General features: G+C 67.5%; 107 protein-coding genes and 3 tRNA genes (2 of these 110 only partly in view). 47 read left to right on the forward strand and 63 right to left on the reverse strand.

Going from position 1 to position 111,873, the window contains the following annotated elements; genetic code table 11:
* The 6 genes from FHY06_RS04245 to FHY06_RS04270 form a co-directional block, all read left to right on the forward strand.
* Positions 1-781: the final stretch of an ABC transporter ATP-binding protein gene (locus FHY06_RS04245; RefSeq protein WP_184603548.1), read on the forward strand. Its footprint begins 827 nt before the window's first position; only the last 781 of its 1,608 coding nucleotides appear in the window; its start codon lies beyond the left edge, outside the window; the stop codon is at positions 779-781.
* Entirely contained in the window at positions 781-1,845 is a 1,065-nt protein-coding gene (locus FHY06_RS04250; protein ID WP_184604115.1) for an ABC transporter permease, read from the forward strand. The genes FHY06_RS04245 and FHY06_RS04250 overlap by 1 nt, the downstream gene beginning before the upstream one ends.
* Positions 1,846-1,978: 133 nt before the next feature.
* Positions 1,979-2,902, forward strand: a complete 924-nt coding sequence (locus FHY06_RS04255) for an ABC transporter permease (protein WP_019652487.1) — start codon at positions 1,979-1,981, stop codon at positions 2,900-2,902.
* The gene (locus FHY06_RS04260) at positions 2,902-3,375 is read left to right on the forward strand and encodes a hypothetical protein (protein WP_184603550.1); all 474 of its coding nucleotides are present in this window, start codon (positions 2,902-2,904) and stop codon (positions 3,373-3,375) included. The genes FHY06_RS04255 and FHY06_RS04260 overlap by 1 nt, the downstream gene beginning before the upstream one ends.
* 22 nt (positions 3,376-3,397) lie before the next feature.
* Positions 3,398-3,871, forward strand: coding sequence for a hypothetical protein (locus FHY06_RS04265; RefSeq protein WP_184603552.1), 474 nt, complete (start codon positions 3,398-3,400; stop codon positions 3,869-3,871).
* Positions 3,872-3,924: 53 nt separating this feature from the next.
* Positions 3,925-5,211, forward strand: a complete 1,287-nt coding sequence (locus FHY06_RS04270; RefSeq protein ID WP_126181935.1) for an amidohydrolase family protein — start codon at positions 3,925-3,927, stop codon at positions 5,209-5,211.
* A 9-nt stretch (positions 5,212-5,220) separates the two neighbouring features.
* Here FHY06_RS04270 and FHY06_RS04275 read toward each other — a convergent pair whose 3' ends face one another.
* Both FHY06_RS04275 and ompR (FHY06_RS04280) read right to left on the reverse strand, forming a co-directional pair.
* Complete coding sequence (locus FHY06_RS04275) at positions 5,221-6,549, reverse strand: ATP-binding protein (protein WP_184603554.1); 1,329 nt, start codon at positions 6,547-6,549, stop codon at positions 5,221-5,223.
* Entirely contained in the window at positions 6,546-7,268 is a 723-nt protein-coding gene (ompR, locus tag FHY06_RS04280) for an osmolarity response regulator transcription factor OmpR (RefSeq protein WP_184603556.1), read from the reverse strand. Before ompR (FHY06_RS04280) ends, FHY06_RS04275 begins: the two co-directional genes overlap by 4 nt.
* Before the next feature lie 193 nt (positions 7,269-7,461).
* Here ompR (FHY06_RS04280) and FHY06_RS04285 point away from each other — a divergent pair, with 193 nt between their 5' ends.
* The 4 genes from FHY06_RS04285 to FHY06_RS04300 are packed head-to-tail and all read left to right on the forward strand — an operon-like array spanning position 7,462 to position 9,953.
* Entirely contained in the window at positions 7,462-7,905 is a 444-nt protein-coding gene (locus tag FHY06_RS04285; RefSeq protein ID WP_184603559.1) for a hypothetical protein, read from the forward strand.
* Positions 7,906-7,922: 17 nt separating this feature from the next.
* Positions 7,923-8,213: an EF-hand domain-containing protein gene (locus FHY06_RS04290; protein WP_184603561.1), complete on the forward strand. Its 291-nt coding sequence runs from the start codon at positions 7,923-7,925 to the stop codon at positions 8,211-8,213.
* 4 nt (positions 8,214-8,217) lie between these two features.
* Positions 8,218-9,078, forward strand: a complete 861-nt coding sequence (locus FHY06_RS04295; RefSeq protein ID WP_184603563.1) for a sterol desaturase family protein — start codon at positions 8,218-8,220, stop codon at positions 9,076-9,078.
* Between the two features lie 35 nt (positions 9,079-9,113).
* Complete coding sequence (locus FHY06_RS04300; RefSeq protein ID WP_221404094.1) at positions 9,114-9,953, forward strand: alpha/beta hydrolase; 840 nt, start codon at positions 9,114-9,116, stop codon at positions 9,951-9,953.
* Here the strand turns inward: FHY06_RS04300 and FHY06_RS04305 are convergent.
* Positions 9,950-10,795 carry an NAD-dependent protein deacetylase gene (locus FHY06_RS04305; RefSeq protein ID WP_126181941.1) on the reverse strand — a complete coding sequence of 282 codons (846 nt, stop codon included), beginning with the start codon at positions 10,793-10,795 and terminating at the stop codon, positions 9,950-9,952. The two genes, FHY06_RS04300 and FHY06_RS04305, sit on opposite strands and share 4 nt — an antisense overlap.
* A gap of 69 nt (positions 10,796-10,864) precedes the next feature.
* Between FHY06_RS04305 and FHY06_RS04310 the strand changes: the two genes are divergently transcribed.
* Entirely contained in the window at positions 10,865-11,854 is a 990-nt protein-coding gene (locus tag FHY06_RS04310; RefSeq protein WP_260310011.1) for a Bug family tripartite tricarboxylate transporter substrate binding protein, read from the forward strand.
* A gap of 33 nt (positions 11,855-11,887) precedes the next feature.
* Here FHY06_RS04310 and FHY06_RS04315 read toward each other — a convergent pair whose 3' ends face one another.
* The 7 genes from FHY06_RS04315 to icd form a co-directional block, all read right to left on the reverse strand.
* On the reverse strand, positions 11,888-12,343 hold the full coding sequence (locus FHY06_RS04315; RefSeq protein ID WP_019652476.1) for a DUF3574 domain-containing protein: 456 nt from the start codon (positions 12,341-12,343) through the stop codon (positions 11,888-11,890).
* A 27-nt stretch (positions 12,344-12,370) separates the two neighbouring features.
* Entirely contained in the window at positions 12,371-13,105 is a 735-nt protein-coding gene (locus FHY06_RS34800) for a CatB-related O-acetyltransferase (RefSeq protein ID WP_184603565.1), read from the reverse strand.
* Positions 13,106-13,137: 32 nt separating this feature from the next.
* Positions 13,138-14,577, reverse strand: coding sequence for an exodeoxyribonuclease I (gene sbcB / locus FHY06_RS04325; RefSeq protein ID WP_184603566.1), 1,440 nt, complete (start codon positions 14,575-14,577; stop codon positions 13,138-13,140).
* Positions 14,578-16,023, reverse strand: coding sequence for a cardiolipin synthase (cls, locus tag FHY06_RS04330; protein WP_126181946.1), 1,446 nt, complete (start codon positions 16,021-16,023; stop codon positions 14,578-14,580).
* A gap of 104 nt (positions 16,024-16,127) precedes the next feature.
* Positions 16,128-18,449: an ATP-dependent Clp protease ATP-binding subunit ClpA gene (gene clpA / locus FHY06_RS04335; RefSeq protein WP_019652472.1), complete on the reverse strand. Its 2,322-nt coding sequence runs from the start codon at positions 18,447-18,449 to the stop codon at positions 16,128-16,130.
* A 67-nt stretch (positions 18,450-18,516) separates the two neighbouring features.
* Positions 18,517-18,876, reverse strand: coding sequence for an ATP-dependent Clp protease adapter ClpS (gene clpS / locus FHY06_RS04340; RefSeq protein WP_038113980.1), 360 nt, complete (start codon positions 18,874-18,876; stop codon positions 18,517-18,519).
* Between the two features lie 249 nt (positions 18,877-19,125).
* Positions 19,126-20,385: an NADP-dependent isocitrate dehydrogenase gene (gene icd, locus FHY06_RS04345; protein WP_019652470.1), complete on the reverse strand. Its 1,260-nt coding sequence runs from the start codon at positions 20,383-20,385 to the stop codon at positions 19,126-19,128.
* A gap of 219 nt (positions 20,386-20,604) precedes the next feature.
* Here icd and FHY06_RS04350 point away from each other — a divergent pair, with 219 nt between their 5' ends.
* The 3 genes from FHY06_RS04350 to FHY06_RS04360 all read left to right on the forward strand — a co-directional run bounded on the left by FHY06_RS04350 (position 20,605) and on the right by FHY06_RS04360 (position 21,842).
* The gene (locus tag FHY06_RS04350; RefSeq protein ID WP_019652469.1) at positions 20,605-20,928 is read left to right on the forward strand and encodes a hypothetical protein; all 324 of its coding nucleotides are present in this window, start codon (positions 20,605-20,607) and stop codon (positions 20,926-20,928) included.
* A gap of 153 nt (positions 20,929-21,081) precedes the next feature.
* Positions 21,082-21,276 carry a hypothetical protein gene (locus FHY06_RS04355; protein ID WP_026346157.1) on the forward strand — a complete coding sequence of 65 codons (195 nt, stop codon included), beginning with the start codon at positions 21,082-21,084 and terminating at the stop codon, positions 21,274-21,276.
* A gap of 98 nt (positions 21,277-21,374) precedes the next feature.
* Entirely contained in the window at positions 21,375-21,842 is a 468-nt protein-coding gene (locus tag FHY06_RS04360; RefSeq protein WP_019652467.1) for a DUF192 domain-containing protein, read from the forward strand.
* Positions 21,843-21,912: 70 nt separating this feature from the next.
* On the opposite strand, the gene FHY06_RS04365 is transcribed toward FHY06_RS04360, so the two are convergent.
* Both FHY06_RS04365 and xseA read right to left on the reverse strand, forming a co-directional pair.
* Positions 21,913-22,494, reverse strand: coding sequence for a superoxide dismutase (locus FHY06_RS04365; protein WP_019652466.1), 582 nt, complete (start codon positions 22,492-22,494; stop codon positions 21,913-21,915).
* Between the two features lie 50 nt (positions 22,495-22,544).
* Positions 22,545-23,858, reverse strand: a complete 1,314-nt coding sequence (xseA, locus tag FHY06_RS04370) for an exodeoxyribonuclease VII large subunit (protein ID WP_184604120.1) — start codon at positions 23,856-23,858, stop codon at positions 22,545-22,547.
* Positions 23,859-24,171: 313 nt separating this feature from the next.
* Here xseA and FHY06_RS04375 point away from each other — a divergent pair, with 313 nt between their 5' ends.
* The 6 genes from FHY06_RS04375 (at position 24,172) to adk (ending at position 28,085) form a co-directional block, all read left to right on the forward strand.
* The gene (locus FHY06_RS04375) at positions 24,172-24,804 is read left to right on the forward strand and encodes a MotA/TolQ/ExbB proton channel family protein (protein WP_019652464.1); all 633 of its coding nucleotides are present in this window, start codon (positions 24,172-24,174) and stop codon (positions 24,802-24,804) included.
* Between the two features lie 100 nt (positions 24,805-24,904).
* Positions 24,905-25,330: an ExbD/TolR family protein gene (locus tag FHY06_RS04380; protein ID WP_409327440.1), complete on the forward strand. Its 426-nt coding sequence runs from the start codon at positions 24,905-24,907 to the stop codon at positions 25,328-25,330.
* Entirely contained in the window at positions 25,331-26,353 is a 1,023-nt protein-coding gene (gene lpxK / locus FHY06_RS04385) for a tetraacyldisaccharide 4'-kinase (protein ID WP_184603567.1), read from the forward strand. It begins immediately after the preceding gene.
* Positions 26,334-26,516, forward strand: a complete 183-nt coding sequence (locus FHY06_RS04390; RefSeq protein ID WP_019652461.1) for a Trm112 family protein — start codon at positions 26,334-26,336, stop codon at positions 26,514-26,516. The genes lpxK and FHY06_RS04390 overlap by 20 nt, the downstream gene beginning before the upstream one ends.
* Positions 26,513-27,286 (forward strand): 3-deoxy-manno-octulosonate cytidylyltransferase, encoded by a 774-nt coding sequence (kdsB, locus tag FHY06_RS04395; RefSeq protein WP_184603568.1) that lies wholly within the window; start codon positions 26,513-26,515, stop codon positions 27,284-27,286. Before FHY06_RS04390 ends, kdsB begins: the two co-directional genes overlap by 4 nt.
* A gap of 142 nt (positions 27,287-27,428) precedes the next feature.
* Positions 27,429-28,085 (forward strand): adenylate kinase, encoded by a 657-nt coding sequence (adk, locus tag FHY06_RS04400; protein ID WP_184603570.1) that lies wholly within the window; start codon positions 27,429-27,431, stop codon positions 28,083-28,085.
* A 63-nt stretch (positions 28,086-28,148) separates the two neighbouring features.
* Here adk and FHY06_RS04405 read toward each other — a convergent pair whose 3' ends face one another.
* On the reverse strand, positions 28,149-29,114 hold the full coding sequence (locus FHY06_RS04405; protein WP_184603572.1) for an asparaginase: 966 nt from the start codon (positions 29,112-29,114) through the stop codon (positions 28,149-28,151).
* A 73-nt stretch (positions 29,115-29,187) separates the two neighbouring features.
* Here FHY06_RS04405 and lexA point away from each other — a divergent pair, with 73 nt between their 5' ends.
* The 9 genes from lexA (at position 29,188) to FHY06_RS04450 (ending at position 38,421) form a co-directional block, all read left to right on the forward strand.
* Positions 29,188-29,871 (forward strand): transcriptional repressor LexA, encoded by a 684-nt coding sequence (gene lexA / locus FHY06_RS04410; RefSeq protein ID WP_019652457.1) that lies wholly within the window; start codon positions 29,188-29,190, stop codon positions 29,869-29,871.
* A 148-nt stretch (positions 29,872-30,019) separates the two neighbouring features.
* Positions 30,020-30,397, forward strand: coding sequence for a hypothetical protein (locus FHY06_RS04415; protein WP_019652456.1), 378 nt, complete (start codon positions 30,020-30,022; stop codon positions 30,395-30,397).
* Positions 30,398-30,509: 112 nt separating this feature from the next.
* Entirely contained in the window at positions 30,510-31,517 is a 1,008-nt protein-coding gene (locus FHY06_RS04420; protein WP_019652455.1) for a D-2-hydroxyacid dehydrogenase family protein, read from the forward strand.
* A complete protein-coding gene (locus FHY06_RS04425; protein WP_184603573.1) occupies positions 31,514-32,671 on the forward strand; it encodes an MFS transporter in 1,158 nt (385 codons plus the stop codon). Before FHY06_RS04420 ends, FHY06_RS04425 begins: the two co-directional genes overlap by 4 nt.
* 155 nt (positions 32,672-32,826) lie before the next feature.
* Complete coding sequence (locus tag FHY06_RS04430) at positions 32,827-34,347, forward strand: 3-hydroxyacyl-CoA dehydrogenase (RefSeq protein ID WP_184603575.1); 1,521 nt, start codon at positions 32,827-32,829, stop codon at positions 34,345-34,347.
* A gap of 33 nt (positions 34,348-34,380) precedes the next feature.
* Complete coding sequence (locus FHY06_RS04435) at positions 34,381-35,163, forward strand: oxepin-CoA hydrolase, alternative type (protein WP_019652452.1); 783 nt, start codon at positions 34,381-34,383, stop codon at positions 35,161-35,163.
* Between the two features lie 81 nt (positions 35,164-35,244).
* The gene (locus tag FHY06_RS04440) at positions 35,245-35,964 is read left to right on the forward strand and encodes a Crp/Fnr family transcriptional regulator (RefSeq protein WP_019652451.1); all 720 of its coding nucleotides are present in this window, start codon (positions 35,245-35,247) and stop codon (positions 35,962-35,964) included.
* 50 nt (positions 35,965-36,014) lie between these two features.
* Positions 36,015-37,121 (forward strand): phosphotransferase, encoded by a 1,107-nt coding sequence (locus tag FHY06_RS04445; RefSeq protein ID WP_184603577.1) that lies wholly within the window; start codon positions 36,015-36,017, stop codon positions 37,119-37,121.
* Between the two features lie 28 nt (positions 37,122-37,149).
* Positions 37,150-38,421, forward strand: a complete 1,272-nt coding sequence (locus tag FHY06_RS04450) for an acyl-CoA dehydrogenase family protein (protein WP_019652449.1) — start codon at positions 37,150-37,152, stop codon at positions 38,419-38,421.
* Positions 38,422-38,501: 80 nt separating this feature from the next.
* On the opposite strand, the gene FHY06_RS04455 is transcribed toward FHY06_RS04450, so the two are convergent.
* The 5 genes from FHY06_RS04455 to FHY06_RS04475 form a co-directional block, all read right to left on the reverse strand.
* Positions 38,502-38,999 (reverse strand): GNAT family N-acetyltransferase, encoded by a 498-nt coding sequence (locus tag FHY06_RS04455; protein ID WP_145758551.1) that lies wholly within the window; start codon positions 38,997-38,999, stop codon positions 38,502-38,504.
* On the reverse strand, positions 38,996-40,333 hold the full coding sequence (gene glmM, locus FHY06_RS04460; RefSeq protein ID WP_184603580.1) for a phosphoglucosamine mutase: 1,338 nt from the start codon (positions 40,331-40,333) through the stop codon (positions 38,996-38,998). The genes FHY06_RS04455 and glmM overlap by 4 nt, the downstream gene beginning before the upstream one ends.
* Positions 40,330-41,214: a dihydropteroate synthase gene (gene folP / locus FHY06_RS04465; protein WP_184603582.1), complete on the reverse strand. Its 885-nt coding sequence runs from the start codon at positions 41,212-41,214 to the stop codon at positions 40,330-40,332. The genes glmM and folP overlap by 4 nt, the downstream gene beginning before the upstream one ends.
* Positions 41,215-41,273: 59 nt before the next feature.
* On the reverse strand, positions 41,274-43,193 hold the full coding sequence (gene ftsH / locus FHY06_RS04470; RefSeq protein WP_019652445.1) for an ATP-dependent zinc metalloprotease FtsH: 1,920 nt from the start codon (positions 43,191-43,193) through the stop codon (positions 41,274-41,276).
* Between the two features lie 166 nt (positions 43,194-43,359).
* Positions 43,360-44,028: an RlmE family RNA methyltransferase gene (locus FHY06_RS04475; RefSeq protein WP_126181958.1), complete on the reverse strand. Its 669-nt coding sequence runs from the start codon at positions 44,026-44,028 to the stop codon at positions 43,360-43,362.
* Positions 44,029-44,061: 33 nt separating this feature from the next.
* On the opposite strand from FHY06_RS04475, the gene FHY06_RS04480 reads away from it, so the two are divergent.
* Together FHY06_RS04480 and FHY06_RS04485 are read left to right on the forward strand one after the other, a co-directional pair.
* On the forward strand, positions 44,062-44,541 hold the full coding sequence (locus tag FHY06_RS04480; RefSeq protein WP_184603583.1) for a YhbY family RNA-binding protein: 480 nt from the start codon (positions 44,062-44,064) through the stop codon (positions 44,539-44,541).
* Between the two features lie 5 nt (positions 44,542-44,546).
* The gene (locus FHY06_RS04485; protein ID WP_019652442.1) at positions 44,547-45,305 is read left to right on the forward strand and encodes a hypothetical protein; all 759 of its coding nucleotides are present in this window, start codon (positions 44,547-44,549) and stop codon (positions 45,303-45,305) included.
* 62 nt (positions 45,306-45,367) lie between these two features.
* On the opposite strand, the gene FHY06_RS04490 is transcribed toward FHY06_RS04485, so the two are convergent.
* The 21 genes from FHY06_RS04490 to rpsB all read right to left on the reverse strand — a co-directional run bounded on the left by FHY06_RS04490 (position 45,368) and on the right by rpsB (position 67,115).
* Positions 45,368-45,793, reverse strand: a complete 426-nt coding sequence (locus tag FHY06_RS04490; RefSeq protein ID WP_184603585.1) for a DUF4149 domain-containing protein — start codon at positions 45,791-45,793, stop codon at positions 45,368-45,370.
* A gap of 11 nt (positions 45,794-45,804) precedes the next feature.
* Positions 45,805-46,281 (reverse strand): transcription elongation factor GreA, encoded by a 477-nt coding sequence (gene greA / locus FHY06_RS04495; protein WP_019652440.1) that lies wholly within the window; start codon positions 46,279-46,281, stop codon positions 45,805-45,807.
* A gap of 68 nt (positions 46,282-46,349) precedes the next feature.
* On the reverse strand, positions 46,350-47,219 hold the full coding sequence (locus FHY06_RS04500) for a Kdo hydroxylase KdoO (protein WP_184603587.1): 870 nt from the start codon (positions 47,217-47,219) through the stop codon (positions 46,350-46,352).
* A gap of 14 nt (positions 47,220-47,233) precedes the next feature.
* Entirely contained in the window at positions 47,234-50,482 is a 3,249-nt protein-coding gene (gene carB / locus FHY06_RS04505) for a carbamoyl-phosphate synthase large subunit (protein ID WP_019652438.1), read from the reverse strand.
* Positions 50,475-51,668 carry a glutamine-hydrolyzing carbamoyl-phosphate synthase small subunit gene (carA, locus tag FHY06_RS04510; RefSeq protein ID WP_019652437.1) on the reverse strand — a complete coding sequence of 398 codons (1,194 nt, stop codon included), beginning with the start codon at positions 51,666-51,668 and terminating at the stop codon, positions 50,475-50,477. The genes carB and carA overlap by 8 nt, the downstream gene beginning before the upstream one ends.
* Positions 51,669-51,809: 141 nt before the next feature.
* Positions 51,810-52,595 (reverse strand): TrmH family RNA methyltransferase, encoded by a 786-nt coding sequence (locus FHY06_RS04515; RefSeq protein WP_126181961.1) that lies wholly within the window; start codon positions 52,593-52,595, stop codon positions 51,810-51,812.
* Between the two features lie 11 nt (positions 52,596-52,606).
* On the reverse strand, positions 52,607-53,332 hold the full coding sequence (gene rnhB / locus FHY06_RS04520; RefSeq protein ID WP_019653463.1) for a ribonuclease HII: 726 nt from the start codon (positions 53,330-53,332) through the stop codon (positions 52,607-52,609).
* The gene (lpxB, locus tag FHY06_RS04525; RefSeq protein ID WP_184603589.1) at positions 53,304-54,452 is read right to left on the reverse strand and encodes a lipid-A-disaccharide synthase; all 1,149 of its coding nucleotides are present in this window, start codon (positions 54,450-54,452) and stop codon (positions 53,304-53,306) included. The genes rnhB and lpxB overlap by 29 nt, the downstream gene beginning before the upstream one ends.
* A 10-nt stretch (positions 54,453-54,462) precedes the next feature.
* Positions 54,463-55,251: an acyl-ACP--UDP-N-acetylglucosamine O-acyltransferase gene (gene lpxA / locus FHY06_RS04530; RefSeq protein ID WP_019652434.1), complete on the reverse strand. Its 789-nt coding sequence runs from the start codon at positions 55,249-55,251 to the stop codon at positions 54,463-54,465.
* 34 nt (positions 55,252-55,285) lie between these two features.
* Complete coding sequence (gene fabZ, locus FHY06_RS04535) at positions 55,286-55,735, reverse strand: 3-hydroxyacyl-ACP dehydratase FabZ (RefSeq protein WP_038113972.1); 450 nt, start codon at positions 55,733-55,735, stop codon at positions 55,286-55,288.
* Between the two features lie 23 nt (positions 55,736-55,758).
* Entirely contained in the window at positions 55,759-56,736 is a 978-nt protein-coding gene (gene lpxD, locus FHY06_RS04540; RefSeq protein ID WP_184603591.1) for a UDP-3-O-(3-hydroxymyristoyl)glucosamine N-acyltransferase, read from the reverse strand.
* Positions 56,737-56,750: 14 nt separating this feature from the next.
* Complete coding sequence (locus FHY06_RS04545) at positions 56,751-57,296, reverse strand: OmpH/Skp family outer membrane protein (RefSeq protein ID WP_019652431.1); 546 nt, start codon at positions 57,294-57,296, stop codon at positions 56,751-56,753.
* The gene (gene bamA, locus FHY06_RS04550) at positions 57,297-59,729 is read right to left on the reverse strand and encodes an outer membrane protein assembly factor BamA (protein WP_019652430.1); all 2,433 of its coding nucleotides are present in this window, start codon (positions 59,727-59,729) and stop codon (positions 57,297-57,299) included. It abuts the gene before it with no gap.
* 38 nt (positions 59,730-59,767) lie between these two features.
* Positions 59,768-61,141 (reverse strand): RIP metalloprotease RseP, encoded by a 1,374-nt coding sequence (gene rseP, locus FHY06_RS04555; protein ID WP_184603593.1) that lies wholly within the window; start codon positions 61,139-61,141, stop codon positions 59,768-59,770.
* Positions 61,142-61,186: 45 nt separating this feature from the next.
* Positions 61,187-62,377: a 1-deoxy-D-xylulose-5-phosphate reductoisomerase gene (gene ispC / locus FHY06_RS04560; RefSeq protein WP_132797990.1), complete on the reverse strand. Its 1,191-nt coding sequence runs from the start codon at positions 62,375-62,377 to the stop codon at positions 61,187-61,189.
* Positions 62,374-63,219, reverse strand: coding sequence for a phosphatidate cytidylyltransferase (locus tag FHY06_RS04565; RefSeq protein ID WP_126181968.1), 846 nt, complete (start codon positions 63,217-63,219; stop codon positions 62,374-62,376). The genes ispC and FHY06_RS04565 overlap by 4 nt, the downstream gene beginning before the upstream one ends.
* Before the next feature lie 18 nt (positions 63,220-63,237).
* Positions 63,238-63,960, reverse strand: coding sequence for a polyprenyl diphosphate synthase (gene uppS, locus FHY06_RS04570; RefSeq protein ID WP_019652426.1), 723 nt, complete (start codon positions 63,958-63,960; stop codon positions 63,238-63,240).
* Between the two features lie 8 nt (positions 63,961-63,968).
* Complete coding sequence (gene frr / locus FHY06_RS04575) at positions 63,969-64,529, reverse strand: ribosome recycling factor (RefSeq protein ID WP_019652425.1); 561 nt, start codon at positions 64,527-64,529, stop codon at positions 63,969-63,971.
* 11 nt (positions 64,530-64,540) lie between these two features.
* Entirely contained in the window at positions 64,541-65,263 is a 723-nt protein-coding gene (pyrH, locus tag FHY06_RS04580; RefSeq protein ID WP_019652424.1) for a UMP kinase, read from the reverse strand.
* A gap of 95 nt (positions 65,264-65,358) precedes the next feature.
* Positions 65,359-66,282: a translation elongation factor Ts gene (tsf, locus tag FHY06_RS04585; RefSeq protein WP_126181970.1), complete on the reverse strand. Its 924-nt coding sequence runs from the start codon at positions 66,280-66,282 to the stop codon at positions 65,359-65,361.
* A gap of 80 nt (positions 66,283-66,362) precedes the next feature.
* Complete coding sequence (gene rpsB / locus FHY06_RS04590; RefSeq protein ID WP_126181971.1) at positions 66,363-67,115, reverse strand: 30S ribosomal protein S2; 753 nt, start codon at positions 67,113-67,115, stop codon at positions 66,363-66,365.
* A 206-nt stretch (positions 67,116-67,321) separates the two neighbouring features.
* Between rpsB and FHY06_RS04595 the strand changes: the two genes are divergently transcribed.
* Together FHY06_RS04595 and FHY06_RS04600 are read left to right on the forward strand one after the other, a co-directional pair.
* Positions 67,322-68,644 (forward strand): amidase, encoded by a 1,323-nt coding sequence (locus FHY06_RS04595; RefSeq protein ID WP_184603595.1) that lies wholly within the window; start codon positions 67,322-67,324, stop codon positions 68,642-68,644.
* 56 nt (positions 68,645-68,700) lie between these two features.
* The gene (locus tag FHY06_RS04600; protein ID WP_184603597.1) at positions 68,701-69,954 is read left to right on the forward strand and encodes a D-amino acid dehydrogenase; all 1,254 of its coding nucleotides are present in this window, start codon (positions 68,701-68,703) and stop codon (positions 69,952-69,954) included.
* Here the strand turns inward: FHY06_RS04600 and FHY06_RS04605 are convergent.
* The gene (locus tag FHY06_RS04605) at positions 69,944-70,372 is read right to left on the reverse strand and encodes a hypothetical protein (RefSeq protein ID WP_184603599.1); all 429 of its coding nucleotides are present in this window, start codon (positions 70,370-70,372) and stop codon (positions 69,944-69,946) included. The two genes, FHY06_RS04600 and FHY06_RS04605, sit on opposite strands and share 11 nt — an antisense overlap.
* Before the next feature lie 52 nt (positions 70,373-70,424).
* Between FHY06_RS04605 and FHY06_RS04610 the strand changes: the two genes are divergently transcribed.
* The gene (locus tag FHY06_RS04610) at positions 70,425-71,885 is read left to right on the forward strand and encodes an NAD(P)H-hydrate dehydratase (protein WP_184603601.1); all 1,461 of its coding nucleotides are present in this window, start codon (positions 70,425-70,427) and stop codon (positions 71,883-71,885) included.
* Between the two features lie 6 nt (positions 71,886-71,891).
* Here FHY06_RS04610 and FHY06_RS04615 read toward each other — a convergent pair whose 3' ends face one another.
* On the reverse strand, positions 71,892-72,656 hold the full coding sequence (locus FHY06_RS04615) for an SDR family oxidoreductase (RefSeq protein WP_184603603.1): 765 nt from the start codon (positions 72,654-72,656) through the stop codon (positions 71,892-71,894).
* Between the two features lie 66 nt (positions 72,657-72,722).
* A complete protein-coding gene (gene rnr / locus FHY06_RS04620; RefSeq protein WP_240649879.1) occupies positions 72,723-74,993 on the reverse strand; it encodes a ribonuclease R in 2,271 nt (756 codons plus the stop codon).
* An 81-nt stretch (positions 74,994-75,074) separates the two neighbouring features.
* Here rnr and FHY06_RS04625 point away from each other — a divergent pair.
* Together FHY06_RS04625 and FHY06_RS04630 are read left to right on the forward strand one after the other, a co-directional pair.
* Positions 75,075-75,159, forward strand: a tRNA-Leu gene (locus FHY06_RS04625).
* A 209-nt stretch (positions 75,160-75,368) separates the two neighbouring features.
* Positions 75,369-75,453: transfer RNA gene (locus FHY06_RS04630), tRNA-Leu, on the forward strand.
* A gap of 81 nt (positions 75,454-75,534) precedes the next feature.
* Here FHY06_RS04630 and rimO read toward each other — a convergent pair.
* The 6 genes from rimO to FHY06_RS04660 all read right to left on the reverse strand — a co-directional run bounded on the left by rimO (position 75,535) and on the right by FHY06_RS04660 (position 81,550).
* Positions 75,535-76,941, reverse strand: a complete 1,407-nt coding sequence (rimO, locus tag FHY06_RS04635) for a 30S ribosomal protein S12 methylthiotransferase RimO (RefSeq protein WP_184603605.1) — start codon at positions 76,939-76,941, stop codon at positions 75,535-75,537.
* Between the two features lie 66 nt (positions 76,942-77,007).
* Positions 77,008-77,568: a polyhydroxyalkanoate synthesis repressor PhaR gene (gene phaR, locus FHY06_RS04640; RefSeq protein WP_019652414.1), complete on the reverse strand. Its 561-nt coding sequence runs from the start codon at positions 77,566-77,568 to the stop codon at positions 77,008-77,010.
* Between the two features lie 74 nt (positions 77,569-77,642).
* The gene (locus FHY06_RS04645; RefSeq protein WP_184604123.1) at positions 77,643-78,011 is read right to left on the reverse strand and encodes a hypothetical protein; all 369 of its coding nucleotides are present in this window, start codon (positions 78,009-78,011) and stop codon (positions 77,643-77,645) included.
* A gap of 170 nt (positions 78,012-78,181) precedes the next feature.
* A tRNA-Val gene (locus FHY06_RS04650) sits at positions 78,182-78,258 on the reverse strand.
* 48 nt (positions 78,259-78,306) lie between these two features.
* Complete coding sequence (locus FHY06_RS04655) at positions 78,307-80,496, reverse strand: RelA/SpoT family protein (protein WP_051127524.1); 2,190 nt, start codon at positions 80,494-80,496, stop codon at positions 78,307-78,309.
* 94 nt (positions 80,497-80,590) lie between these two features.
* Positions 80,591-81,550 (reverse strand): alpha/beta fold hydrolase, encoded by a 960-nt coding sequence (locus FHY06_RS04660; protein ID WP_184603607.1) that lies wholly within the window; start codon positions 81,548-81,550, stop codon positions 80,591-80,593.
* Positions 81,551-81,618: 68 nt separating this feature from the next.
* On the opposite strand from FHY06_RS04660, the gene FHY06_RS04665 reads away from it, so the two are divergent.
* Entirely contained in the window at positions 81,619-82,389 is a 771-nt protein-coding gene (locus FHY06_RS04665; RefSeq protein ID WP_184603609.1) for a 3-hydroxybutyrate dehydrogenase, read from the forward strand.
* A gap of 48 nt (positions 82,390-82,437) precedes the next feature.
* Here the strand turns inward: FHY06_RS04665 and FHY06_RS04670 are convergent, their stop codons facing one another.
* Both FHY06_RS04670 and FHY06_RS04675 read right to left on the reverse strand, forming a co-directional pair.
* The gene (locus tag FHY06_RS04670; RefSeq protein WP_019652409.1) at positions 82,438-83,148 is read right to left on the reverse strand and encodes an SIMPL domain-containing protein; all 711 of its coding nucleotides are present in this window, start codon (positions 83,146-83,148) and stop codon (positions 82,438-82,440) included.
* Positions 83,149-83,227: 79 nt separating this feature from the next.
* Complete coding sequence (locus tag FHY06_RS04675) at positions 83,228-83,602, reverse strand: hypothetical protein (RefSeq protein WP_260310018.1); 375 nt, start codon at positions 83,600-83,602, stop codon at positions 83,228-83,230.
* Between the two features lie 158 nt (positions 83,603-83,760).
* On the opposite strand from FHY06_RS04675, the gene ompR (FHY06_RS04680) reads away from it, so the two are divergent.
* A complete protein-coding gene (ompR, locus tag FHY06_RS04680; RefSeq protein ID WP_007837017.1) occupies positions 83,761-84,492 on the forward strand; it encodes an osmolarity response regulator transcription factor OmpR in 732 nt (243 codons plus the stop codon).
* 74 nt (positions 84,493-84,566) lie between these two features.
* Positions 84,567-85,991 carry a sensor histidine kinase family protein gene (locus tag FHY06_RS04685; protein WP_019652407.1) on the forward strand — a complete coding sequence of 475 codons (1,425 nt, stop codon included), beginning with the start codon at positions 84,567-84,569 and terminating at the stop codon, positions 85,989-85,991.
* Positions 85,992-86,020: 29 nt separating this feature from the next.
* Here FHY06_RS04685 and ispF read toward each other — a convergent pair whose 3' ends face one another.
* On the reverse strand, positions 86,021-86,512 hold the full coding sequence (gene ispF / locus FHY06_RS04690; protein ID WP_019652406.1) for a 2-C-methyl-D-erythritol 2,4-cyclodiphosphate synthase: 492 nt from the start codon (positions 86,510-86,512) through the stop codon (positions 86,021-86,023).
* On the reverse strand, positions 86,509-87,231 hold the full coding sequence (ispD, locus tag FHY06_RS04695) for a 2-C-methyl-D-erythritol 4-phosphate cytidylyltransferase (RefSeq protein ID WP_126181982.1): 723 nt from the start codon (positions 87,229-87,231) through the stop codon (positions 86,509-86,511). The genes ispF and ispD overlap by 4 nt, the downstream gene beginning before the upstream one ends.
* A 118-nt stretch (positions 87,232-87,349) precedes the next feature.
* Between ispD and mfd the strand changes: the two genes are divergently transcribed.
* Genes mfd through FHY06_RS04710 form a run of 3 tightly spaced genes read left to right on the forward strand, consistent with a single transcriptional unit; the run spans position 87,350 to position 92,618 of the window.
* Complete coding sequence (mfd, locus tag FHY06_RS04700; RefSeq protein WP_132751140.1) at positions 87,350-90,832, forward strand: transcription-repair coupling factor; 3,483 nt, start codon at positions 87,350-87,352, stop codon at positions 90,830-90,832.
* A complete protein-coding gene (serB, locus tag FHY06_RS04705) occupies positions 90,829-91,539 on the forward strand; it encodes a phosphoserine phosphatase SerB (RefSeq protein WP_019652403.1) in 711 nt (236 codons plus the stop codon). The genes mfd and serB overlap by 4 nt, the downstream gene beginning before the upstream one ends.
* Positions 91,536-92,618 (forward strand): Ldh family oxidoreductase, encoded by a 1,083-nt coding sequence (locus FHY06_RS04710; protein ID WP_184603612.1) that lies wholly within the window; start codon positions 91,536-91,538, stop codon positions 92,616-92,618. The genes serB and FHY06_RS04710 overlap by 4 nt, the downstream gene beginning before the upstream one ends.
* A gap of 7 nt (positions 92,619-92,625) precedes the next feature.
* Here the strand turns inward: FHY06_RS04710 and FHY06_RS04715 are convergent, their stop codons facing one another.
* Positions 92,626-92,949: a DUF6172 family protein gene (locus tag FHY06_RS04715; RefSeq protein WP_184603614.1), complete on the reverse strand. Its 324-nt coding sequence runs from the start codon at positions 92,947-92,949 to the stop codon at positions 92,626-92,628.
* A gap of 62 nt (positions 92,950-93,011) precedes the next feature.
* On the opposite strand from FHY06_RS04715, the gene FHY06_RS04720 reads away from it, so the two are divergent.
* The gene (locus FHY06_RS04720) at positions 93,012-93,239 is read left to right on the forward strand and encodes a hypothetical protein (RefSeq protein ID WP_019652400.1); all 228 of its coding nucleotides are present in this window, start codon (positions 93,012-93,014) and stop codon (positions 93,237-93,239) included.
* Between the two features lie 15 nt (positions 93,240-93,254).
* Here FHY06_RS04720 and FHY06_RS04725 read toward each other — a convergent pair whose 3' ends face one another.
* Positions 93,255-94,442, reverse strand: a complete 1,188-nt coding sequence (locus tag FHY06_RS04725) for an aminotransferase-like domain-containing protein (protein WP_132751144.1) — start codon at positions 94,440-94,442, stop codon at positions 93,255-93,257.
* Positions 94,443-94,563: 121 nt separating this feature from the next.
* On the opposite strand from FHY06_RS04725, the gene nth reads away from it, so the two are divergent.
* Positions 94,564-95,211 carry an endonuclease III gene (nth, locus tag FHY06_RS04730; protein WP_184603616.1) on the forward strand — a complete coding sequence of 216 codons (648 nt, stop codon included), beginning with the start codon at positions 94,564-94,566 and terminating at the stop codon, positions 95,209-95,211.
* Between the two features lie 35 nt (positions 95,212-95,246).
* Positions 95,247-96,104 (forward strand): Ivy family c-type lysozyme inhibitor, encoded by an 858-nt coding sequence (locus FHY06_RS04735; RefSeq protein WP_020722928.1) that lies wholly within the window; start codon positions 95,247-95,249, stop codon positions 96,102-96,104.
* A 15-nt stretch (positions 96,105-96,119) separates the two neighbouring features.
* Here the strand turns inward: FHY06_RS04735 and FHY06_RS04740 are convergent, their stop codons facing one another.
* A complete protein-coding gene (locus FHY06_RS04740) occupies positions 96,120-97,682 on the reverse strand; it encodes a methyl-accepting chemotaxis protein (RefSeq protein WP_019652396.1) in 1,563 nt (520 codons plus the stop codon).
* 146 nt (positions 97,683-97,828) lie between these two features.
* Between FHY06_RS04740 and FHY06_RS04745 the strand changes: the two genes are divergently transcribed.
* Positions 97,829-100,582 carry a LuxR C-terminal-related transcriptional regulator gene (locus FHY06_RS04745; protein ID WP_184603618.1) on the forward strand — a complete coding sequence of 918 codons (2,754 nt, stop codon included), beginning with the start codon at positions 97,829-97,831 and terminating at the stop codon, positions 100,580-100,582.
* Between the two features lie 30 nt (positions 100,583-100,612).
* On the opposite strand, the gene FHY06_RS04750 is transcribed toward FHY06_RS04745, so the two are convergent.
* From FHY06_RS04750 to FHY06_RS04765, 4 genes are all read right to left on the reverse strand, one after another.
* Positions 100,613-101,170, reverse strand: a complete 558-nt coding sequence (locus FHY06_RS04750) for a histidine phosphatase family protein (RefSeq protein ID WP_132798000.1) — start codon at positions 101,168-101,170, stop codon at positions 100,613-100,615.
* Entirely contained in the window at positions 101,167-101,961 is a 795-nt protein-coding gene (locus FHY06_RS04755) for an adenosylcobinamide-GDP ribazoletransferase (protein ID WP_184603620.1), read from the reverse strand. Before FHY06_RS04755 ends, FHY06_RS04750 begins: the two co-directional genes overlap by 4 nt.
* A 191-nt stretch (positions 101,962-102,152) precedes the next feature.
* The gene (gene cobT, locus FHY06_RS04760) at positions 102,153-103,193 is read right to left on the reverse strand and encodes a nicotinate-nucleotide--dimethylbenzimidazole phosphoribosyltransferase (protein ID WP_126181994.1); all 1,041 of its coding nucleotides are present in this window, start codon (positions 103,191-103,193) and stop codon (positions 102,153-102,155) included.
* Positions 103,190-104,656, reverse strand: coding sequence for a cobyric acid synthase (locus tag FHY06_RS04765; RefSeq protein WP_184603622.1), 1,467 nt, complete (start codon positions 104,654-104,656; stop codon positions 103,190-103,192). Before FHY06_RS04765 ends, cobT begins: the two co-directional genes overlap by 4 nt.
* A gap of 152 nt (positions 104,657-104,808) precedes the next feature.
* On the opposite strand from FHY06_RS04765, the gene FHY06_RS04770 reads away from it, so the two are divergent.
* On the forward strand, positions 104,809-105,039 hold the full coding sequence (locus FHY06_RS04770; protein ID WP_019652390.1) for a hypothetical protein: 231 nt from the start codon (positions 104,809-104,811) through the stop codon (positions 105,037-105,039).
* A 162-nt stretch (positions 105,040-105,201) separates the two neighbouring features.
* Here the strand turns inward: FHY06_RS04770 and FHY06_RS04775 are convergent, their stop codons facing one another.
* The 4 genes from FHY06_RS04775 to FHY06_RS04790 form a co-directional block, all read right to left on the reverse strand.
* On the reverse strand, positions 105,202-106,716 hold the full coding sequence (locus FHY06_RS04775) for an efflux transporter outer membrane subunit (protein WP_184603624.1): 1,515 nt from the start codon (positions 106,714-106,716) through the stop codon (positions 105,202-105,204).
* Between the two features lie 25 nt (positions 106,717-106,741).
* On the reverse strand, positions 106,742-110,020 hold the full coding sequence (locus tag FHY06_RS04780; protein ID WP_184603626.1) for an efflux RND transporter permease subunit: 3,279 nt from the start codon (positions 110,018-110,020) through the stop codon (positions 106,742-106,744).
* Between the two features lie 166 nt (positions 110,021-110,186).
* On the reverse strand, positions 110,187-111,437 hold the full coding sequence (locus FHY06_RS04785; protein WP_019652387.1) for an efflux RND transporter periplasmic adaptor subunit: 1,251 nt from the start codon (positions 111,435-111,437) through the stop codon (positions 110,187-110,189).
* A 148-nt stretch (positions 111,438-111,585) separates the two neighbouring features.
* Positions 111,586-111,873 carry the end of an alpha/beta hydrolase gene (locus tag FHY06_RS04790; RefSeq protein ID WP_126181997.1) on the reverse strand. Its footprint extends 597 nt past the window's final position, so the window shows 288 of its 885 coding nt (coding positions 598-885); its start codon lies off the right edge, out of view; it ends in the stop codon at positions 111,586-111,588.

Genomic DNA, 111,873 nt, shown 5'->3' on the forward strand with positions numbered 1-111,873 from the left:
GCTGCGCGAGGTGTCGCTGACGCTGCGCGCGGGCGAGATCACGGCCATCGCCGGCGTCTCGGGCAACGGGCAGGTCGCGCTGGCCGAGCTGCTGTGCGGCACGCGCCGCGCGACCTCGGGCACGGCGCAGCTCATGGGCCGCGCGCTGCCGCCCTCGCCGGCCCGGCTGGTGCAGCGCGGCGTCGCGCGCATTCCGGAGGACCGGCACGCGGTCGGCGTGGTCGGCGACTTGCCGGTGTGGGAGAACGCGGTGTCGGAGCGGCTGCGAAGCCCCGTGTTCTCGCGCTGGTCGTGGATCGTGAAGCGCGCCGCCGCCAGACTCCACGCCCGGCGCATCGAAAAGGCGTTCGACGTGCGCGGAGCCGGCCTGATGGCGCCGGCTCGCTCGCTCTCGGGCGGGAACATGCAGAAACTGATTCTTGGACGCGCCCTGCTGGCGCCCGAACAACCCGAGTCCTACTCCAGCCAGGACAAGGCCGACAGGAAGCACCCCAACCGAGCCCCGCGCCTGATCATCGCGCACCAGCCCACCTGGGGCCTGGACATCGGCGCCGTCGCCTATGTGCAGCAGCAGCTGATCGCCGCCCGCGACGCGGGGGCAGCCGTGCTGGTGATTTCCGACGACCTCGACGAAGTGCTCGCGCTGGGCGACCGCGTGGCCGTGATGCACGGCGGCCGCCTGGGCGAAGCGCGCCCTGCCGCGGCATGGACGCGCGAGGCCATCGGGCTGGCCATGGCCGGCGCGACGTCGGCATCCCACGCCAAGGGAGCTTCGTCATGATGCGGCTCGAACGACGCCACGAGACCTCGCGCATGGCGCTGGTGCTCGCCCCTATCGGCGCGATCGTGTTCACGATGGTGATCAGCGCGCTGCTGGTGCTTTGGGCCGGCGCGCCGATCGGCCGCACCTATGCGCTGCTGCTGCAAGGCGGCTTCGGATCGGTGTTCGCGTGGAGCGAGACGCTCACGCGGGCGATCCCGCTGATCCTCACCGGGCTGGCTGCCACCGTCGCCTTCAAGGCGCGGCTCTTCAACATCGGTGCGGAAGGCCAGCTCTACGCCGGCGCGCTGGCTGCCGTGGCAGTGGGCGGCATGCATGGCGGCACCGGCTTCGAGCTGTCGCCGTGGCTGCTCTTCCCGCTGATGATGCTGGCAGCCGCCATTGCCGGCGCGCTGATGCTGCTGGGTCCGGCGCTCATGAAGAACCGGCTGGGCGTGGACGAGGTCGTCACCACGCTGCTGATCAACTTCATCGTGCTGCTGGGCGTGTCTGCGCTGCTCGACGGGCCGATGAAGGACCCGACGGCCATGGGCTGGCCGCAGAGCGTGTCGCTGCAGTCCGACCTCGAACTGGGCAAGCTCGTCGCGCAGACGCGGGTTCATACCGGCTTGCTCTGGGCGGTGTCGCTGGCGGTGATGGTGTGGGCGATCTTCAAGTACACGGTGCTGGGCTTCGACATCCGCGCCGTGGGCGCGAACGCACGCGCCGCCGCCTTCGCGGGCGTGCCGGTGACGCGCACGGTGGTGATGGTGGCGCTGCTCTCGGGCGCGCTGGCCGGGCTGGCGGGCGCCATCGAGGTGGCGGGCCGCACCAGCTACGTCACGCTCGACATGTCGCCGGGCTACGGCTACACCGGCATCGTGATCGCGATGCTGGCGGGGCTGCATCCGCTGGGCGTGATCGCCGCCGCGGTGTTCGTGGCCGGCGTGCTCGTGGGCGCCGACACCATGAGCCGTGCGGTGGGCGTGCCGACCTACATCGCCGACGTGATCGTCGCGGCCTCGCTGATCGCGGTGCTGGTGGCGACGCTGCTCACGCAGTACCGGGTGAGGATGACGAAATGACGGCAGCCTTCGCATCTTCTGCCTTGCTCCTTCCCCCGCTGGGGGAAGGCTGGGATGGGGGCATCGGAGTCCCCATCGAGCGCCGCTTGCCCCCACCCCGGCCCTCCCCCGGAAGACGAGGGAGAAATACGCAATGACCGACCTCCTGGACATTCTTTCCAACGCCGCCTTCTGGGTCGCGGTGCTGCGCATCGCCACGCCGCTCATCCTGGGCACGCTCGGCGTGCTGCTGTGCGAGCGCGCGGGCGTGCTCAACCTCGGCATCGAGGGGATCATGGTCGCAGGCGCCTTCACGGGCTGGCTCGCGGTCTATGCCGGTGCGCCGCTGTGGGTGGGCGTGGGGGTGGCCGCGCTCGCGGGCATGGTGTTCGGGCTGCTGCATGCCTTCCTGACCGTCGGGCTGGCGCTTTCGCAGCACGTCTCGGGGCTGGGCATCACCCTGCTGGCGACCGCGCTGAGCTACTTCGGCTATCGCGTGAGCTTTCCGAAGGTGAACACGCCGCCCACCATCACGCCCTTCGCACCGATGGACTGGCTGCCCATTCCCATCCTGGGTGCGCAGACCGCGCTCACCCTGTTCGCGCTGCTGCTGGTGCCGGCGGTGGGCTGGGTGCTGTACCGCACGCCGCTGGGCCTCGCGCTGCGCATGGCCGGCGAGAACCCGCAGGCCGCCGAGAGCCAGGGCGTGTCGGTCGCCGCCACGCGCACCGGCGCCATCGTCGCGGGCTCGGCGCTGATGGGCATGGCGGGCTCCTTTCTCACGCTGTCGGCCTTCAACGCCTTCTTCTTCAACATGGTGAACGGACGCGGCTGGATCTGCGTGGCGCTGGTGGTGTTCGCCTCGTGGCGGCCGGGCAAGGCCCTGCTGGGCGCGCTGCTGTTCGCCTTCTTCGATGCGCTTCAGCTGCGGCTGCAACAATCGGGCGACGCCGTGCTGCCCTACCAGATCTACCTGATGCTGCCCTACCTGCTGTCGATCCTGGCGCTGGTGCTGGTGGCGCGCAAGGCAAGCTACCCGCAGGCGTTGATGAAACCGTACCGCAAGGGGGAACGCTGATGACCACGAGGACCGCCGCCGCCGCGCGAGGCGCCCTGCTCGCGGCGCTGCTGGCTCTGCTGACCATGGGCGGCAACGGCGCTCGCGCACTCGGCATGAACTACGGCTACGAGGCCTTCAGCACGGCCGACGCCGTGACCTGGGTGCAGATGTGCGGCACCTGGGGCAAGGACCACCAGGGCACCTACCGCGTGGTGCACGCCGAGCAGTACGCCCAGTCGTTCCTCTACGTGCAGTGGATGAGCCGCGACGCCAACGGCAGCCTGCGCGCGGAGCACACGGTCGCCATCGCCGAACTCGACAACGACCATGCAGAGATTTCGCTGTCCGACCTCACCTGCCGCGCCACGCCGCGCGGCATCGTCGTCACCGCCAAGACCGACTCGGGACACGACGAGAAGCTGCGCCGCGTGACCATCGAGGTCGGGCCTGCGCCGGGGCAATACCGGTACCGGGCGCAGAACTCGCGCTGAAGCGGCCGAGGCGGACAGCCGAATGGATAAGGTGCTGCATCTGGACACGACAAGCGGGCGGCTGTCGGCGGCCGGGATCATCGTCGACATCGACACCCTTGCGGACGACCTGCCCGCCCACTTCACGAAAAGAGCCGAAACCGCCCATGTCGAGGGACAGCTCGTGGATTGCGTATTCGCCCGGGCAGCGGCAACCTCGGGCGACATGACGGTGCAGCTCCAGCTGCGTTTCGAGAAAGAACTGCTCGTGAGCTGCTTCCTCACGCTCACGACCCCCGCCCTTCGCAAGCTGGAAGACGCCGACTTCTACGGCAGCGTCGACCAGCGCCATCGCTTCCACGAGCGCTGGCTGGCCACCATGGGCGTTGCCCGCAGCCCGGCCGGATTCCACTGGGGCAGCATCGGCGTCGCCCGCGACCGCAGCGACTACGTGTATATCTACCTCCACAACCTGAACAACCGCTGGGCCCATCGGCACCAGCCCTCGCCGCAGTGAGCGGGACAATCCCGCTGACCCGATGGACCACAGAACACGCAAAGGCCGCCACGATGCTCGACCTCCTCATCACCAACGCCACCCTCCCCGACGGCCGCACCGGCATGTCGGTCGCCGTGCAGGACGGGTGCATCGCCGAAGTCACGCCCGGGCTCGATGCGCCGGCGCACGAAAAGCTCGACGCCCAGGGCCTGCTGCTCTCGCCCCACTTCGTCGACCCGCATTTCCACATGGACGCCACGCTGAGCTACGGCCTGCCGCGCGTCAACCAGAGCGGCACGCTGCTCGAAGGCATCGCGCTGTGGGGCGAGCTGAAGCCGCTGCTGACGGCCGACGCGCTCATCGAGCGCGCGCTGGCCTATTGCGACTGGGCGGTGGCCAAGGGGCTGCTGGCGGTGCGCTCGCACGTGGACACGAGCGACCCGAGCCTGCTGGCGGTCGATGCGCTGCTGGAGGTCCGGCGCAAGGTGGCGCCGTATCTCGATCTTCAGTTGGTCGCCTTTCCGCAGGACGGCGTGCTGCGCTCGCCCGGCGGCGTCGAGAACCTTGAGCGCGCCCTCGACAAGGGCGTGGACGTGGTCGGCGGCATCCCGCACTTCGAGCGCACCATGGCGGATGGCGCCGCCAGCGTGAAGCTGCTGTGCGAGATCGCGGCCGACCGGGGCAAGCTGGTCGACATGCACTGCGACGAGTCGGACGACCCGCTCTCTCGCCACATCGAGACGCTGGCCTTCGAGACGCAGCGCCTGGCGCTGCAGGGCCGCGTGACGGGCTCGCACTGCACCTCGATGCACTCGATGGACAACTACTATGTGAGCAAGCTGCTGCCGCTGATCGCCGAAAGCGGCGTGTCGGTGGTCTCCAACCCGCTCATCAACATCACGCTGCAGGGCCGCCACGACACCTACCCCAAGCGCCGCGGCATGACGCGCGTGCCGGAGCTCATGGCCGCCGGCGTGAACGTCGCCTTCGGCCACGACTGCGTGATGGACCCCTGGTACGGCATGGGCTCGGGCGACATGCTCGAAGTGGCACACATGGGCCTGCACGTGGCGCAGATGACCAGCCAGGAAGGCATCCGCCAGTGCTTCGAGGCGGTGACGACCAATGCCGCGCGCGTGATGCACCTGGAGAACTACGGCCTCGAGGCCGGCTGCGACGCCAGCTTCGTGCTGCTGCAAGCGCGCGACCCGGTCGAGGCGATCCGCCTGCGCGCCGCACGGCTCAAGGTGTTCCGCAAGGGCCGCCTGCTGGCCGAAACGCCGGCTGCCACGGCCAGCCTGCACCTTCCCGGCCGTGGCGAATCGACGAGCTGGATGGTGCCGAAGCCCCAGGACTGAATGCGAAGGCTACGTGCCGCCCGGCGCGATCTGCATCGGCAGGCGCAGCCGTGCATGCAGGCCGGCACCGGGCGGCGTCTCGAGTTCAAGCCGCCCGCCGTGCGCCTGCGCGATGCGCTGCACGATCGCCAGCCCCAGCCCCGCGCCGGCCACGCCGCCGCGCTCCGCACGACCGCGGCGAAAAGCCTGCCTGAGCGCGTCGGCCTCGCCGGGTTCGACGCCATCGCCGCCGTCGATGACCTCGACGACGATCTCGTCGCCATCCACGCGGGTCGACAGAACGACCGGAGGTCTGCCATGCCGCCAGGCGTTCTCGATCAGGTTGCCGATGGCGCGCCGCATGGCCTGTGGACGCAAGGCGACAGTGGGCACGTCGCCCAGTTGCAGGACCAGGGGGCGGCCATGGTCGGCACCGGCGGCAGCCAGCGAGCACGCCATGTCGTCCAGCGACGTCGCCGCCGGCTTCTCGTCCCCCTCGCCTCTCGCGAAATCGAGGAACTGGCCCACGATGGCGTCCATTTCCTCCACGCTGCGGGTCATGCTGCTCACGAGTTCGGGCTCCATGCGCTCGCGCAGTATTTCAACTCCCAGGCGTAGCTTGGTGAGCGGTGTGCGAAGGTCGTGGGAGATGCCGGCCAGCATCAAGGCGCGCTCGCGCTCGGTCTGGCGAAGGCTGCTGACCAGTTGATTGAAGCTGCGACTCACGGTTGCCACTTCGGTGGGGCCGTCTTCGGGCAACGGCACGGGCTCATGACCACCAGCCAGGGTCTGCGCGGCCTGCACCACGCGCACCAGCGGCCTGTTGAGCCGGCGCTGGAACCACAGCGCTCCTGCCAGGGCGAGCAGCGCGCTGCCTATCGACACCGCCACCAGCGCCCCCGTGAACTCGCGCGCCGGCAGCACACCGGGCATCACGATCCAGTGCTCGCTGCCGTCGACCATCAGCCGCAGCGCGAGGCCGCCGTCCTCCTCGCGGCGCCAGACGGCATCGACACCGAGGCTGGCGATGCGCGCCGACACCGAGCGCACGAAGCTGCGCTCCAGCGGCGTGAGCATCGGGCGCAGTCCTTCGCCTGCCCGCCTTGCGCGATCGGCCCGGCCAGCGAGCGCCTGGCGATTGAAGCCATCGACGAAGGCCGGCCGCTGCGCGGGCGGCAGCGCCAGCAGGCCGGAGCGGATCGCGTCGACGTTGCGCGCCACGCTTTCAGCGATCTGGTCCAGGCGGGGCTTGAGCACCATCTCGCGAAGCAGCAGCGCGCCGCCAAGCTGGCCCAGCACGATCAGCACGACGATCAGCAGCGCGTTACGCCCGAACAGGCTGCGGGGAAAGAGCCTCATGGCACGAACAGGTAGCCCACGCCCCAGACGGTGCGGATGTGGCGCGGCTGGGCGGAGTCAGCCTCGATCAGCTTGCGCAGCCGCATCACCTGCACGTCGATGCTGCGGTCGGTCGCCTCATGGTCACGGCCATGGGCCAGTTCGATCAGGCGCTCGCGGCCCAGGGGCCGATTGGCGTTGAGCGCCAGCGCCTGCAGCAGGGCGAACTCGCCGGTGGTCAGCGGAACGTTCTCCTTCGATCCGTCCGATTCGCGTTCGAGGCGCCGCTCTCCGACGTGCAGCGTGAACACGCCGAAGCGCACGCTTTCCTGCGAGGACGCGGGTCCGCCATGCGCACCCAGCATGCGCTGGCGGCGCACCAGCGCCTGAATGCGCGCCAGCAGTTCGCGCGGGTTGAAAGGCTTGGGCAGATAGTCGTCGGCGCCCATCTCGAGGCCGACGATACGGTCGACCGGGTCGCCGCGCGCGGTGAGCATCAGGATGGGAATGGTCTCGCCCTGGGCACGCAGCCGGCGGCACACGGCCAGCCCGTCCTCGCCCGGCATCATGACGTCCAGCACCAGTACGTCGAAGCGCTCGCGCGCCAGCAGCTTGTCGAGCGGCAGGGCGCTCTCGACGGTGCGCACGGCATAGCCCTGGTCGCCAAGGTAGCGCTGCAGCAACGCGCGCAGGTCGGCTTCGTCGTCGGCAATCAGGATGCGGGCCAGCGCTTCGGTCATGCGGCGGATCGTAACGGCGATCGCCCTGCCCGGTCGCGCGGGAAATCATGACAAACGATGACAAGGTCCGCAGGAGCGCTCACGGATTGTCATGAACGGGCCTGGCCGCGCCATGGATGGCTCACATCTCGCGGCCACAGTCACCGCAACGGCCCCGCGCGGTGCGGAGCCGGCACCGCAAGGAGTCCCGAACATGAAGCGCGTTCTTTCCCTGTCCACCTTCGCCGTGCTGGCCGGCGCCATGCTGGCATCCGGCTCGCCCGCCGATGCGGATGCGGCCAGCCGGCATGTGGTGCGGCCCAACTCGGCGGGTGGCGCCACCGCCACCAACACGCGAGCGGTACGCGGGCCCTACGGAGGCTACGCCGCACGCGCAGGCTCGACTTCCGTCAACCCCGACGGCTCGGCCAGCCACCGCAGCGGCTTTGCAGCAGCCGGCGCACGCGGCAGCGTGGAAAGCAGTGGCAGCGCGAGCCGCGACGCATCGGGCAACGTGACCCAGAGCCGCAGCACCACGGCCACCAGCGCCGTCACCGGCAACAGCGTGCAGAGCAGCACCAGCTACAGCAGCGGCAGCGGCCTGACGCACAGCGCCACCTGCTACAGCGCGGCCGGCGCGGTCATCCCCTGCCGTTGATGCTGGAGAGAAAAGCCATGAAGACATGCCACGTCCTCCTTCTGGCACTCGCGACGGCATCGTTCGCCGCCTGCGCCCAGACACCCGATGCAGGCCGCGCCGCGCAGATGCGCACCGAGCTGCACAAGCGTTTCGGCGCCGCAGACATCGACGCCGACGGGCGCCTCACCCGTGACGAAGCCCGCGGCAGGATGCCTTGGGTCTACCGCAATTTCGACGCCATCGACAGAGCCCGGGCGGGCAGCGTGACGACGGAGCAGATAGAGGCCTACGCCATGACCCAGCAACCCCGCGCACGGCAAAAATAGCACCATGGCCTTCGATTTGATCCGTGATTCGATGGGTCCCGCCATCGGCATCTGGCTGACCGGCCTGCTCGTCTTCGTGCTCGCGGCAGCCACGCTGGAAGGCCTGGTCCAGAGCTTCGTGCGGCGCCAGTCCTACGACTGGCGCGCCTATGGCGCCTCGCTCGCCGACGCGGTGGGCCGGCGAGCGGTCGACGCGCTGGGCCTGTCGATTGCTGCGCCGGTGCTGGCCTGGGCGCATGCGCACCGGGTCGACACCATTTCGCTGTCGACGCCGGCGGCCTTCGCACTGCTCTTCGTGGGGCAGGAGTTCTGCTACTACTGGTATCACCGCGCGGCGCACCGGGTGCGCTGGTTCTGGGCCACGCACGCGGTGCACCACTCGCCCAACGAACTCACGCTGGCCGCCGCACTGCGCCTTGGCTGGACAGGCAAGCTCACCGGCACCGCGCTGTTCTTCGCGCCACTCGTGTGGCTGGGCTTTCCGCCGGTGGCGGTGGTGGCAACCCTCGCCGCCAACCTGCTCTACCAGTTCTGGCTGCACGCACCGTGGATGCCTCGCCTGGGGCCGCTCGAATGGGTGCTGAACACGCCAGCGCACCACAAGGTGCACCATGCGTCGAACCCGGAATACCTCGACCGCAACTACGGCGGCGTGCTGATCGTGTTCGACAGGATGTTCGGCACCTTCGCACAGGAAAGAGGCGACGTGCAGCTGCGCTATGGGCTGACCACGCCGCTGCTCACGCACAACCCGCTGCGCATCGCATTCCACGAATGGGCGAACCTGGGCCGCGACCTCTGGCGAGCCAAGGGGTGGCGCGCGAAAATCTCTGCCCTTTTCGGTCCCCCGGGAGCCCTGTCATGACTCGTTTGTTGCGGATCTGCGCAGCCTGGCTGTGCATGACGGCTTTCTTGCCCGCGACGGCGCAGCCGTCCGGTTCGCCTGTCGCACAGCCGGACGTGCGCCTGCTGGCCGACCAGCCCTACGGCCCCGATCCGCGCCAGCGCATGGATGTCTACCTGCCGCCGAAGATGCAGCAAGGTGCCCCGATGCTCGTGATGGTCCACGGCGGTGCCTGGATGTTCGGCGACAAGGCGGCCGCATCGGTGGTCGACCGGAAAGTCGAGCACTGGGTGCGCGAGCAGGGATTCATCCTGGTCTCGGTGAGCTATCGCTTCGTGCCGCAGGTCGACGTGATGCAGCAGGCGCAGGACGTCGCACGTGCCGTCGCCACTGCGCAGGCGAACGCGCCTTCGTGGGGCGGTGATGCCGGCCGCATCGTGCTCATGGGCCACTCGGCCGGCGCGCATCTCGCGGCGCTGGTCAGCGCATCGCCTTCCATTGCCCGCCAGCAAGGCGCCCGCCCCTGGCTCGGCACCGTGGCACTCGACAGTGCGGCGCTCGATACGGCCGAACTGATGCAGCGCCGGCACATGCCCTTCTACGACCGCGTGTTCGGCGGCGATCCGGCCTTCTGGCGCAGCGTGTCGCCCACCGACGCACTGGCTTCCGGCGCGCCGCCGATGCTGCTGGTGTGCTCGACCCAGCGCCGCGATGGCTCCTGCGCTCAGGCGAGGCAGTTCGCGGCGCGCATCGCGGCGACAGGCGGCCGTGCCGAGGTGGCGCCGGAAGATCTCTCGCACGCGCAGATCAACGCCGAGCTGGGGCTGCCGGGCGCCTACACCACCACAGTGGATGCCTTCGTCCGCTCGCTGCTCAAGGCATCGGGCCGAAGCTAGGCGAGCTCCTGCGCCAGCGCCGTCAGCGCCTCGCCGACCGGGCGCTCGACCTTCAGCGAAAGCAGCGGATCTGCCCGGGTGCGCCCCAGGTTGACCGCCGCCACCGGCTTGCCCGCCGCGGCGGCCGCCTGCACGAAGCGGAAGCCCGAATAGACCATCAGCGACGAACCGGCCACGAGCACCGCATCGGCCTCCTCCAGCGCGGCGAAGGCGGCGGTGACGCGCTCCTTCGGCACGCTTTCACCGAAGAACACCACGTCGGGCTTGAGCAGGCCGCCGCAGTGCGGACAGGCCGGCACGTCGAAGTCGGAGAAATCACGGCCGTCGAGGTCGGCGTCGCCGTCGGGCGCGGCGCGGGCTTCCAGCTCGGCCCAGCGCGGATTGCGTCGCCGCAGTTCGAGCTGCAGCTCTGCGCGCGGCGTGCGCCGCTCGCAGCCCATGCAGCGCACGGTGTCGATGCGCCCGTGCAGGTCGATGGCACCGCGGCTGCCGGCAGCCTCGTGCAGGCCGTCGACGTTCTGCGTGAGCAGCAGGCCGACGCGGCCCGCCTCGCCCAGCCGCGCCAGTGCGTGGTGCGCAGCACCCGGGCGGGCACCCGCCATCGTCGGCCAGCCGATCAGGCTGCGCGCCCAGTAGCGCTTGCGCGTGGATTCCTCACCCATGAAGGCCTGGTAGGTGACCGGCGACGGACGTTTCCATTCGCCATCGACGTCGCGGTAGTCGGGAATGCCCGATTCGGTGCTGCAGCCCGCGCCGGTGAGCACGAAGAGCTTGCGGTGGCGCGTGGCGAAGTCGGCGAGCCCGGCGTAGGCAGCAGGGTTGGCGGCGAGGTTGGCGGACATGCGGCGAGCATAAGTCGGCGGCCCGATTCCTGCTAAAGCCATGGCTCTTGCCCGTCGCCGGAGAACGCCATGAACCACCACTCAAGCCCCCATCGCCCTACGCGGCGCGCTGCGATGCAGATCCTTGCCGCAGGCCTCGTCGGCGCAGCCCTGCCCGCCTTCGCCCAATGGCCCGACCGGGCCATCAAGATCATCGTGACCTTCCCGCCCGGCGGCTCCAGCGACGTGCTCGCCCGCGTGATGGCGGAACAGCTCGCGAAGAAGCTGGGGCAGCCCGTGGTGGTCGACAACAAGCCCGGCGCGGGCGGCACCATCGGCGGCGCGCTGGTGGCGTCCTCACCGGCCGACGGCTACACGCTGATGCTGTCGAACACCACGCCGATCGCGCTCGGCCCATTCACGCTCGACAAGCTGCCCTACGACCCCGTCACGGGCTTCACCCATGTCGCCTACCTCGGGGCGGCGCCGCTGGTGATCATGGCGAGCAAGGGCTCCGGCCTCAAGACCTTCGCCGACTTCGAGGCGCTGGCGCGCAAGGAAGGCCGCATCGACTTCGGCTCGGGCGGGCCCGGGTCCATCGGGCACGTCCACGGCGAGCTGCTGAAGAAGATCACCGGGATCAACATGGTGCACGTGCCCTATCGCGGCGGTGCGCCGATGAGCACCGACCTCATCGCCAACACCATCCCGGTGGGCATCGACGTCATCACCTCGTACGTTCCCTTCTTCAAGAGCGGCCAGCTGGTGCCGCTGGCCGTGACGGGCACGCAGCGTTCGCCGCTGATGCCGGAGGTGCCGACGATGGTCGAGCTGCGTCAGCCGAAGCTGGTGCTGGAGAACTTCTTCGGCCTCTCGGGGCCGGCCAAGCTGCCGCCGGACGTGGTGGCGCGCCTCAATGCCGCATGCAACGAGGTGCTGGCCATGCCCGATATCCAGAAGAAGCTGACCGAGTTGGGCATCGTCGCGAAACCGGAGTCGGTGGCCGTGTTCAACGGCTTCGTGAAGGAGCAGGTCGAAGTGCTCGGGCCGACGGTCAAGGGTGCCGGCATCAAGCTGTAGCCTCGCGGCCGCTCGGGCGGCCCACAGAACCCTTCAGAAGCGGACGCAGACGGCCTGCCTCTCCTGCAGCACCGCCTCCTGTGCGAATCGCTGGCGGTAGCTGCCGACTATGGTTGCGATGGCCGCGTCGTCCTTCTCGCTGCGGGCGTGCAGCAGCACCACCAGCTTGGAGCGCTCGCGCACGACCTCGCCGGACATGCCGCGCCACTGGCCCGCCGCGTCGATCACCGTGAGCCCCTGGGGAAAGGCCGGTGTCACCGCGCTGTCCAAGAAGGCGGTCCATTCGGCATCGGAGACCTGGCCACCCGAGGGAATGGCACGGCCGAAGTACAGCGTGTCGCGCTCGAAGGCCTCGAAGCCGCTTGCGCAGGCGTTCGCGCCAACAGGCGCGGGCGGCAGGCTCCCGCACCCGGCGAGCGCGATCGCCGCCGCGGCGGCCGCCAGCGCGGCACGGCCGGGAGAAAGGATGGTTGCCGTCGTCGTTGTCATGCAAACACCTCGGTGCGTCGACCTCACTCAGCCCGGCAGCAGGACCAGCGGCGCCGGCTGACCCTCGCCCGGCGGCTGGCCGCGGTCGAGCAGCCTCCAGCCGGGATTCCAGCGCGAAAGGCGGTTCTCGGCAACGGCCTCCTCCAGCATCGACTGGGCAGCGTCCGGGTGCTGCCAGTCGAGCGCCAGCGCGCGCAGGTCCCAGTCCCACCAGGGGCAGGCAAGGATGCGCTCCACCAGCGCATCCGGAAAACGCCGGCGGATGACCCGCGCGGGCACGCCGCCCACCACGGTGAACGGCTCCACATCGTGCGTCACCACGGCGCCCGCGCCGATCACCGCGCCGTCGCCGATGGTGATGCCGCTCTTGAGGCTCACGCGCGAGCCGATCCACACGTCGTTGCCGATGGTCACCGGCGAGTGCGAAGCGAACTGCCCGACGGACTGGTGCCGGTAGGGCTCCGGAAAATTCGGCGCGTAGGCCAGCATGTGCGTGGTGAACCAGTCGGCCGGATGGTCGGACAGGGTCTGCACGCCGTCGCCGATCGAGCAATAGCGCCCCATGCGAACGTCGACGAGCAGCACGCCGGGCGAGATGCTCGAATAGGCGCCGATGGAGCAGCTGGCATGCAGCTGCGCCGAATGCCAGATGCGCACCGGCGTCTCGAAGCGCAACGGCGTCGGCAGCAGGCAGCCTTCGGAGAGGAAGAGCCCGTAGCTTTCGAGCCCCTTCGACAGTTCCGCGTTGATCGTCAGGCTCATGGGCTGGGCGCTCCGCTGTGTCGTTGCGTCGATCAGGCCTCGGGCGCGATGGCCTCGGCGTATTCGTAGAGCGCGCCGAGGATCTCCTCCCCGCGCTCGTCGGCGTTCTCGGAGAGCGCGTCGACCTCGCTGAACAGCATCTCGATGGTGCGTGCGCCGCCCTCGCCCTTGAAGAGCCTGGCGACGCGCAGCGCTTCCCAACGCTCGGTCTCGTCCTCGTTCAGCAGTTCGGGCCAGTTGCGGGCGCGGTAGCGGAAGAGGAGCTCTTCGAGCCGGCCGTCGTCGAAGCCGGTGCGGTCCTTGGCCAGTTCCTCGGGCGAGAGGCCGCGCAACTGGTTCAGGCGCCGCCGGTCGGCATTGCCGACGAAGCCGCCGTACAGGTCCTCGTCGACGTCGGGCGCGGCCTCCTTGGGGCGGGCATATACCTGCGACCAGATCGCGCTCATGTCGGGCAGGTCGCGCGCGATGGCCGCGTGGCGCATCGCCGCCTCCAGGTCGACGCCCCAGCGCTCGGCCATGGGCGCCGCGAGCGTGCGCAGGTTGCCGACGACCATCGGCGACTTGTTGAGGTGCACGCCCTTGACCGGCAGGCGCACCACGCCCTCCGGCAGGTCGGCGGTGCGGGTGAATAGGCGCAGCCGCAGCGTCTCGACGTCGATGTCGCGCAGTTCGCTCGGGTCGTGGGCCAGGTCCCAGGCCAACAGCTCGTTCTTGTTGGTGGGATGGCTCGCCAGCGGCCACATCACGGCGAGGCAGCCGCGCTCGACCGGGAACATGCCCGAGACATGCAGGAAGGGCTTCGCGGTCTCGCGCGTCGCGGGCAGGCCGAGTTCGGTGGCGACGCGGTCCTTCCTGTGCAGGCCGAAGGCGAAGTCGAACAGCTTGGGCTGCTTGCTGCGGATGAGGCGGGCCAGCGCGATGGTGGCGCGCACGTCGGACAAGGCATCATGTGCCGACTCGTGGAGCAGGCCGTTGGCGCGCGCCAGGTCTTCGAGCTTGAAGCTGGGCTTGCCGTCTTCCTTCTTCGGCCACTCGATGCCGTCGGGCCGCAGCGCATAGGTGAGGCGCACCACGTCGAGCAGGTCCCAGCGGCCGCATTCGTTCTGCCATTCGCGGGCGTACGGATCGATCAGGTTGCGCCAGAAGAGGAAGCGCGTGACCTCGTCGTCGAAGCGGATGGTGTTGTAGCCCACGCCGATGGTGCCGGGCTGCGAGAAGGCGCGCTCGATCTGCGCGGCGAACTCATGCTCGGGAACGCCACGCTCCAGGCACAGCTGCGGCGTGATGCCGGTGATCAGGCAGGCTTCGGGGCTGGGCAGGTAGTCCGGCGCGGGCTTGCAGTAGATCATCAGCGGCTCGCCGACCTCGTTGAGCTCCGCGTCGGTGCGCACGGCCGCGAACTGCGACGGACGGTCGCGGCGCGGCACCGCGCCGAAGGTTTCGTAGTCGTGCCAGAGAAAAGTGTGGTTCATTCAGAGCAGGGGTGAAAACAGGCGCGCGATGGCGTCGCCGAGGCGGCGCCAGAAACCCTGGCGCCGGTTGGCGCGCACCGCGCCGGAACTGTGCAGGTCGGTCTCGAACTGCGCCGCCAGCGGACGCGTCAGCTCGGGGCCGTAAACCACCGCGCTGACCTCGAAGTTGAGGCGGAAGCTGCGGTTGTCGAAGTTGGCGGTGCCGATCATCGCGCAATGATCGTCCACCACCAGGGTCTTGGAATGCAGCATGCGCGCCTTGTACTCCCATACCTTCACGCCGGCAGCGATCAGCTCGTCGAAGTACGACCGCGCGGCGGCGCTCACGACGGCCGAGTCGCTGCGGCGCGGCACCAGCAGGCGCACGTCGACGCCGCGCAGCGCAGCGCTCGTGAGCGCCATCAGTGCCGGCTCGCCGGGCACGAAGTACGGCGTGGTGAGCCAGGCTCGGTGCGTGGCCGAATGGATGGCCTCGACGTGCATGCGGTGTATGGCTTCCATCGGACTGTCGGGGCCGCTCGTGACGATCTGTACCGGAATGTGGCCGGCCTCCAGCTGCGGCAGCATGTCGTTGAGCGCGTCGTCCATGCCGCGCGGGTCTTCGCCGGTGGCGTAGGTCCAGTCTTCAAGGAAGGTGGTCTGCAGCCAGCGCACGGCACTGCCTTCGATGCGCAGGTGCACGTCGTGGTAGGCGTCGGGGTTGGTGCGCTTGTCTTCCTCGTCGGTGATGTTCACGCCGCCGGTGAAGCCGACACGGCCGTCGCACACCACGATCTTGCGGTGGGTGCGGTAGTTGGTCACTGGGCGCAGGCGCCGGCCGATCTTGGTGTCATGGAAGAGCGCCACCTTGATGCCGGCCTCCAGCATCGGCGCCATGAACTTGCGGCCGATGCGCTTGGAGCCCAGCGCATCGATCAGCAGGCGCACCGTGACGCCCTCTCTCGCACGCTCGATGAGCAGGTCGCGCAGCGCGGTGCCGATGCGGTCTGGCTCGAAGATGTAGTACTCGAGGTGGATGTGGTCCTGCGCGGCGCGAACGGCATCGAAGATCGCATCGAAGGTGCGTGCGCCGCCCGAGAGCAGCTCGACGTCGAGCGCGCTCGACACCGGCAGCCCGCAGGTCGCGGTGCCGAGCTTGGCCATCTGCTGCAGCGCGGGCGGCGCGTTCTGAGCCGCGTCGCGCAGCCTTGCCAGGTCGGCCTGCGAGGAGGCGCTGGCGCGGCTGCGCAGGCGCTTCAGGCGCTGCTTCTTCAGCCGCTGCGGCCCGAGGAAGTAATAGACGACGAACCCCGCGAACGGCAGCAGCGCCAGTGAGAGGATCCAGCTCATCGTCGACACCGGCGCGCGCTTCTGCATCACGATCCAGACCGACAGCACCGCGATGTAGCCGCTCCACGCGAGGGAGAGGCCGGTTTTCCATTCGTTGCTGAGTTCGGGGAGGATCAAGGCGGGAAGGCGGCTGGGACGGCGATTCGATATGGACGGGCCCAAAGAAAAAGGCCGGTAGCGATGCTACCGGCCTTTGGCTTCATTTCAGGAACCGCAAGCGATCAGCCTGCCGCTGCTTCCTCGGCTTCAGGCTTCGACTTGCCTTCCTTCTTCGGAAGCGGCTGGATGTCCAGCAGCACTTCGTCCTTGTCGTCGAGATCGACTTCGAGGCGTCCACCGTCGGTGAGGCGTCCGAACAGCAGCTCGTCGGCCAGTGCACGACGGATAGTGTCCTGGATCAGACGCTGCATCGGCCGTGCGCCCATCAGCGGATCGAAGCCCTTCTTCGCCAGGTGCTTGCGCAGCTTGTCGCTGAAGGTGACTTCCACCTTCTTCTCGCTGAGCTGGGTTTCCAGCTGCAGCAGGAACTTGTCGACCACGCGCAGGATGACCTGTTCGTCGAGCGCCTTGAAGTTGACGATGGCGTCCAGCCGGTTGCGGAACTCGGGCGAGAACAAGCGCTTGATGTCGCCCATCTCGTCGCCGGCCTGCCTCGGGTTGGTGAAGCCGATGGTCGCCTTGTTCATGGTCTCGGCACCCGCGTTCGTCGTCATGATGATGATGACGTTGCGGAAGTCGGCCTTGCGCCCGTTGTTGTCGGTCAGCGTGCCATGGTCCATGACCTGCAGCAGCACGTTGAAGATGTCCGGATGCGCCTTCTCGATTTCGTCGAGCAGCAGCACCGCGTGCGGCTTCTTCGTGATGGCTTCGGTCAGCAGACCGCCCTGGTCGAACCCGACATAGCCCGGAGGCGCGCCGATCAGGCGGCTCACCGCGTGCCGTTCCATGTATTCCGACATGTCGAAGCGGATCAGCTCGATGCCCATGATGTAGGCGAGCTGCTTCGCGGCTTCGGTCTTGCCGACACCGGTGGGACCGGAGAACAGGAACGAGCCAATCGGCTTGTCGCCCTTGCCCAGGCCCGAGCGAGCCATCTTGACCGCCGAGGCGAGCACTTCGAGCGCCTTGTCCTGGCCGAACACCACGCTCTTGAGGTCGCGCTCGATGGTCTGCAGCTTGCTGCGGTCGTCATTGCTGACGTTGGCAGGGGGAATGCGCGCGATCTTCGCGACGATTTCCTCGACTTCGCTCTTGCTGATGGTCTTCTTGCGCTTGCTCGGCGGCAGGATGCGCTGGGCAGCGCCGGCCTCGTCGATGACGTCGATCGCCTTGTCGGGCAGGTGACGGTCATTGATGTACTTGGCGCTGAGCTCGGCCGCAGCCTGCAGGGCCGCCACGGCGTACTTCACGCCATGGTGCTCCTCGAAGCGCGACTTCAGCCCCTTCAGGATGTCGACGGTCTCCTGCACCGACGGCTCGACCACGTCGACCTTCTGGAAACGACGCGACAGGGCCGCATCCTTTTCGAAGATGCCGCGGTACTCCGTGAAGGTGGTCGCGCCGATGCACTTGAGCTGGCCGCTGGAAAGCGCCGGCTTGAGCAGGTTCGACGCATCGAGCGTGCCGCCCGAGGCTGCGCCCGCACCGATCAGGGTGTGGATCTCGTCGATGAAGAGGATGGCGTTCGGCTTGTCCTTGAGCGACTTGAGCACGCCCTTGAGGCGCTGCTCGAAATCACCGCGGTACTTGGTGCCGGCCAGCAGCGCGCCCATGTCGAGCGAGAACACGTTCGACTCGGCCAGGATCTCCGGCACGTCGCCTTGCGTGATGCGCCATGCGAGGCCCTCGGCGATCGCGGTCTTGCCCACGCCGGCCTCGCCGACCAGCAGCGGGTTGTTCTTGCGCCGACGGCACAGGATCTGGATGACGCGCTCGACCTCGTACTCGCGGCCGATCAGCGGATCGATCTTGCCGTCCTTGGCCATCTGGTTGAGGTTCTGGGTGAACTGCTCGAGCGGCGAAGCCTTCTCGTTGCGCTCGCCGCCGCCCTCCTCGCCTTCACCCGAGGGAGCTTCGCCGCTGCCCTTGACGGCTTCCGGCGGATCGCTCTTCTTGATGCCGTGGGCGATGAAGTTCACCACGTCGAGGCGGGTGACGCCCTGCTGGTGCAGGTAGTACACGGCGTGCGAATCCTTCTCACCGAAGATCGCAACCAGCACGTTGGCGCCGGTGACTTCCTTCTTGCCGTTTCCGGTGGACTGCACATGCATGATGGCGCGCTGGATCACGCGCTGGAAACCCAGGGTGGGCTGGGTGTCGACATCGTCGGTACCCGCCACCTGGGGGGTGTTGTCCTTGATGAAGTTGGTGAGCGACGCCCGCAGGTCGTCGACGTTGGCCGAGCAGGCGCGCAGAACTTCCGCGGCACTCGGGTTGTCCAGCAAAGCGAGCAGCAGATGCTCCACGGTGATGAACTCGTGGCGCTGCTGCCGGGCCTCGACGAAGGCCATGTGCAAGCTGACTTCCAGTTCCTGGGCAATCATGTGATTTCCTTTTGCCTTGCTGTAAATAAGTTCTCAGATGGGTTGGAGCTTGCGCAATTCAACTGGTTCATGCAACAGGTTCGCTGATGCATTGGAGCGGATGCCCCGCCTGCTGGGCGGCCTCCATGACCTGATTGACCTTGGTGGCCGCCATATCGCGGGAATAAACCCCACAGACGCCCCGGCCATCGAGGTGGATCTTGAGCATGATCTGGGTAGCGGTTTCGCGATCCTTGCTGAAATATTCCTGCAGCACGACGATCACGAACTCCATCGGCGTGTAGTCGTCGTTGAGCATCACCACCTGGTACATCTGCGGCGGCGCGGTTCTTTGCGGCCGGCGCTCGATGACCACCGAATCTCCGTCGTCCCCGGCCGGTTTCTGCGCCGGCGGAGTGCCTGGAGTCTTTGGAATTCTCGTTGCCATGAAAATCATTCTATAGAGCGTGCAAGCGCCGTGCCGAGCAAAAAAACGTGGTGGCGCCTATCCGACAATTCAAGGGGTTTGCGGCGCTTGCGACAGTGTTCCCCCAAGGCGGCGCCGCGAAGAGTTTTAGGCAAAAAATCCGGCGAAACCCCGATTGAAGACGCAATAAAAAGCCCTTGAATTCCTTCCGGAAGTTCAAGGGCCCGCCGTGTACGGCCACGACGCCCGCGGCGCCGGGACGCGCAGCAATTACATGTTGTCGATCATCACCTGGCCGAAGCCCGAGCAGCTCACCTGTGTCGCACCCTCCATCAGGCGGGCGAAGTCATAGGTGACCTTCTTGCTGGCGATGGACTTCTCCATCGAGCTGATGATCAGGTCGGCGGCTTCCTTCCAGCCCATGTGGCGCAGCATCATTTCGGCCGAGAGGATCTCGGAACCGGGGTTCACGTAGTCCTTGCCGGCGTACTTGGGGGCCGTGCCATGGGTGGCCTCGAACATCGCGACGGTGTCGCTCATGTTCGCACCCGGGGCGATGCCGATGCCGCCGACCTGGGCCGCCAGGGCGTCGGACACGTAGTCGCCATTGAGGTTGAGCGTGGCGATCACGCTGTATTCGGCGGGACGCAGCAGGATCTGTTGCAGGAAGGCATCGGCGATGCTGTCCTTGACGGTGATTTCCTTGCCCGTCTTCGGGTTCTTGAACTTCATCCACGGGCCGCCGTCGATCAGTTCCGCACCGAACTCCTTCGCGGCCAGGCCGTAGCCCCAGTCGCGGAAGCTGCCTTCGGTGAACTTCATGATGTTGCCCTTGTGCACCAGGGTGACGCTGGGCTTGTCGTTGTCGATGGCGTATTGCAGCGCCTTGCGCACGAGGCGCTCCGTGCCTTCGCGCGACACCGGCTTGACACCAAGGCCCGAGGTCTCGGGGAAGCGGATCTTCTTGACCCCCATCTCTTCCTGCAGGAACTTGATGAGCTTCTTCGCCTTCTCGCTTTCGGCCTCGAACTCGATGCCGGCATAGATGTCCTCCGAGTTCTCGCGGAAGATCACCATGTTGGTCTTGTGCGGCTCGCGCACCGGGCTTGGAACGCCTTCGAAATACTGGATGGGGCGCAGGCACACGTAGAGGTCGAGCTCCTGGCGCAGCGCCACGTTCAGCGACCGGATGCCGCCGCCGACCGGCGTGGTCAGCGGGCCCTTGATGGAAACCACGTAGTCGCGCACGGCTTGCAGCGTTTCCTCGGGGAGCCAGACATCGGGGCCATAGACCTTGGTCGACTTCTCGCCGGCGTAGACCTCCATCCAGTGGATCTTCTTCTTGCCGCCGTAGGCCTTGGCCACCGCGGCATCCACCACCTTCAGCATCACCGGAGTGATATCGAGTCCGGTGCCGTCACCCTCGATGAAAGGAATGATCGGTTGGTCAGGCACATTGAGAGAGTTGTCGGCGTTGACCGTGATCTTCTGGCCTTCGGTCGGGACTTTGATGTGCTGATAACTGGTCATGAAGGGAGGCGGCTCCGGGATTGACGTACTTTTGACAACTGTCAGCGAATTCAGACACGGCGCGCATTCCGCTGTACAGCCGGCGAACAAATCGCTGTACATTTTAGACGCAACCCATCAGCAAGCGTTTGTCAACCGACGGCCCGACGGCGTCGTTAGTGGCTGACCTTCTGCTCGCCGGGAGGCGTTTCCAACCAATTCTCGATAGAGGAATCATCAATGAGCAAAATTCTCGCAGTCATGATCGCCGGCCTGTTCGCCGCTGGCGCTTACGCCCAGAACCCGGCCGGCACGACGCCCGAGCAAGGCAACGCCACAAACAGCAAGTCGCAGCAACGCGCCGAAGCCAAGAAGGCTGCCAAGCCCGCTGGCCAGGTCAAGGCTCCGGCCGGCGACGAAGCCAAGACCCCCGAAGGCGGCGCCATCGGTGCCGACAAGGCTGCAGCCTCCGGCGAGAAGCGCGCTGAAACCCGCGACCAGCGTCGTCGCAACAAGGACGGCAGCATCAAGCGCAAGTCGACCCAAGGCGGCACCCCGAAGTAATTCGGCCTGCCCCGCAAAAGAAGCGCTCTTCGGAGCGCTTTTTTTTCGCTTGAGGTGTCCACGTTGGTGTCAACCGTGCGCAGTGGCCTCCGTTGAATGTCTACCTTCCGCAGGGAGGGCAATCCAGATCAACGAATTTCAAAGGATATGTTCATGAACAAGCTGCTCGCAGCCCTGGTCGCCGGTCTCTTCGCAGTCGGCGCTTTCGCTCAACAAGCCGAACCCGCTCCGGCTGCTCCCGCTCCCGCCAAGGCTGCCAAGCACGCTTCGGCCAAGAAGCACGCAGCCAAGAAGCACAAGGTTCGCCACGTGGCCAAGGCCCACACGGCCGCTGCCAAGAAGGTGTAAGCTTCCACGCTCACCGGCAATGCCCGCATCAGCGGGCATTTTTATTGGCATTTTTAAATCGAGGCCGGGCCCTGGCCCCGCCCTGAAAGAGTCGTCCGATGCTCAAGCGTCTCGCCGTACTGCTTCCCCTGCTCCTCGCATCCGCATCGTTCATGGTGCCGGCCCATGCCCAGCAGCAACCCCAGACCGATCTGCCGCGTACGCAACTGTCGATCGGGCTCTACAAGATCGACGCGCAGGTCGCGCAGACTCCGCTGCAACGTGAAATCGGACTGATGTTCCGCAAGGAAATGCCCCAGGCCGAGGGCATGATCTTCGTGTTCGAGCAGCCTGCGACGCAATGCTTCTGGATGCGCAACACGATCCTGCCGCTGACCGCCGCGTTCGTGGCAGACGACGGCCGCATCGTGAATCTGGCGGACATGCAGCCCATGACCGAGAACACGCATTGCTCGCAGGAGCCGGTGCGCTACGTGCTTGAAATGAACCAGGGATGGTTCGCCAAGAAGAACATCAAGAAGGGCGCGAAGATCGGCGGGGAGCTGTTCGCGGCCGGCAAACGATGAGTGTCTGCCGTCCATAGCCAACAAAAAGCCGACCCAAGGTCGGCTTTTTCGTTTTCGGCAGAACGGGGGATCAGCCGAAGTTCTTGGCGGCGAAGTCCCAATTGACCAGCTTGGCCAGGAAGGTCTCGACGAACTTCGGACGCAGGTTGCGGTAGTCGATGTAGTAGGCGTGCTCCCAGACGTCCACCGTCAGCAGCGCGGTGTCTGCAGTCGTCAGCGGCGTGCCGGCTGCGCCCGTGTTCACGATGTCCACCGAACCGTCGGCCTTCTTCACCAGCCAGGTCCAGCCCGAGCCGAAGTTGCCCACGGCCGACTTCACGAAGGCTTCCTTGAAGGCGTCGTAGCTGCCCCACTTGGCTTCGATGGCCTTGGCCAGCGCGCCGGTGGGAGCGCCGCCGCCTTGCGGCTTCATGCAGTTCCAGAAGAAGGTGTGGTTCCAGATCTGCGCGGCGTTGTTGTAGATGCCGCCGCTGGACTTCTTGACGATCTCCTCGAGCGTCATCGACTCGAATTCGGTGCCCTTCTGCAGGTTGTTGAGGTTCACCACGTAGGCGTTGTGGTGCTTGCCGTAGTGGTACTCGAGGGTTTCCTTCGAATACTCGGGTGCCAGTGCGTCCAGGGCGTACGGCAGGGGTGGGAGCACATGTTCCATGGTTTTTTACTCGTGGGTTGGTTGCGGGAAAGAGGGATTCTAGGAAGTAATCATCGAGACGGCGTCGGACGCGTTCCCGTCGCACCGCCCGGTGTGACGGTCAGGTCGACCTCGCCGTCGGCGAGCCGCGCCTTGACGGCATCGCCGGGCCCAAGCTGCCTTGCGCTGACGATCGCATGACCATCCACATCGGTGAGCCAGGCGTAGCCGCGCTGCAGCACCAGCGCCGGATCGAGCAGCCGCATGCGCAGAGCCACGCGCTCCAGCCGATCGCGGCGCTGGGTCACCGCGCGCTCCAGCTTCTGCGGAAAGTCGGCGGCGATCCGGCGCGGCGCCTGCGTGAGGCGCTCCCTGCGGGCCAGCACCGTGTAGCGCAGGCGCTGCGCATGGTGGGCAAGACGCACCTGCTGCCGGCTCACCAGGCCCGACGGACGACCCAGGCGCCCCGCTGCCTGGTCGAGCCGCTGCCCGAGCGTATCGAGGCGCCCGCCCAAGGCATCGCCCAAGCGCTCCTCGATCAGGTCGAGAGCTCCCAGCCACACGTCGCGCGGCGCGCTGACCAGCTCCGCGGCGGCGGTGGGCGTCGGCGCGCGCAGGTCGGCGCAGAAATCGGCGATGGTGAAGTCGGTTTCGTGCCCCACCCCGCTGACCAGCGGCACCGGGCTGCGCACGATGGTGCGGGCCAGCGTCTCGTCGTTGAAGGCCCAGAGGTCTTCGATGGAGCCGCCGCCACGCACCAGCAGGATCACATCGACGGCAGGCGTGAGTTCGTACAGCGACTGCAGCGCCCGAACCAGCTCTCCCGGCGCATTGGCGCCCTGCACCGCCGCAGGCACAAGCACGACCGGGATGTGCGGAACACGTCTTCGCAGCGCAGTGACCACGTCGTGCAGCGCGGCCGCGCCGAGCGAAGTGACGATGCCGATCGAACGCGGCATGGTCGGCAGCGCACGCTTGCGTGCCGGATCGAAGAGGCCTTCCGCTTCGAGGCGCGCCTTGCGCTGAAGGAACTGCTCGAACAGGGCGCCCTGCCCCGCCCTGCGCAGGCTCTCGACCACCAATTGCAGATCGCCGCGCGGCTCGTAGACGGCGAGCCGCCCGCGCACCTCGACCTGGTCGCCGTCGCGCGGCGAAAAATCGAGCAGGCCGGCAGCACGACGAAACATCGCGCAGCGCAGTTGGCCGGATTCGTCCTTGAGCGCGAAATAACAATGTCCGCTCGAAGCACGGGAAAAGCCCGAGATTTCGCCGCGCACGGACACCGGGTTGAAGCGCGCGTCGAGCGCATCGGCAACAGCTCGGCACAGCGCGCCGACAGCCCAGACGCGCGGCCCCGGCACGGAATTCGGTTCACGCAAGCTCACAAAGTGCACGCTCGGCCGAATGCCACTCTTCCACAACGGGCGCCATGGCCCCCGCATTCAGCCCTCGGGGCAGGACAGCTGCACGGTTTCTCGTGCAACCTGTTGATTTCATTGAAAAAAGTGCTGCTCAAAATTCAGTCGATCCAGCGAAAAGGCCGTCCCATGCGGGTCCGGACACGTTGCGCAGCAGGTTAATCACAAAGTTATCCACAGAATCTGTGCGTCCTTGCTGACACAAAAACAAGGCGCGTGACGATGGTGACCTCAGTGGATAATCGCCGCGCATTTGCAGTCTACGGGCCGGAGGATTTTCTTGTTTTCCATCATAGTTGCCGCAGGTTGGCCGATCTGGCCCTTGCTTGCTTGTTCGGTCATCGCGCTCGCGCTGGTTATAGAACGTTTCACGAGCCTCAAGACGGTGAGGGTCCTTCCGCCGAAGCTGCTCGATGAAACCATCACCGCTTCGCATGGCGCGATTCCCGGGCCCGATGTGGTGACCAAACTGGAACGCAACTCGATGCTCGGCCAGGTGCTGGCCGCCGGCCTGCGTGCGCTGAACGCCAATCCGCGCTGCACCGAGGACGACCTGCGCGCCGCGATGGAAGCCTCGGGCCGCACCGTGGCGCACAGGCTCGAGCGCTACCTTCCTGCGCTGGCCACCATCGCCTCGGCAGCCCCGCTGCTGGGCCTGCTGGGTACCGTGATCGGCATGATCGAGATCTTCGGCTCGCAGTCGCCCGGCAGCGGCGCCGTAGGCTCGGGCAACCCGGCCCAGCTGGCGCACGGCATCTCGATCGCGCTCTACAACACTGCCTTCGGCCTGATCGTCGCCATCCCGACGCTGATCTTCTGGCGCTACTTCCGCAGCAGGGTCGACGAGTACCTGCTGAACCTCGAACTCTCCGGCGAGCGCTTCGCCCGCCATCTGAACGCACTGCGCAAATGATGGCCCCCACGCCTGTCACTGCGTGCTCTGCGCTGCCCCCCGAGCGGGCAGCCGCCTCCCTGCAGCGCCGCGACGGAGACTTGTCATGACCCGCGGCCGCATGCAGTTCCGCCACGGCGCGCGCGACGAGCCGGAGATCAACCTGATCCCCTTCATCGACGTGCTGCTGGTGATCCTGATCTTCCTGATGCTGTCGACCACCTACAGCAAGTTCACCGAGATGCAGCTGCGCCTGCCCACGGCGGACGTCGACGCGCAGCGCGACTATCCGAAGGAAGTGATCGTTTCGGTGTCGGCCGACGGCCGCTATTCGATCAACAAGAATCCCGTGGCCGACCGCAGCGTGGAGACCGTGACGGCCGCTCTCGCCGCCGCGGCCACCGGCGGCAAGGACAGCGTCGTGATCATCAGCGCCGACGCGACCAGCCCGCACCAGGCCGTGGTGACGGTGATGGAGGCCGCGCGCCGCGCGGGCCTGATGCAGATCACCTTCGCGGCCCAGTCGACGGCGCAGGCCGGCCGCTGAGTGCCTTCCGAAGGCAGCGGCAACAGCGGCCACACAGGTTCGCGCCTGCAGCAGGCCTGGCTGCACCGCGGCCTCCTGGCCTGCCTGCTCTGGCCCTTGTCGCTCGTCTATGCCGCGCTGTTCGCCTTGCGTGGCCTGCTCTATCGCGCGGGATTGCTGAGGGTTGAGCGAGTGCAGGTACCCGTGATCGTGGTCGGCAACGTGATCGCCGGGGGTGCGGGAAAAACGCCGGTCGTGATGGCCGTCGTGCATTACCTGCAGGCGCGCGGCATGCGGGTCGGCGTGGTGTCGCGCGGTTATGGCCGGCGCACCGACGACTGCCGCGAAGTGCTCGGCGACAGCGATCCGCGGGACGTTGGCGACGAACCGGCGCTGATCCACCATGCGACCGGGGCACCGGTGTTCGTGGCGCGCCGGCGCATCGATGCGGCGCGCGCCCTGCTCGAGCGGCATCCGGCCACGCAGGTCATCGTCAGCGACGACGGGCTGCAGCACCTGGCCCTGGCGCGCGACATCGAGATCTGCGTATTCGACGACCGCGGAATCGGAAACGGGTGGCGCCTGCCTGCCGGCCCGTTGCGAGAAGCCTGGCCGCGCCGCTGCGACCTGGTGCTGCACAGCGGATCGCGGCCGGCTTTCGCGGGCGGGCATACCGCCACGCGCGCTCTTTCGGACACCGCCGTGGGCAGCGCCGGCAAGCGCGTGCCCCTGGCATCCCTGGCCGGCAGGCCCCTGGTCGCACTGGCGGCGATCGCGCGGCCCGAGGCCTTCTTCGAGATGCTGCGCGCCCGCGGCCTGACGCTTGCCGACACCATCGCGCTGCCCGATCACTTCGATTTCGAGAGCTGGCAACGCCCATCGGGTCTGGACCAGACCCTCGTCTGCACCGAGAAAGACGCCGTCAAGCTGTGGCGCAAGGCGCCCGACGCACTGGCAGTGCCGCTGGAGTTCTCGCCCTCTGCGGATTTCTTCGCGGCACTCGACGCAAAGCTATCATCGCTCGATGGATACCAAGCTGCTTGAACTGCTCGTCTGCCCCGTCACCAAGGGGCCGCTGACCTGGAACCCCGAGAAGCAGGAGCTGTGGTCGCGCAGCGCCCGACTCGCGTATCCGGTGCGCGACGGCATTCCGGTGCTGCTCGAGAACGAGGCACGCGCGCTCTCCGACGAAGAGCTCGGACTGTGAGCTTCACCGTTCTGGTTCCGGCGCGGCTCGCGTCGACGAGGCTCCCCAACAAACCCCTGGCCGACATCGCAGGCGTGCCGATGGTGGTACGCGTGGCGCGGCGGGCAAGCGAATCGGGCGCGGCACGCGTGGTGGTAGCGGGCGACGATCCCTCCATCATCGAGGCCTGCAAGGCGCACGGCGTCGATGTCGTCCTCACACGACAGGACCATCCCAGCGGCACCGACCGGCTGGCCGAAGCCTGCGAACAGCTGGGTCTCGATGGCGACGACATCGTCGTCAATGTCCAGGGCGACGAGCCGCTGATCGCCCCCGCGCTGATCGATGCCGTGGCATCCACGCTGGCCACGCATGCCCAGGCGGCGATGAGCACCGCCGCCCACGAGATCGACTCGGTCGGCGACTTCATGAATCCCAACGTGGTGAAGGTCGTGCTCGACGCTCAAGGCGACGCGATGTATTTCAGCCGCGCGCCCATTCCATGGTGGCGCGACGGCTCGGCCAATGGTGCCGCACCCACGGTGCTGCCTGCAGCCCCTGCCCCGCTGCGCCACATCGGCATCTACGGGTACCGCGCGGGCTTCGTGCGGCGCTTTCCTTCCCTGCCGCCTTCCCCCGTGGAGGCGACGGAAGCGCTCGAACAGCTGCGCGCCCTGTGGCACGGCCATCGGATCGCGGTGCACGTGAGTGACGCTGCCCCGGGGCCCGGCATCGACACGCCCGAGGACCTGGCGCGCGTCCGTGCGGTCTTCGCGGCCGCCGGGCACTGAGCCTTCGCGTCCTTCCGGCTGCAAGTAGCGGGATTTCCCGAAGGGCACGCATGCTATCCTCGAAGCAACTCCGCCCAGCCCAGCCCAGCCATGGGGCCGAAGCTCGGCGCGACACAAGATCTAAGAACCGTCCGAGGACACCATGAGACTAATTTTGCTGGGCGCGCCCGGGGCGGGCAAAGGCACGCAAGCGGCCTTCATTTGCCAGAAATACAGAATTCCCCAGATTTCCACGGGCGACATGCTGCGCGCAGCCGTCAAGGCCGGCACGCCGCTCGGACTGCAGGCCAAGGCGGTCATGGACGCCGGCGCTCTGGTCAGCGACGACCTGATCATCAACCTCGTAAAGGAACGCATCGCGCAGCCCGACTGTGCCAGCGGCTTCCTGTTCGACGGTTTTCCTCGCACCATCCCCCAGGCCGACGCCATGAAGGCGGCAGGCGTCAAGCTCGACTACGTGCTCGAGATCGACGTGCCCTTCAGCGACATCATCGAGCGCATGAGCGGCCGCCGTTCGCATCCGGCTTCGGGCCGCACTTACCACGTCAAGTTCAATCCGCCCAAGGTGGAAGGCAAGGACGACGTGACCGGCGAGGACCTGATCCAGCGCGAGGACGACAAGGAAGAAACCGTTCGCAAGCGGCTCGACGTGTACAGCCAGCAGACGCGTCCGCTGGTCGACTACTACTCGGCCTGGGCCAAGGCCGATCCGGCCGCGGCGCCGAAATACCGTGCCATCAAGGGCGTGGGCACGGTCGACGAGATCACCCAGCGTGCCTTGGCCGCGCTGAGCGGCTGATCGAAGCATCGACCGAGCATCCGACCCGCACCGAACCGCCCCTCCAGAGGGGCGGTTCTGCTTTCAGCCCAGCAACTCGAGCACCAGGGCGATTCGGGCCTTCACGGGCGTCAGCTCGCCCGCATCGCGAAGCAGGTCGCCCGTCTTCGGCAGGATGCGCCCGTTCGAGCAGCGCGTCGCGCGGAGCACTGCGATACCCGCATCCTGCGCCTTGAGCGCGACAGCTTCCAGCGCATGGTGCAAGGTGCCGTTGCCGGTGGTCGCCAGCACCAGTCCGCGCAGAGGGTCCGGTCCGCCCGCCTGAAGCAGTGCCTCTACCACGGCCCCGCTGGCGCCGGCGTGGCTCATCACGATCTCCACCCTTGGCCATTGCAGTTCGGCCGCTTCGAAGAGCTTCGCGACCGACATTCCGCCACCCTGCGGCCACGGCCGGACAAGGCGCACTTCGCCCTCCTCCACATAGCCCACGGGCCCCGCATCGCCCGAAGCGAAGGCGTCGAGCCGGTAGGTGTGGACCTTCTGAATGTCGACGCCGGAATGGATCGCACCGGCGCACACCACGGTCACGCCGCCCGCACCCCGGGTCGCGGCGACACCGATGGCGTCGCGCACGTTCTGGGGGCCGTCAGGCGACAGTGCGGTGGCCGGGCGCATCGCGCAGGTCAGCACCACCGGTTTGGAGGAGGCCAGCACCGAGTGCAGGAAGAAGGCCGTCTCCTCGATCGTGTCGGTGCCGTGGGTGATCACCACGCCTGCCACGTCGGGCTGCGCCAGCCAGTGCGCGCAGCGCCTGGCCAGTTGCTGCCAGATGGCGAAGGACATGTCCTTGCTGTCGACCTGCGCAACCTGCTCGGCCTCCAGTGTCACTCCTGCGGGCGCCTCGATGTCACCGAGCAGGTCGGCCACGCTCACCTGCGCGGCCGTGTAGCCGATGTTGTCGTCACTGCTGGCGGCGCGGCCCGCGATGGTGCCGCCGGTGCCCAAAACCACGACCCGACGTGGCAGCCCGGACGAAGAGGAATTGACCATGGCTTGTCAACTTCTAAAAACTGGTTAAAAATACAGGCACTGGATATCCAACCAGTGCCGCAAGGAACCACACATGCAGTTCGCCGTGAAGCTTACAGCCCGCCAGCAGCAGATCCTGGACCTCATCCAGAGTGCCATCGCCCGTACAGGTGCGCCGCCCACGCGCGCCGAAATCGCCAATGAACTCGGGTTCAAGTCCGCCAACGCCGCCGAAGAACACCTGCAGGCACTGGCTCGCAAGGGCGTCATCGAGCTGGTCAGCGGCACCTCGCGCGGCATCCGCCTCAAGGGCGACGCGCTGCGCTCTCTCAACGAAACGCGCCATCGCGAAGGCAACCAGTTCTCGCTCTCGCTGCCCGGAATGGCCCAGCTGGCGCTGCCGCTGATCGGTCGCGTCGCAGCCGGCTCGCCCATCCTGGCCCAGGAGCACGTCGACCAGACCTACTACGTCGAGAACACGCTGTTCCAGCGCCAGCCCGACTACCTGCTCAAGGTGCGCGGCATGTCGATGCGCGACGCCGGCATCATGGACGGCGACCTGCTCGCGGTACAGGCCACCAAGGAAGCACGCAACGGCCAGATCGTGGTCGCGCGCCTCGGCGACGAAGTAACGGTCAAGCGCCTGAAGCGCAACAAGCAGGTCATCGAGCTGCACGCCGAGAACCCCGACTACCCGACCATCATCGTGCAGCCCGGCGAGCCCTTCGAGATCGAGGGCCTCGCGGTCGGCCTCATCCGCAACACCATGCTGATGTAGGCCACGGCGGCCTGCTTTCCAGAGCAACAGCACCCCATCCGGCAGCGACAGGTGGCGGGCGTATGGCGAAGGTTCTTCGCCATCACCCTGTCGCAGCCGACTCAAGAAATCCTGCCTGTGTTCAACCTCATACTTTCTTGGAGTTCACATGGGAATCGCCCTCCTCGCCATCGCCGACATCTGGATGCCGCTGCAATCGCTGGCCAATCGACTGATGCCGGCGCGCCGCCCCTCCCGCCGCGGAGACCATCTCGACACCGCCGAATCTTCGGCTGGGCTGCGCTATGTGGCGGTTCGCCCTGCCTGTACCGCCCGCAGCAGCGGTACCACGCCATCCGAATCGGCCGCTCAGGCACGCCCTCTTCGCGTCGTCCGCGTGGTCGATGGCAAGGGACAGCAACGCGGCAACAACCGCATGGTGATCTCCGGCCGCATGGCCGACGTGTGCGCCGAACTCGACCGGCTGGCCGCCTTGGAAGCCGCCGAGACCATGGCCGCCGCGCCTCGCTCGACGCGACTGCATTGAGCCTGAACCGAGCCCTTTAGCGGGCTCCTGACGCCCTGCGATCGGCTGCGGGGCGGGTATCCAAACGTTTGCCGGCGCGACATTCCAATGCTGCGAGGCACAATGGCGTGCCATGAACATTGTGATCCTCGACGATTACCAGGACGCCGTACGCAAGCTGCGCTGCGCTTCCAAGCTGGACGCATACGCGGCCAAGGTCTATACCAACACGGTGAAGGGCATTGGACAGTTGTCGGTTCGCCTCAAGGACGCCGACGTGATCGTGCTGATCCGCGAGCGCACCCAGATCTCGCGCCAGCTGATCGAAAAGCTCCCGAAGCTCAAGCTCATTTCCCAGACCGGACGCGTGGCCGGGCACATCGACGTCGCGGCCTGCACCGAGCGGGGCGTGGCGGTGGCAGAGGGCTCCGGCTCTCCCCAGGCGCCCGCCGAGCTCACCTGGGCACTCATCATGGCGGCCATGCGCCGGCTGCCGCAGTACATCAGCAACCTCAAACATGGCGCCTGGCAGCAGTCGGGCCTGAAGTCGGCCTCCATGCCGCCCAACTTCGGCATCGGCTCGGTGCTCAAGGGCAAGACGCTGTGCATCTGGGGCTACGGGCGCATCGGCCAACTGGTCGCGCGCTACGGACAGGCTTTCGGCATGCAGGTCGTGATCTGGGGCCGTGAAGCCAGCTGCGCCAAGGCGCGTTCCGACGGTTTCCAGGTGGCCCAGAACCGCCATGAGTTCTTCGCTGCGGCCGACGTGCTGTCGGTCCACCTGCGGCTCAACGAAGAGACCAACGGCCTCATCACGCTCGAAGACCTCTCGCGCATGAAGCCGACCGCCCTGTTCGTGAACACCTCCCGCGCGGAACTGGTCGAGGCCGACGCCCTTCTCGCGGCCCTCAACCGCGGCCGCCCCGGGCTCGCGGCCGTCGACGTGTTCGAGAGCGAGCCGCCGCTGCAGGGCCACGCGCTGCTGCGCCTCGAGAACTGCATCTGCACGCCGCACATCGGCTACGTCGAGCAGGAAAGCTACGAGAGCTATTTCGGCCAGGCCTTCGACAACGTCGTGAGTTTCATCAAGGGCAACCCCACCAACATCGTGAATCCCGGCGCGCTGCAGGTCCGCCGGTGAGCCAGCCGGCGCCACAGAGAGCGCTCTGGGCGCTGCTTGCCGGCAACTTCGTGATCGGCACGGGCGTGATGGTCGTGCCCGGTACGCTCAACGAGATCAGCGCCTCGCTCTCGGTCACGGCCGCCACGGCCGGGCAGTTGATCACTGCCGCCGCCGCGGTCATGTGCGTAGGCGCGCCGCTGCTGGCAGCCGCAGTGGCCGGATGGGACCGGCGCCAGCTTCTCGCCCTCACCCTGCTCTGGTATGCCTTCGGCCACGTGGCCTGCGCGCTGATGCCCAGCTTCGGCGCGCTGCTGCCGGCGCGCATGCTCACGGTGATCGCGCCGGCCATCTTCACGCCCCAGGCCGCCGCCTGCGCCGGCCTGCTGGTGCCGCCGGAGCATCGCGGGCGGGCCGTCACCTTCGTCTTTCTCGGCTGGTCGATGGCCTCGGTGCTGGGACTGCCCATCGGCGCGCTGATCGGCGGGCATCTTGGCTGGCGCATGGCTTTCGGCGCGATTGCGGCGCTCAGTGTCGCGAGCGCGACATCGGTGTGGCTCACCTTGCCGAACGGCATCCGTCCTGCCGCGCTGACGGCTGCTGCATGGTCGCGCGTGCTGCGCAGCCCTGTGCTGATGGGCATCGTCTCGGTCACGGCGCTGCAGGGCGCGGGCCAGTTCGTGCTCTTCAGCTACTTCGGGCCAATCCTCAAGCAGAGCTACGGTGCCGACGCCACCACACTCAGCGTGATGTGGGCGCTGTTCGGCGTGTGCGGGCTGGTGGGCAACATGCTGGTCAGCCGATTCATCGACCGCGTGGGCGCCGGGCGCATGGTGCTCGTCACCACGCTGCTGATCTCGCTGAGCCTGCTGCTGTGGCCCATGGCCTCCACGCTGGCCTTGCTGGCCGCGGTGCTCGTTCCATGGGGGCTGGGCTGCTTCGCGGCCAACTCGGCACAGCAGGCGCGGCTGGTGGGCCTGGCGCCCGCGCTGGCGCCGGGCTCGGTGGCGCTCAACAGCTCCGGCATCTACACCGGCCAGGCCGTCGGTGCGGCGCTGGGCGGATGGCTGCTGGCCCATGACGCCAGCGCCTGGATGAGCTGGGTCGGCCTCGGCCTGCTGATGGTCGCCATCTCGCTGAGCGTTGCGATCGACCGCAGCCGGCGCGCCCCCTGAAAGCGCGCCCCCGCGTAAAACCCGTCACGGCCCCTGCGCGCGGGGCTGCAAAATCGGAGTCCTCGACAGCGGCAGCGGCATCCATCGATGCCGCGTCGCGTCGGCGCCTGCACGGCGGGCCCGGATACCACCCAACCAGTGAAAATCTCCAGCAAATGACAGTGAACTACTCCCGAATCGGCGTCGTCGGCGCCGGCGCCATGGGGCGCGGCATCGCGCAGATCGCAGCGCAGGCAGGCAGCGAAGTGCTGCTGCTCGACAGCTTCGCAGGCGCCGCCGAGCGCGGGCGCGAAGCCCTCGGCGCCCAATGGAACAAGCTGCACGAGAAGAACAAGATCGATGCCGCCACACGCGACGCCTGCATCGCCCGCGTGAAGGCTGTCGATTCGATCCAGGCGCTGGCCGGCTGCGACCTGGTGGTCGAGGCCATCGTCGAAGATCTCGAAGTCAAGCGCAAGCTGTTCCGCGAACTCGAAGGCGTGGTGGCCGAGACCACCACGCTTGTCACCAACACCTCGTCCCTCTCGGTGACGGCCATCGCAGCGGGGCTGAAGCATCCGGCGCGCGTCGCGGGCTTCCACTTCTTCAACCCGGTGCCGCTGATGAAGGTGGTCGAGGTGGTCGCGGGCTTCAAGACCGCACCCGAAGTCTGCAAGCAGCTCGCCGGCTACGCCACGCAGATGGGCCACAGCGCAGTGCAGGCGCAGGACACGCCCGGCTTCATCGTCAACCATGCAGGCCGCGGCTACGGCACCGAGGCGCTGCGCATCGTCGGTGAAGGCGTGGCCGATTTCGCGACCGTCGACCGCATCCTCAAGGACCAGGCCGGCTTCCGCCTCGGCCCCTTCGAGCTACTGGACCTGACGGCGCTCGACGTGTCGCATCCGGTGATGGAGTCGATCTACCACCAGTACTTCGAGGAGCCGCGCTTCCGACCCAGCGTGATCACCGCACAGCGCCTGGCTGCCGGCGCGCTGGGCCGCAAGACCGGCGAAGGCTTCTACCGCTACGACGACGGCGTGATGCAGCAGGCTCCCGAGGCGTCCGCGCCGGTCGTCGAGGGTACGCCTTCGGTGTGGGTGTCGCCGCGTGCGGCACGCCGCGCCGAACTGCTTCGCCTGGTGAACACGCTGGGCGCGCAGATCGACAGCGGCGCCACTGCCGCGCCGCAATCGCTGATCCTGGTCGCGCCGCTGGGCTTCGACGTGACCACGGTCGCCGCCGTCGAGCGGCTGGACGCCACGCGCACCGTCGGCATCGACATGCTGATCGACGATGCAGCCACCAAGCGCCGCGTACTCGCCACCAACCCGGCCACGCGCCGCGACATCCGCGATGCCGCGCACGCCCTCTTCGCACGCGACGGCAAGGCCGTGAGCGTGATCCGCGACAGCGGCGGCTTCGTCACGCAGCGCGTGATCGGCACCATCGTCAACATCGCCGCCGACATGTGCCAGCAGCGCGTGTGCACGCCGGCCGACCTCGAGACCGCCGTGCAGCTGGGCCTGGGCTATCCGCGCGGCCCGCTCGCCATGGGCAACCTCTACGGGCCGACCAACATGCTCGAGGTGCTGTTCAACCTGCAGACGGTGTATGGCGACCCGCGCTATCGCCCGAGCCCGTGGCTGCGCCGCCGCGGCGCCCTTGGCCTGAGCCTGTTGCACGAAGAAGAATGATCGCGAAATAACAGACGAGCACGGAAACGATCCATGAGCACCGCAGAACTCAAGAGCACGAGCGAGGGCAGCACCATGGTGCTGACGATCTCCAACCCCACCCAGCGCAACGCGCTGGGCCCCGACATCTACGCGGCGGGCATCGAAGCGCTCAACGGCGCCGAGAACAGCGCGGAAATCCGCAGCGTGGTCATCGTGGGCGAAGGCTCATGGTTCTGCGCCGGCGGCTCGCTGCAGCGGCTGCTGGCCAACCGGCAGCTCGACCGCTCGGTGCAGGCCGAGAGCATCGAGGGCCTGCACAACTGGATCGATTCGATCCGCACCTTTCCCAAGCCGGTCATCGCTGCCGTCGAAGGCGCTGCGGCGGGCGCGGGCTTCTCGCTCGCGCTGGCCTGCGACTTCGTGGTGTCGGCGCGCGATGCGGTGTTCGCGGCCTCGTACAGCAACGTGGCGCTGTCGCCCGACGGCGGCCTGAGCTGGCACCTCGGCCGGCAGCTGCCGCGCCAGCTTGCGAGCGAATGGCTGATGAACGGCGAGCGCATCGCGGCTTCGCGCCTGCATGCGCTGGGCCTTGTCAACGAGCTCACCGAAAGCGGCCAGGCCCTTGCGGGCGCACTGGCGCTGGCGGGCCGGCTCAACGCGCGTGCGCCGAATTCGCTGGCCAGCATCAAGGAGCTGCTGAGCGAGGCCCGGGGCGCCACGCTGGCCTCGCAGCTCGCGCAGGAGCGAGATCACTTCGTGCGCAACCTGCATCACGCGAACGCGGGCATCGGCATCGCCGCGTTCCTCGAGAAGAAGCCGCCGCAATACGAGTAAGTACCCATGTGACGAGCCGGCGCCCGACGGCGTCGCTCCCGTGACACCCACCAGCTTTCCAGTCGCCGAGAGGACAGACCAATGGACGACCCCATTCTTACCATCGAAGAACGTGAAGCGATCAACAGTGGTCGCTGGTTTTCTTCCCTTTCTCCATCGCTGCGGCACGACATCCTCCGATGCGCCTTCGTCAAACGCTACAAGGACGGCGACCTGATCGCTGCCCGCGGCGATCCGCCCGAACACTGGATCGCCTGTGCCAAGGGCGCGGTGCGCGTGAGTTCGACGGCCGTCTCGGGCAAGCAGGTGACGCTGACCTACGTGGAGCCGGGCATCTGGTTCGGCGACGTGGCGATGTTCGACGGGGACCGGCGCACGCACGACACCTACTCGCATGGCGACACCACCATCCTGTGCGTGGCGCGCGCCGACTTCCAGAAGATCCTGGCCTCGCACGTGGAGCTGTACGAGGCGCTGATGCGGCTGCAGGCGCGGCGCATCCGCACACTCTTCGGGCTGGTGGAAGACCTCAACACCCTGCCCCTGCGCGCGCGGCTGGCCAAGCAGCTCATCCACCTGGTGCGCAGCTACGGCGTGCCCAACCTGGAAGACGGCAGCCAGATGCGCATCGGCCTGCAGCTGGCACAGGAAGAACTGGCGCAGCTGCTGGGCGCATCGCGCCAGCGGGTCAACCAGGAGCTCAAGACCATGGAGCGCGAGGGCACCATCCGCATCGAGCCGGGCGGCCTCGTGGTGCTCGACCGGGCGGCGCTGATGCGCGTCTCGGAAGCTGAGAGCTAGGGCGGCAACGACCACCAGAACAACAATCACAGGCAGACAAACACACCGACATGAGCCAGGACTTCTCCTCCTTCATCGGCACCCGTGCCGTCTCGCAACAACACGCCTTCGACGTCGACACGCTCGCGGCCTGGCTCGGGAAGAACCTCGACGGCTTCAAGGGCCCGCTGACGGTCGAGATGTTCAAGGGCGGCCAGTCGAACCCGACCTACAAGCTGGTCACGCCCACGCAGAGCTACGTGATGCGCGCCAAGCCGGGCCCGGTCGCGAAGCTGCTGCCCTCGGCCCACGCGGTGGAGCGCGAGTACAAGGTGATGAGCGGCCTGGCCGGCACCGACGTGCCCGTGCCGCGCATGTACTGCCTGTGCGAGGACGAGAGCGTCATCGGCCGTGCCTTCTACGTCATGGAGTTCATGCAGGGCCGCGTGCTGTGGGATCAGTCGCTGCCCGGCATGAGCAATGCCGAGCGCGCCGCCCATTACGACGAGATGAACCGCGTGATCGCGGCGCTGCACACCGTCGACTTCGCCGCCCGCGGCCTGGCCGACTACGGCAAGCCCGGCAACTACTTCGAGCGCCAGATCGGCCGCTGGAGCAAGCAGTACAAGGCATCGGCCGACGGCGCGGGCGAGCTCTCGCAGCCCATCGAGGCCATGGAGCGGCTGATCGACTGGCTGCCGGCCCACATGCCCGCAAGCGCGCGCGACGAGAGCAAGGTGTCGATCGTCCATGGCGACTACCGCCTCGACAACGTGATGTTCCATGCCACCGAGCCGCGCATCATCGCGGTGCTCGACTGGGAGCTGTCGACGCTGGGCCATCCGCTGGCCGACTTCAGCTACCACTGCATGTCGTGGCACATGCCGCCGACCACCGGACGCGGCATCGGCGGTGTCGACGTCGCCTCGCTGGGCATCCCCACCGAGAGCGAATACATCCGCCGCTACTGCGAGCGCACCCGCATCAGCACGCCCGAGGCGCTCGCGCCCGACTGGAACTTCTACCAGGCCTACAACCTGTTCCGCATGGCCGCGATCCTGCAAGGCATTGCCAAGCGGGTCGAGGCCGGCACCGCGTCGAGCGAGCAAGCCGTGGCATCCGCCCGCGGCGCCCGCCCCATGGCCGACATGGCCTGGCAGTTTGCCCAGAAGGCATAAGCCGCCCCACCCCACCAGGAGAGACAAGATGGACTTCGAATACTCGGCCAAGACCAAGGACCTGCAGAAGCGCGTGCAGGCATTCATGGACGACCACATCTATCCGGCCGAAGCCGAGTACGCCGCCGAACTTGCCGCGAACACCGCCGCCGGCAAGCGCTGGACGGCGCTCAAGACGGTCGAGAAGCTCAAGGAGAAGGCCAAGGCCCAGGGCCTGTGGAACCTGTTCCTGCCGGTCGACAGCGCAGCAGCCTCCGGCTATGACGGCGCCGGCCTGACCAACCAGGAATACGCCCCGCTGGCCGAGATCATGGGCCGGGTGCCATGGGCTTCGGAGGCCTTCAACTGCTCGGCGCCCGACACCGGCAACATGGAGACCATCGCGCGCTACGGCTCGGAAGAGATCAAGGCCCGCTGGCTCAAGCCGCTGCTCGAAGGCCAGATCCGCTCGGCCTTCGCGATGACCGAACCGGAAGTGGCCTCGAGCGACGCCACCAACATCTCCACGCGCATCGAGCGCCAGGGCGACGAGTACGTCATCAACGGCCACAAGTGGTGGATCTCCGGCGCGGCCGATCCGCGCTGCGCGGTCTTCATCACCATGGGCAAGAGCGACCCCGAGGCGCCGCGCCATTCGCAGCAGAGCATGATCGTGGTGCCGGCCGACGCCAAGGGCATCCGCATCGTGCGCCCGCTGAACGTGATGGGCTACGACGACGCACCGCACGGCCACGTCGAGATGTACTTCGAGAACGTGCGCGTGCCCGCGAGCAACATGCTGCTGGGCGAAGGCCGCGGCTTCGAGATCGCCCAGGGCCGCCTCGGCCCCGGACGCATCCACCACTGCATGCGCCTGATCGGCCTGGCCGAGCGCGCGCTGGAGCTGATGTGCAAGCGCGCCTCGTCGCGCGTGGCCTTCGGCAAGACCGTGGCTTCGCAGACGGTGACGCAGGAGCGCATCGCCGAAGCCCGCTGCAAGATCGACATGGCCCGCCTGCTCACTCTGAAGGCCGCATGGCTGATGGACGTGGCCGGCAACAAGGTCGCGAAGAACGAGATCGCGATGATCAAGGTGGTGGCTCCCTCGATGGCCTGCCAGGTGATCGACTGGGCCATGCAGGTCCACGGCGGCGGCGGCATGTGCGACGACTTCCCGCTGGCATCGGCCTATGCCGGCGCACGCACGCTGCGCTTCGCGGACGGTCCGGACGAAGTGCACCGCAATGCGATCGCCAAGTGGGAGCTGGGCAAGTACGCACCGGGCAAGGCCGACGCCGAAATGCCGGTGACGCGCTTCTGATCTGACTTGCGCGCTCTCCCCCTGGGAGAGCGCTGGGGTGAGGGCCGACGGCGATCGATTCGCCCCGGCCCTTTTCTTTTTCAGAGCTTCTTCTGCAGGAAGACAGCGGTGCCGAAAGCCGGGTCGAGCTGGTAGCCCGCGAAGCCTTCGCGCTCATAGGCGCGCAACGCCGGCGCGTTGCCCGACAGCACCTCCAGCGTCAGCTTGCAGGCACCGCGCCTGCGGGCTTCCTCTTCCACCAGCGCAAACATCTGCTGCGCAACGCGCTTCCCACGATGGCTGGGCAGCACCACCACGTCGTGGACATTCACGAGCGGCCTGGCGGCGAAAGTCGAGAAGCCCTCGATGCAGTTGACAAGGCCCACGGGCTGGCCGCCTTCATACGCCAGCACGCTGAACGCCTGGGGCCGCGCAGCCAGTTCAGCCGGCAGCCTCTGGCGCACGGCAGCCTCGAGCGGCTTGCCGCCCCCGGCCGGGTCGCTGGCATAGGCATCGAGAAGGTCGACCAGCGCGGCCGCGTGGGCGGTATTGCGATAGTCGGCAATGAACACCTCGATCGGCGTCGCCGCCGCCGTCATCGCGCGGGATCCAGCGTCGCCGCGAGGCGCTTGGCGCAGGACTCGGCCTGCTTCGCATCGCGTGCCTCGACCATCACGCGCACCAGCGGCTCGGTGCCGCTCGCGCGGATCAGCACGCGGCCGGAATCGCCGAGCTCGACTTCGATGCGCTCGGTTTCGCTGGCCAGCGCCTTGTTGGCCTTCCAGTCTTGGTCGGGCGAGATGCGCACGTTGATGAGCGTCTGCGGGAACAGGGTGACGCCTTCGAGCAGCTGCGCCACCGTCTTGCCGCTGCGCACGCAGGCCTGCAGCACCTGCAGCGCGCTCACGATGCCGTCGCCGGTGGTGTGGCGGTCGAGCGCCAGCAGGTGGCCGGAGCCCTCGCCACCCAGCAGCCAGCCGCGCTTGTCGAGCTCTTCGAGCACGTAGCGGTCGCCGACCTTGGCGCGCACGAACTCGATGCCCTGCTTGCGCAGGGCCATCTCGACAGCCTTGTTGGACATGAGCGTGCCGACCACGCCCACCGGCTTGTCGCCGCGCGCGATGCGCTCGGACACCATGAGGTAGAGCAGCTCGTCGCCGTTGAAGAGGCGCCCGCTCGCGTCGACCAGCTGCAGGCGGTCGGCGTCGCCGTCGAGTGCGATGCCGTAGTCGGCCTTCTGCGCCGTCACCGCTGCGATCAGCGCCTCGGGATGCGTGGCGCCGAAGCCCTTGTTGATGTTCAGTCCGTCGGGGGCGACGCCGATGCTGGTCACTTCAGCGCCCAGTTCGTGGAACACGTTGGGTGCCACCTGGTAGGCCGCGCCGTGGGCCGCATCGACCACCAGCTTCATCTCGCGCAGGCTCAGGTCGTTGGCGAAGGTGCTCTTGCAGAACTCGATGTAGCGCCCCGGCGCGTCGTTCAGGCGGCGCGCCTTGCCGAGGTTGGCCGAATCGACCCATACCGGGTCTTCTTCCAGCGCGGCCTCGACGGCCAGCTCCCAGGCGTCGTCGAGCTTGGTGCCCTGCGCGCTGAAGAACTTGATGCCGTTGTCCGGATACGCGTTGTGGCTGGCACTGATCACCACGCCGAGGCTCGCACGCTGCGCGCGGGTGAGATAAGCGACGCCGGGCGTCGGCAGCGGCCCCAGCAGCACCACGTCGACACCGGCAGAGTTGAAGCCGGACTCGAGCGCGGATTCGAGCATGTAGCCCGAGATGCGCGTGTCCTTGCCGATGAGCACCGTGGGGCGCGACTGCGTCTTCTTGAGCACGCGGCCCACGGCGTGCGCGAGGCGCAGGACGAAGTCGGGAGTGATGGGCGCCTTGCCTACGGTGCCACGGATGCCGTCGGTGCCGAAATATTTGCGGGTCATCGTTTGGATACCTGTCCTTGTGTTTGTTGTTGTGACTCTTGCGCCTTCATGGCGCGCCATACCGCGAGTGCCGCGACGGTGTCGCGCACGTCGTGTACACGCACCACGGCCGCTCCCCTGTCCACCGCCAGCACCGCCGCGGCGACGCTGGGCACGATTCGCTCTCCCGCCACCTCGATGCCGGTGACCGCACCGATCGACGACTTGCGCGACCAGCCCAGCAGCAGCGGATAGCCACCGGCGAGCAACTCGCGCTGCCGCGCGAGCAAGGCGAAGTTCTGTGCCACCGTCTTGCCGAAGCCAACACCAGGGTCGAGCGTGATGCGCAAGGAATCGACTCCCATCGCGCGCAGGAGTTGCACCTGGGCCGAAAGGAATGACAGCACTTCGGGAACCACATCGCCCGCCATGGGCAACGCCTGCATGGTCTGCGGATCGCGATGCATGTGCATCAGGCAGATGCCACACGAGGGATGCGCGGCGACCGCCTCGCGCGCGCCCGGCTGACGCAGCGCCCAGATGTCGTTGACGATGTCCGCGCCCAGGTCGAGCACCGCGCGCATGACTTCGGGCTTGTAGGTGTCGATGGAGATCGGTACGTTCAGCCTGACAGCCTCGCGCACCACCGGCACCACGCGCGCCAGTTCGGCATCGAGCGGCACCGCGGGGCTGCCGGGGCGAGTCGACTCGCCGCCGATGTCGAGGATGTCGGCGCCTTCCTTCAGCAGCTGCTCGCAGTGCCGGAGGGCCGCCTCGGTAGAGGCATGGGTGCCGCCGTCGGAAAAGGAATCGGGCGTGACGTTGACGATGCCCATGACGCGCGGCTGCGCGAGGTCGATGCGGAAGCGGGAGGTCTGCCAGAAGGCGCCGCCGGCGCTCATCTGTCCGCCATCGAAAACGGGGCCAGAGGCCCCGTTGTTGTCTGACGCCAAGCTCGCGCTCACGCTGCGTTGGGAGCCGGATCGGTCGTCACGGCCGGCGTGCCGCCGCTGCCGCCACCGCTGCCCGAAGGCGGGATGCGGGGCGTCCAGTCCTTGGGTGGACGGGGCGCGCGGCCGGCCATGATGTCGTCGAGCTGCTCGGTGTCGATGGTTTCCCATTCGAGCAGCGCCTTGGCCATGGCGTGCATCTTGTCGCTGTTCTCCTCGATCAGGCGGCGCGCCAGGGCGTACTGCTCGTCGATGATGCGGCGGACTTCCGAGTCGACCTTCTCCATGGTCTGCTCGCTCATGTTTGTGGTCTTGGTGACCGAGCGGCCCAGGAACACTTCGCCTTCGTTCTCGGCGTAGACCATCGGGCCGAGCGCATCGCTCATGCCGTACTTCATGACCATGTCGCGCGCCAGGTTGGTGGCACGCTCGAAGTCGTTGCTCGCGCCGGTGGTCATCTGGTGCATGAACACTTCCTCGGCGATGCGGCCGCCGAACAGCATGCTGATCTGATTCAGCATGTACTCGCGGTCGTAGCTGTAGCGGTCCTGCGACGGCAGGCTCATGGTCACACCGAGGGCGCGGCCGCGCGGAATGATCGTGACCTTGTGGACCGGGTCGCACTTGGGCAGCAGCTTGCCGATGAGGGCATGGCCGGACTCGTGGTAGGCCGTGTTGCGGCGCTCTTCCTCGGGCATGACCATGCTCTTGCGCTCGGGGCCCATGAAGATCTTGTCCTTGGCCTTCTCGAAGTCCTGCATCTCGACCACGCGCGCATTGCGGCGGGCGGCCATCAGGGCGGCTTCGTTGCAGAGGTTGGCCAGATCGGCGCCGGACATGCCGGGCGTGCCGCGGGCGATCACGCTCGGGTTCACGTCCTGGCCCAGCGGGACCTTGCGCATGTGCACGCCGAGGATCTGCTCGCGGCCGCGGATGTCGGGCAGCGTGACGTAGACCTGGCGGTCGAAGCGCCCCGGGCGCAGCAGAGCGGCGTCCAGGATGTCGGGGCGGTTGGTGGCAGCCACCACGATCACGCCGAGGTTGGTTTCGAAGCCGTCCATCTCGACCAGCATCTGGTTGAGCGTCTGCTCGCGTTCATCGTTGCCGCCGCCGAGGCCGGCGCCGCGCTGGCGGCCCACCGCATCGATTTCGTCGATGAAGATGATGCAGGGAGCGTTCTTCTTGGCGTTCTCGAACATGTCGCGGACACGGGCAGCACCCACGCCGACGAACATCTCGACGAAGTCGGAACCCGAGATCGAGAAGAAAGGCACCTTGGCCTCGCCGGCGATCGACTTGGCCAGCAGCGTCTTGCCGGTGCCCGGAGGGCCGACCAGCAGCAGGCCGCGCGGGATGCGGCCACCGAGCTTCTGGAAGCGCTGCGGGTCCTTCAGGAAGTCGACGACTTCACGGACTTCTTCCTTGGCCTCGTCGCAGCCCGCGACGTCGGCGAAGGTGACCGTGTTGTTGTTCTCGTCCATCATGCGGGCCTTGCTCTTGCCGAAGCTGAACGCCCCGCCCTTGCCGCCGCCCTGCATCTGTCGCATGAAGTAGATCCAGACGCCGATCAGCAGCAGCATCGGGCCCCAGCTGACCAGCAGGGTCATGAGCAGGGAGCTTTCTTCGCGCGGCTTGACGTCGAACTTGACGTTGTGGTCGATCAGGTCGCCCACGAGACCGCGGTCGAGCACGGTTGCGGTCGTGCGGATCTTGCGGTCGTCGTTCGTGACGGCGACGATCTCGCCGCCTGCTGCGCCTTCAGGAATGACGGCGCTCTTGATCTGGTTGTTGCGGACCTGATCCAGAAACTCGGAGTAGCTGACTGTCCCCGAGCCGACGCCACCGCGGGTGTCGAACTGCTTGAAGACAGTGAACAACACCATGGCAATGACGAGCCATACGGCAACTTTGGAAAACCACTGATTGTTCAAACGAAGCTCCAGGCTAAAGCGCGTGACAGGTGAATGAAAAAACGCGCTGTGGGTACGCAATTGCGCCCCATTTTAGGCTTTTCAAGCTACGAAAAGCTGGCATTTCCCTAATGCAGCCATAGCCTGACATGGGTTTGCGCCGCAAAGGATGTTGCTGGGGCCGGTATCAAGGCGTATCCGCTGCCTTCAGCCCCACCCCGACCAGGAAGGTCTCGGCCGATTTGTCCCGCGACGCCTTGGGCTTGAAAGGTTTCACGACACGGAAATTGGCCTTGAAGAGCTTTACCAGCTCGTCGTAGCCGCTGCCATGGAAAACCTTGGCCACCAGCGCCCCCTCGGGCTTCAGGTGGTTCTGGGCGAAGTCGATGGCCAGCTCGATCAGGTGCGAAACGCGGGCCGCGTCGGCCGAATGGATACCCGACAGGTTGGGCGCCATGTCCGACACCACAAGATCGGCCTTGCGTCCGGCGAGCACGCCGAGCAACTGTTGCAGCAGGTCGTCCTCCCGGAAATCGCCCTGCAGGAAGGTCACGCCCTCGATGGGCTCCATCGGCAGCAGGTCGAGCGAGATGATGGTGCCGTTCAGTTCACCTGCGGCAGCCCCGCCCGGCGACATGCGCCGGCGCAGGTACTGGCTCCAGGCGCCCGGCGCGGAGCCGAGGTCCACCACCAGCTGGCCAGGCTTGATCAGGCCGAGCGACTCGTCGATCTCCTTGAGCTTGTAGGCGGCGCGAGCCCGGTAGCCCTCCTTCGTGGCGAGCTTCACATAGGGGTCGTTGATATGGTCGTGCAGCCACGCCTTGTTGACTTTCTTGCTTTTGGCTTTGGTGCTCATGGGGGTCTTCGTGTACGGGTCGATAATACGGGGATGCCCGCCATTCAACTTACCCCTGCCGAGCGCAAGGTGCATCGCGCCGAAGCTCACCACCTGGATCCGATCGTCATGGTCGGTGGAGACGGGCTCACCCCTGCCGTGAAGAAGGAAGCCGACGCGGCGCTCAAGGCCCATGGCCTGATCAAGATCCGCGTCTTCTCCGACGACCGCCTGGCCCGCGACGCCATGCTGCGCGAACTGGCCGACGAACTCGATGCCGCCCCGATCCAGCACATCGGCAAGCTGCTCGTGCTGTGGCGCCCGAAGCCCGAGAAGGAACGCGTGGTCGACGAAGACCGCATGCCCGGCCCGCGCGACGTGAAGATCGTCAAGTACAGCAAGCGCGGCGGCCAGCGCCCTGAAATCAAGACCCTGCGCGTTCTGGGCAACCAGCGCCTCACCCCGGGTGGCGCCATCAAGCGCGCCAAGGCGAAGCGGCCGCTGTCGGCCAAGAAGCGCAACCAGGCGGATTAAGCCTGGTGGCAGCCGCCGAAGGCGCTCAGCGCCACATCCTCTGCATGAAGTGGGGCACGAAGTACGGCCCCGAGTACGTCAACCGGCTGTACGCGATGGTCCGCCGCCACCTGAGCGGCGACTTCAAGTTCGTCTGCCTGACCGACGATGGCAACGGCGTGCGTCCCGAGGTGACCTGCCTGCCGATTCCGCCGCTGAACCTGCACCTGGCCCCCGGCCAGCGCGATGGCGCCTGGAAGAAGCTCACCACCTTCGAGAAGGACCTGCACGGCCTGCGCGGCCCCGCACTCTTCCTCGACCTCGACGTGGTCGTCGTGGGCAGCCTGGACGCCTTCTTCGAGCAGCCGGGCGAGTTCCTGATCATCCACGACTACGACCGTCCCTGGCGGCGCGGCCGGATCACGGGCAACTCCTCGGTTTATCGCTTCGAGCTCGGCGCCCATGCCGATGTGCTGGCGTATTTCCGGGCCAACATGGACAAGGTCCAGGCCGAATACCGCAACGAGCAGACCTACCTGTCGGACGTGCTCCACAAGCAGGGCAAGCTGGCCTACTGGCCCGACGGCTGGTGCCCGAGCTTCAAGTACCACGGCATCCCGACCTGGCCGACCAACTACTGGGAAGAGCCCTTCGTGCCCGAAGGCGCCCGCATCATGGTGTTCCACGGCGAATGCAACCCGCCGGACGCGCTGGCGGGCCGCCGCAACCGGGCATTCCGCTTCATCAAGCCGGCTCGCTGGGTCGCGGAATACTGGAAAGAGTAGGAAGCGACAGGCAAAAAGCAAAAGGCGGCCCGGGCCGCCTTTTTTCTTGCTCCGCCGTCGCTTCAGCCTGCCGTGCGGGCCCCGATGCGCCACAGCACCACGCCGGCGCACAGCCACTGCAAGAAGTACATCCCGGTGCCCATGGCGTGCCACAGCTTGAGGTTCTCGCGGGCCACGATGCGCGGCGCCACCGCGTACTGCTGCAACAGCGCCAGCAGCAGCGCACCCAGGATGAAGAAGATGGTCGTCATCGCCGGTCCGCTCATCCGTTCGTCGGCCTTGGAGCGGAAATGGATCAGCAGGATCACCCCGCAGGCGATGGCAATCCAGCTCTGCGCCTCGAACAGCTGCGCTGCGAAATTACCCGCCACCGACGGGTTGCCCAGCTTCGCGAAGAGCATGGGCACGACCAGAAAGCCGATCGTCGTCAGGCTGCCCCACCAGAAGGCGGCCAGAATCAGCGCAATACGATCCTTCAGGTCCTTCATGCGCGCCGCGATCAGACGTAACTGACCGCCACGATCTCGTAGCGCTTGAGGCCGCCGGGCGTCTGCACTTCAGCAGTGTCGCCCTCTTCCTTGCCGATCAGCGCGCGGGCGATCGGGCTGGAGACGTTGATCAGGCCCTGCTTCAGGTCGGCCTCGTCCTCGCCCACGATTTGGTACTTGACGGCATCGCCGCTGTCTTCTTCCTCGAGTTCGACGGTGGAGCCGAAAACCACCTTGCCGCCGGCGTCGAGCTCGCTGGGATCGATCACCTGCGATGCGGAAAGCTTGCCCTCGATCTCCAGGATGCGGCCTTCGATGAAGCCCTGGCGATCCTTGGCGGATTCATATTCGGCGTTCTCGCTGATGTCACCCTGCGCGCGCGCTTCGGCGATCGCATTGATGACAGCAGGACGGTCCACCGACTTGAGCCGGCGCAGTTCTTCGCGCAGCTTCTCCGCGCCGCGCTTGGTGATGGGGATGGTCGCCATGTCTAGTTTTCTCTCCATAAAGCGAAACCGCCGAACGCTGCCGTTCGGCGGTCGATGGGGGACTGCGCTCAGACGAGCGTCCGTCCTGTCAGCCGGCTCAGGATGGCGAGCGGGCTCGAAGCCGGATTGTATTGCTTGGAAGCATCCAGGTGGAGGGTCTGCTCCAGCATGAACTGGCCGGCCATCACGGCGTGCGAAGTCTGGTCCGAGAAGCAGACCCACACCGAACCCGGCGGAAACTTCGCAGTTTCCTGCGGCGAGTTTTCCTGGTAGGCCATGTCCGACTTCATGCCGTCGTGCAGCTGCAGCATCAGGTGGTCGTATTCGCTGCGGAACGACTTGGTGACGTGCAACGCCTGCAGCAGCTTCGCCTGCAGGCGCGAGTAAGGCTTGGCGCGCGGCAGGAAACGCTTCGCGATGTCTTCGAAAGGCTCGCCCACACGCCACACCCGCGGTGCGCCGTCGGGGTTCACGTTGGTGAAGACGCGCAGGATGCGCTCGCCGTAATTCGGCCGCGACGGGAATGCATCGACATGCAAGCGACGGTCGTCGGCACGCCACGACTGCACGCGCGTCTCGACCTGCGCCGGCCTGTAGCTGGTCGGCGCGAGCCGCAGGGCCGGCGCGTAGTGCGGCAGCAGCCCGTGGATGAGCTGCGTGGCCTGCGCCCTGAATCGCCCCACCATCGCTGCCGCCTTGCGCTGCACCGTCTCGTCACCCACGGCGCCCTTGAGCTTGCCGTTGGCGTCGAGGCTGATATTGCGCACGTCGGGCGACAGCAGGCTGGGCGTGAGCAGGCTGCGCTCTTCGGGCAGCAGCTCGAAGCCCAGGCGCGGGAAGTACAGCACCTTGCCCACCTCCAGCTCCGCGATCCACGCCTCGTTGGGCGTGGCCGCGTTCCAGTCGGTCAGGCCGAGTTCGACGAGCTGCGTTTCCATGGTCGCGATGACGCTCAGGCCGCAGCCAGTTGCGCGTGCATTTCCTGCACCGAGATCACGCCGAGCTCGTCCATGAAGCCCATGCCTTCCACCGCGGCTTCGGCGCCGAAGATCGTGGTGAAGGTGGTCACGCGAGCCTGCAGCGCCGAGGTACGGATCTGGCGCGAGTCGGTGATGGCGTTGCGGCGCTCCTCCACCGTGTTGATGACCAAGGCAATCTCGTTGTTCTTGATCATGTCCACGATGTGCGGACGGCCTTCGGTCACCTTGTTCACCGTCGCGCACTCGATGCCCGCGGCATTGATGGCAGCGGCCGTGCCCTTGGTCGCGATCAGCTCGAAGCCCAGCTTGGCCAGGCCGCGCGCCACTTCGACGGCACGTGCCTTGTCGTTGTTCTTCACCGAAATGAAGACCTTGCCCGACTTCGGCAGGTGCGTGCCCGCGCCCAGCTGCGACTTCACGAAGGCTTCGCCGAAGGTCTTGCCCACGCCCATCACTTCGCCGGTCGACTTCATCTCGGGGCCAAGGATGGTGTCCACGCCCGGGAACTTGACGAACGGGAACACGGCTTCCTTCACGCTGAAGTACGGCGGCGTCACTTCCTTCTCGATGCCCTGCGACTTCAGGGACTGGCCGGCCATGCAGCGTGCCGCCACCTTGGCGAGCTGGATGCCGGTGGCCTTGCTCACGTAGGGCACGGTGCGCGATGCGCGCGGGTTCACTTCGAGCACGTAGATGACGTCCTTGCCGTCCTTCTGCTGGATGGCGAACTGCACGTTCATCAGGCCGACCACGTTCAGCGCGGCCGCCATGGCGGCGCTCTGGCGCTTGAGCTCGGCCACCGTCTCGGCGCTCAGGCTGTACGGAGGCAGCGAGCAGGCGGAGTCGCCCGAGTGCACGCCGGCCTGCTCGATGTGTTCCATCACGCCGCCGATGAGCGTCTGGCCCTCGGCGTCGCGCAGGCAGTCGACGTCGCATTCGACCGCGTCGTTCAGGAAGCGGTCGAGCAGCACCGGCGAGTCGTTGCTGACCTTGACGGCCTCGCGCATGTAGCGCTCGAGGTCGCGCTGCTCGTGCACGATTTCCATCGCACGGCCGCCCAGCACGTAGCTCGGACGCACCACCAGCGGGTAGCCCAGTTCGGAGGCCTTCTCGAGCGCCTCGGCTTCGGTGCGCGCGGTGGCGTTCGGCGGCTGCAGCAGCTTGAGCTCGTGCAGCAGCTTCTGGAAGCGCTCGCGGTCTTCCGCGGCGTCGATCATGTCGGGCGAAGTGCCGATGATCGGCACGCCGTTGGCCTCGAGGTCGAGCGCGAGCTTCAGCGGCGTCTGGCCGCCGTACTGCACGATCACGCCCAGGGGCTTTTCGCGGTCGACGATCTCGAGCACGTCTTCCAGCGTCAGCGGCTCGAAGTACAGGCGGTCGGACGTGTCGTAGTCGGTCGACACGGTCTCGGGGTTGCAGTTGACCATGATGGTCTCGTAGCCGTCCTCGCGCATGGCAAGCGCGGCGTGCACGCAGCAGTAGTCGAACTCGATGCCCTGGCCGATGCGGTTGGGACCGCCGCCGAGCACCATGATCTTCTTCTTGTCGCTCGGATCGGCCTCGCACTCGTCCTCGTAGGTCGAGTACATGTAGGCCGTGTTGGTGGCGAACTCGGCCGCGCAGGTGTCCACGCGTTTGTAGACCGGGCGCACGCCCAGGGCGCGGCGCTTTTCGCGGATGGCGGTGTCGGTCGTGCGCAGTTGCTTGGCCAGGCGGCGGTCGGAGAAGCCCTTCTGCTTCAGCAGGCGCAGCGTGGCGGCGTCGATGTCGTCGAGCGACTTGGTTTCCAGCTCGAGCTCGATCTTCACGATCTCCTCGATCTGCACCAGGAACCACGGGTCGATCTTCGTGAGCGCGAACACTTCCTCGACGCTCATGCCCTGGGCGAAGGCATCGCCCACGTACCAGATGCGCTCGGGGCCGGGCTCGCCCAGCTCCTTCTCGAGCACTTCGCGGTCCTGCGTCTTCTCGTTCATGCCGTCGACGCCGACTTCGAGGCCGCGCAGCGCCTTCTGGAACGACTCCTGGAAGGTGCGACCCATGGCCATCACCTCGCCCACAGACTTCATCTGCGTGGTGAGGCGCGAATCGGCCTGCGGGAACTTCTCGAAGGCGAAGCGCGGGATCTTGGTGACGACGTAGTCGATCGAGGGCTCGAACGACGCCGGCGTGGCGCCGCCGGTGATCTCGTTGCGCAGCTCGTCGAGCGTGTAGCCCACGGCCAGCTTGGCCGCGACCTTGGCGATCGGGAAGCCGGTGGCCTTGGAGGCCAGCGCCGACGAACGCGACACGCGCGGGTTCATCTCGATGACGACCATGCGGCCGTCCTTCGGATTGATCGAGAACTGCACGTTAGAGCCGCCGGTGTCCACGCCGATCTCGCGCAGCACGGCCAGGGAGGCGTTGCGCAGGATCTGGTATTCCTTGTCTGACAGCGTCTGCGCGGGTGCCACGGTGATCGAGTCGCCGGTGTGCACGCCCATCGGGTCGAGGTTCTCGATGGAGCAGACGATGATGCAGTTGTCGGCCTTGTCGCGCACGACCTCCATCTCGTACTCCTTCCAGCCGAGCAGCGACTCTTCGATCAGCAGCTCGTTGGTCGGCGAGGCTTCGATGCCGCGCTTGCAGATGGTCTCGAACTCTTCCGGGTTGTAGGCGATGCCGCCGCCGGTGCCGCCGAGCGTGAAGCTGGGGCGGATCACCGTCGGGAAGCCAACGTGCTTCTGCACCGCCCAGGCCTCGTCCATGGAGTGCGCGATGCCGGAGCGGGCCGAGCCCAGTCCGATCTTGGTCATCGCGTCCTTGAACTTCAGGCGGTCTTCCGCCTTGTCGATGGCTTCGGGCGTGGCGCCGATCAGCTCGACGGGCTTGTTGGTGGATGCGCCCGTGTACTTGTCGAGCACGCCGTTGCGCCACAGGTCGAGCGCGCAATTCAGCGCGGTCTGGCCGCCCATGGTCGGCAGGATCGCGTCGGGACGCTCCTTGGCGATGATCTTCTCGACCGTCTGCCAGGTGATGGGCTCGATGTAGGTGACGTCGGCCGTGGCCGGGTCGGTCATGATCGTCGCGGGGTTGCTGTTGATCAGGATGACCTTGTAGCCTTCTTCGCGCAGCGCCTTGCAGGCCTGCACGCCGGAGTAGTCGAACTCGCAGGCCTGGCCGATGATGATCGGGCCGGCGCCGATGATGAGGATCGATTTGAGGTCTGTGCGCTTAGGCATTCTCTTTCTCCGTCTTTTCCGTCTTGTTCTTTTCCATGAGTGCCGTAAAGCGATCGAACAGGTAGCCGATGTCGTGCGGGCCCGGCGAGGCTTCGGGGTGGCCCTGGAAGCAGAAGGCGGGCTTGTCGGTGCGTGCCAGGCCCTGCAGCGTGTTGTCGAACAGGCTGATGTGGGTGGGACGCAGGTTGGCCGGCAGCGACTTCTCGTCGACCGCGAAACCGTGGTTCTGGCTGGTGATGCTCACGCGGCCGTTGTCGAGGTCCTTCACCGGGTGGTTCGCCCCGTGGTGGCCGAACTTCATCTTGAAGGTCTTGGCGCCGGAGGCCAGCGCCATGATCTGGTGGCCCAGGCAGATGCCGAAGGTCGGGATGCCGGTCTCGATCAGTTCCTTGACGGCGCTGATGGCGTAGTCGCAGGGCTCCGGGTCGCCGGGGCCGTTGGCCAGGAAGATGCCGTCCGGCTTGAGCTTGAGCACGTCGGCCGCGGGCGTCTGCGCCGGCACCACGGTGATGCGCGCGCCGCGCTGGGCGATCATGCGCAGAATGTTCTTCTTGACGCCGTAGTCGAAAGCCACGACGTGGAAGCGCGGCGTGATCTGCACGCCATAGCCCGCGCCCAGCTTCCACTCGGTCTCGGTCCACTCGTAGGTCTGCTTGACCGACACCACCTTCGCCAGGTCGAGGCCCGCCATGCTCGGCGCGGCCTTGGCGGAGGCGATGGCCTTGTCGATCAGCGCCTGCGTCACGGTCTCGCCCGCGGCCAGGCCCAGGATGCAGCCGTTCTGCGCGCCGTTGGTTCGCAGGTGGCGGGTGAGCTTGCGGGTGTCGATGTTCGCGATGGCCACGGTGTTGCCGGACACGAGATACTCGGTCAGCGTGGCGGTCTTGCGGAAGTTGGAGGCGACGAGGGGCAGGTCCTTGATGATCAGGCCCGCGGCATGGATCTTGTCGGCTTCGATGTCCTCGCCGTTGACGCCGTAGTTGCCGATGTGCGGATACGTGAGCGTCACGATCTGCTGGCAGTAGCTCGGGTCGGTGAGGATTTCCTGGTAGCCGGTCATGGCGGTGTTGAACACCACTTCACCGGTCGTGGAGCCGGTGGCTCCGATCGAGTTGCCGAGAAAGACCGTGCCGTCTGCGAGCGCCAGGATGGCGGGCGGGAAACTTCCCTTGAGAGACAAAAGCACTGGGTTCTCCGGATGGTTACGGTCGCCCGGAGCCTCAGGCGCGTGCCTGGGGACTGCTGCTTAAGGGGAAGATGGCGTTGTAGGCGGCCGGGCGACGCTGATTTGCGAGTAAGCCCCCGATTGTAGCCCGGACTGGGTGTGTTATTTGGCCAGCAGGGCTGCTCCGCTCGCATGGAGGCAGATCGCGGCCGCGGCGGCGACGTTCAGCGACTCCTCACCGCCTGGCTGGGCGATCCGGATGTGGTGCGAAGCCCGTGCCTCCAGCGCCGCCGAGACGCCCTGCCCTTCGTGCCCCATCAACCAGGCACAGGGATGGGGCAATTCGGCCCTGTGCAGCCAGTCGCCGCGGTGGGAGCTGGTGGCGACCAGCGGCACCTTCAGGCCATCGAGCGCGTCGGCGTCCACGCCTTCGATCAGCCGCAGGCCGAAATGCGCCCCCATGCCGGCACGCAGCACCTTGGGCGCCCACAGCGCCGCCGTGCCCTTGAGCGCGATCACCTGGGTGAAGCCGAACGCCGCGGCGCTGCGCAGGATGGAGCCGGCGTTGCCGGCGTCCTGGAGGCGGTCGAGCACGACGCTGGGCGCATCTGCAAGCAGCTCGGGCCGAGACGGCACATCGAGCACGAAGCCCATCGGCGCCGGCGATTCCAGGCCGCTGATGTCGCGCAGGAGGTTGTCGGCAACCACTACGGTTTTGATAGCACCAGCCGACCACTCGGCCGGCGCCTTGGGCCAGAACGACTCCGAGAACACCGCCACGGCGGGCTTGACGCCCCGCGCCAGCGCAGCCCGGCAAAGATGATCGCCTTCGAGCCAGATCCGTCCCAGCTTGCGATAGGCGCCCGGGTCCTGCGCGAGCTTGCGCAGGTCTTTGAGGAGCGGGTTGTCGCGCGAGCTGATGTGGCTGGCGCCGGTGTCGGAAGTCATCGGGGCAAGGCTCAGGGGGCTGCGCGAAGCTCGGGCCGCGACACTTCGATGGCGCCGAGGCCCATCGGCGGCTGGCCGTCGGTTTCGACGGGCAGCGCCACCTTCAAGGTTCCACCGGTACGTGCCAGCGCCGCCGCCACCGGGCTGAAAGACTTGCGGTGGTGCACGCAGGCGCCATGGCGCTGCAGCGCCTCCAGGTGTTCGGGCGTGCCGTAGCCCTTGTGGCCGGCGAAGCCGTAGTGCGGGAACTCGACGTGCAGTTGCTCGCAAAGCCGGTCGCGGTGCACCTTCGCGAGGATCGACGCGGCCGAGATCGCCTTGACCCGCGCATCGCCCTTGACGATGGCCTCGGCCAGCACGTCGAGCGTGGGCAGGCGGTTGCCGTCGACCAGCACCTTCGCCGGCCTGAGCCGCAGCCCTTCGACGGCCCGGCGCATCGCCAGCATGGTCGCCTGCAGGATGTTGTGTGTGTCGATCTCCTCGACGGTGGCCTGCGCGATGGAGCAGCACAGCGCCTTGGCCAGGATCTGGTCGTGCAGGCGTTCGCGCTGCAGGGCCGTGAGCGTCTTGGAATCCGCGAGACCGCGGATAGGCCGCAGGTCGTCGAGGATCACGGCGGCCGCTACCACAGGCCCGGCGAGAGGGCCTCGGCCCGCCTCGTCGACACCGGCGATCAGGCCGGGCGCGTCCCACGCCAGCGGGGCCTGCTCAGCCTTCAAGAACTTTCTGGATCGCATCGGCGCAAAGTGTGGGCGTATCGCGCTGCAATTGCACATGCAGCTCTGAAAATCTTTGTTGCAGTGCCCGGGTCTTTTCCGGCGCATCGAGCCAGTCGAGGGTGGCGCGGGCAAGTGCCTCGGGCGTGGCGGCTTCCTGCAGCAACTCGGGCACCACGAAGTCCCGGCACAGGATGTTGGGCAATCCCACCCAGGGCTGCAGCTGCTTGCGCTGCATCAGGCGCCACGAGAGCGCGTTCATGTTGTAGGCGATGACCATCGGCCGCTTGAACAGCGCCGCCTCTAGCGTGGCGGTACCGCTGGCGATCAGCGTGGCGTCGCAGGCGGCCAGCACGGCATGCGACTGGCCGTCGAGCAGCTTGACGCGGCCGGCCATGCCGCTGGCCTGCAGCAGGGTTTCGACTTCGGCACGCAGGCCCGGGATGATCGGAGCCACGAACTGCAGCGCCGGTCGCTCCTTCTGCATCAGCGCCGCAGCGGCGAAGAAGCGGGCGGCCAGGTAGCGGATCTCCGAACGGCGGCTGCCCGGCAGCAGGGCCACGACCGGCGCATCGGGCGCCAGGCCGATCGCCGCACGCGCGCCGGCGCGGTCGGGCACCATCGGAATGACGTTGGCGACGGGATGGCCGACATAGCTCGCGGCGACCCCCTTCTCCGCCAACAGTTCGGGCTCGAAGGGGAAGATGCACAGCACGTGGTCGGCTGCGGCGCGGATCTTCTCGATGCGCTCGGGTCGCCACGCCCAGATCGACGGGCAGACGAAGTGCACCGTCTTCATGCCCTGGCTGCGCAGGCCGGCCTCGAGATCGAGGTTGAAATCGGGCGCGTCGACGCCGATGAAGAGCTGAGGCCGCTCCTGCAGCAGCCGCGCCTTGAGCTGCCGGCGGATGCCGGCGATCTCGGCGTAGTGCCGCAGCACCTCGATGTAGCCGCGCACCGCGAGCTTCTCCTGCGGCCACCAGCTCTGGAAGCCGTGGGCCAGCATGCGTGGGCCGCCGATACCGGCGGTCTGGAGATCAGGCCAGCGCGCCAGCAGGCCGTCGAGCAGGAGGCCGGCGAGCAGGTCACCGGACGCTTCGCCCGCGACCAGCGCGAAGCGTCGCTGTCCGTCGTTCTGCATGGCCGTCACTTCAGCGCGCGATGCCGCGCGTCGAATTGGCGAGGAAGGATTCCATCAGCGCGACGTCACCGGCCGCCTCGGGCATTTCGGTCGCGAGTGCGGCGATGCCTGCCCGCGCCTCGTCGAGCGTCTTGCCCTGGCGGTACAGCAGGCGGTGCATCTGCTTCACCGCCGCGATCCGCTCGGCGGAGAAATCGCGCCGGCGCAGGCCGACGATGTTGAAGCCGCGCACCGCCAGCGGATTGCCATCGACCAGCATGAAAGGCGGCACGTCCTGCGTGACCGCGCTCGCGAAGCCCAGCATGGCGTGGGCGCCCACGGAGACGAACTGGTGGATGCCCGTGAGCCCGCCGACCGTGACCCAGTCGGCCAGGTGCACGTGCCCGGCCAGCGTCGTGTTGTTGGCCAGCGTGGTGTGGTCGTCCACACGGCAGTCGTGGGCGATGTGCGTGTAGGCCATGATCCAGTTGTCGTTGCCGACACGCGTCACGCCACCTGCCCCGGGCACGCCGAGGTTGAAGGTGCAGAACTCGCGGATCACGTTGCGGTCGCCGATGACGAGCTCGGTCGGCTCGCCGGCGTATTTCTTGTCCTGCGGAACGGCGCCGAGCGACGAGAACTGGAAGATCCTGTTGTCGCGCCCGATGGTGGTGCGCCCCTCGATCACGCAGTGCGCGCCGATGGTGGTGCCCGCGCCGATCCGCACGTGCGGACCGATCACGGCATAGGGCCCGACCGACACCGAGGCGTCGAGCTGTGCCTGGGGGTCGACGATGGCCGTCGAGTGAACCTGGGTCATGCCTTGTGGATGAGCGACTGGCTGCGGCCGGCCATCAGTTGATCTGGCGCATGGCGCACATCAGCGACGCCTCGCAGGCGAGTTCGCTGCCCACCAGGGCCCGGCCCTTGAACTTGGAAATGCCCGCCTTCATGCGCTCGATCTCCACTTCGAGGGTCAGCTGGTCGCCCGGCTCCACGGGGCGCTTGAAGCGGGCACCGTCGATCGCGGCGAAGTAGTAGACGGTGTTGTCGTCCGGCACGATGTCCAGCGAATGGAACGACAGCAGCGCCGCCGCCTGCGCCATCGCTTCGAGCATCAGCACGCCCGGCATCACAGGGCGGTGCGGGAAGTGGCCGTTGAAGAACGGCTCGTTCATCGTCACGTTCTTGAGCGCCGTGATGCGCTTGCCCTTTTCCATGTCCAGCACGCGGTCCACCAGCAGGAACGGGTAGCGGTGAGGCAGCAGCTTGAGGATTTGATGGATATCGAGCGTCGTCGTCATGATTTTCTGTTCCTGCATCGTCGTCATTTTTTCGAGGGAGCCTTCTCCAGCGCCTTCAGTCGTTCGCGCAGGCTGTGCAACTGCTTGAGCGTTGCCGCATTCTTTTCCCAGTTCGCATTGTCATCGATGGGAAACATGCCGGTGTATTGGCCGGCCTTGTGGATGGAACGGGTGACCACGGTCGCGGCCGACACGTGCACGCCGTCGGCGACGGTCAGGTGCCCCAGCACGATGGCACCGCCACCAAAAGTGCATCCGGCACCGATGTTCGCGCTACCGGCCACGCCGACGCAACCCGCCATGGCCGTGTTCCTGCCGACCCGCACGTTGTGGCCGATCTGGATCAGGTTGTCGAGCTTCACGCCGTCTTCGATGACGGTGTCGTCCAGCGCGCCGCGGTCGATGCAGGTGTTGGCGCCGATCTCGACGTCGTTACCGATGCGCACCGCGCCGAGCTGCTCGATCTTGACCCAGCGCCCCTCGTGCGGGGCGAGCCCGAAGCCGTCGGCACCGATCACCACGCCTGGATGCAGCAGGCATCGTTCACCGATGACGCAGTCCTCGCTGACCGTCACGCGCGACTTCAGCACGGTGCCCGCACCGATGCGGGCGCCCCGCTCCACCACGCACAGCGCGCCGATGCGCGCCGTGGCGTCGACCTGCGCTTCAGGGTGGATCACCGCGCTGGGATGGATGCGGTCGGCCTCCGGACGCGCGTTATGCGACTTCCAGAGCTGCGTGAGACGGGCGAAGTAGAGATACGGATCAGGCGTGACGATGTAGGCGCCGCGCGCCGCGGCCGCCTCCCGCATGGCGGGCGACACGATCACGCAGGCGGCCTTGGAGGCCGCCAGCTCCTGCTGGTATTTGGGATGGCTCAGGAAGCTGAGCGCATCGGGCTGCGCATTCTGGAGCGGCGCAAGCCGCTCGATGGACAGCGCCGCATCGCCATGAAGCTCGCCCCCAAGGGCGTCGACAATGGCTCCGAGCTGCAGTGACACGCCGGTTCGCGGCGTTACTTGCCGGCCGCGGGCGCAGGAGAAGCGACGGACGCGTTCAGCGCCTTGATCACCTTGTCGGTGATGTCGTGCTTCGGATTGATGTAGATCGCTTCCTGCAGGATGGCGTCGTACTTCTCGGCTTCAGCCACCTGCTTCACCACGCGGTTGGCGCGCTCGTAGACCTGCTGGAGCTCCTCGTTCTTGCGCGCGTTGAGGTCTTCCTGGAACTCACGGCGCTTGCGCTGGAAATCACGGTCCTGATCGACCAGCGCGCGCTGGCGCGCGACACGTTGCGACTCGGCCAGGGTCGGCGCCTCGCGCTCGAATTTTTCCGATGCGGCCTTCAGGGCATCGCCCTGCGCCGTCAGGTCCTTCTCGCGCTTGAGGAATTCCGCCTCGAGTTTCGCCTGGGCGTTCTTGGCCGGCTGCGCCTCACGCAGCACGCGGTCCGGATTCACGAAGCCGATGCGAAAGGTTTCCTGCGCCTGGGCCGGAGCCGCGCCAAGTGCAAAAACGGGAATCAACAACGCGCCGGCCGCGGCGCGAATCAAATGCTTCATTTAGAAAGACGTTCCGATCTGGAATTGGAGGCGCTGGATTCTATCCTTGGGGATATAGCCCGCCGTGAAGGGTTGTCCCACTTCCTTCTGGGACCTGACCGGGAAGGCATAGGCGAGGCGCAGCGGACCCAGCGGCGAAATCCAGCTGATACCCAGGCCGACCGAGGCCCGCAGCTTCTTCTCGGCACTCCATTGTTCGTCGGTCACGCCGGGCGCCCGGGTGCCGAACACGTTGCCGATGTCGAAGAAGCCATACAGACGCAGGGTGCGGTCGTTGCCGGCACCCGGGAACGGAGTGCTCAGCTCGGCGTTGAAGATCGCCTTCTTCGTACCGCCGATGGCCGCACCTTCGCTCTGGAGGAACAGCGGGGCGTCGCGCGGGCCGAGCGAGTTCTGCTCGAAGCCGCGCACCGAACCCAGGCCACCCGCGTAGAAGTTCTTGAAGATCGGGTAGACCTTGTTGCCGAAGGCCTTGGCATAGCCGACTTCGCCGTTGATCGAGAACGTGTACTGCTTGTTGATCGCGAAGAACTGCTGGTACTGGTAGTTCGTCTTGACGTACTTCATGTCGCCGGCGGCACCGACTTCGAGGTTGGCACGTTGCAGGCGACCGGTGGTCGGGATCAAGGCACTGTCGCGGCTGTCGCGGCCCCAGCCGACGCTCAGCGGGACGCCCCAGACGCTCTTCTGGCTGCAGTTCACCACCAGCAGGCCCGTGGCGTCCTTCTGGCATCCGAAGTAATTGAGGTACGACGGCGGCGTATACAGGCCGGAGAAAGCAGTCGAGCTGTTCGGGTCGAACGCATAGCGCTCCAGACCGATGCCGAAGAAGACGGTGTCGACTTCGCTGAACGGCACGCCGAAACGGATGGAGGCGCCCTGGTTCACCAGCTTGTAGTCACCGTCGGTGGAGGTCTGGTACGGACGCGTCGTCGTGTGATAGATGCTGAACGTGCGCGAGATGCCGTCCGCCGTGAAGTACGGATCGGTTGCGGTCAGCGACAGCGTACGGTTGTACTTGCTGGTGTTGACCTGCACGCCCAGGAAGTTGCCCGAGCCGAACACGTTCTCCTGCGAGATGCCGAAGGTCAGCGCGACCTTTTCGGCGCTGGAGTAGCCGGCGCCGAGCTGCAGGCTGCCGGTGGGCTTCTCGACCACGCTGACGGTCAGGTCCACCTGGTCCGGCGAGCCGGGCACTTCCTGGGTGTCGACGTTGACTTCGGTGAAGAAGCCCAGGCGGTCCACGCGATCGCGGGACAGCTTGATCTTGTCGCCGTCGTACCAGGAGGCCTCGTACTGGCGGAATTCGCGGCGGATCACCTCGTCGCGGGTCTTGTTGTTGCCGCCGACGGAAACGCGGCGAACGTAGACGCGGCGCGAGGGCTCGGCCTGCAACGTGAGGGCCACGCGGTTGTTGACGCGGTCGATCTCGGGACGCGCCTGCACGCGCGCGAAGGCGTAGCCGAAGGTGCCGAAGTAGTCGTTGAAGGCCTTGGTGGTCTCGGTGACCTGTTCGCCGTTGTAGGGCTCACCCGGCTTGATGGTGATCAGCGACTTGAACTCGTCGTCGCGGCCGAGGTAGTTGCCGTCCAGCTTGACGCTCGACACCACGAACTTCTCGCCTTCGGTGATGTTGACGGTCACCGTCAGGTCCTTGCGGTCCGGCGAGATCGCGACCTGGGTCGAGTCGATGCGGAACTCGAGATAGCCGCGCGTGATGTAGTACGAGCGCAGGGTTTCGAGGTCGGCGTTGAGCTTGGTGCGCGAATACTGGTTCGACTTCGTGTACCAGCTCATGAAGCCGCCGCTGTCCTGGTCGAACAGGCTCAGCAGCGTCGATTCGCTGAAGGCCTTGTTGCCCACCACGCGCACTTCGCGGATGCGGGCCGATTCGCCTTCGGTCACGGTGAAGGTCAGGTTGACGCGGTTGCGCTCGATCGGCGTGACCGTGGTCACGACCTGCGCGTTGTACAGGCTGCGGCTCACGTACTGGCGCTTGAGCTCCTGCTCGGCGCGGTCGGCCAGAGCCTTGTCGTAGGGCCGGCCATCGGCAAGGCCGACTTCGCGCAGTGCCTTCTGCAGCGCGGCCTTGTCGAACTCCTTGGTGCCGACGAAGTCGACATCGGCGATGGTCGGGCGCTCTTCCACGATGACCACCAGCACGTTGCCGTTCACGTCGATGCGAACGTCCTTGAACAACCCCAGATCGAACAGCGCGCGAATGGCGGCGGAACCGCGCTCGTCGCTGTAGGTATCGCCCACGCGCAGCGGCAGCGACGCGAAGACCGTACCGGCCTCGACGCGTTGCAGACCTTCGACGCGGATGTCGCGCACCGTGAAGGGTTCGACGGCCCAGGCGGCCGAAGCTGCAAGCGCACTTGCAACCACCGCGACAACGCTACGCAGGCGAAAGCGACTGAAGTTTTTGTTCATCTGTGAATTGAGCCGGCACGGAAAGGGCCGGCAGAAAGTTAACCAAAGAGCCGCGTGACGTCGTTGAAGAGTGCGACCGACATCATGACCAGCAACAGGGCCACACCCCCGCGCTGAAGCCGTTCCATCCAGGCGTCGGAGACGCTCTTGCCGGTCAGGCCCTCCCAAAGATAATACATCAGGTGTCCTCCATCGAGGACCGGCAGCGGCATGAGATTGAGTACCCCGAGGCTCACGCTGATGAGCGCCAGGAACACCAGGTACTGCGTAAATCCGAGGCTCGCGGACTTGCCCGCGTAGTCGGCTATCGTGAGAGGACCGCTGAGATTCTTGATCGACGCTTCGCCGATGACCATCTTGCCCATCATGCGAACGGTCAGCGCGGACACCTCCCAGGTGCGCACCACGCCACGCCAGATGCCATCGATCACCCCCTGGCGCACAGTCACCATTTCAGCAGGTGCGCCGACATAGGCGCCCACACGCCCCACCTTGGCGCCGCCCTCTTCGCGAACTTCGGGCTTCACGTCGATGGTGAGCGGACGGCCGCCGCGCTCGATCTGCCAGGCCTGCGTGCGCGGCTGGCCGTTGTCGACCGATGCGCGGATCGCTTCGCGCAATTGCTGGCCGTCGATGATCGCCGTGGCGCCGATGGCGCGGACCACGTCGCCCTTGAGCAGGCCGGCCGACTCGGCTGCACTGCCCTTCATGACCTCTCCGATCTCGGGCCGGGTCAGGGGTGCCAGCACGCCGATCTTGCGGAACATCTGCGGATCGGCGTCCCTGGCCTCCATGCGGCTCAGCGGGAGCACCAGTTCACGTGCAGGCCGACCGCCCTCGCCCGCGACCTCGATGGTCAGGTCCCGGCCGTCGAGCGCACCGCGCGTCATGCGCCAGCGCAGATCCTCGAAGGACTGGACCGGCGTCAGGTCGCCGTCGAAACCGGCACGGGTGATGTGCTCGCCGCCCTTCAGGCCGGCCGATTCGGCGATCGAGCCCGCCACCGGGCGCGCCAGCGTGGCAACAGGCTCCTGCACGCCGATCCAGTTGACCGCCGTGTAGAGCACCACCGCCAGCAGCAGGTTGGCGATCGGCCCGGCCGCCACGATGGCCGCACGCGAACGCAGGGGCTGGGTATTGAAGGCGCGGTGGCGTTCCTCGGGCGCGACGGGACCTTCGCGCTCGTCGAGCATCTTGACGTAACCACCGAAGGGAAATGCGCCGATCACGAACTCGGTCTTCTGGCCCGGATGCTGCCGCTTCGGCTCCCATCGGAGAAGCGCCTTGCCGAAACCGACGGAGAAACGCTCCACCTTGACGCCACAGGCCACCGCGACGCGGTAATGGCCGTACTCATGCACCGCGATCAGGACACCGAGTGCAACCACAAAGGCTATGACAGTAAGCAGCATCGGAGTCCTTGCTTTTCGGGGAAAGGCGTCGCTCGGTCAGGTACTTCAGGCAGCGAATCGCAGGGCCGCGGCATTGGCTGCCGCCCGGGCGCTGGCGTCGATCGCCAGCAGGTCGGCCAGCGATGCCGGCTTGGAGGGAGCCACTCTTTCCAAAGTTTCCATGTTGACTGCATGTATGCAATCGAACCGCAAACGGCGGTCAAGGAAGGCCTCGACCGCGACCTCGTTGGCAGCGTTGAGCACCGCCGTTGTGCCCGGCGCGGCTCGCAAGGCGTGCCAGGCCAGGCCCAGCCCCGGAAAGAGCGCCGAATCGGGCGACTCGAAGGTGAGCGCGCCCATCTGGCGGAAGTCGAGCCGCGCGGCGCCGCTTTCGACGCGCTCGGGCCAGGCCAGGCCTACCGCGATCGGCACACGCATGTCGGGCGTGCCGAGCTGGGCGATGACGGAGGCGTCAGTGAACTGGACCATCGAGTGCACCACGCTCTGCGGATGGATGACCACCTCGATCTGCTCAGGCGACACGCCGAACAGATGGCGCGCCTCGATCACCTCGAGCGCCTTGTTCATCATGGTGGCCGAATCGACCGAGATCTTGCGGCCCATCACCCAGTTCGGATGCGCACAAGCCTGCTCGGGCGTCACCGTCCGGAGGGTCTCGGGCGCGCGGGTACGGAACGGGCCGCCCGAGGCGGTCAGGATGATCTTGTCGATACGCCGCGCCCACGTGGATGGGTCCTCGGGCAGCGACTGGAAGATGGCCGAATGCTCGCTGTCGATGGGCAGCAGCGTCGCCCCGCCCTCACGCACAGTACGCATGAAGAGCTCGCCGCCGACGACGAGCGCCTCCTTGTTGGCCAGCAGCAGCCGCTTGCCGGCGCGCGCCGCGGCCAGGCACGGCCCCAGGCCGGCAGCGCCGACGATGGCGGCCATCACGGCATCGGTTTCGTCGTGCGACGCTATCGTTTCAAGAGCATCGTCGCCCATCAGCACGACCGTCTTCAGGCCGTTCTGCTTCAGCTTCTCGGCCAGCAGCGCTGCGTGCGGCGCACTGGCCATCACCGCGAATTTCGGGGAGAACTGCGCGCACTGCGCCAGCAGTTCGTCGACCCTGGTGGCCGCGGAAAGCGCGAAAACCTCGAATTGCTCGGGGTGGCGCGAAATGACGTCGAGCGTGCTCACACCGACCGAACCGGTCGATCCGAGTACCGTAACGCGTTGTCTTCTGGATGAATTCACAGGAAAGCCAGCATCATGGCAATGGGCAACGCCGGCAAGAGGGCATCCACGCGGTCGAGGACGCCGCCATGGCCGGGCAGCAGCCGGCTGCTGTCCTTGGCGCCGGCGCTGCGCTTGATGAGAGATTCGACGAGGTCGCCCACGACGCTCATGGCCGCGAGGAACAGCGCAGCCAGCAGCAGCAGCCACCAGCCGCGATCGGCGAGACGTGTGTACAGGCTGGCCACCGTGGCGCCGGTTGCCTTGTCGGCCCAGACCCAGGCGAAAGCCAGCACCACCACGCCGATCATGCCGCCCCAGACGCCCTCCCAGCTCTTGCCGGGGCTGATGGCCGGAGCGAGCTTGCTGCGGGTGAACTTGAGGCCGAAGGCGCGGCCGGCGAAATAGGCGAACACGTCGGCCACCCACACCAGCACGAGGATCGACAGCAGGAAGTTGATGCCGATCATGCGCGCCTGCACCGCGGCAAGCCAGGCAACCCACAACGCCAGCAGGCCGCCGACCAGGCGCAGTCCTCGTGGAATGCGCGGCCAGCCGGGCACGGCGACTCGAAGCAAGGCTGCGCCGCCCAGCACCCAGGCCGCGCTGGCCAGGGTCCACATCAGGATCAGCGGCTGCGCCAGCAACCCGAGCCACCAGGACAACGCACATAGCGCGATGGTTTCGGCACCCAGGAAAAGCGACACGCCCTGTCCGTAGCCGTTCAGGCGGCCCCATTCCCAGGCGCCGGCGCCGATCAGCACCAGCATGACGCAGCCGAAGGGGATGTAACTTGGATAGAACAGCGCCGGCAGCAGGATCGCGAGAAGCACGATCGCCGTGATGATTCGTTGCTTGAGCATGCGGAGGCTGCCGGGCCGTCAGGCCTCGGCGGTGGAAGAGACTTGCGCCGAGGTCTGGCCGAAGCGCCGTTCGCGCCCCTGGAAGGCCGCGATGGCCTCGTCGAGCGCGGCCTCGTCGAATTCGGGCCACAGCTTGTCGCTGAAGAAAAGCTCGGCGTAGGCGCTCTGCCAGAGCAGGAAATTGGAAAGACGCTGCTCTCCGCCGGTGCGGATGAACAGGTCGGGATCAGGCACATGGGCCAGCGCCATGGCTCGATCGAGGCTGAGTTCCGTGATCGGCTCGCCCTTCGCAGCGAGCTTGGCGGCAGCCTGCGCGATGTCCCACCGGCCGCCGTAGTTGAAGCAGACGTTGAGCACGAGCCGCGTGTTGTGCGCCGTGGCGGCTTCGGCCTCGAGCAGGCCGTTCACCATCTTGGGCGACAGGCCTGCGCGTTCGCCGACGAAATGCAGCTGCACGCCGTCGGCGCTGAGCTTGGGCACCTCGCGGGCGAGCGCGCCGACCATCAGCTCCATGAGCCCGGAAACCTCCTCGACAGGACGATTCCAGTTCTCGGAAGAAAACGCGAACACGGTGAGCACACCCACGCCGCGCTCGGCGCAGGCCTTGACGCAGCGGCGCAGCGATTCGACGCCCTGCTTGTGCCCTGCGATACGGGGAAGAAAGCGCCGCGTCGCCCAGCGGCCGTTGCCGTCCATGACGATGGCAACGTGGTGGGGAATGCGCGGCGCCGACGAGGCCATGGCAGGCCTCAAACGGCCATGATCTCCGCTTCCTTGGCCGCGACCAGGCGGTCGATTTCCGCGATATGGCGGTCGGTGACCTTCTGGATCTCGGCTTCGGCGCGCTTCTGCTCGTCCTCGGAGGCCAGCTTTTCCTTGACCAGCTTCTTGACCGCCTCGTTCGCATCGCGGCGCAGGTTGCGCGTGGCGATCTTGGCGCTCTCGCCTTCGTTGCGGACCAGCTTGGTCATTTCCTTGCGGCGCTCTTCGCTCATGGCGGGCAGCGGCACGCGGATCAGGTCGCCCATCGAGGCAGGGTTGAGGCCCAGGTCGCTTTCGCGAATGGCCTTCTCGATCTTGGCGCCCATGCCCTTTTCCCACGGCTGCACGCTGAGGGTGCGCGAATCGAGCACCGACACGTTGGCAACCTGGCTCAGGGGCACCTGGGAGCCGTAGTACTCCACGTGGATCGAGTCGAGCAGCGCCGAATTGGCACGGCCCGTACGGATCTTGGTGAGGTTGTTCTGGAATGCGGCGATCGACTGGTTCATCTTCGCGTCGGTCGCACTGCGGATGTCTGCAATGGTCATCTCAAATACTCCTAGGCATGCACCAGCGTGCCTTCGTCCTCGCCCATGACGACGCGCTTGAGCGCGCCATTCTTGAAGATCGAGAACACCTTGATCGGCAGCTTCTGGTCGCGGCACAGCGCAAAGGCCGTGGCGTCCATGATGCCGAGGTTCTGCGCAATCGCCTCGTCGAAGGTCAGCGTGGCGTAGCGGGTTGCGTCGGGGTTGGTCTTGGGGTCGGCGGTGTAGACGCCATCGACCTTGGTCGCCTTGAGCACCAGCTCGGCGCCGATCTCGGCACCACGCAGCGCAGCGGCCGTGTCGGTGGTGAAGAACGGGTTGCCCGTACCGGCCGCGAACACCACGACCTTGCCCTCTTCGAGGTACTGCAGCGCCTTGGGGCGCACATAGGGCTCGACCACCTGCTCGATCGCGATCGCGGACATCACGCGGGCCACGAGGCCCTGCTTGTCCATCGCGTCGGCCAGGGCCAGCGAATTCATGACCGTGGCCAGCATGCCCATGTAGTCGGCCGTGGCTCGGTCCATGCCGACCGAACCGCCTGCGACGCCGCGGAAGATGTTGCCGCCGCCGATCACGACCGCCACCTGGACGCCCATGTTCACGACCTCGGCCACCTCCTGCACCATGCGCACGATGGTCGCGCGGTTGATGCCGAAGGCATCGTCACCCATCAACGCCTCTCCCGACAGCTTCAACAAGATTCGCTTGTGGGCTGGACGGGCATCAGACATGGGCAATTTCCTTTGGTTGGGCGGGACGAGTGTAAAACGTGACGATGAAAAAACGACGGTGCGCGCGAACGCACCGTCGCTGGAGCCATAAAGGCTTAGGCGGCAGCCTTGGCTGCGGCGACTTGAGCGGCGACCTCTGCAGCGAAGTCGTCAACTTTCTTCTCAATGCCTTCGCCGACCACGTACAGGGTGAAGCCCTTGATCGTGGTGTTGGCGGCCTTGAGCATCTGCTCGACGGTCTGCTTGTCGTTCTTCACGAAAGGCTGGTTGTGCAGCGAGACTTCCTTCAGGAACTTCTGCACGCCGCCTTCGATGCGCTTGGCGACGATGTCAGCCGGCTGGGGCTTCTTGCCTTCTGCTTCGGCGGCCTTGCGGTCTTCTTCCGCCTTGCCGGCAGCGATGGCGCGTTCCTTCTCGATCAGCTCGGCAGGCACGTCCGAAGCAGCGATCGACACGGGCTTCATGGCGGCGATGTGCATCGCGACGTCCTTGGCGGCAGTGTCGTCACCTTCGAACTCGACCATCACGCCGATGCGCGTGCCGTGCAGGTACGAAGCCAGCTTGCCGTTGCCGGCGAAGCGCTTGAAGCGGCGGAAGGTCATGTTCTCGCCGATCTTGCCGATCAGGCCCTTGCGCACGTCCTCGAGCGTGGGGCCGAAGCCGTCCTGCTCGTAGGGCAGTGCACCGAGTGCAGCGATGTCGGCGGGATTCTTCTCGGCGATGAGCTTGGCGGCGGCGTTGACCAGGGCCAGGAAGCTGTCGTTCTTCGAAACGAAGTCGGTTTCGCAGTTGACTTCGATCATCGCGCCGGCGTCACCAGCAGCGTATGCGGCCACCACGCCTTCGGCGGTGATGCGGCTCGACGCCTTGCCAGCCTTGTTGCCGAGCTTGATGCGCAGCAGCTCTTCTGCCTTTTCCATGTTGCCGTCGGCCTCGGTCAGGGCCTTCTTGCACTCCATCATCGGCGCGTCGGTCTTCGCGCGCAGTTCGCCGACCATGCTTGCGGTGATTGCAGCCATTTTGTATCTCCGTGAATTCAAAAATCAGGTTAAAAAAAAGGGGCACCAAAGCCCCTTCTTCAGGCTCGCGGGCGCGCCAATCAGGCCGAGGCACCCTCTTCGACTTCGACGAATTCGTCATTGCCTTCGGCGATGGCCTTCACCACGTCGCCGGTGGCGCTGTTGCGGCCTTCGATGATCGCGTCGGCGATGCCGCGGGCGTACAGCGTGACAGCCTTCGACGAGTCGTCGTTGCCGGGGATCACGTAGTCGATGCCTTCGGGCGAGTGGTTGGAGTCCACCACGCCGATCAGCGGGATGCCCAGCTTCTTGGCTTCAGCCACGGCGATCTTGTGGAAGCCCACGTCGATCACGAAGATGGCGTCGGGCAGGGCGCTCATGTCCTGGATGCCGCCGATGTCCTTCTCGAGCTTCTCGATTTCACGCGTGAACGTGAGCTGTTCTTTCTTGCTCAGGTTGTCGAGGCCGGCTTCCTGCTGCGCCTTCATGTCCTTCAGGCGCTTGATCGAGGTCTTGACCGTCTTGAAGTTGGTCAGCATGCCACCCAGCCAGCGGGTGTCGACGTAGGGCACGCCGGCACGGCGGGCTTCGGTCGCCACGATGTCACGGGCCTGGCGCTTGGTACCGACCATCAGGATGGTGCCGCGGTTGGCGGTGAGCTGCTTGGCGTACTTCATCGCTTCCTGGAACATCGGGAGCGACTTTTCCAGGTTGATGATGTGGATCTTGTTGCGATGGCCGAAGATGTACGGGGCCATCTTGGGGTTCCAGAAGCGGGTTTGGTGACCGAAATGGACACCTGCCTCCAGCATTTCGCGCATGGTCGTGGACATTGAAATTACTCCAAAGGTTGGGTCTAAAATCCAGCCCGTTTTGCGCTCTTCGAATCGAGTCACAACACCTTGATTGGGCCGGTTTGCGGATGTGTCTGGCTGGGAGCAATGAAAGCCGTTGCCCGGCCAGCGAAACCCAAAGAGTATAGCACGGGCGTCGCCCCTCCCCTGAACCTGAACCGCCCCGGCGGCACCCTGCAGCTCCCATGAACGACCTCCACGCCACCCGTCTCGACCTTCTGGCAGGTGGCACCGACGCCCGCACCGAAATGGAGCGCGCGCTCGACATCTCCAGGTCCGCCGCCTGCGCCCACGCCTTCACCCGGACGATGTTCGACGAGGCCCCGGGTTCGGCCCAGGCCTGCGACCCGGCGAGCCGCCTGGCCGGGCTCGCCTTCACGGCAAAAGACCTTTTCGACGTCGAGGGCCAGGCCACCCCTGCCGGCTCCGCCGTCCTCGCCCACGCCCCGGCCGCGAAGGCCGATGCTCCTGCCGTTGCTCGGCTGCGCGCCGCCGGTGGCGTGCTGACAGGCCGGACCAACATGACGGAGTTCGCCTTCTCCGGCGTTGGCGTCAATCCACACCATGGAACGCCGGCCAACGTCAGCGACGCCGCGGTGCCGCGCATTCCGGGCGGTTCCTCGTCCGGGGCGGCGATCTCGGTGGCGAGCGGGGCAGCCTTCATCGGGCTGGGCTCCGACACCGGCGGCTCGATCCGCATTCCCGCGGCGCTCAACGGCATCGTCGGCTTCAAGAACACGGCCCGGCTGACGCCCACCGCCGGCGCCCTGCCGCTGTCGACCACGCTGGACACCGCCTGCGCCATGACCCGATCGGTGCGCGATGCCATCACCGCGCACGAGATCCTCGCCGCCCGGCGCGTGACCGCCGGCAACGCCCCGCTCTCCGCCTACAGGCTGGCCGTGGTGAAGAACCTGTTCTTCGATGGCATCGAGCCCGCCGTCGCCACCGCCTTCGAGCGCTCGCTGAAGGCTCTGCGTGCCGCCGGCGCCCGCATCGTGGAGATCGAACTGCCCGAGCTCGCCGAACTCGGCGCCATCAATGCCACCGGCGGCTTCTCGGCTGCCGAGGCCTACGCTTGGCATCGCCTGCTGCTGGAACGCAGCGGCGCCGGCTACGACCCGCGCGTGGCCCAGCGCATCCTGCGCGGCGCGACGATGAAGGCGCACGAGTACATCGACCTGATCAACGCACGACGCGACTGGATCGGCCGTGTCGAAGCCGCGCTCGCACCATTCGACGCCGTGCTGTCGCCGACCGTGCCGATCACCGCGCCGCCCATCGCCAGCGTGGCGCCGGGCGCCGAGCGCGACGAAGAATTCTTCCGCGTCAATGCGCTGCTGCTGCGCAACCCGTCGGTCATCAACATGCTCGACGGGTGCGCCATCTCTCTGCCCTGCCACGTCCCCGGTGAATTGCCGGTGGGCCTGATGCTGTGGCATGCCGCGCTGCACGACGACGCCGTCCTTGCGGTGGCGCTCCAGACCGAACGCGCACTGCAAGAATAGCGGCCGACGGCGTCCGCTCCGCTGGCGCCGGCCATCTCTCTCATCCTGAACATTCAATGAAAATCGCGATCGTGGGCGCCGGCATCATCGGCGTCACCACCGCCTGGGAACTGGTTTCCGACGGCCATGAAGTGACCGTGTTCGAGCGCCGAGGCGCCGCCGCCGAGGAAGCCAGCTTCGCCAATGCCGGCGTGGTCGCTCCCGGATACGTCACGCCGTGGGCCGGTCCCGGCATGCGCGGCAAGGTGCTGCGCTCCCTGCTCTCTTCGCGCGGCGCCATCAAGCTGCGCTGGCCCCTGGGCTCGCGCGACCTCGGCTGGCTCTCCCGCTGGCAGAAGGCCTGCAAGCTCGACACCTACCTCGCCAACCGCGCCCGCATGCAGCGTCTTGCCTTCTACAGCCGCAACCGGCTGCACGAGGTGACCGAGGCGCGCGAACTCAGCTACGAGCGCAGCGACGGCTACCTGGTGCTGCTGCGCTCCAAGCGCGAGAAGAAGCTGGTGCAGCCCGGGCTCGACGTGCTGCGCGCGGCCGGCAGCGTCTTCAAGGAAGTCGACGCCGACGAGGCCCGGCTGATCGAACCCGCCCTGAACCCCGATACCCCGCTGGCAGGCGCCATCCATCTGCCCGAGGACGAAGTGGCCAACTGCCGCCAGTTCGCACTGCTGCTCAAGTGGGAGGCCGAATCCTTCGGCGCCCAGTTCCATTTCAACTGCGACATCGCGCCGCTGAGCCGCGCAGCGCCCACCTCTCTCTCGCTCGCCAGCGGCTCGGACCCGGTCCGCTACGACGCCGTTGTGGTCTGCGCCGGCCTGGAATCGGCCGCGCTGCTGCGGCCCCTGGGCCTGCGGATTCCGATGGCGCCGGTCTACGGCCATTCGGTCAGCGCGCCGATCCGCGAGCCGCTCAATGCGCCGCGCAGCGCGGTGATGGACGAGCGCTTCAAGGTCGCCATCTCCCGGCTGGGCCAGCGGGTGCGCGTGGCCGGCAGCGCGGAGATCGGCGGCTCGCTGGAGACGATGAATCCCGCCGCGGTGCAGACGCTCTACAAGGTGCTGCACGACTGGTTTCCGGGTGCCGCGACGCTGCAGTCGGGCATCCAGCAGTGGAAAGGCGCCCGGCCGATGCTGCCCGACGGTCCGCCGGTGCTGGGTGCCAGCGGCATTCCCGGCGTCTGGCTCAACCTCGGGCACGGATCGAGCGGCTGGGCACTCTCGTGCGGCAGCGCGCGCGTGCTGGGCGACCTGATCGCAGGGCGCGAGCCCGGCATCGACCTCGAAGGACTCGGGGTCGAACGGCTCAGTCTCTAGGACCCCATCGGCGCAAGGCCTCCGGGCTTGCCGGCTTTTCGACGGGAAGCTCCGGCTCCGGAGGAGGCCGGAACCTGCCGGCCATCCAGCCCAGCAATCCGGGGCAGACCAACCCGAAGAAGACCAGGCACAAGCCGGCAGCCCCCAGGAGTGCCAGGCGCTCCAGCCCGGAAGTCGCTTCGGCCGGCAGGTCGAACCAGCGGACCACGCTGATGCCGAAACCGACATTGGCGGCCCAGGCCACGTCCCGCAGCGGAATCCATCGCCTGAACTCGGCCAGCAGGAAGACGCCCCACACAAGGCACAGCAGGCCGAGAACCCACGCGAATCCGGCGATCCACGCCAGCGTCGCGGCGAGGAACGACACCAGCGCCGCGACGAGCAGAACAAGCAGCCAACCGGCGCCCTTGAAATTCATCCCCGGATCATAGGCAGGCAAGCCGCTGGCAGGCCGGCGGCACAATGCGTCGATGCAACGCATCACCTCCGCCACTGCTGCCGATCTGTTCGACATCGCTGCAACTCGCCGCATCGAGCAGGCAGCGTCGGCCGCCCTGCCCGCCCACACGCTGATGCAGCGCGCGGGCCTCGCGGTGGCGCGGCTCGCGATGGCGATCGCGCCGCATGCGCGCACGATCTGGGTGGCTTGCGGACCAGGCAACAACGGCGGGGACGGCTTCGAAGCTGCTGCGCAGTTGCAGCACCGGGGCTTCTTCCCGGTCGTCACCTTCCTCGGCGATGAAGGCAGGCTGCCGCCGGACGCCAAGGCATCGCTGCAGCGGGCCCGCGATGCAGGCGTCACCTTTGCCACGACGCCGCCGTCGGCCTTTGAACTCGCGATTGACGCATTGCTCGGCATCGGCTCGGGGCGTCCGCCCGACGGCACGATGGCCGATTGGCTCGAGCAGATGCACGCCAGCGGCCAACCCGTGCTGTGCGTCGATGTGCCCTCCGGGCTGAATGCGGATACCGGCACGCTGCCTCGGGGCGCCGGTCACGCACGGGCAGCCGCCCGCAGCTGTATCACCTTCCTCACGCTCAAGCCCGGCCTGTTCACGGCGCAAGGCCGCGACGCGGCGGGCACGGTCTGGTTCGACGACCTGGGTTGCGGCGCCTTCAGGGACCGCCCCGTGGCGCGCATCGCCGGAGCGCCCGATGCGCAGCTTCGCGAGCATGCCTCGCACAAGGGCAGCTATGGCGACGTCGCGGTGATCGGAGGCGCCTCCGGCATGGCAGGCGCGGCTTTGCTGGCTGGCTCGGCGGCGCTGCATGGGGGCGCCGGCCGCGTGTTCGTCGGGCTGCTCGATCCGAGCGCAGCGCCCGTCGATACCGCGCAGCCCGAACTGATGCTGCGCGACGCACGGACGCTCGATCTCTCGAACATGACCGCCGTCTGCGGCTGCGGCGGAGGAGAAGCCGTGCGCGAACTGCTGCCGCGTGTGCTCTCGACGGCGGCCGCGCTGGTGCTCGATGCAGATGCGCTCAATGCCATCGCAACCGACAAGACACTGCAAGCCCAGCTGGCATCGCGCGGAAAAATTGGATCGCCAACGGTGATCACGCCGCATCCGCTGGAAGCGACGCGCCTGCTGGGCAGATCGGTCGGGGAAGTCCAGGGCGACCGGATGGCCGCGGCGCGAGAACTCGCGGCGCGCTTCGGCGTCGTTGCCGTGCTCAAGGGATCAGGCACCGTCATCGCCGGCGCCGGCCAAACGACGCCCGTCATCAACCTGACCGGCAACGCCCGGCTCGCAACCGCGGGCACCGGCGACGTGCTGGCCGGAATGATCGGCGCAGCGCTGGCGGCGGGCCGCCCAGCGTTCGAAGCGGCACGCGAATCCGTCTGGCAGCACGGCCACATCGCCGACACCTGGCCGGCCGATGCGGCCCCGCTCACTGCCGGCGCGCTGGCCCGCCGCGCATCCGACTGAAAGACCCTAGCCGCGACCGACGAAGGGCATCTTCGTCGCCATGACGGTGTGGAACAGCACGTTGGCTTCCAGCGGCAGGTTCGCCATGTAGAGCACCGACTGGCCGACGATCTTGACGTCGATCAGCGGTTCGATCGCGAGCTCTCCGTTGGCCTGCGGCACGCCCTTGGCCATGCGCGCGGCCAGCTCGGTCATGGCGTTGCCAACGTCGATCTGGCCCACCGCGATGTCGTACTTGCGGCCGTCGAGCGACGCGGTCTTGGTCAGTCCTTCGACCGCGTGCTTGGTCGCGGTGTACGCGGCCGAGTTCGGGCGCGGCGCCGTGGCCGAAATCGAGCCGTTGTTGATGATGCGGCCGCCCATCGGCGTCTGAGCCTTCATCGTGCGGAAGGCCTGCTGGATGCAGAAGAACATGCCGGTCAGGTTGATGTCGACCACGCCCTGCCACTGCTCGGGTGTCCAGTCCTCGAACGGCCCCGGCGGGTTGCCCACGCCGGCGTTGTTGAACAGCAGGTCGACGCGGCCGAAGCGCTCGACCGTCGCGGCGAACAAGGCCTGCACCGAGGCTGCATTCGACACGTCAGTCGGCACCGCGAAGGCGCGCGCGTCGGCGCCCGATTCTTCCGCCACCTGTTCCAGCGGCTCCAGGCGACGGCCTGCGAGCGCCACGCTCCAGCCGTCGGCCAGCAGCGCCAGCGCGGCTGCACGGCCGATGCCGGAGCCGGCACCCGTGACGATGGCGATACGGCCCTTGTTGTCTTCAGCACTCATGCTGTCTGTCTCTTTCTTCTCGGTTGTCGATGGTTCGTTCGTTCGATCATGGCGATGGGAGGCCGGTCAGCGGCGCGGCTTGCGCCCCTTGCCCTTCATCTTGCTGGCGGCTTTCTTCACCGCCGACTTGAAGGCCTGCATCGCCGACTGCGCGCCGGCCGTGGCCGAAGTCGGCCGCTCGCCGCGGGGCTCGGCATTGCCGGCTTCCGCCTTGTTGCGCGTGCTGCGCTTGGCCGAGGCCTTCACGGGCACACCTGATGATGCCGCACCCTTGTCCTTCATCGCCCGCGTCGTCAGCTCCTCGCCTTCGCGAACGAGGCGGAAGTCGATCTTGCGGCCGTCCAGGTCGACGCGGCTCACCTGCACCCGCACCCGCGTGCCGATAGCGTAGCGGATGCCGGTGCGCTCGCCGCGCAGTTCCTGGCGCATCTCGTCGAACTTGAAGTACTCGCCGCCGAGCTCGGTGATGTGCACCAGGCCTTCGACGTACATCGCGTCGAGCGTGACGAAGATGCCGAAGGTGGTGGCCGCAGTAACCACCCCGCCGTACTCCTCGCCGAGGTGTTCGCGCATGTACTTGCACTTGAGCCATGCCTCGACGTCGCGGCTGGCCTCGTCGGCACGGCGCTCGTTGGCGCTGCAGTGCAGGCCCGCGGCCTCCCATGCCAAAACTTCCTTGCTGGGCGCGACGGTGGCCTTCTGAGGCTTGGCCGTCGGCGCCTTCACGCGAGACGCGAGGCGCTTGGCCAGCTTGGCGTGTGCCTCGCCAGGGGTCGGCAGCATCGGCAGCTGGTAGCGCGTATTGCCGAGGATCGCCTTGATCACGCGGTGCACCAGCAGGTCGGGATAACGCCGGATCGGACTGGTGAAGTGCGTGTAGGCCTCGTAGGCCAGGCCGAAGTGGCCGCTGTTGATCGGCGTGTAGATCGCCTGCTGCATCGAGCGCAGCAGCATGGTGTGGATCTGCTGCGCGTCGGGACGGTCCTTGGTTGCTTCGGCGATCGCCTGGAACTCGCCCGGCCTCGGCTCATCGGTGATGCTCAGGCCCACGCCCATCGCCTTCAGGTAGCCGCGAAGGATTTCCTTCTTCTCGGGCGTGGGGCCTTCGTGTACGCGGTACAGGCCAGGGTGCTTGCCCTGGGCGATGAAATCGGCGCTGCAGACGTTGGCGGCGAGCATCGCCTCCTCGATCAGGCGGTGCGCCTCGTTGCGCGTGCGCGGCACGATCTTCTCGATGCGGCCGGCGTCGTCGCAGATGATCTGGGTCTCGGTGGTCTCGAAGTCGACGGCGCCGCGCTTGCCGCGCTGCTTGAGCAGCGCCTTGTAGACGTCGGCGAGGTTCAGCAGGTCCTTGACGCGTTCCTTGCGCTTCGCAGCCTCGGGGCCGCGGGTGTTGCCGAGGATCGCAGCCACCTCGGTGTACGTGAAGCGCGCGTGGCTGAACATCACTGCCGGATAGAACTGGTAGGCGTAGATCTCGCCGTCGGCATCGACCAGCATGTCGCACACCATGCACAGGCGCTCGACTTCGGGATTGAGCGAGCACAGGCCGTTCGACAGCTTCTCGGGCAGCATCGGGATCACCCGGCGCGGGAAGTAGACGCTGGTGGCGCGGTCGTAGGCGTCGATGTCGATGGGCGAGCCGGTCTGCACATAGGCGCTGACATCGGCAATGGCAACCAGCAGGCGCCAGCCCTTGCCGCGGCCCACCTTCGCGGGTTCGCAATAGACGGCGTCGTCGAAGTCACGCGCGTCTTCACCGTCGATGGTGACGAGCGGGACGTCGGTGAGGTCGACGCGGCCTTTCTTGTCGGCCGGGCGGACCTTCTCGGGTAGTGCCTTGGCCGCGGCCAGGCACTCCGCGGAAAATTCATGCGGCACGCCGTACTTGCGCACGGCAATCTCGATCTCCATGCCGGGGTCGTCGATCTCGCCCAGCACCTCCTTCACGCGGCCCACGGGCTGGCCGAAAAGGGCCGGCGGTTCGGTAAGCTGCACGACAACGACCTGCCCCACCTTCGCGGGACCGGTCGCTCCCTTGGGAATCAGGACGTCCTGGCCGTAGCGCTTGTCTTCCGGTGCGACGAGCCAGATGCCGCCTTCGTGCAACAGGCGGCCAATGATGGGCTGCTCAGGGCGCTCGACGATCTCCACCACGCGCCCTTCGGGACGTCCGCGGCGGTCCTGGCGCACGATGCGCGCCTTGACGCGGTCCTTGTGCAGCACCGCGCGCATTTCGTTCGGGGGCAGATAGATGTCCGCTTCGCCATCGTCGCGCTGCACGAAGCCGTGCCCGTCGCGATGTCCTTGAACAGTTCCTTCGATTTCATCCAGCAGGCCGCTGGAAGTGACATTATTTTTGATATGATCTCCTTCTTTCCTGAAATTCAAAACGTAGTTGCTTCTGCAACTACGTGGGCCCAGATGGCGGAATTGGTAGACGCACTAGTTTCAGGTACTAGCGAGTAACATCGTGGAGGTTCGAGTCCTCTTCTGGGCACCAAGTTTAAACAGACCCTTACCAGGTCATTCGATTCAAGCCACCGGTCTCCGGTGGCTTTTTTCATTGCCGATCGAATCCGCATCGAACGGTCGGCGCAACCGGACAGGCAAGAGCCGGACCAGCGCCAGATTTTTTGCGCGCGACCCGTTTTTTTCGGGCAGCCGCGACAAATTGTGTATACTCGCAGTCTTTGCTGAAAAGCAGAGTCAGCCCAGATGGCGGAATTGGTAGACGCACTAGTTTCAGGTACTAGCGAGTAACATCGTGGAGGTTCGAGTCCTCTTCTGGGCACCAGATCCAAATTGACCCCCGCCAGGTCATCCGAAACAAGCCACCGGTCTCCGGTGGCTTTTTTCATGGTCGATCGGATTCGCATCAAACGGGCAGCGCGATCAGGTCGTGGCCCTCTGCACCCACGATGCGCGCGCGGGTGAACTCACCCACCTTCAGCGTCTTGCTGATCTTCTCGGGCGGCAGCAGACGGACCGTGCCGTCGATCTCCGGCGCATCTGCGTACGTACGCCCCACCCCGCCCTTGCGACCCAGGGCGGGCGCCGAATCGACCAGCACCTGCATCGTCGAGCCGATGCGCCTTTGCAGCTTGGCGATCGACACGGCCTCGGCCACCTCCATGAAGCGCGCACGGCGCGCCTCGCGCTCGGCCTCCGGCAGCATGCCGGGGATGTCATTGGCGGTAGCGCCTTCGACGGGGCTGTAGGCAAAGCAGCCGGCGCGGTCGATCTCGGCTTCGCGGATGAAATCGAGCAGGTGCTCGAACTCCTGCTCCGTCTCGCCAGGAAAGCCCGCGATGAAGGTACTGCGGATGACGAGCTCGGGGCACACCTCGCGCCAACGCGCCAGTCGCTCCAGGTTCTTCTCGCCGCTGGCCGGGCGCTTCATGCGCTTGAGCACATCAGGATGGCTGTGCTGCAAGGGCACGTCGAGGTACGGCAGCACCTGGCCGCTCGCCATCAGCGGAATGATCTCGTCGACGCTGGGGTACGGGTACACGTAGTGCAGTCGAACCCAGGCACCGTACGGCTCGGCGATTTCACCAAGCGTGCGCACCAGTTCGAGCATGCGCGTCTTCACGGGCTTGCCGTCCCAGAAACCGGTCCGGTACTTCACGTCGACCCCATAGGCCGAAGTGTCCTGGCTGATCACCAGCAGTTCTTTCACGCCGCCTTCGAACAAGGCCTTGGCCTCGCTCAGCACATCACCCACAGGCCGCGACACGAGGTCGCCGCGCATCGATGGAATGATGCAGAAGGTGCAGCGATGGTTGCAGCCCTCGCTGATCTTCAGGTACGCGTAGTGCCGCGGCGTCAGCTTGAGGCCGGCGACCCCGAAGGTATTCGGCACGAGGTCGATGAAAGGATCGTGCGGCTTCGGCAGATTGGCATGCACCGCATCCATCACCTCCTGCGTGGCGTGCGGACCGGTCACGGCCAGCACGCTCGGGTGCATCTGGCGCACCAGGTTGCCGCCCTGGTCGCCGGTCTTGGCGCCAAGGCAACCGGTGACGATCACGCGGCCGTTCTCGGCCAGCGCCTCGCCGATCGTGTCGAGGCTCTCCTTCACGGCGTCGTCGATGAAGCCGCAGGTGTTGACGATCACCAGATCGGCGCCTTCGAAAGTCTTGGCAGTTTGATAACCCTCGGCACTCAGCTGGGTCAGGATCAGTTCGGAATCGGTCAGGGCCTTGGGGCAGCCCAGGCTCACGAAGCCGACCTTGGGGGCGGTCGGCGCGGCCATGCGTTCGGGGGAGGCAACTTCGCTCATATGCCTCTATTGTCCCAGCTATCGGAGACGGCGGGGCAACCACCGCTTGCGGGCACCTGCCGCAGGTCAGGAACGCTTGATGCCAAAGGCCCCCAGCACCTGCTCGGTGTTCTTCTGCATCTGCTCCTGCATCTGAAGGAACACGTTCTTCGATTGCTCGACGTAGCTGCCCATCAGCCCCTGCAGCATCGGCGACTGCATGGTCATGAAGCGGGCCCACATCTCGGGGGTCAGGCCTTCGGCCTTTTCGGCGAGCTGCGCCTGCACCTCGGTCATGGCCTGGATGTTCTTCTCGAGGTACGGCCCCATGTAGCCCTGCATGGCCTGACCGTAGAAGCGGATGATGTTGGCCAGCACCTGCTCGGTGAACATCGGCGCGCCGCCCGCTTCTTCTTCGAGGATGATCTGCAGCAGGATGCTGCGCGTGAGGTCGTCGCCGGTCTTGGCATCACGCACCACGAACTGGGCATTCTGGATGACCAGCTGCTTCACCTCGGTCAGCGTGATGTACGTGGATGTCTCGGTGTCGTAGAGCCTTCGGTTCGGGTACTTCTTGATCACACGCTGTACCGGCTTGACCCCGGACTTCTTGCTCTGCACTGCGGACTCCTTCACATGGACGCCCATGTCGTCGGATGATTCTAGGGAGCGGTTTTGCTGCGCCGCGACAAGGTTTACCCTGACCGGACCGGGCACTTGCCTCAATCGGACGAGGTCGCGTATTCGGCGCCGCACACATTGCAGGCGGCAACCTCGGGCCTCTCCCCCTCGGCTTCGCGGAATCGCAGCGGCGTCTTGTGGCCATAGACCACCCAGCAGCGCGGACAGTGCTCCTGTCCGACGGTAGGCAGATAGGCCCGCGCACGCTGCTCGGCACGCTCCTCCGTCAGGGGCATGCCCTGGCGGTGCGCACGCGCCACTTCCCGGGCAGCCATCGTGTCGGTGCGCCCGCTCGCGTAGTCGTTGATGCCGTAGACGGCACGCGCAAACTCGATGGGAGCCTGCTTCAGCAATGCGGCCAGGCGCTTGTCGGCATGAGTCCGATCAGCCGTGTTCGACCGCGTATTCATCGAATCGCTTATCAAGAAAAATGGAATGAAGTTGCAGAGCGACCAAGGTAGCACAAGTACGTGGCCGAGGTCTTTGCCTGCATCATCACAAGGGGCGATATACACACCGGAGAACCCGGTGGATGATCTGTTCAATTGACCCGGTGGTTGGCCGGGGTTGAAACAGAAATTGGTAGGCGCGATTGGACTCGAACCAACGACCCCCACCATGTCAAGGTGGTGCTCTAACCAGCTGAGCTACGCGCCTAAGGATGTGTCCGAGAAGCAGTTATTGTAGCAGGAGAAATCGCGTTTTTCAGCGACGACGTGCAGATCGCACACCAATAACTGCAGTGACCAGTCCAAGAACCTGCGTGAGGCGCGCTGCATCTGCGATTTCCACGGTGAACGTCATCCACGCAGTGCCCTTGATCGACTGCGTCTGCACGCCGATCACGTTCATCTTCTCGCGCGCGAAGACATCCGAGATATCGCGCAGGAGGCCCTGGCGGTCGGCCGCTTCGACAGCTACGTCGACCGCATACACAGGCGCCTCGGCGCCCTTCTTCGCAACGCCCCACTCCACGTCGATGACGCGTTCGCCATCTTTTGCGGCCATCGTGCGGAAGTTGCTGCAATCGCTGCGATGCACGCTGACGCCATGGCCGCGCGTGACGAAGCCGCGGATCGCATCGGGCGGCGCCGGCTTGCAGCACTTGGCCAGCTGCGTCATCAGCGAAGACACGCCCACCACGAGCACGCCGCCCTTGCCCGACTTCTCACTGCCGCGTGCCTTCTTGATGAGTACGCCGTCGTCGGGGCCCTGTGCGGGTTCGGGCGGACGCAGCAGCGTCTCGATGTTGCGCAGGGAGAACTCGTCCTTGCCGACGACTTCGAACAGATGGTCTGCCGACTTGAAGCCGAGCTGCGAGGCAAGATCCTCGAGCCGCACCGCGGTCTTGCCTTCGCGCTGCAGCAGCTTCTCGACGGCCTCGCGTCCACGCGCCACGGTCTCGTGCGTGATCTGCGCGTTGAACCATGCACGCACCTTCGCGCGCGCACGGTTGCTGGCGAGATAACCGAGCTCCGCATTCAGCCAGTCGCGCGACGGGCCGCCCTCCTTGGCCGCGATGATCTCGACCGTCTGTCCGTTCGACAGCGGCGTGTTCAGCGGAACCATCGCGCCATCGACGCGAGCCCCTCTGCAGCGATGCCCCAGCGTCGTGTGCACGGTATAGGCAAAGTCGACCGGCGTCGCCCCTTGCGGCAACTCGACGATCGCCGCATCGGGCGTCAGCACGTAGATGCGGTCGTCGAACAGGCCCTGCCCCTGCAGGCCGCCCGAAAGATCGCGCTCCCACGCGAGCAGTTGCCGAAGCACCGCGATCTTCGCGTCGTACTCGCCGCTGGCCCACACGCCCGCGTAGCCCTTGTGGCCCGCTTCCTTGTAGGCCCAGTGCGCAGCCACGCCATGCTCGGCGTGGTCGTGCATCTCTTCTGTGCGGATCTGAATCTCGATCGGCTTGCCGGCCTTGCCATCGACCAGCTCGCGCACCACCGTGTGCAGCGACTGGTAGCCATTGGGCTTGGGGCGCGCGATGTAGTCGTCGAACTCCTCGTCGATGGGCTGGAAGTGCGAGTGCACCCAGGCCAGCGCCGCATAGCAGTCCTTCACGTCGGGCACCACCACGCGCAGCGCCAGGATGTCGAAGACCTGCGCGAAGTCGAGCGACTTGCCGCGCATCTTCTTCACGATGCTGTAGATGTTCTTGGGCCGTCCCTGCACCGCGGCCTTGATGCCCTCGGTCTGCAGCTCGCGCTCCAGCTTGGAGCGCAGCTGCTCCACGTAACCCTCGCGCTCGACGCGCTTCTCGTCCAGCAGCCTTGCGATCAGCTTGTAGGTCTCCGGCTCGAGGAAGCGGAACGAAAGATCCTCGATCTCCCACTTCACCTGCCAGATGCCCAGCCGGTTGGCCAGCGGCGCGAAGACCTGCAGCGACTCGCGCGCGACCCCCTCGGGGGCTGGCTGCTTGCTTGCGGCCGCATGGCGCAGGGTCTGCAGGCGCGAAGCCAGCCGCAGCATCACGACGCGCAGGTCGCGCGAGAACGCAAGCAGCATCTTGCGCACGTTCTCGGTCTGCGCGCCGGCGCCCTCGATGTGATGCCCCTGCGAGGCCGAGCGGGCCTGCTCCTGCACGCGTACCAGCTTGGTCGTCTCGACGGCAAGCGAGGCGAAGTTGTCGCCGAACACCTTGGCGATCACCTCCTGCGGACGGTTCAGGTGCTGGCACGAATAGACCAGGTAGCTCGCCGCCTGCATCGCCTCGGAGCCGCCCATCTTCGCAACGATGGCAGCCACCGCGTCGGCGTGCGCGAGCGTGTTCTCTCCTGTATCGAGCTTCTCGTCGGCGATCAGCGGCTCGGCGAAGGCGCGCGCGCGGGCCAGCATGTTCTCCATCACCGGCGTGCGCTCTGCCGTCGCCGCGGACAGCGGGTAATCGACCATGACCGCCTCTGACGCGGTTGCCGTCTGCAGACTCGATGAATCGCGCTTCACGCTTCGCTCACTCACTTGCTCAAATCAGTCAATCAGCTGCGGATCAGTCGAAAAGGAACCTGGTGACGACTGCTATCTGAGCGGGATCGACGAAGGTCGGCGCATGGCCCACGCCTTCGAACTCGACCAGCGTGGCGTGCGGTCCGCGCTGCGTCATGGCCACGGCCGTGTCGCGCGACAGGAGGTCCGATTCGGCACCGCGGGTGAGAAGCGTGCGCGCCTCGATGGCGTCGTACAGGCTCCACATGATCGCACCGCCCTGCGCCGCGGCTTCCGGCGTGATCGCACGAAGCGCCACGCCGATGGCCGGGTCGTAGTGAAGCAGCCAGCGGCCGCCTTCGCCAGGTTCATCGTCCTGTGCCTCGACCTTCGCCGAACCATCGGACGTGCGCTGCGAGGCAGGCACCACCATGTGCTGCGACAGCGCCAGCCACTGCTGCGGCGTGTGCGGACCGAAGGTGGTCGACAACGCCCACATGGCATCGGCCGCCGCCTGCACGCTCTCGTAGCTGCCGCTCTTGCCGACGTAGGCGCCGATGCGCTGAAGCGCCACCGGCTCGATGGTCGGGCCGACGTCGTTCGCGACGAAACGGCGGATGGGCCGCGCCAGCGGCAATTCCTTGTGGCCTGCCAGCACGAAGCCGATCAGCCCGCCCATGCTGGTGCCGATGTAGTCGAGCGTGCCGATCGGCTGCTCGCGATGCAGTCGGGCGATCAGCGCGACCATGTCGGCCGCATACACCGGCACCTGGTAGAGAGATGGATCGCGCAGCCAGTCGCTGCGCCCACGGCCCACCACGTCCGGGCAGACCACGCGCACGTCGCCGCCAGCACGCTCCACGATGGACTGGGCCAGCAGGTCGAAATCGCGCCCCTGCCGGGTCAGTCCATGCACGCAGACCACGACGTGTTCGCTGCCCGCGTCGCCCCATTGCCAATAGGCCATGCGGTGGCCGCCCTGGGCGTCATCGCACGCCACGTGATGAAGCGTCGGTTCGGTCATGGAAACGAAGGTGTCCTGGTGCGGATAATTGTCTCATCGCATCCTAATTCATCCGGAGATTGATCTTCATGCTCAAAGGCAAAACCGCGCTTGTTACGGGGTCCACCAGTGGCATCGGCCTCGCCATCGCCAAGTCCCTCGCCCAGCAGGGCGCAGACGTCGTGCTCAACGGCTTCGGCGATTACGCCGCGCCCAAGTCCGAGGTCGAGGCGCTGGGCGTGCGCGCCGAGTACCACGGCGCCGACATGAGCAAGCCCGAGCAGATCGAGGACATGATGAAGTTCGCCGCGTCGAAGTTCGGCCGCATCGACATCCTGGTGAACAACGCCGGCATCCAGCATGTCGCCAAGGTGGAAGACTTCCCACCCGAACGCTGGGACGCGATCATCGCGATCAATCTCACCAGCGCCTTCCACACCACGCGGCTGGCAATCCCCGCGATGCGCGAGGCCAACTGGGGCCGGGTCATCAACATCGCCTCGGCGCACGGGCTGGTGGCGTCGGCACAGAAGTCGGCCTATGTCGCGGCCAAGCACGGCATCGTCGGCCTGACCAAGGCGGTCGCGCTGGAAACCGCGACCACGGGAGTCACCGTCAACGCGATCTGCCCCGGCTGGGTGCTGACTGCGCTGGTGCAGAAGCAGATCGACGACCGCGCAGCGCGCGAAGGCATCACCGTCGCGCAGGCCCGGAACGACCTGCTCGGCGAAAAGCAGCCTTCGCTGCAGTTCACCACCGTCGAGCAACTGGGCGGCCTGGCCGTCTTCCTGTGCTCGCCGGCTGCCGATCAGGTCCGTGGCCAGGCCTGGGCGATGGACGGCGGCTGGACTGCCCAATAGAGGGTAGCCCGCCGGAGGGGACCGCCCCCCTCTATCTATATATGGGCTCTACTTGAGCTGCACCGAACCCGACACCGTCACCACCACGGCGGTCTTGCCGGCCTCGACCGGCACCGCCGAATCGGCGGAGGAGAAGGACTTGGCCTGCACCGCCATCATGCGCGGGCGGATCGGGCCGTTGTCGCTCGCGTTCACCGACACCTCGCGCAGCGTGTAGCCGCCGAAGCCGAAGCCCTTGGCCAGTTCGTTGGCCTTCTGCTTGAAGTTCTCGATGGCGATGTTCTGCGCCTCGGTCTCGGTCTTGGCCCTCTGCTCGCGGCTCAGGCCGAAGCCGACATTGCCGACGTTGAGCGTGGTGATGCGCCCTGCCGTCTGGGTGATGCGCGGGAAGTCGCGGCCTTCGAGCACCAGCTCGGTCGAGCCCTGCCAGCCGTTGATCTTGCCTTCCTTCGTGTAGCGCGGCGACAGGCTGAAGTTGCCGGTGCGCACGTCGAGCTGGCCGGTCTGGGCGTTCTTCTTCGCCTCGGACAGCGCGGCGTCGAGCGCGGCCTTCAACTGGGTCTGCACGGTGGCGGCGTCGGCGGCATCGCGGGTGGTCACGAGGGTCATGCTCAGCATGTCCTGCTGGACTTCGACGGTGCCCGATGCCGTCAGCTGCAGCACGTTCTGGGGCGCGGGTGCGACGACGTTCTGGGCCAGCGCGTTGCCGGCGGCAGCCAGGGCGGCGCAGGCCGCAAGCAGTTTGATCTTTTTCTTCATGGCGAAGTACTCCCGATGTTGGTATGGAAAGGCAGGCGCCGGGCTTGCCGCGGCAGGCCGCAGGCGCATCGATGCCGCATCAGCGGCGCTGGCTGCGCGGCGCCAGCGGCAAAGTGCCCACCGCGGGCGGCGGCACCGGCACGATGCGCTCGGCCGGCTGCGATTCTGCCGAATTGAGCAAAGCACCCGCGGCGGGCGGGGCCCATTGGCCGCGTACCTGCTGGCGCAGTTCGAACAGCTCGGCGGGCGTGAGGCGCCTTCCGGCGATCGCTTCTCCGCGGCGCTTCTCCTCGCGCTGCTCGGCACGGTGGGCGGCGACGGCGTCGCGGACTTCGTTGCGTCTTGCCTCGCCGACCCGGAGGAAGTCGCCGGAAACCGCCAGCGACGGGCCGCAGGCGAAAAAGAGGATGAGCGGCAGTGCGGGGAAAGGACGTCTCATTGAGGCGAAAGTCATCGGTACACGTGACTTTGCCACTGCCGGACTAACGTCGAATGACCAGACCGCGAGTGTCCGCAAGTTTTGTAACTTAGTGTCAAACCCCAAGCAAATCCGGCTCAACCGGACCGCAACGCCTTCAGAATCGGCGCTGTTACAAATTCGACGTTGTAGAAATGACTCAAGTTCCCGCTCGCACCGACAAGATCGTGATCGTCGACGACGACGCCCGCATCCGCGACCTGCTGCGCCGCTACCTGACGCAGGAAGGCTTCGAAGTGATCGTGGCCGAGGACGGCAAGGCGCTCAACCGCATCCTGTTGCGCGACACGGTCGACCTGATCGTGCTCGACCTGATGATGCCCGGCGAGGACGGCCTGTCCGTCTGCCGCCGCCTGCGTGCCGCCAACGACCGCACGCCGATCATCATGCTCACCGCCAAGGGTGAGGACGTGGACCGCATCGTCGGCCTCGAAGTCGGCGCCGACGACTACCTCGGCAAGCCTTTCAACCCCCGCGAACTGCTGGCCCGTGTGCACGCCGTTCTGCGCCGCCGCCCGCCGCTCGAGGCGCCCGGCGCCCCCTCCACCGAGAACGAGACCGTCACCTTCGGCCCGTTCGCCTTCGACCTCGGCTCGCGCACCCTGAAGAAGGATGGCGAAGAGCTCTCGCTGACCACCGGCGAGTTCGCGATGCTGAAGGCGCTCGTGCGCCATCCGCGTCAACCGCTGTCGCGCGAGAAGCTGGCGCAGCTGGCGCGCGGCCGCGAGTTCGAGCCTTTCGACCGCAGCCTGGACGTGCAGATCTCGCGCCTGCGCAAGCTCGTGGAGTCCGACGCCGCTGCGCCCCGCTACATCCAGACCGTCTGGGGCGTGGGCTACGTGTTCGTGCCGGACGGCACGGCCTGACGCCACGTTGAAAGGTGGCCGTCGGCCAACCCCCCAGACCCGGCGCTGCCCAGGAGGACGGCGCGCAGGTCACGATGCCGAGCCCGCTCGAAGCGAGCTCGCAGCGTGACCGCCGCCCCGGCCTCAAGCTGGGCTTCAGCCTTTTCTGGCGCACCTTCTTCCTGCTCGCTCTGCTGCTGATCGGCTGCACGGTCGCCTGGCTGCAGACTTTCCGCTCGCTCGAATACGAGCCGCGCGCCATCCAGACGGCGCACCAGATCGCCTCGCTCGTGAACCTCACGCGCGCTGCGCTGGTGTACTCCGACGCCATCACTCGCGTGTCGCTGATCAAGACGCTGGCCGACCAGGAGGGCGTGCGCATCCTGCCGCGCGAGCCCAACGACCGCTTCCAGCCCTACACCAGCGGCGCGCTCGACCTGCGCGTGACCGAGGAGCTCATCGAGCAGCTCGGCGAAGGCACGACCGTGGCCAGCCGCGTGAACGACGAGGCGGGCCTGTGGATCGGCTTCACCATCGAGAGCGACACCTACTGGCTGCTGCTCGACCCCACCCGCTTCAGCCGCGTGGGCGGACGCACCTGGCTGGTATGGCTGAGCACCGCCATGGCGCTGTCGCTGGCGGGTGCGGCGCTGATCACGCGGCTCATCAACCTGCCGCTCAAGCAGCTGTCGCGCGCGACCATGCAGGTGCGCGAAGGCGAGTACGAGGCTCACCGCCTCGACGAGCGCGCCCGCACCAACGAGATCCGCGCGGTCAACATCGGCTTCAACCGCATGGCGGACCAACTCGCCAAGATCGAGCAGGACCGCGCCATCATGCTGGCCGGCATCTCGCACGACCTGCGCACGCCGCTGGCCCGGCTGCGGCTTGAAACCGAGATGAGCGTGGCCGACGAGGACGCGCGCGACCACATGGCCGCCGACATCGCCCAGCTCGACGCGATCATCGACAAGTTCCTCGACTACGCGCGGCCCGACCACGTCGACCCCAAGCCGGTGCTGCTGCGCGACGTGGTCGATGCCTGCACCTACGCCGTGCAGGACTACGAGGAGATGAACATCAAGGTCGAGGTGCCGCCCGACCTGCGCGTGATGGGCGACGAGGTCGAGCTCACGCGCGTCATCTCCAACCTGGTCGAGAACGCGCGCCGCTACGGCAAGACACCCTCCACCGGCGTGGCCGATGTGACGATCCAGGCGCAGGCCAACAACGACGCGGTGCTCATCAAGGTGCGCGACCACGGCGCGGGCGTGGAGCCGGCCCTGCTCGCGCAGCTGACCAAGCCCTTCTTCCGCGGCGACACCGCACGGACATCTGCGGCCGGCGCGGGACTGGGCCTGTCGATCGTGGCGAAGAACATCGAGCGCATGGGCGGCACCTTCGCGCTGACGAGCACGCCGGGCCGCGGTCTGGCGGCGCACATCCGCATGCCGCGCGCGATGCCACCCGGCACCAAGCCCGGCGAACCGCAGGGCGGCAGCGGAAAGAAGCCCGCCTGACTGGTGGCCGCCGGCCGCGCTGGTCTTGCTTATCTGTGGAGAAGAACGGCCGCGCGAGCCTCCATCGCTCGGCCCTCGCCCACCGGGCCGAGCTTCTCGGCGGTCTTGGCCTTCACGTTCACCTGCTCCAACGCCACGCCCAGCGTGTCGGCGATGCGCTGGCACATGAGCGGAATGTGCGGCGCGAGCTTGGGCGCCTGCGCGATCACCGTGCTGTCGACGTTGCCGATCTCCCAGCCCGCGGCACGCACCCGGCGCGCCGCCTCGGCCAGCAGCACGGCCGAATCGGCGCCGCGGAACTGCGGATCGGTGTCCGGAAAGTGCCGGCCGATGTCGCCGAGCCCCGCGCCGCCCAGCAGCGCGTCGGTGATGGCATGCAGCAGCACGTCGGCGTCCGAATGGCCGAGCAGGCCGGTGGTGTGCGGCACTTCGATGCCGCCGAGGATCAGCTTGCGCCCCGCCACCAGCTGATGGACGTCCCAGCCTTCGCCGATGCGGATGTTGAAAGTCGCTGCGGTCATGCCAGCTCCTTCCTGCGGCCCAGCAGCACGGCCTCGGCCAGGGCGAAGTCTTCCGGAAAAGTGACCTTGAAGTTCTGGGCGCTTCCGGGCACCAGCAGCGGCGACAGTCCGATCGCCTCGATGGCGCTGGCCTCGTCGGTGACGGCGTCGCCGGCGCGTTCCAGCGCGTCGAGCAGCATGCCGATGCGGAACATCTGCGGCGTCTGCGCCAGCCACTTGTCGGCGCGCGGCAGGGTCTGCGCCACGCGGCCTTCGGTGGTGGACGACTTCAGCGTGTCGGCCAGCCGCTGAGCCAGCAGGCCGCCGACGGCATCGTGCTCGCAGGCGGCGATGAGCGCCTCGATCTGGCTGGAGGTGACTAGGCAGCGGGCCGCGTCGTGCACCAGCACCCAGTCGTGCGCGCCGGCGCCCTTCTGGCGCAGCGCCGCGAGGCCGTTGCGCACGGTGGCGGCGCGGGTCACGCCGCCCACGCGCAGCAGGTACTCGTTCTCGGCCGGAAAGCGCGGCAGCACCGCGTTCACGTCCCGGTCGTCCGGCGACACCACCAGCGCCAGCCCGGCGAAGCGCCCCGACATCGCGCGGAAGGCCTCCAGCGTATGGGCCACCATCGGCAGGCCGGCCAGGCGCCGGTACTGCTTGGGTTGCGTGGACTGCGCATGCCCCGCGCGATGGCCGGAGCCGGCGCACGGGATCAGCACGAAGAGTCGGGAAGAGGACATGGGGCCCAGCGTCGGCCGTGGCCGACAAGCGGATAAAGGGCCGCCATTCTAGAATTGCCCGTTACGCACACCCCTCGCCAGCCGGCGCGGGGTGTTGTGCATTTCCATCAAGCGTTCCATGGACCTCCCCCACCTCACGGCGGGCAAGCGATTCACGCTGCCGCGTCCTCCCTTGTCGGCAGATGCCTTGCTGCTGGCGCAACTGGCCATGCGCGAGAAGGCCGCCGGGCGCGCCACCGCGATGTTCACGGCCGACGCCAACGACGCCCAGCGCCTGATCGACGAGATCGCGTTCTTCGCTCCCGACCTGCGCTGCGCCCTGTTCCCCGACTGGGAGACGCTGCCCTACGACAGCTTCTCGCCCCACCAGGACCTGATAAGCGAGCGCCTGGCCACTCTCTGGCGCATCAGCCAGAAAGAGGCCGACGTGGTGCTGGTGCCGGCCACCACCGCGCTCTACCGGCTGGCGCCGCCCTCCTTCCTGGCCGGCTACACCTTCCACTTCAAGGCCAAGCAGAAGCTGGAGGAGTCGAAGCTCAAGGCCCAGCTCACGCTGGCCGGCTACACCCACGTGACGCAGGTGGTGAGCCCCGGCGAATACGCAGTGCGCGGCGGCCTGATCGACCTGTTTCCCATGGGCTCGCTCGTGCCCTTCCGCGTCGACCTGTTCGACGACGAGATCGACACCATCCGTACCTTCGACCCCGACACCCAGCGCAGCCTCTACCCGGTGCCCGAGGTCCGGCTGCTGCCGGGGCGCGAGTTCCCGATGGACGACGACGCGCGCGGGCGCTTCCGCAGCCGCTGGCGCGAACTGCTCGAAGGCGACCCGACCAAGAGCCGCATCTACAAGGACATGGGCAACGGCGTGGCCACCGCCGGCATCGAGTACTACCTGCCGCTGTTCTTCGACGAGACGGCCACCGTGTTCGACTACCTCGGCGCCGACGCCACCGTGGTGCTGCACGGCGACCTGGAACCGGCCTTCCAGCATTTCTGGCAGGACACCAACGAGCGCTACCGCCTCGTGCGCGGAGACCCCGAGCGCCCCGCCCTGCCGCCCGAGGCGCTGTTCCTGAACGCCGAACAGTTCTACCAGCGCGCCAAGCCGCATGCGCAGCTCGCCATCCGCGGCGACGTGGACACCGACACGCCCTACGCCGAGTTCGACAGGCTGCCGCCCTTTGCCGTGGTGCGCGGCGCCGAAGACCCGCTGGTCGGGCTGAAGGCCCACATCGCGAAGACGCCGCACCGCGTGCTGCTGATCGCCGAGAGCGAAGGCCGCCGCGAGAGCCTGCTCGACTTCCTGCGCGCCAGCGGCGTGAATCCACCGGCCTTCGATTCGCTGGCCGAGTTCGAGGCCTCCGGCGACGAGAAGACTGGCATCGCCACCGCCGCGCTGGCCTCTGGCTTCGCGTGGCGCGAACAGGGCATCGACTTCGTCACCGAAACCGAACTCTTCGCCACCGCGCCCACCACGCGCCGGCGCAACAAGAAGCAGGAACAGGTCAGCGACGTCGAGGCGCTCATCAAGGACCTGTCGGAGCTCAACGTGGGCGACCCGGTGGTCCACAGCGCGCACGGCATCGGCCGCTACCGCGGCCTGATCCACATGGACCTGGGCCAGGGCAACGGCCCCGACGGCAAGCCGCTGCTGCAGGAAATGCTGCACCTGGAGTACGCCGACAAGGCCACGCTCTACGTGCCCGTGAGCCAGCTGCACCTGGTCAGCCGCTACACCGGCGTCAGCGCCGACGAGGCACCGCTGCACAAACTGGGCTCCGGCCAGTGGGAAAAGGCCAAGCGCAAGGCCGCCGAGCAGGTGCGCGACTCGGCCGCCGAGCTGCTCAACATCTATGCCCGCCGTGCGGCGCGCGAAGGCCATGCCTTCCGCTACTCGCCGGCCGACTACGAGGTGTTCGCAAACGACTTCGGCTTCCAGGAGACCGCCGACCAGAAGGCGGCCATCCACGCCGTGGTGCAGGACATGATCTCGCCGCAACCCATGGACCGCCTCGTGTGCGGCGACGTGGGCTTCGGCAAGACCGAGGTGGCGCTGCGTGCGGCCTTCATCGCCGTCACCGGCGGCAAGCAGGTGGCCTTCCTCGCGCCCACCACGCTGCTGGCCGAGCAGCACTACCAGACGCTGGTCGATCGCTTCGCCAAGTGGCCGGTGAAGGTGGCCGAGATGAGCCGCTTCCGCTCCGCCAAGGAGGTCGCCGCCGCCGCCAAGGGGCTGGCCGACGGCCAGGTCGACATCGTGGTCGGCACGCACAAGCTGCTTTCGCAGTCGGTCAAGTTCAAGAACCTGGGCCTGCTCATCATCGACGAGGAGCATCGCTTCGGCGTGCGCCACAAGGAGGCGATGAAGGCCATGCGCGCCGAGGTCGACGTGCTCACGCTCACCGCCACGCCGATCCCGCGCACGCTGGGCATGGCGCTCGAAGGGCTGCGCGACCTGAGCGTGATCGCCACCGCGCCGCAGCGGCGCCTGGCCATCAAGACCTTCGTTCGCAACGAGGGCACCGGCGTGATCCGCGAGGCCGTGCTGCGCGAGCTCAAGCGCGGCGGGCAGGTCTACTTCCTGCACAACGAGGTCGAGACCATCGAGAACCGCCGCCAGAAGCTGGAAGAGATCCTTCCAGAGGCGCGCATCGCCGTGGCCCACGGCCAGATGCCCGAGCGCGAGCTGGAGCGCGTGATGCGCGACTTCGTGGCGCAGCGCCACAACCTGCTGCTGTGCTCGACCATCATCGAGACCGGCATCGACGTGCCGACCGCCAACACCATCGTGATCAGCCGCGCCGACAAGTTCGGCCTGGCGCAGCTGCACCAGCTGCGCGGGCGCGTCGGCCGTTCGCACCACCAGGCGTACGCCTATCTCATGGTGCCCGACACCGAGGGCCTGACCAAGCAGGCCGCGCAACGGCTCGATGCCATCCAGCAGATGGAGGAGTTGGGCTCCGGCTTCTACCTCGCCATGCACGACCTGGAGATCCGCGGCACCGGCGAGGTGCTGGGCGAGAACCAGAGCGGCAACATGATGGAGATCGGCTTCCAGCTCTACAACGAGATGCTGAGCGAGGCCGTGCGCGCACTGAAGGCCGGGCAGGAGCCCGACCTGCTGTCGCCGCTGTCGGTCACCACCGAGATCAACCTGCACGCCCCCGCCCTGCTGCCCGACGACTACTGCGGCGACGTGCACCTGCGCCTGTCGTTCTACAAGAAGCTGGCGACGGCGAAGACGCCCGACCAGATCGACACGCTGCTGGAGGAAATCGTCGACCGCTTCGGCAAGCTGCCGCCGCAGGCGCAGACGCTGATCGACACCCACCGCCTGCGCGTGCTCGCGCGGCCCTACGGCGTGGTGAAGGTCGACGCGGCGCCGGGCATCATCAACATCACATTCAAGAAGGATCCGCCGGTGGACGGCATGGCCATCATCCAGCTGATCCAGAAGAACAGGCACATCAAGCTAGCCGGCAACGAGAAGCTGCGCATCGAGCGCGAACTGAAAGAACCCAAGGACCGGGCCCAGATGGTGCGCGACGTGCTGCGCAGCCTGGGCCAGCCCACCGTCAAGGAAAACGCCACCGCATGAGCGCTACTGAAATCTCCCCCGGCCTCGTCATCCAGCGCGTGAAGCCGCCGCTGAAGCTTGCCGACTTCAAGCTGATCGCCTTCGACATGGACTCGACGCTGATCAGCATCGAGTGCATCGACGAGATCGCCGATGCCGTCGGCAAGAAGGCGGAGGTGGCCGCGATCACCGAAGCCACGATGCGCGGCGAGATCAAGGACTTCAAGGAAAGCCTGCGCCGCCGCGTGGCGCTGCTCAAGGGCGTGCCGGTCGAGGCGCTGCAGCAGGTCTACGACGAGCGCCTGAAGCTCAACCCCGGCGCGGCCGAACTGGTGTCGGCCTGCAAGGCGGCCGGCCTCAAGGTGCTGCTGGTGTCGGGCGGCTTCACCTTCTTCGCGAACCGCGTGAAGGACCGCCTGGGCATCGATTTCGCACGCTCCAACCTGCTCGACGAGGCCGACGGCAAGCTCACCGGCGAGGTGGTCACGCAGAGCTGGGGCGACATCTGCGACGGCGCCGAGAAGCGCCGCACGCTGCTGGAGGTGGCCTCGCTCATGGGCATCTCGCCGCAGGAAACGATCGCCGTGGGCGACGGCGCCAACGACCTGCCGATGATGGGCGAGGCCGGTCTCTCGGTGGCCTACCACGCCAAGCCGAAGGTGCGCGAGCAGGCCATGGTGGCCATCAACGAAGGCGGCCTCGACCGCGTGCTGGAAATACTGAAATGACCGACGCCGCCGCGCCTGCTTCATCGGCTCCTCTCTATCGCGCCGAAGCGCTCGTCGCCTATGCGGACGCCCTGCTGCAGAAGGCGGGCCTCGCCGCGCCGAAGGCGGCCGTGGTCGCGCGCACGCTGGTCGAAGGCGACCTGCTGGGCCACGACACGCACGGCCTCGCGCTGCTGGCGGGATACGTCAAGGAGCTGGAGTCCGGCGGCATGACGCGCGACGGCGCGCCCGAAGTGCTGTCCGACCGCCCCGCCGCAGTGCTGTGGGACGGCAGGCGCCTGCCCGGCCCGTGGCTCATGGACCAGGGCATGAACCTGCTGGTGCCGCGTGCGCGCGAGCTGGGTACGGCGTCGCTGGTCATCCGGCGCAGCCACCACATCGCCTGCCTCGCCGTCTACATGCTGCGCGCGCTGCACGAAGACATGCTGATGCTGCTGGCCTGCTCCGACCCCAACGCCGCCAGCGTCGCGCCCTTCGGCGGCACGCAGGCGGTGTTCACGCCGAATCCGCTGGCCATGGGCTTTCCGCTGTCGCAGGGCGGCGTGATGGTCGACATCTCGGCCTCCATCACCACCAACGGCATGAGCAACCGCAAGCGCGCGGCCGGCGAGACCTTCGCCGAAGAGTGGCTGATCGACGCCGCCGGCAAGCCCACCAACGATCCTCAGGTGCTGTTCGACCAGCCCCCCGGCACGCTGCTGCCCGTGGGCGGACTGAGCCACGGCCACAAGGGCTATGGCATGGCACTGCTGGTGGAGACACTCACGGCCGGCCTCGCGGGCCACGGCCGCGCCGACCCGCCCGAGGGCTGGGGCGCGACGGTGCACATCACACTGCACGACTTGAACGCCTTCGGCGGCAAGGAAGCCTTCCTGCGCCAGATGGACCACGTGGCAGCGCAGTGCCGCGGCAATGCGCCCATCGACCCGGCGAAGCCTGTGCGGCTGCCGGGCGAAGGCGGGTTGAAGCGTCGGGAATTGCAGTCGAAGGACGGGGTGCGGCTGCACCCCTCAATCGCGCGCTCGCTGCAGGATGCGGAGCAGCGCCACGGCCTGCGGCTGGCGCAGGCGCTGGTCTGAGCGGGGCTCAGCCTTCCTCGGGCGATTCGGATTCCGGCGAGCCGGCCGGGCGCGCCTTGCGCTGCGCCGGCTTGGCGAGGATCTCGATGTAGAACTGCTTGCCGCCCTGCTTCACCACGCCGTCGATCAGGCCGGTGATGGCGGAAAGGTGGATGACTTCGGCGGATTCCTGCGACGCGCCGAAGCGGCAGTCGAAGTCCCAGTAGTCCATGCCCTCGGGCAGTTCGCGGCGCCGCTCACGCTTGATGTACTTGCGGATCTCGTGCTTGATGGCTTCGAGTAGACGGTCGGGGTGCTTGCCCTCGACCTGAAGCTGGAAGGTTTTTCTCATGGGTGATCCTAACCCGCTGTGTACAGTCGACTCATTCCACGGACAACAGGACAGGTGACGACATGGCGCGCGCGAACGACTGGGCAAGCAAGGTGATGGCATTGATCAACGGCGGCAACCCCAGCGCGGCCATCGCGCAGATCAAGGTCGCGCCCTCGGTCAAGGATTTGAAGGCGCTGCAGACGATCATGACGCTGTCGAAGATGAAAGGCCGCTATCCGAACGTGGATGCGGCCATCACGGACAACCTGGACCTGCTCGCGGCGCCCCGGCTGCACCGGTCGCCCTGAGCCTGAGCCGGCCCCTTACAGGGCCTGGCCGAGGCGCTTCACACCCTCTTCGATCTTCGCCACGTCGGCCGTGGCGAAGCTCAGGCGCAGCGTGGCGACGTCGGGCTTCTCCGCGAAGAACGGCGCGCCGGGCACGAAGGCCACCAGCTTCTCGATGGCGCGCTTGGCCAGTTCGTTCGCATCGGCCAGCTTGCCGTTGGCGCCCGTCAGGCGGGCCCAGAAGAACAGGCCGCCGTTGGGCTGGGTGAAGCTCACCGCGTCGCCCAGCTCGCGCTTGAGCGCCGCGCCCATGGCCTGCGCGCGCTGGCCGTACACCTCGCGCACATGGGCCAGCGTGGCGGGCATGCGGCCGCTCTTGAGATACTGGGCGGCCGTGGCCTGCGAGAAGGTGCTGGTGTGGGCGTCGCTGAACTGCTTGCACATGGTGGCCTTGGCCAGCAGCTCGGGCGGGGCGATCATCCAGCCGATGCGCAGGCCGGGGCTCAGCACCTTGCTCAGGCTGCCACAGTGCGCCAGCAGCTCGCGGCTGCCGGGCACGTCCTTGCTCAGCGCCATGATCGAGGGCGGCGGGGCCTCGCCGAAGTAGAGGTCGCCGTAGGGGTCGTCCTCGACGATCAGCGTCTGGTACTTCACGGCCAGCTCGAGCACCTTCTTGCGGCGCTCCAGGCTCAGCGTGGCACCGCTGGGGTTGCCGAAGGTGGGAATGAGGTACACGAGCTTGGGCTTGTGCTCGGCGATGAGCTTCTCGAGCTCGTCGGTCTTCACGCCGTTGGCGTCGACGGGTGCGCTGATTAGCTGCGCGCCGTACAGGCGGAAGCACTGGATGGTGGCCAGGAAGGTCGGGCCCTCGACGATCACCTTGTCGCCGGGCGAAATCATGGTCTTGCCCAGCAGGTCCAGCGCCTGCTGGCTGCCGGTGGTGACGATCAGTCCGCTGGGGTCGACGTCGACGCCCTTGGTCTTCATGAACGAGCTGAGCTGGCTGCGCAGCGGCTCGTAGCCTTCGGTGGCGCCGTACTGCAGGGCGCCGCCGGGTTCCTCGGCCAGGGCCTTCTGGCTCGCCTCCTTGAGGCCTTCGACGTCGAACATGGCGCTGTCGGGGAAGCCGCCCGCGAAGCTGATGATGCCGGGCTTGCCCAGCAGCTTGAAGAGTTCGCGGATGGCGGAGGTCTCGACGTTGTCGAGGCGGGAGGCGAATTGCATGGTCGGTCTCACTTTCTGGGGTTGCATTGTCGCCAAAGCGCGGTCAATAAAGCTGCGTAAGGCCATCCGCTTTCGACGATATATTGCGGCTGGCGGCCTTGCCTGCCCCTTCCGAAGCCCCATGAAAAAAGACAACATCCCCCTCTTCTTCGCCACCCTGCAGGCGGCCAACCCCGAACCCGAGACCGAGCTGGAATACAGCACCCCCTTCGAGCTGCTGGCCGCCGTGCTGCTGTCGGCCCAGGCCACCGACGTGGGCGTGAACAAGGCCACTCGCAAGCTCTTTCCGGTGGCGAACACGCCTCAGGCCATCCTGGAACTGGGCGTGGAAGGGCTGGAGGAGTACATCAAGACCATCGGCCTGTACCGCAGCAAGGCCAAGCACCTGCTCGAGGCCTGCCGCATCCTGGTCGAGCAGCACGGCGGCGAGGTGCCCCGCACCCGCGCCGAGCTGGAGGCCCTGCCGGGCGTCGGGCGCAAGACGGCTAACGTGGTGCTCAACGTGGCCTTCGGCGAGGCGACGATCGCGGTCGACACGCACATCTTCCGCGTGGGCAACCGCACCGGCCTGGCCCCCGGGAAGACGCCGCTGGAGGTGGAACTCAAGCTCGAGAAGCGCGTCCCACCGGAGTACCGGCTGCACGCCCACCACTGGCTGATCCTGCATGGCCGCTACATCTGCGTGGCGCGCAAGCCGCGCTGCTGGGAATGCGCGGTGGCCGCCTTCTGCGCCTACAAGCCGAAGACGCCCGCGCCCAAGTCGCCCTGAGACAAGAGAACGAAACAACGACAACGAAAAGACGAATGACGAGACGCCAGACCACAGCGAAGACGACGAACGACTCCCGGGCCCTGCTTCTTGCCGTGCTGGCCGCGCTGCTGCCGGCCGCTGCCTGGTCGCAGCAGGGTGGCCAGCAGCTTCCCAACTACGTCGGGCAGTACACAGGCCGATGGTCGGCCGACTGCGCGAACAACTCGGCCGCCGCGCTGCAGGTCCGGGAGGATTCCCTGATCGCCGAAAGCGGCAAGCGCCGCGTGGTCACCCGCGAGCCGCAGACGGTCCACAGCCTCTTCGGCAACAGCCCGCCGCCTGCGGGCTTCGACGTGGCGCTGGTGGGCGAGACGGACAAGGCCGGCGCGCTGACCTTCCTCGTGTACCGCAGCCCGCGCGGCCAGTACGTCACGCTCGATGCCGACAAGCCCCTGGCCGGCCAGCTCGGCCCCGAGATGATGAAGCTGCGCTACTGGCGCTGCAACGGCGCCGCCCGCGCGCTGCCTCCGCCACCCGAGCCTGCCGCCAAGGTGCCGCCCCCGCCCACCGGCAGCCCCGCCGCGCTGGCGCGCGGCCCCGCCATGCAGAAGGCCTGGCGCACCGCCCTGGGCACGCGCGAGACCGAGCCATGGCTGGTGCGCCGCGAAGGCCCGGCGCCCGAGCCGAAATGGGTGACCGTCGACGGCACGCGCTACCTGCTGCACGCCTTCTGCAAGCCGCACGACTGCTACGACAACAACGCCATCGCGCTCTACGACCAGGGCTCCGGCCGCATCTATGGCCTGGTGCAGCGCAACGGCGGCAACCGCCTGCTGGGCTCGCCGCCCGCCGCGCTCGCGCCGCAGCTCGACAAGCTCTGGCGCGAGCAGTGGCGCAGCAAGTCGAACTGACCGCGGCCGGCCCGCTCAGGCCAGCTTGAACATCCGCACCGCGTGCACCAGCCCCGCGGCCTGGTCGTTCATCGACTGAGCTGCGGCCGAGGCCTGCTCGACCAGCGCCGCGTTCTGCTGGGTCGTGCGGTCCATCTGCTTGATGGCGTCGTTGACCTGGCCGATGCCGGCGGCCTGCTCCTGGCTGGCCGCGGTGATCTCCGCCATGATGTCCGTCACCCGGCGCACGCTGCCCATGATCTCCTCCATGGTCCTGCCGGCCTGGTTGACCAGCGTGCTTCCCGCCTCCACCTCGCCCACCGAGTCGCCGATCAGCGTCTTGATCTCCTTGGCCGCCGCGGCCGAGCGCTGCGCCAGGCTGCGCACCTCCGAGGCCACCACCGCGAAGCCGCGCCCCTGCTCGCCGGCACGGGCCGCCTCCACCGCCGCGTTGAGCGCGAGGATGTTGGTCTGGAACGAGATGCCGTCGATCACGCCGATGATCTCCACCACCTTCCTCGACGATGCGTTGATGGACGCCATCTTCTCCACCACCTGGTCGACCACCGCCCCGCCGCGCGAGGCCACCTGCGAGGCGGAGTCGGCGAGTTCGTTGGCCAGGCGCGCGTTGTCGGCGTTCTGCCTGACGGTGCCGGTGAGTTCCTGCATGGCCGCCGCCGTCTGCTCCAGCGAGCTGGCCTGCGCCTCGGTGCGCGACGACAGGTCGCGGTTGCCCGAGGCGATCTGGCTCGATGCCGAGGCGATGGAATCGGTGCCCTCGCGCACCTGACCCACCACCTTGGCGAGCTCGTCGTTCATCGAGCGCAGCGCGCGCATCAGCATGCCCGACTCCGAGGCGTCGGCCACCTCGATGCGGGCCGTGAGATCGCCCGACGCCACCTGCTGGGCCACGGTCACGGCCTGGCCCAGCGGCCGGGTGATGGAGCGCGTCATACGGAACGCCAGCAACAGCCCGCCGGCCATCGACGCGCAGCTGATCCACACGATCATCCACTTGGCGCGCTGGTAGGCGGCCTGTGTCGACGCGGTGCTTTCGTCCGCGCCCTTCCTCAGCAGCGCCTGGAAGGCCGAGGCATGCGCCAGCACCTGGTTGAGCAGCGGCATGCATTCCTGGGTGAGCACCTTCACGGCCGCGTCGGTCTGGCGCGAGGTGGCGAGCCCGACCACGTTCTTCGCGATCGGCAGGTACTGAGCCTCGAGCGCGCCGAGCTTCTCCAGCATCCTGCGCTCGTCGGGCGTCGCGGCATCCGGCGCGGCCATGACCGCGGCCAGGCTCTGCAGGCCGGTGTCGATCTCGCGCTGCGAGCTGCCGACCAGTTCGATGTCACCCTTCTGCGCGGCCGGATCGGACACCAGCGCCAGGTTGCGCGCCGCGATGGCCCGCTTGCCGATGGCGGACTGCACGTTGTTGAGCTCGTTGAGCTTGCGTTCGCCGACCTCGGTGGCGAAGGCCACGCGCTCCGACAGATGCGCCATCTCGCGCAGGCCGATGCCGGTGATGACGAGCTGAAGCAGCAGCAACAGCGCAAATCCCAGCCCTAGGCGGGCTCCGATCCTGAGATTCGAAAGATCGAACATGAGGCGTTCTCCAGTCTTGTTTGCGGGGGCTCCGCCGAGTCATCGGCATCGCCCCTGCACGCCACCCCACCCCCGAAGGGTGGGGATGGGCAAACCCTCGAATATGGGATTCGATCCGCTTGCGGGATGACTCAGAATCCGCACGGATGCAACCTGTCCCCATACCCGGTACGCCGGCACTGCGCACGCGAAGCCGCCGACTGCTGGTCCGCCGAAGCCTGCTCGAAAGGCTCGACGGGCCGGACACCCGACGGTGCGTGGTGCTGCGCGCGCCAGCCGGCTTCGGCAAGAGCTCGCTGCTGCTGACCTGGCAGCGCGAACTGGTCTCCGCGGACGCGGGCATCGCCTGGCTCAGGCTCGCCGACCTGCCCGAAGGCGACCTGCACTTCATGACCGGCCTGATGTCGGCGCTGGCGGGCATCGACTCCGTCATTCCCCGGCAGGCGATGGCGCACGCCGTTCCCGACGCGCTCGCCATGGAGCGCATGGTCATCGCGCTGGTACGGGGCATCGCGGCGCACGGACGCAGGGTGGTGCTGATCGTGGACGACGTGCAGCGCGCGCAGAGCGGTCTCGTGCTGCACGCGCTGCAGCTGCTCGTCGAGTACGCGCCGCCCAACCTGATGTGCGTCTTCGCCAGCCAGGACGAACTGCCGATGACGCTGGCGCACGCCCCCGCTTCCAAGACGGTGCTGGAACTGCGCAACGACGACCTGCGCTTCAGCCTGCCGGAATCGATCGACTACCTCGGCATGCGCCTGCCCCGGCTCGACGAGCGCGCCGCCGCGGCGATCCACCGTCTGACGGAAGGTTGGCCGGCCCTGCTGCGGCTGGCCAGCGCCGACGTGCGCCGCCGGCGCAGCGTGCAGTCGCCGCTGGTGCACGGGGTGGCCGACCCGGAGCCCTTCGCCGCCTACTTCGACGCGCACGTCTTCCCGCGCCTGTCCGAGACCCAGCTGCGCCTGCTCACCTTCTGCGCCGCCGCCACCCGCTTCAGCGCGCCGCTGTGTGCCGACCTGGCCGGCGAAGGCTTCACGCCGGCCATGTGCGCCGAGCTTCTGGAACCGCTGGTGCACGAGGGCCTGCTGTCGCTGGTGACCGAAACACCGGAGACGGCCCCCCACGAGCGCTGGTGGCACATGCATCCGCTGCTGCGCAGCGTGCTGCTGGTGCGTTTCGAGGCCTGGCCCGAAGCCACGCGCCTGCGGGTGCATGCCACGGCCTGCCAGGCCTTCGCGATCCGCGGCATGCACCACCAGGCGGTACGCCACGCGCTGGCGGCCGACGACCACGACGCCGCTGCCCGGCTGGCCGTGCGGGGCGCGGAGGCGCTTTTCACGCGGGGCCGGATGAGCGAGGTGATCGCGCTCATGCGCCAGATCGACCCCGGAAAGATCGGCGACAACGCAAACCTCGCTCTCTGGATTGCCTGGGTCGAGCTGGCCGACTACCGGCTCGACGACTGCGCCCGCAGCATCGAACGGCTGCGCCAGATGCCCGGCGCGCTCGACCCCGCCATGCGCTACCGGCTGACGCTGCTCGGCTGCCTTTTCGCCATCCGCAACGACGACAACGACGCGCTCTCGTGGCTGCTGCCCGAACTGCTGGCACCGCCGCCGGCGGCCGACGAGTTCGCGCTCGCCGGGCGGCGCAACGTGCTGACCTGGCTGCACCTGCACCGCGGCGAATTCGAGGAGGCGCGGCGCATCCAGCGTGACGAGCCGGCGCCGCGCATCGACGGCGAGCCGGTCGCCGGCACGCTGTTCGGCTCGCTGGTGGGCCAGTGCCTGGTCGGGCTTTCATACGCCATCGAGGGCCACATGCACCGGGCCGAGCGCATCTACCGCCAGGTGCTGGCGGAGGCGCAGGAGCGCGGCGCCCGCTGCCGCGAGGCCGCGCGGCTGACCGCCCAGCTGCTGGTCGAGGTGCTGTACGAGCAGCAGGGCCCGCTCGCGGCCGCGCGCTTCATGCAGGAGCAGCTCGGCACGCACGACGGCCTGATCCCCGACACCACCCTGCGCATGATGATCGTGGCCAACCGCGCTCAGCAGGCCGCCGGCCGCTGGACCGAGGCGCTCGAGCACCTCGCGCAGGCCGGCGGCTTCATGCGGCGCTTCGCCATGGACCGCGCGCTGGCCTGCGTGCTGCTGGAACAACAGGGCATCCAGCTCGCGACCGGCGACGCCGACGGCGCACGCGAGTCGTTGCGGGAGATGGAGGCGCTGCACGCCAGGCACCCGGGCGTGGGGCCCGGCACCCTGCGGCGCATCGCCGACATCGTGGAGCGCGCGCGCATCCGCATGGCGATGCACGATGGCGAGCTTCCCGATGCGCTGGAGAAGATCGAACGCCTGTCCAACCACTACCAGCAGCGCGGACAGGTCGGCCTCGTCGCCTCCCTGCAGATGCTGGCAGCGGAGGTCGAACACAGGCTCGGCCGCGCCGAGGCCTCGAGAACGCGCGTTTGCGCGGCGCTGCGACTGGGGCACCGGCTCGGACTGATGCAGACCCTGCTGAGCGCGCACGGCAATGCGCTGTCGCTCATCGTCTCTGCCGCGGCCATTCCCAATCTCGATCCGGTGCTCGGCTTCTTCATCGAGCGGATCGAGTCGCTGGCCCGCTTGCAGCGCGACGCGCGTGCCGAGCCGCCGCCCATGCCGCTGCTGCGCGACGACCGGCGCCTGACGCGCCTGCTCACCCTGCGCGAGGCCGAGATCGCCGAGCTGCTGCTGCAGTCCCTGCCCAACAAGAAGATCGCCCTCACCCTCGGACTGTCGCTGGACACGGTCAAGTGGCACCTGAAGAACATCTACCTGAAGCTGGACGCTCACGGACGAAGCGCCGTCGCGCGGCGCATGCGGCAGGAGCTCGAACGCGACGACGGGGGGCGTTCGGGCTAGGGCCTGCCGCGCCTGTCGGGTCAGACTGGGTCAGGCCGGATTGTCGAAAACCAGCCAGCCGCCGAAAGGCATCTCGCCTGACGGCCAGTCGCCGGCCGAAGCCGGGCAGCGGATGCCGCGCCGCAGCAGGCTCACGGCACGCAGCACGCCTGCATGCGTGACCCACAGCGTGTCGCGCGGCTGCGCCAGCCATTCGTCGTGCGCCTCGGCAATGCGCGACATGAAGGTGCGCACGCTCTCGCCGTGCGTGCCGGCGCGCAGGTCGGCGAAATCGGCCGTCCAGGCATCGAAGTCTTCACGCGGGATGTCGGCCCACGGCCGGCCCTCCCAGGCGCCGAAATCCATCTCGGCCAGCCGCGTGTCCCGCGTCACCGACAGGTCCGGGCGCAGCGCGGCGATGGACTCGGCCAGCGCGACGCAGCGCCTGAGCGGAGAGCTGCACAGCAGGACGTCGGCCGGCAGCAGCGGTGCGATGCGGCGGGCAGCGGCCAGCGTGGCATCGGCATGCGCTTCGAGGTCCGTCGCCCCATAGCAGAGGCCGGGTTCCGCCACGACCGGCGCGTGACGCTGGAGCCAGAGCGTGCTCATGCCTTCCAGGCCAGCGCGAGGTAGATCGCGAGTTCGCAGACCTGCTGGGTCGCGCCCAGCCCGTCGCCGGTGAAGCCCTGCAGCCGCCGCATGAAGAGCCGGGCCATCCAACCTGCCGCCAGCATGGCCGCGAGCACCGCCGCCGCGACGTGAACCGCGTCGTGTGCCTGCAGCAGCAGCGCCACGGCGGGCACCGTCCACGCGATGGCGATGAGCAGCGCCCCCGGGCTGATCGCATCCGCCAGCGGCTTGGCCTTGCTCGCGCCGCTGTCGCCCACGTAGGGCAGCCAGCGGATCAGGAAGAGCGGCATCAGCCGCGACAGCACATGCGCGCCGACGATGGCGATCGCCGCCGCCTGCAGACCCCGCCCCGCCAGCGCGGCGAGCAGCGCGAACTTGAGTCCGAGCGCCAGCACCAGCGCCACTGCACCGAAGGCGCCGATGCGCGAGTCCTTCATGATCTCCAGCGCCCGCTCGCGGCTGGCCGATCCGCCCAGGCCGTCGGCCACGTCGGCCAGCCCGTCTTCATGGAAGGCGCCTGTCAGCATCACGGTGGCGACGGTGCTGAGCACCGCGGCGGCCAGCGCGCCCGCCATGCCGGGCAGACCCCAGGCCACGCCCGCGAACACCAGCGCCGCCACCCCGCCCGCCAGCCAGCCGATGCCCGGCAGGTGCGCCGCGCTCGCGCGCAGCATCTGCGGGCTGAAGCCGACCCACTCGGCCAGCGCGCCCGTCACCGGCACCCGGGTGAAGAACTGCAGCGCGAGCAGGAAATGGCGGATGCCGCTCATCGGGGAACCTCCGTGCTTCGCACTGCGGTGCGAGCTTGCTTGGGGCGGCCCGGCGCGGCGCTCATTGGAGTACCTCCGTGCTTCGCACTGCGGTGCGAGCTTGCTTGGGGCGGCCCGGCGCGGCGCTCATCGGAGCACCTCCGTGCTTCGCACTGCGGCGCGAGCTTGCTTGGGGCGGCCCGGCGCGGCGCTCATGCGTCCTTTCGCGAGACGCCGGCCGATTCGAAGCTCGCCATCTCGCGCAGGATGCGGCAGGCGGATTCGAGCAGCGGCCAGGCCAGCGCGCCGCCCGAGCCTTCGCCCAGGCGCAGGTCGAGCTGCAGCAGCGGATCGAGCCCCAGCCGCTCCAGCAGCAGCGCATGCCCTGGCTCGGCCGAGCGGTGCGCGGCAACGCAGCGCTGCACCACGTGGGGCTGCAGCGACTGCGCCACCAGCACCGCAGCGCTGGCGATGTAGCCGTCGACCACGATCACCCGCCGCTCGCTGGCCGCCTGCAGCACCGCGCCGGCCAGCGTCGCCAGCTCGAAACCGCCGAACGCGGCCAGGGCCTCCAGCGGAGCCGTCGCGCCCGCGTGCAGCGCCAGCACCTGCCGCAGCACCTCGCGCTTGCGCGCCAAGCCGGCCGCGTCGAGGCCCGTGCCGATGCCGATGCAGGCGTCGATGTCGAGCCCGCCCAGGCGCGAGAGCAGCAATGCGGCCGAGGAGCTGTTGCCGATGCCCATCTCGCCGAGCAGCAGTGCGTTGCCGGGCAGCGCACGCACCACCTCGCGGCCGTTGGCGATCGCCTGCTCGCATTGCCCGGCGCTCATCGCCGGCCCCGCGCAAGCGTCGGCCGTGCCGGCCGCGATACGGCGCGACACCAGGCCCGGGCGGGCCTGGAAGTCGCGTCGCACGCCGCAGTCCACCACCGTCAGCGCCAGGCCGTGCTGCCGCGCGAGCACGCTCACGGCGGCACCGCCGGCCAGGAAGTTCTCGACCATCTGCCAGGTCACCTCGCTCGGGTAGGCCGAGACGCCGCGCGCCGCCAGCCCGTGGTCGGCGGCGCAGACCAGCATCTGCGGCGCCTCCAGCACCGGCCTGTCGGTGCCCAGGATGCTGCCGATGCGCAGCGCCAGCGCCTCCAGCCGGCCCAGCGCGCCCAGCGGCTTGGTCTTGTTGTCCAGTGCGGCCTGCAGGCGGGCGGCGAGCGCGGCGTCGGAAATGTCGGGGATCGTGGGGATGGGTTCGGTCATGCAATCAGCCCGGCGAGAACACCGGGTTCGAAATGGGTGTCGATGAAATCGGCCAGGCCGTCGAAGGTGGATTCCAGCGTGGGCGCCGAGGCGCCGAAGAGCGCGTGCAGCGCACCCGGGTCCTCGAACAGGCCGTGGAGATAGATGCCCAGCACGTTGCCGCGCGCGTTCTGCCAGGCCAGCCCGTCGGGCATCACCGCCCTGCCGTCGTGCGCGAGCTGCGGGTGCTCGGCGGTCTGGCCGTGGTGGATCTCGTAGCCGCCCACCGCCACGCCTGAGAGCGGGCTCCAGGCGCCGGTCAGCTCGCCGAAGCCGGCCGTGCGATGCCGCACCGTCTTCTCGCGCTCGAACACCGTCACCAGCGGCAGCAGGCCGAGCCCCGGCGCATTGCCGTCGATGCCGTGCGGATCGACCAGCGCCTCGCCCAGCATCTGCAGGCCGCCGCAGATGCCGAGCACTGCACCGCCGCGCTCGGCATGCGCGGCCACGGCGCGGTCCAGCCCCTGGGCGCGCAGCCAGGCCAGGTCGCCGCTGGTGTGCTTGGAACCGGGCAGCACGATCCAGTCGGCGGCGGCCACGTCGGCGGGCGTGCGCGCCCAGATCAGCCGCACGCCGGGCACGTTCTTGAGCGCCTGGAATTCGTCGAGGTTGCTGATGCGCGGATAGGCCACGACGGCCACCGTGCGCGTGACCGCGCCGCTGGCGCGGCTGCGGTCGTCGAACACGCCGTCTTCCTCAGGCAGGCCGTGCTGCCACCACATGGGCAGCGTCGCCACCGTGGGCACGCCGGTCAGCTCCTGCAGCTGCTGCGGGGCCGGCGCGAGCAGCGAGGCGTCGCCCCGGAACTTGTTCAGCACGAAGCCGCGCAGCAGCGCCCGGTCGGGCTCCGGCAGCAGCGCCCAGGTGCCGTACAGGTGGGCGAAGGCGCCGCCGCGGTCGATGTCGGTCGCGAGCAGGCAGCGCGCCTGGGCATGGCGGGCGATGCGCATGTTGACGATGTCGCTGGCCATCAGGTTGATCTCGGCCGGCGAGCCGGCGCCTTCGATCACGACCACGTCGTTCTCGGCACGAAGTTCGTCGAGCGCGGCCGAAATCTCGGGCCACACGCGCTCGCTGCGGCCGCGCCAGGGCAAGGCCGAGAGCGCCTCGCTCACCTGCCCCATCAGCACCACCTGGCTGTGGGTGTCGCGCTCGGGCTTGAGCAGCAGCGGGTTCATGCGCACCTCGGGCACCGTGTTCGCGGCCAGGGCCTGGAAGTACTGGGCGCTGCCGATCTCGCCGCCATCGACCACGCGGGCGTTGTTGCTCATGTTCTGCGCCTTGAAGGGCGCCACCTTCAGGCCCCGGCGGGCATACCAGCGGCACAGCGCGGTGGCCAGCCAGCTCTTGCCGGCGCCGCTGGTGGTGCCCAGGACCATGACGCAGCGCGCCGGTTCGCCGATTGCCCTTGCCTTTGAACTCATCCGGGGATTGTCGTTGAGCGCCACGGCTGAGCGTCCGGAATGCGACATCTTTCACGCCCGGGCACTGCAAATGCGACTGGTGAATCCGTTCGGCGCTTTCCCGCGTACCCCCTGGCGTCGCACACTGTCACAACAACGCACCCCAGGGACCCATGCCAGCCTTGAACGATTTGGCGCTGACCGTCGAGGAACCCGAGCCGGGCCAGTTCTACTGGACCCTGCTCGAGGCCCACCACGCAGACGAAGCCTCCGAAACCCTGGACTACCGGGTCTACCGGCGGGCGCCGCAGGCGCAGACCAGTTATTCCAACGCCATGGCCATGGGCGTGCTGGAACTCAAAAAAATAAGCGCCGCCGCAGACACAGCCGGCGAAACCGACTGAACCTGCGACGGCGCAAGACCGCCTTGCGGCGTTCAGGCTGTCAATTCGAAAAAGGCGGACTTCCGGCCGCGAAAGAGAAACACAAGAAGCTGGACGTCTTCCGCGCCCTTCTCGAATCCTTCGCGTCCCCTGCGTCCGGCTACTCAGCCGCGCCGGCCCTACCTACCTGGCGGCAGCCACGGCGGTGCGGGCGCCGTCCGCCGAAGCCACCGGCGCCGGCGCGTCCCAGCCGCCGCCGATGGCGCGGACCAGCCCCACGGCCGCCTGGTACTGGGCCGACTTCACCTGCAGCGCCTGGCGACGGTTGCGCAGCTCGCTGCGGCGGGCGTCGAGCAGGTCGAGCTGGCTGATGTAGCCGTTGCGGTAGCGCGTGTCCGACAGGCTGGTGGCGCGCGCCGCCGAGGTGACGGCCTGCGCCTGCACCACCGACTGCTCCTGCAGCGTGCGGATGGCGGCCAGCTGGTCTTCCACCTCCTGGAAGGCCACCAGCACCTGCGTGCGGTAGCTCGCGAGCGCGCCGTCGAGCTGGGCGTTGGCGCCCTGCACGCCGGCCTCGCGGCGGCCGCCGTCGAAGATCGGCAGCGACAGCAGCGCGCCCACGCCCCACGAGCGGGCCGACCACTTGAAGAGGTCGCCGATCTCGGGCGAGGCATAGCCGGCGGCGCCGGTCAGCGAGATGTCGGGGAACCACGCGGCCTGCGCCACGCCGACGCGGGCCTGCGCGGCCAGCACGGCGCTCTGCGCGGCCGACACGTCGGGGCGGCGCGTAAGCACCGTGGCCGGCACGCCCGGCGGAATGCTCGGCAGCGTGGTCGACCACTCGGCGCTGCTCAGGCCGAAGGTGGAGGCCGAATCGCCCACCAGCACCGCGAGCGCATGCTCCACCTGGGCGCGCTGGCGGTCGAGCGCGAGCGCGTCCGATTCGGTGGACGACACCTCGGTCTGCACGCGCGCCACGTCGAGCTCGGCGATGTCGCCGGCCTGCTCGCGGCGCTGCGACAGGCGCAGCGTGTCGCGGTAGGCCTCGACCTGCTCGCGCACCAGCACGCGCTCGGCGTCGAGCGCGCGCAGCTGCAGGTAGGTCTGCGCCGTTTCGGCCTGCACCGCCAGGCGCGTGCTCTGCAGCAGCGCCTCGCGGCCGGCCGCGTCCAGGTTCGCCGCCTTGCTCGCGCCCGAGAGGCGGCCGAACAGGTCGACCTCATAAGAGAAGGTGGCGCCGATGTTGGTCATCGTGGCCGGCCGCGTGCTGGCGGTGGCCTTGTCCAGGCCTGCACCGCGGTTGGCGCCGGCGCCCAGGCCGATCTGCGGCAGGCGGTCGGCATTGGCGCTGCGCGCCAGCGCGCGGGCCTCGGCCAGCCGCGCGGCGGCGGCCTGGATGTTGCCGTTGCCGACGTCGGCCTTCTCGACCAGCGAATTGAGCACCGGGTCATTGAACGCCAGCCACCAGGCGCCGCGCGGCTGCGCCTCTGCAGGCACTGCACGCGTGAAGCCGGCGGGCGGCGTGACGCCCTGCTGCTGCTCCTTGCCCTGCTCCTTGAACTGGGCGGTGGTCGTGATCTCGGGCAGGCCCGAGGGCACGGTGGCACAGCCGGCCAGCACCAGGGCGGCCATCAGCGGCACCAGGGCCGTGCGAAGCATGTGGACGGGCTTCACCAAGGGTTGTACTGAGAGTTTCATGATCAGCTTTCTTCTTCTCGATACATCAGTCATGCGAACCGTGCGAGGGACGCGGCGACGCAGGCACCGGATTCAGTCCGCCGCCGCCCGAGCCGCCGTGCGATGCAGGCGCAGCGGGATGGCCGGCCGACACGAAGTCCTCGCCATGCGGCACCTGGCCGTGCAGCTTGAGCTGGCGGTTGCCCGCGAGGCGGCGCATCAGCACGTAGAACACCGGCGTCAGGAACAGGCCGAAGGCCGTCACGCCGATCATCCCGGCGAACACCGCCACGCCCATCGCCTTGCGCATCTCCGAGCCCGCGCCGGTGGACAGCACGAGGGGCAGCACGCCCATCACGAAGGCCAGCGAGGTCATCAGGATCGGGCGCAGGCGCAGGCGGCTGGCCTCGATCGCGGCCTGCACGGGCGTGCGGCCGGCGAACTCGAGCTCCCGTGCGAACTCCACGATCAGGATCGCGTTCTTCGCACTCAACCCGACAAGCACGATCAGCCCGATCTGCGTGAAGACGTTGTTGTCGCCCCCCGAGATCCACACGCCGGTCATCGCGGCCAGGATGCCCATGGGCACGATCAGGATGATCGCGATCGGCAGCGTCAGGCTCTCGTACTGGGCAGCCAGCACCAGGAACACCAGCAGGATGGCCAGCGGGAACACCAGGAAGGCTGAGTTGCCGGCCAGGATCTCCTGGTAGGTCAGCTCGGTCCACTCGAAGGTCACGCCCTTGGGCAGCGTCTCGGCCGCGATCTTGACGATCGCGTCCTGCGCCTGGCCCGAGGAATAGCCCGGCGCCGGGCCGCCGTTGATGTCGGCGGCGAGGTAGCCGTTGTAGCGCATGGCGCGTTCGGGCCCGAAGGTCGAGTTCACCTTCATCAGCGCCGACAGCGGCACCATCTCGCCCGAGGTCGAGCGCACCTTCAGGAGGCCGACGTCCTCGGCACGGGCGCGGTAAGGCGCATCGGCCTGGACGCGCACGGAGTACGTGCGGCCGAACTTGTTGAAGTCGTTCGCATACAGGCTGCCGAGGTAGATCTGCATGGTGTCGAAGATGTCCGTCACCGGCACGCCGAGCTGGCGGGCCTTGGTGCGGTCGATGTCGGCGTACAGCTGCGGCACGTTGACCTGCCAGCTGGTGAACATGCCGGCCAGCTCGGGCGCCTGGTAGGCCTTGGCCATGAAGGCCTTCACCGCCGCGTCCATCTGGTCGTAGCCCACCGAGCCGCGGTCTTCCAGCTGAAGCTTGAAGCCGCCCGTGGTGCCCAGGCCCGCCACCGGCGGCGGCGGGAACATCACGATGAAGGCGTCCTGGATGCCCGCGAAGGCCTGGTTCAGCTGCCCTGCCACCGCACCGCCGCTCTGGTCGGCGCGCTTGCGCTGGTCGAAGGGCTTGAGCGTGGCGAACACGATGCCCGAGTTGGAGCTGTTGGTGAAGCCGTTGATCGACAGGCCCGGGAAGGCGATGGCGTCTTCCACGTTCGGGTTCTTCTTCATGATGTCGCCCATGCGCTGGATCACCTCGTCGGTGCGGTCCAGCGTCGCGCCGTCGGGCAGCTGGGCGAAGCCGATCAGGTACTGCTTGTCCTGCGCCGGCACGAAGCCGCTGGGCACCGCCTTGAACAGGCCGAAGGTCACGCCGATCAGCGCGAGGTAGATGGCCAGCATCAGGGTCTTGCGCGAGATCACGCGCTTGACGCCGCCGCTGTAGGCCTCGGAGCCGCGATGGAAGAAGCGGTTGAAGCCGCGGAACAGCCAGCCGAAGACGCGGTCCATGCCGCGCGTCAGCGCGTCCTTGGGCGCATCGTGGCCGCGCAGCAGCAAGGCGGCGAGCGCAGGCGACAGCGTCAGCGAGTTGATGGCCGAGATCACCGTCGAGATCGCGATGGTCACCGCGAACTGGCGATAGAACTGGCCCGTCAGGCCGCTGATGAAGGCCAGCGGCACGAACACGGCCACCAGCACCAGCGCGATGGCGATGATCGGGCCCGACACCTCGCGCATCGCGCGGTAGGTCCCTTCACGCGGCGTGAGCCCCGCCTCGATGTTGCGCTCCACGTTCTCCACCACCACGATCGCGTCGTCCACCACGATGCCGATGGCCAGCACCAGCCCGAACAGGCTCAGCGCGTTGATCGAGAAACCCAGCACGTGCAGCACCGCGAAGGTACCGATCACCGACACCGGCACGGCCAGCAGCGGAATGATGGAAGCGCGCCAGGTCTGCAGGAACAGGATCACGACCAGCACCACCAGCATGATGGCTTCGAGCAGCGTGTGGATCACAGACTCGATGGACGCACGCACGAACTGCGTCGGGTCGTAGGCGATGCGGTATTCCAGGCCCTCGGGCATGTTCTTGTTGAGCTCAGCCATCGTCTTGCGAACGTTGGCCGAGATGTCGAGCGCGTTGGAGCCGGGCGCCTGGAACACGCCCATGCCGACGGCCGGGTCGTTGTTCAGCAGCGAGCGCAGCGAGTAGTCGGCGGCGCCCATCTCCAGGCGACCGATGTCGCGAAGACGCGTGACGGCGCCGTCGGTGCCGCTCTTGACGATGATGTCGCCGAACTCTTCCTCGCTCTGCAGGCGGCCCTGCGCATTGATCGACAGCTGCATGTCCACGCCCGACAGGCCCGGTGAAGCGCCGACCACGCCGGCCGCGGCCTGCACGTTCTGGCCGCGGATGGCAGCGACCACGTCGGAAGCCGAGAGCCCGCGCTGCGCGACCTTCTGCGGGTCGAGCCACACGCGCATGGAGTAGTCGCCGCCGCCGAAGATCTGCACCTGGCCCACGCCTTCGATGCGCGCCAGCGGGTCCTTCACGTTCAGCACCGCGTAGTTGCGCAGGTAGTTGATGTCGTAGCGGTTGTTCGGCGAGACGAGGTGGACCACCATCGTCAGGTCGGGCGCGCTCTTGACGGTCGTGATGCCGAGCCGGCGCACTTCCTCGGGCAGGCGCGGCTCGGCTTGCGAGACGCGGTTCTGCACCAGTTGCTGTGCCTTGTCGGGGTCGGTGCCCAGGCGGAAGGTGACGGTGAGCGTGAGCACGCCGTCGGTGGTCGCCTGGCTGCCCATGTAGAGCATGCCTTCGACGCCGTTGATCTGCTCTTCCAGCGGGGTGGCCACCGTTTCGGCGATCACCTTCGGATTGGCACCGGGGTACTGGGCGCGCACCACCACCGAAGGCGGCGCGACTTCCGGGTACTCCGAGATCGGCAGACCGCGCAACGCGATCAGGCCCGCTATCAGCATCAAGAGCGACAGCACGCCGGCAAAGATCGGCCGGTCGATGAAGAATTTTGAGAGATTCATGTTCGTTTACTCCACCGCGTCGAGCGCGGTCCACGCTGTGTGCAGGCACCCAGCATCCAAGTGGCTCCCATTCCAGGAACACCGCGGAACCGGCTTTGCCGGGCCGCTGGTGTTGCCCCCGTGAGGGGGTTGGCGGCTACACGAAGTGAGCAAGCCTGGGGGTGGTTCAAGATTTGGCCGCCTCCGCGACGCGTTCCGGTTGTTGTTGCTTGGGGTCCGCCTTGGCGTCCATCGTCACTTGCTGCGGCGCCACCAGCGCGCCCGGGCGGATGTGCTGCAGGCCGTTGACGATCACGCGGTCACCCGCTTTCAGGCCCTTGCTCACGACACGCAGGCCGTTGATCGAGGCGCCCAGCGTCACCTCGCGGTAGACAGCCTTGCTGTCCTCGCCCACGACCATCACGAACTTCTTGTTCTGGTCGGTGCCGATGGCACGTTCGCTCACCAGCAGCGCGGTGTCGTTGCGGGCCTGGCCCATGCGGATGCGGGCGAACTGGCCGGGGATCAGGGCGCCGTCCTTGTTGTCGAACGAGGCGCGCACGCGCACGGTGCCGCTGCGGGCGTCGACCTGGTTGTCGATCAGCTGCAGCTTGCCGGTGAAGGGCGTGCCGTCCATGCCGGCGGTGCCCATCTGCACGGGGATGCTCTCGATCTGGCCGCGAGCGCTGGAGCCGCTGGGCAGTTCCTTCAGCGCGCGGGTGATGACCTGCTCGTCGGCATCGAAGCTCGCGTAGATCGGGCTCACCGACACCAGCGTGGTCAACACCGGGGCGCCCGGACCGGCCGCCACCAGGTTGCCCACCGTCACCTCGATGCGGCCGATGCGGCCCGACACCGGTGCGCGCACCTGGGTGTAGCCCAGGTTCAGGCGCGCCGACTGCAGCGAGGCCTGGGCCGCGCGCAGGTTGGCTTCGGCTTCACGGCCGGCATTCACGCGCTCGTCGTACTCGCGCTGGGCGATGGCCTTGTCATCCCACAGGCGCTTGGCGCGCTCCTGCTCGCTGCGGCTGAACGATTGGCGGGCCTGCGCGGAAGCCACCTGCGCCTCGGCGCGCTCGACCTCGGCCGCGTACGGCGCGGGGTCGATGGTGACCAGCAGGTCGCCCTGCTTCACCAGTGCGCCTTCACGGAAGTGCACCGCCTGCACGGCGCCCGCCACGCGGGAACGCACGTCGACGCGCTGAACGGCTTCGAGCCGGCCCGAGAACTCGTCCCAGGCGTTGATCTCGCTCGCCGCCACCGTGGCGACCGACACCGGCGTGGCCTGGGGCGCCGCCGGAGCGTTGTTGGCTTCGGCCTTGAAGCTGTACATGCCCACCACCGCCGCGGCCACGGCCAGCAGCGCGGTGAGGCCGGTCAGGGCGGGCCAGAGGCCCTTGCGGGCGGCGGAAGACAGCTTTTTCTCGTTGTTCGACATGATGTTCAGTCCTTCTCGATGACTTTTGGGATGCAACAAGCCACCCCGGCGCTTTTGGCACCAGGAGGCGGGATTTCAGGAAAAAAGGGGCCCCGGCACGCGGCCGCGCTGGCAGCGTGTCGATCAGGCAGCCGGTGACCGGCGGGAACTAGCTGGGGTGGTCGGCCGTCGCGGGCGGCGGCGTGGTCGCGCTGAAGAACTCGCGGAAGTGCTGCTGCACCGCCGCTTCACAGGCCACGCAGCCCGTGTTCTCGGTGTCGTACAGCGCCTTCGGCCAGTTGGAGGCGCTGGGCAGCACGCTGCTCGTGACCTCGATGCCGGCCGCGCGCAGGCGGTTGGCGAAGGTCATCGCCTCATCATGCATCGCGTCGTCGGCGCCGACCAGCACCAGCGCCGGTGCCAGCGCCGACAGCCGCAGCGAGCCGCTGGGCACCGC

The sequence above is a fragment of the Variovorax atrisoli genome, assembly GCF_014195185.1.
Classification (GTDB): domain Bacteria; phylum Pseudomonadota; class Gammaproteobacteria; order Burkholderiales; family Burkholderiaceae_C; genus Variovorax; species Variovorax atrisoli.

Bases quoted from the DNA above. Each gene is read 5' to 3' on its own strand.
- FHY06_RS04270 (WP_126181935.1), top strand. From the start codon at position 3,925: ATGCTCGACCTCCTCATCACCAACGCCACCCTCCCCGACGGCCGCACC.
- ispD (WP_126181982.1), bottom strand. From the start codon at position 87,231: ATGTCCTCTTCCCGACTCTTCGTGCTGATCCCGTGCGCCGGCTCCGGC.
- nth (WP_184603616.1), top strand. From the start codon at position 94,564: ATGAAAAAAGACAACATCCCCCTCTTCTTCGCCACCCTGCAGGCGGCC.
- FHY06_RS04480 (WP_184603583.1), top strand. From the start codon at position 44,062: ATGCCCGCCATTCAACTTACCCCTGCCGAGCGCAAGGTGCATCGCGCC.
- FHY06_RS04450 (WP_019652449.1), top strand. From the start codon at position 37,150: ATGGACTTCGAATACTCGGCCAAGACCAAGGACCTGCAGAAGCGCGTG.
- FHY06_RS04565 (WP_126181968.1), bottom strand. From the start codon at position 63,219: ATGCTCAAGCAACGAATCATCACGGCGATCGTGCTTCTCGCGATCCTG.
- FHY06_RS04260 (WP_184603550.1), top strand. From the start codon at position 2,902: ATGACCACGAGGACCGCCGCCGCCGCGCGAGGCGCCCTGCTCGCGGCG.
- uppS (WP_019652426.1), bottom strand. From the start codon at position 63,960: ATGGCCTCGTCGGCGCCGCGCATTCCCCACCACGTTGCCATCGTCATG.
- clpS (WP_038113980.1), bottom strand. From the start codon at position 18,876: ATGGCAACGAGAATTCCAAAGACTCCAGGCACTCCGCCGGCGCAGAAA.
- FHY06_RS04265 (WP_184603552.1), top strand. From the start codon at position 3,398: ATGGATAAGGTGCTGCATCTGGACACGACAAGCGGGCGGCTGTCGGCG.
- FHY06_RS04665 (WP_184603609.1), top strand. From the start codon at position 81,619: ATGCTCAAAGGCAAAACCGCGCTTGTTACGGGGTCCACCAGTGGCATC.
- glmM (WP_184603580.1), bottom strand. From the start codon at position 40,333: ATGACCCGCAAATATTTCGGCACCGACGGCATCCGTGGCACCGTAGGC.
- mfd (WP_132751140.1), top strand. From the start codon at position 87,350: ATGGACCTCCCCCACCTCACGGCGGGCAAGCGATTCACGCTGCCGCGT.
- FHY06_RS04380 (WP_409327440.1), top strand. From the start codon at position 24,905: ATGCAGTTCCGCCACGGCGCGCGCGACGAGCCGGAGATCAACCTGATC.
- FHY06_RS04600 (WP_184603597.1), top strand. From the start codon at position 68,701: ATGAAAATCGCGATCGTGGGCGCCGGCATCATCGGCGTCACCACCGCC.
- FHY06_RS04605 (WP_184603599.1), bottom strand. From the start codon at position 70,372: ATGAATTTCAAGGGCGCCGGTTGGCTGCTTGTTCTGCTCGTCGCGGCG.
- clpA (WP_019652472.1), bottom strand. From the start codon at position 18,449: ATGATTGCCCAGGAACTGGAAGTCAGCTTGCACATGGCCTTCGTCGAG.
- FHY06_RS04355 (WP_026346157.1), top strand. From the start codon at position 21,082: ATGAACAAGCTGCTCGCAGCCCTGGTCGCCGGTCTCTTCGCAGTCGGC.
- FHY06_RS04515 (WP_126181961.1), bottom strand. From the start codon at position 52,595: ATGACTTCCGACACCGGCGCCAGCCACATCAGCTCGCGCGACAACCCG.
- FHY06_RS04780 (WP_184603626.1), bottom strand. From the start codon at position 110,020: ATGAATCTCTCAAAATTCTTCATCGACCGGCCGATCTTTGCCGGCGTG.
- FHY06_RS04685 (WP_019652407.1), top strand. From the start codon at position 84,567: ATGCCGAGCCCGCTCGAAGCGAGCTCGCAGCGTGACCGCCGCCCCGGC.
- FHY06_RS04615 (WP_184603603.1), bottom strand. From the start codon at position 72,656: ATGAGTGCTGAAGACAACAAGGGCCGTATCGCCATCGTCACGGGTGCC.
- adk (WP_184603570.1), top strand. From the start codon at position 27,429: ATGAGACTAATTTTGCTGGGCGCGCCCGGGGCGGGCAAAGGCACGCAA.
- FHY06_RS04285 (WP_184603559.1), top strand. From the start codon at position 7,462: ATGAAGCGCGTTCTTTCCCTGTCCACCTTCGCCGTGCTGGCCGGCGCC.
- FHY06_RS04770 (WP_019652390.1), top strand. From the start codon at position 104,809: ATGCCAGCCTTGAACGATTTGGCGCTGACCGTCGAGGAACCCGAGCCG.
- lpxA (WP_019652434.1), bottom strand. From the start codon at position 55,251: ATGACCCAGGTTCACTCGACGGCCATCGTCGACCCCCAGGCACAGCTC.
- FHY06_RS04725 (WP_132751144.1), bottom strand. From the start codon at position 94,442: ATGCAATTCGCCTCCCGCCTCGACAACGTCGAGACCTCCGCCATCCGC.
- FHY06_RS04720 (WP_019652400.1), top strand. From the start codon at position 93,012: ATGGCGCGCGCGAACGACTGGGCAAGCAAGGTGATGGCATTGATCAAC.
- FHY06_RS04350 (WP_019652469.1), top strand. From the start codon at position 20,605: ATGAGCAAAATTCTCGCAGTCATGATCGCCGGCCTGTTCGCCGCTGGC.
- folP (WP_184603582.1), bottom strand. From the start codon at position 41,214: ATGAGCGCCGGCGGCGCCTTCTGGCAGACCTCCCGCTTCCGCATCGAC.
- pyrH (WP_019652424.1), bottom strand. From the start codon at position 65,263: ATGTCTGATGCCCGTCCAGCCCACAAGCGAATCTTGTTGAAGCTGTCG.
- FHY06_RS04715 (WP_184603614.1), bottom strand. From the start codon at position 92,949: ATGAGAAAAACCTTCCAGCTTCAGGTCGAGGGCAAGCACCCCGACCGT.
- FHY06_RS04255 (WP_019652487.1), top strand. From the start codon at position 1,979: ATGACCGACCTCCTGGACATTCTTTCCAACGCCGCCTTCTGGGTCGCG.
- FHY06_RS04595 (WP_184603595.1), top strand. From the start codon at position 67,322: ATGAACGACCTCCACGCCACCCGTCTCGACCTTCTGGCAGGTGGCACC.
- FHY06_RS04475 (WP_126181958.1), bottom strand. From the start codon at position 44,028: ATGAGCACCAAAGCCAAAAGCAAGAAAGTCAACAAGGCGTGGCTGCAC.
- cobT (WP_126181994.1), bottom strand. From the start codon at position 103,193: ATGACCGAACCCATCCCCACGATCCCCGACATTTCCGACGCCGCGCTC.
- FHY06_RS04390 (WP_019652461.1), top strand. From the start codon at position 26,334: ATGGATACCAAGCTGCTTGAACTGCTCGTCTGCCCCGTCACCAAGGGG.
- lexA (WP_019652457.1), top strand. From the start codon at position 29,188: ATGCAGTTCGCCGTGAAGCTTACAGCCCGCCAGCAGCAGATCCTGGAC.
- FHY06_RS04295 (WP_184603563.1), top strand. From the start codon at position 8,218: ATGGCCTTCGATTTGATCCGTGATTCGATGGGTCCCGCCATCGGCATC.
- FHY06_RS04445 (WP_184603577.1), top strand. From the start codon at position 36,015: ATGAGCCAGGACTTCTCCTCCTTCATCGGCACCCGTGCCGTCTCGCAA.
- bamA (WP_019652430.1), bottom strand. From the start codon at position 59,729: ATGAACAAAAACTTCAGTCGCTTTCGCCTGCGTAGCGTTGTCGCGGTG.
- ispF (WP_019652406.1), bottom strand. From the start codon at position 86,512: ATGACCGCAGCGACTTTCAACATCCGCATCGGCGAAGGCTGGGACGTC.
- FHY06_RS04435 (WP_019652452.1), top strand. From the start codon at position 34,381: ATGAGCACCGCAGAACTCAAGAGCACGAGCGAGGGCAGCACCATGGTG.
- FHY06_RS04275 (WP_184603554.1), bottom strand. From the start codon at position 6,549: ATGAGGCTCTTTCCCCGCAGCCTGTTCGGGCGTAACGCGCTGCTGATC.
- FHY06_RS04655 (WP_051127524.1), bottom strand. From the start codon at position 80,496: ATGGTCGATTACCCGCTGTCCGCGGCGACGGCAGAGCGCACGCCGGTG.
- greA (WP_019652440.1), bottom strand. From the start codon at position 46,281: ATGGCGACCATCCCCATCACCAAGCGCGGCGCGGAGAAGCTGCGCGAA.
- frr (WP_019652425.1), bottom strand. From the start codon at position 64,529: ATGACCATTGCAGACATCCGCAGTGCGACCGACGCGAAGATGAACCAG.
- FHY06_RS04305 (WP_126181941.1), bottom strand. From the start codon at position 10,795: ATGTCCGCCAACCTCGCCGCCAACCCTGCTGCCTACGCCGGGCTCGCC.
- lpxB (WP_184603589.1), bottom strand. From the start codon at position 54,452: ATGCAGAACGACGGACAGCGACGCTTCGCGCTGGTCGCGGGCGAAGCG.
- ompR (WP_007837017.1), top strand. From the start codon at position 83,761: ATGACTCAAGTTCCCGCTCGCACCGACAAGATCGTGATCGTCGACGAC.
- FHY06_RS04455 (WP_145758551.1), bottom strand. From the start codon at position 38,999: ATGACGGCGGCGGCGACGCCGATCGAGGTGTTCATTGCCGACTATCGC.
- carB (WP_019652438.1), bottom strand. From the start codon at position 50,482: ATGCCTAAGCGCACAGACCTCAAATCGATCCTCATCATCGGCGCCGGC.
- FHY06_RS04490 (WP_184603585.1), bottom strand. From the start codon at position 45,793: ATGAAGGACCTGAAGGATCGTATTGCGCTGATTCTGGCCGCCTTCTGG.
- FHY06_RS04740 (WP_019652396.1), bottom strand. From the start codon at position 97,682: ATGTTCGATCTTTCGAATCTCAGGATCGGAGCCCGCCTAGGGCTGGGA.
- FHY06_RS04420 (WP_019652455.1), top strand. From the start codon at position 30,510: ATGAACATTGTGATCCTCGACGATTACCAGGACGCCGTACGCAAGCTG.
- FHY06_RS04405 (WP_184603572.1), bottom strand. From the start codon at position 29,114: ATGGTCAATTCCTCTTCGTCCGGGCTGCCACGTCGGGTCGTGGTTTTG.
- FHY06_RS04440 (WP_019652451.1), top strand. From the start codon at position 35,245: ATGGACGACCCCATTCTTACCATCGAAGAACGTGAAGCGATCAACAGT.
- rimO (WP_184603605.1), bottom strand. From the start codon at position 76,941: ATGAGCGAAGTTGCCTCCCCCGAACGCATGGCCGCGCCGACCGCCCCC.
- FHY06_RS04315 (WP_019652476.1), bottom strand. From the start codon at position 12,343: ATGACAACGACGACGGCAACCATCCTTTCTCCCGGCCGTGCCGCGCTG.
- rnhB (WP_019653463.1), bottom strand. From the start codon at position 53,332: ATGCGATCCAGAAAGTTCTTGAAGGCTGAGCAGGCCCCGCTGGCGTGG.
- FHY06_RS04645 (WP_184604123.1), bottom strand. From the start codon at position 78,011: ATGAATACGCGGTCGAACACGGCTGATCGGACTCATGCCGACAAGCGC.
- FHY06_RS04670 (WP_019652409.1), bottom strand. From the start codon at position 83,148: ATGAAGAAAAAGATCAAACTGCTTGCGGCCTGCGCCGCCCTGGCTGCC.
- FHY06_RS04545 (WP_019652431.1), bottom strand. From the start codon at position 57,296: ATGAAGCATTTGATTCGCGCCGCGGCCGGCGCGTTGTTGATTCCCGTT.
- FHY06_RS04785 (WP_019652387.1), bottom strand. From the start codon at position 111,437: ATGTCGAACAACGAGAAAAAGCTGTCTTCCGCCGCCCGCAAGGGCCTC.
- FHY06_RS04290 (WP_184603561.1), top strand. From the start codon at position 7,923: ATGAAGACATGCCACGTCCTCCTTCTGGCACTCGCGACGGCATCGTTC.
- FHY06_RS04310 (WP_260310011.1), top strand. From the start codon at position 10,865: ATGAACCACCACTCAAGCCCCCATCGCCCTACGCGGCGCGCTGCGATG.
- FHY06_RS04745 (WP_184603618.1), top strand. From the start codon at position 97,829: ATGCAACCTGTCCCCATACCCGGTACGCCGGCACTGCGCACGCGAAGC.
- FHY06_RS04610 (WP_184603601.1), top strand. From the start codon at position 70,425: ATGCAACGCATCACCTCCGCCACTGCTGCCGATCTGTTCGACATCGCT.
- FHY06_RS04755 (WP_184603620.1), bottom strand. From the start codon at position 101,961: ATGAGCGGCATCCGCCATTTCCTGCTCGCGCTGCAGTTCTTCACCCGG.
- FHY06_RS04360 (WP_019652467.1), top strand. From the start codon at position 21,375: ATGCTCAAGCGTCTCGCCGTACTGCTTCCCCTGCTCCTCGCATCCGCA.
- sbcB (WP_184603566.1), bottom strand. From the start codon at position 14,577: ATGAACCACACTTTTCTCTGGCACGACTACGAAACCTTCGGCGCGGTG.
- fabZ (WP_038113972.1), bottom strand. From the start codon at position 55,735: ATGACGACGACGCTCGATATCCATCAAATCCTCAAGCTGCTGCCTCAC.
- FHY06_RS04775 (WP_184603624.1), bottom strand. From the start codon at position 106,716: ATGAAACTCTCAGTACAACCCTTGGTGAAGCCCGTCCACATGCTTCGC.
- FHY06_RS04250 (WP_184604115.1), top strand. From the start codon at position 781: ATGCGGCTCGAACGACGCCACGAGACCTCGCGCATGGCGCTGGTGCTC.
- FHY06_RS04765 (WP_184603622.1), bottom strand. From the start codon at position 104,656: ATGAGTTCAAAGGCAAGGGCAATCGGCGAACCGGCGCGCTGCGTCATG.
- FHY06_RS04675 (WP_260310018.1), bottom strand. From the start codon at position 83,602: ATGACTTTCGCCTCAATGAGACGTCCTTTCCCCGCACTGCCGCTCATC.
- FHY06_RS04500 (WP_184603587.1), bottom strand. From the start codon at position 47,219: ATGGAAACGCAGCTCGTCGAACTCGGCCTGACCGACTGGAACGCGGCC.
- tsf (WP_126181970.1), bottom strand. From the start codon at position 66,282: ATGGCTGCAATCACCGCAAGCATGGTCGGCGAACTGCGCGCGAAGACC.
- rseP (WP_184603593.1), bottom strand. From the start codon at position 61,141: ATGCTGCTTACTGTCATAGCCTTTGTGGTTGCACTCGGTGTCCTGATC.
- FHY06_RS04430 (WP_184603575.1), top strand. From the start codon at position 32,827: ATGACAGTGAACTACTCCCGAATCGGCGTCGTCGGCGCCGGCGCCATG.
- phaR (WP_019652414.1), bottom strand. From the start codon at position 77,568: ATGGGCGTCCATGTGAAGGAGTCCGCAGTGCAGAGCAAGAAGTCCGGG.
- icd (WP_019652470.1), bottom strand. From the start codon at position 20,385: ATGACCAGTTATCAGCACATCAAAGTCCCGACCGAAGGCCAGAAGATC.
- FHY06_RS04660 (WP_184603607.1), bottom strand. From the start codon at position 81,550: ATGACCGAACCGACGCTTCATCACGTGGCGTGCGATGACGCCCAGGGC.
- FHY06_RS04710 (WP_184603612.1), top strand. From the start codon at position 91,536: ATGACCGACGCCGCCGCGCCTGCTTCATCGGCTCCTCTCTATCGCGCC.
- FHY06_RS04365 (WP_019652466.1), bottom strand. From the start codon at position 22,494: ATGGAACATGTGCTCCCACCCCTGCCGTACGCCCTGGACGCACTGGCA.
- FHY06_RS04735 (WP_020722928.1), top strand. From the start codon at position 95,247: ATGACGAGACGCCAGACCACAGCGAAGACGACGAACGACTCCCGGGCC.
- FHY06_RS04750 (WP_132798000.1), bottom strand. From the start codon at position 101,170: ATGAGCACGCTCTGGCTCCAGCGTCACGCGCCGGTCGTGGCGGAACCC.
- FHY06_RS04415 (WP_019652456.1), top strand. From the start codon at position 30,020: ATGGGAATCGCCCTCCTCGCCATCGCCGACATCTGGATGCCGCTGCAA.
- rpsB (WP_126181971.1), bottom strand. From the start codon at position 67,115: ATGTCCACGACCATGCGCGAAATGCTGGAGGCAGGTGTCCATTTCGGT.
- serB (WP_019652403.1), top strand. From the start codon at position 90,829: ATGAGCGCTACTGAAATCTCCCCCGGCCTCGTCATCCAGCGCGTGAAG.
- ompR (WP_184603556.1), bottom strand. From the start codon at position 7,268: ATGACCGAAGCGCTGGCCCGCATCCTGATTGCCGACGACGAAGCCGAC.
- FHY06_RS34800 (WP_184603565.1), bottom strand. From the start codon at position 13,105: ATGAGCCTGACGATCAACGCGGAACTGTCGAAGGGGCTCGAAAGCTAC.
- FHY06_RS04300 (WP_221404094.1), top strand. From the start codon at position 9,114: ATGACGGCTTTCTTGCCCGCGACGGCGCAGCCGTCCGGTTCGCCTGTC.